Raw genomic sequence first — 114,211 nt, forward strand, 5'->3', positions numbered from 1 at the left:
TCAAGATCATCGCCCCATGGCGTGAATGGGATCTCACTTCCCGCACCAAGCTGATCGAGTTTGCCGAGAAGCACCAGATTCCGATCGCCAAGGACAAGCGCGGCGAAGCGCCGTTCTCCGTCGATGCGAACCTGCTGCACTCCTCTTCCGAGGGCAAGGTGCTGGAAGATCCGTGGGACGCGCCGGAAGAGTATGTCTTCCAGCGCACGGTCTCGCCGGAAAATGCGCCGGACAAGGCGACCGAGATCGAGATCGACTTCGAGCATGGCGATCCGGTGGCGATCAATGGCGAGCGTATGTCGCCGGCGACCCTGTTGACCGCGCTCAACGAATATGGCGGGAGCAACGGCATCGGGCGGCTCGACCTGGTCGAGAACCGTTTCGTCGGCATGAAGAACCGTGGCGTCTACGAGACCCCGGGCGGCACAATCATGCACCATGCCCACCGGGCAATGGAAAGCCTGACTCTCGATCGCGGTATGGCGCACCTCAAGGACGAGATGATGCCGCGCTATGCCGAGCTGATCTATAATGGCTTCTGGTTCTCGCCGGAGCGCGAGATGATGCAGGCCGCGATCGATCACAGCCAGCGCAACGTCACAGGCACCGTGCGGATGAAGCTCTACAAGGGCAACGTCACCTGCACCGGCCGGAAGGCGGACCGCAGCCTCTATTCAGAAGATATCGTGACCTTCGAGGAAGGCTCCGGCACCTACGATCACAAGGACGCTGCAGGCTTCATCAAGCTGAACGCGCTGCGCCTGCGTCTGAACAAGATGCTGCAGGGATAACTCTCTCCCGCGGGCATCTTGCCCCCGGTTGTCATCCCGATGAAAATCGGGATCCACGGATGGCGTTTGTCGCTCTATGATCCGTGGATCCCGGATCGGGTCCAGGATGGCGAAGGGAGAGAGTGTGACCGGTTTAATCTTCTCAGCAGAGGTTGAAACGGCCTTGTCCGACGGTCGCCCGGTCGTCGCGCTTGAAAGCACCATCCTGACCCACGGCTTGCCGAAACCGGACAATCTTCATATTGGTCAGGAGATTGAGGCGGAAATCCGGAATGCGGGAGCGGTTCCTGCGACCATCGCCGTGCTGGACGGGACCGCCCACATAGGCCTGTCGACATCGGACCTGGTGCGGCTTTGTTCCATGGACGATGCGGTGAAGCTCTCCCGCCGCGATCTCGGTGTGGCGCTCTCCAAGGGCTGGACTGGCGGCACCACGGTCGCCGCCACCATGATCCTTTCTGCCAGAGCTGGGATCGAGGTCTTTGCGACCGGCGGGATTGGCGGTGTGCATCGCGGGGCCGAACTGGATTTCGATATTTCCGCCGATCTGGACGAGTTGGCCCGGACCCCGGTGATGGTAATTTCCGCCGGGGCGAAATCCATTCTGGACTTGCCAAAGACGCTGGAGGTCCTGGAGACGAAGGGCGTGCCGGTGATCGGCTTTGGCACGGACGAATTTCCGGCTTTTTTCTGCCGCAACAGCGGGTTGCGCGTGCCGCTGCGCCTCGACAGCCCCGAAGAGATTGCCGCCGCCTGGCGTGCGGGCCGGGATCTCGGACTCGAGACCGGCATGCTGATCGCCAACCCGGTGCCGGAAGAGCATGCCCTCGACCGGGCGACAATGGAGCGGATCATCGACGACGCCCTGTTCGAGGCGAAACGGACCGGTGCCACAGGCAAACAGGTGACGCCGTATCTTCTGTCGCAGATCCGGGCCGCGACCGGCGGCGCCAGCCTGACGACGAATATCGCGCTGGTTCGGGCCAATGCCCGTCTCGGTGCGGGAATTGCAGTCGCGCTCGGCACGCCGCGACAAAACTGACCAGCGTCAAAATCGCACATTGCTGCGATGCAGCATTCTCGACTAGGCAAGTGGCTTGACGGCGATAAGCCGAAATGGCCATCTATCGAGGATTTTGATTGTGTTGAACCTTTTCTACTCTGTTCCGTTCGTCGGCTGGATGGTTCGTGATTTGCGAACGGGAGGCGCGTCGGCCTTCACCTATTTCCTCATCAATTGTGGGCTGCTCTGGATCCTGTCAGCGATCCTGTTCGGCTATCCGGGCATCATCATTCCGGCTCTTTGTACCGTGCCGGTGATGTTCACGCTGCTGCTCCTGCTGACGCGGGGCAAATACGAGGTCGGTTGATCGGGCCGGAACCGATGTTTACATCGGAACCGCACTGACGCCTGCGAAATAGGGGTGGGCGCCGTGCAGAACGGCCCAGAGCGCCAGCCCGCCGCCAAGGCGGAGCCAGCCAATGCCTTTCCAGTCGAGCTTTGTCCGGCCTTCAAGGATGGCCCGAAACGGCAGCACGGAAGTGGTGAGTTCGAACGGGGCCCATTTGGCCCCGAACTCGGCCCGTTTCTTGGTGTCGATCTTCACCATGCCGCCGAAAGCCAGCACGGCCATGCCGCCGAACAGCAGCATTGAGGCGACATCGCCGCGCACGGTCAGGTGTGCCAGTGCCCAGAGGCCGATGGCCATCATAACCGGATGGCGTGTCACCGTCAGGATGCCCCGTACCAGATGCGGATCATCGAAATCATCTTCGGCCATCATGGCTGTGGGGCTGAACGGGTTGTAACCGCAGACCAGCAGGATCGCAGCGAACGGCATCACGACATTCGGAATCCAGCGGGTCCAGAGCGGGGGCTCCCAGAGTGTCACATAGGGGGCATTGCCATAGGCCATGACCATCCAGACCATGGCAACACCGGCGGCAAGCGAGAACATGCCACGGAACCGGTTGGTGCCGATCTGTTCTATCAGCGCGGCGCGGATACTCGGCCAGCCGAGCAGGAAATGCCCGCCGACAAAAACCACGACGGCGGCAAAGAGTGTGTCCAGACTTCCAGTCATACCGCTCCCAATGCAGTTAGTCTCCGCAGCGCCCGACTCTTGTGGTGGACGGCTCGCCAGTTTCAGGTCATCACAGGCATATAAGTGTAGCCGGTCAGGATGCAAAGATGGATGACGAAAGCCTGAAAAAGCTGATGTGCGAGATGCTTCGCACGGCCGAGGGAGATGGCCGGCTGTCTCCAAACCAGATCGGTACGGCAGCGGGCGGCGATCCGGGCGGATCGAAACCGGCCTGGCGCGCGCTGCTCAGGCAGATCGAGCGGGTCGCGGTGGTGCTCGAAGCTGAAGGTACCCTGGTGGCGCTGCGCAAGGGTAAGCCTGTCCCGCTGGCCGAGGCGAAGGGCGTGATCCGCTACGCGGCCAAGCCCAATACCTGAGCCAACAAGGCCCGAATCAGAGAGCCGGCATATCCCAGCCATGGCGGCGGCAGGCAGCTTCAACGGTATTGCGCAGCAGGCAGGCGATGGTCATCGGGCCGACACCGCCCGGCACCGGGGTGATGGCACCGGCAACCTCCGACGCGCTGGCGAAATCGACATCGCCGACCAGCCGGGTCTTGCCTTCGCCTTTCTCAGGCGCGTCGATCCGGTTGATGCCGACGTCGATCACTGTCGCGCCCGGCTTCACCCAGTCTCCCTTGACCATCTCCGGTCGCCCGACAGCGGCGACCAGAATATCGGCCCGGCGGCATTCCGCTGGCAGGTCCTTTGTCCGGGAATGGGTAACAGTGACGGTGCAGCTCTCGCGCAGGAGCAGGGCGGCCATCGGCTTGCCGACAATGTTGGAGCGACCGACGATGACGGCATGTTTGCCGGTCAGGTCGCCCAACTGGTCGCGCAGCAGCAGCAGGCAGCCGAGCGGGGTGCAGGGCACCAGCGCGTCGCCGCCGGTGGCCAGACGGCCGGCATTGACGACATGGAAGCCGTCGACGTCTTTTTCCGGCGCGATGGTGTCAAGCACGGCCTGGGCATCGATATGGTCGGGCAGGGGAAGCTGCACCAGGATGCCATCAACCGCCGGATCGGCATTCAGGTCCGCGATCAGTTTCAGCAAGCTCTCCTGGCTGGTGGAGACGTTGAGCTTGTGCTCGAACGAAGCCATGCCGCTCTCGATTGTCTGCTTGCCCTTGTTGCGGACATAGACCTGGCTCGCCGGGTCTTCGCCGACCAACACCACGGCAAGGCCGGGGACGGCGCCGTGTTTGGATTTCAGATCCGCGATGGCGGCGCCGATGCGTTCCCGCAGCCCGGCCGCGAAGGCCTTTCCGTCGATCAGTGCGGCAGTGCCCATGGGGTGTTTCCCTCTATTGCCCGAAATCTCTATTAGCCGGGCGCGTGTTGTGCGAGCCAGTCTTCCAGTTGTGCCGCCAGGGCCGCTCCGTCTCCGGCGATCAGCAGGGTCTTGCGCCGCTGCGTCGTGCCGGACCGGACATCAATGCTGCTTTTCGGAAGCTTCCAGCTTTTCGCCAGCATCTTGATCAGGGCCTTGTTGGCGCGGCCATTCTCGGGAGCGAAGGTGACGGTGGCTGTCAGCCATGCGACGTCTTCCGCATCCATGGCGACACTACCGATCCCGTCGCGCGATGCATTGGGCGTCAGGCGGACCCGCAGACGCAACCCTTCGGCAACTGGCTGGAAGGGCAGGGCGGTCATTTGGTGCGGAGTCCTAGCCGAAATATTCCCACATCAGGCTGCGGAGAAAACTCAGGCCGAGAACCAGGACAATCGGCGAGATATCAAGGCCGCCGAGGTTCGGCAGGACGTTCCGGATCGGCCGCAGCAGCGGTTCGGTCACGCGATAGAGGAAGTCCATCACCAGATAGACAAACCGGTTCTGCGAATTGATCACGTTGAACTGCACCAGCCATCCCATGATGATGAAGATGAAAAGCGCGTAAATATAGAGCTGGATGACTGTACTAACGAGATTCAGCAACGACAGCATGTGCGAGTTTCCGTCCTTCAGGGATGTGCGGCGCGACGAACCGTACCGTCCGGTCGCGCGTACGGCAAGCGCTTGGCGCTGCTCATTTTAACCCTGCTTATATGGGACGGGTTCCGGCATTTGCAAAGCCCCTGATATGGGGCGCTTTGCCCTTGCATCGCTCAGTTGCTTCGATTATCTGTCTCCACCGTGCCGGGGCATATTTTTCTCCGGCTTCGGTGGGGCCGTAGCTCAGCTGGGAGAGCGTCGCGTTCGCAATGCGAAGGTCGGGAGTTCGATCCTCCTCGGCTCCACCAAAATATCCCCCAAGATATTGAATACAAATCAGAATTGCCGCAAGCTGACGGTAGGGCGGCTTCTGAGGTACAGCAGAGTCGTGAAAACGGGTACAGCAGAAAGGTCAGCGACCGCCTTCAGAGGCGAGGCAACGGCTGGCGTTTTAGGGCTGTTGTGCCTAGGGACCTCCGCAGACGCATGGGTAAGCGTGAGGTAGTCAGATCTCTGGGGAGGTGCAGTCAGCAGACTGCCCGCCGATTGGCAAGGCTGCTATCAGCAGCATGGGAGAGATTCTTGCGTGAAGTCCGGGAGCATCAGTCTCTGACTGCAGCTGAGATCCAAGAGCTCGCACGTCGATGGCTGGCTGAGGCGATAGAAGAAGAGGATCGCGTCTTGGCTTCTTTCCGCCCTAACGACCCAAGTGACAGACAGCGGGCTGTCGCAAGATCCAAGAAGCAGTTAGACGGCGCCCGGACCTTGGCGTTCGAAGTGCATGATATCGGTTTGGTGGCCGAAGACGCGATTGAAATGTTGCAGAAAGTCGGCGTAACAGACCCGTCCAAAGACACGATCAATCAGCTTTGTGATTTGTTGCTTCGAGCGAATGTCGAGTTGGTTACTCGCACGGTTGCAAGGCTCAAAGGCGATGTTTGGAAAGGAGTTGCGGACCCTGTCTTTGAAAGTGGGCCACAACCGGCAACAACTTCGATGACAGGCGACTTGGCAAAAGTTCCCGCCAATGCTCTGCCACAGGCAAGAACAGTTGGAGAACTCGCGACGGAGTACATCCAACGTGAGGTCGCTTCGACCACCGGGACCAAGAACGTACAAAAGGCGACGGCGCATCTGCGGTCTTTTACCGAGATCATCGGACCACGACGGCCGATATCTTCGCTTGAGAGAAGTGACCTTTCTGATTTTCGTCACGTTCTTGAAAGCTTACCGACCAACGTCACTAAGCTGTTTCCTGACCGTGCGCTCCGTGACGTTGCAGAGATGAATCATAAGAGACCGACTCTGTCGCCGACTTCAGTAAATCAATCTCTTATTCGCGTTGGTGCGTTTCTGACTTGGTGTCGAGATCACGGCTACACAGACAAGGATCTCTCTACATCACGGCTTAAAATGAAGAAGCCAACACGCTCCAAAAAAGCACGCACACCATTCACTGTTGATGAGTTAGAAGCGCTTTTCTCTGGGCCGCGATACTCTGGATGTAAGTCACGGTCGAGGCGTAACGCGCAAGGCGATCTTATTATTCGCGATGGGACGTATTTCCTGCCGCTGCTCGGCTTGCTTACTGGCGCACGCCTAGGTGAGCTGCTTGGCCTTACGCCAAAAGATATAGATGGCGATCCTGGACAGCGTGTAATCTTGATTCGTCCGAACGGTCTCCGTGGTCTTAAAAATGAAGAGTCGGATAGACTGGTTCCACTTCACTCGGTCCTCGAAGAACTTGGGTTCGACATATTCTTGCGTGCACAGAAGGTAATGAACCGTTCGATCTTTGGCGCTATGGCAAAGAGGCGAGGCGGGAACATCACCGACAACGAGAGCCGAAGGTTCTCTACGCACTTGAGCGCCATCGGTATCAAGCGTCCAAAGTTGTCTTTCCACAGCTTTCGTCACCTATTCGAAGATCTGGGAAAGGCGTCGGGCGTGCCGGAAGACTTGCGGCGAGCGCTCTTGGGACAGGCTCAGAAAGGAATGGGTAACGTTTATGGCGGCGTAGATGGGGGCTTCACCGTCGAGCAGCGCCGGAGGGCCATCGAGAGCTTGGTTCTGCCGTTGGACCTGAAGCAGCTAGTCAATCTTGCCCAACGGCCGGGCAAGAGGCTTATCCAGTCCTAGAATGCTCGTTTGAGAAATCGAAAAATCGGAGTGTTGCGGTCCATGCAATACCCAGATATCTGAATATTTTTCAGCTATTAGGGAATTCGGCCTATGAAACTTCTATTTGCCGCGCTGATCCTCGCTTTCGGCGTCACGGCCGCCGAGGCTGCGAACAAGAAAGGCTCGATTGATGAGCTGACGTTCGTATGCATGACGAAAAGTCAGATGATCTGGACTATCGAGAATGCAGGGTCCGGCAAGCTCGTGTGTGAATTCGAAGCGCCAGGTGCTTATGAGCTTCTGAAAATCGACGATGAAAACCCGATCGCCAGGATCTCATTTAAGCGCGATGGCAAGACCGTTAAGGCATGGGTACTCGAAGTTGACGTTGAAGACGCCCGCTGACGGCCTGATCGACGAAAGAGGGCCTATTATGTGAAAGCCGCGTGATGGCCGTCAGCGCGGCTTATTCGAGGCCTGACGGCCTGTATATTCACGTTAGTCTACGCCTCTGTGGATGTCATGATTCCTTCTTGGCTGCCAACAACGGCTAAACGGACGGCTGCCGTGAACTTGGGAACGGAGAGTCTTTCAGCCCTACTCAAAAAATCGAGTTCGCTGTTTATGGCAGAAAGAAGCGCTTCGGATGGGCTATCCAAATCCATTACTGATTCTCGAAACTCATCGTAAAGCTGTTTTGCTGACCTGTGGAGCTGGAGCGAAGCGCCAAATGGCTTTTGCCCGACCACATCCGCGTGCAATTCCATCGTTCCAACAATGAATTTTCGGGAATAGGATTCCCATCCACGACCATTAATTCCCTTCGCAAAATATGAACGGCCCCGTTTAGTGCCAGGTCGTTTATCTGTCGAGTGCTCGTCGGGTCTTAGCTTGTAGGCGCGTTTCCAGCACGCAAGCTCGATTTTTGATACCATCTCGGAACTGTCTTCAAGGATTGCGAAGTGAGCATCGAAGCGACGCGGCTCGCCAGCCTTATCCATGTAGTTCGAAGCGGCTGGTCCCTTCGATATCTTCGGCTCAATCACAAACCAGTATGTAAGACTTTCTCCTGCTGGATAACGCAGGTTCTCAATGATCTCTTTTTTGAACCCATTCGTGAGGTTTCCATGTTTCTTCAACCATTCGATACGCTGTTGGTCTGAGATGTTGAAAGTGTGTGCTCTGTTTACACCCTGTCGATATCCTGCAGCTTGGATGAATGTGAGTGATTCTTTTTCTGAAAGGTCCCTCCATCGAGGTAGAGTTATATTGTAGTGAGACATTATTGCCTGAACTATACGGCTCATTGGTCCAGCATAGTCGGCTCCGCAGAAAGCGGTCTCGACAAGTCTTAGCATTTCTTTGCGTTCTTGGCCCGTGGGGACTAATGCGCGCCTCAGATTGTGGTCTGATTTTTTCGACTTTTTGCCATGACTATGTGACTTTGAAACAGCGCTTCCATGGTGCGGCATCTATGACATTCTCCTTACTGACTACTGCATCCTGACTTCCTTGCTTTCAAGCGAAGGGCGTCAAGGTTTCGAGCCTTAGTAGCCTTGAATTCGGAGGCGACACCGACTCACACACTCTCAAACGGCAATTGCGCCGTTGATCGCTTGTTCTGCGGATATCGATATGGAGAACGTATGCGAACGCTACGAAATGGCTGATAGCATGAGATGTTTCGAGAATCAAATTATGGCAAGGAATTGCGTTCAGTGGCTTCATCGTTCTGACTGTTGTGGCGAGGAAAAGGCCCCGATATAGCGCTCGTGAAAAAGAGAAGCGTGATATCTTGAATATTCATGCTTATTCAATTCATTTTAATTCTCTAATGTGTTGATAATTATGCATAAAAAGTGAATTGTCTTGATGCGGTATGGAGCTTGTCGTTTCAAAATATGCATATTACTAAATACTGTAAGATTCTGAAAGTAAAAGATAATTTTAAAAATTGGTTCGGTGCTGAATAATTCAGATGCATATTATGCATTGCATAACGCGTTGACTTTAGTTGCGATTCATTCGCAAAAATCAGTGACGACAAAAAAGGGGTGGAACCAAAGCCCTGTGAAATGAGGCCAATGGTATGAGGTCCTGGCCTTCACTATTTTTTTTCCCCTATCTCGAATGGTAGCCGTATCGACCCGCACGCTATAGCTCACTGCGTCGCAGCTCTGAAAGTGCTCGTGCTTTGCGGATGTTAACTTCTATTTCGCCATGAGACGTTGAACCGATCCAGCATACCAAATACCTCCACGCGGGCTCTCAACGCCGCGAGCGTTAAGCGCCTTGGCTAACTGTCGATAGCTCTTCAAACCTGCCGAGCGGATCTCTTCGATCACCTCTTGCGCTTTAAGCGCGTGTTTACGCGCTTGTTCCGAGGCCCGCTGACGGGCTTTCTCTAAGCCGGCTGGATTTCCGGTTGGATTTCCCAAGCGCACGCCACGGGCCTTCGCAGCGGCGAGAGCGGCTTTCGTGCGTTGGGATATCATCTCACGCTCGTGTTCGGCGACAGCGGCGAGGATATGGACCGTGAGCCGGTTGGCGTGTGGCATATCGACGGCGACAAAATCGACGCCAGCTTCCATCAGGTTGGAGACGAAGGCGACGTTGCGCGCGAGACGGTCGAGTTTGGCGATGATGAGGACCGCCTTGTGCCGGCGACATGCTGCTAGCGCTTCGAGCAGCCGAGGCCGATCATTGCGCCGACCACTCTCGATCTCGACGAATTCCTCCAAAATCTCAGCGTCGGCATTCACAAAAGACCGGACGGCTGTCTGCTGGGCTTCCAGACCAAGGCCACTTTGTCCCTGCCGGGCCGTCGAGACGCGGTAATAGGCGATGTATCGAGTCGGGGTCATCGAGTAGGCTCCGTATCATTCAGTGACGTTGGTTTACACGTTGATACGGATCATTGAATCAGGACTGCATGGTAACCTCTAACGCCGAATTGAGTTCGAACTGCTGCTTTCTCCGAACGGAGGCTGATGCTCGATTTCCGCGTATTCACGACACATCGTTTCCCCCTAATGTTGACACAGCTCTGTGACCTGCTGACCTTACCGACCTGCGCTAGATACTAATGGGTCGAAATTTTCTAACGCCGAGAGCTCAGCCGGCTTACAACTCACAACGGTGCGCGCCGTTGGCAGCGATTAGGGGTAGAAATGACCAATTTGGTTCAGAGGACTGATCGATGACCACGCAGGAGTACAACGTCGAAGTCAAAGAGGACTTCATCGAGCGGCAAGCCAAGGCTCAGCCGATCCAGGCGTTGTCCGAACTCGTATGGAATTCGCTCGACGCTGATGCGACCGAAGTCTCCATTGAGCTTGAGCATGACGCTCTCGACGGCCTCTCCAAGATTTACGTCCGGGATAACGGTCACGGACTTCCTCGTGACGAAGCGCCCGGCCTGTTCAAGAACCTCGGCGGATCGTGGAAGCGAACCGCCATGCAGACCAAGAAGCTCAAGCGGGTGCTTCATGGGCAGGAGGGGCGCGGGCGTTTCAAGGCATTCGCGCTCGCCCAGACCGTCGATTGGACGGTTGTGTACGACAAGGCTGGAACACCCAAGAAGTTTGACATCAGCATACTTGAACGGGAAATCTCGCGCGTCCGCATATCGGACGAGGCAGATATGCCCGGCGCAAAGCCTGGTGTGATTGTCACCTTGTCGGAGTTGAAGCGTCAGTTCACGTCGCTTAAGCCCGAGAATGCTATCCAGGAACTCGCGGAAGTATTCGCCATTTACCTCAAAGACTATCGTGACGTGTCCGTCGAATATTGTGGCGAGAAGATTGATCCAGCGCTAGCAATCCGCGATCAGTGGGAATTCGACCTATCGCTCTACGTCGATGAGAATGGGGTCGAGCATCCGGTTTCCCTCGAAATCATCGAGTGGCATCGCGCCACGCGGCGAGCGCTCTATCTCTGCAATGCCAAAGGGTTCCCCCTGTCGCAGGTCGATAGCCGCTTCCACGTCGGCGACTTTCACTTTTCGGCATATCTCAAATCAAAGGCCATCGAGGATTTACATCAGAGCGGACAGCTCGACTTAGCCGAGATGTTGCCTACCCTTCAGGTCAGCGTCGATGAGGCAAAGCGGAAGATCAAAGAATTGTTCCGCGAACGCGCGGCCGCCCGTGCAAAGGTCGTTGTCGACGAATGGAAGGAGAAGAACCTTTATCCGTTCGAGGGGGAACCGGCGTCTCACATTGAGCAGGCAGAGCGTAGCATCTTCGACATTGTTGCGGTGACGGTCCAGGATACTTCCCCCGACTTCGGCGAAGCCTCTCCGAAGCAAACAGCCTTGCACCTTCGGCTGCTTCGGAACGCAATAGAAAAGAGCCCGACCGAACTCCAACGCATTCTCGACGAAGTCCTCAAACTCCCCAAGCGCAAGCAGAAGGAGTTGGCGCAACTTCTCGATGAAACCGATCTATCAGGCGTGATCAGTGCTGCGAAGTTGGTCGCCGACCGGCTAAAGTTTATCGATGCGCTTCGGTTTATCCTGTTCGATTACGAGGCCAGGAAGAAGCTGAAGGAGCGGTCCCAGCTCCACAAAATCCTCGAGCAGAACACCTGGGTCTTCGGCGAGGAGTATCATCTCTGGGCAAGTGACAAGGAACTCACCAACGTCCTAAAAGTGCACAAGGACAAACTCGATCCGGACATCATCATCGACGAGCCGGTCAGCGTGGTCGGGAAGAGCCGTGGTATCGTTGATCTTATGCTCTCCCGCTCTCAGCGACGGCACCGGGCTAACGACATCGAGCACCTGGTCATCGAGTTGAAGGCTCCAAGGGTCGTCCTGAGTGCGAAAGACATGAATCAGATTGAGGGCTACGCGCTCGCGGTCGAGAAGGATGCCCGATTCAATGGCGTTCAAGGTTTGAAGTGGCACTTCTTGCTCGTGTCAGACGACTACAACGAAGAGGTGGCCGCGCGTATTGAGGGGGGGCCGGATCGGCAGCGTCGTTTGATTTCAAAGCGCCCGCGGGTCTCTATCGGAGTCAAAACCTGGTCCGAGATTATCGAAGAAAACTTTGCCCGACTTCAGTTCATAAAAGAAGCTCTTGAACATAAGGTCGATGATGGCCAGGCGCTTGCTTTCCTTCAGGAAAAACACAAAGACTTGCTTGAGGGGGTCATTGTAGAAATTGAGGACGACGAAGACGAAGACGAAACGGCTCCTTGAACAGGAGCCAAGCTAGCCCACCCGAACTGTCACTGAAAACGGAATGGCGCGATCAAGGGGTGCGCCTCCACGGCTCGCCATGATTCTGGCCAGTTGATCGCATGATCAGAATGGTGTCCCAGCACATCCGACATTAGATCCAGGGCCATCCTTGTCTGCCTAAGCTTCTCGTTAAGTGATGGACTCTGATCTTGTCTCTCTTCGAATCGGCCCCGGAACATTTTCTCGAACATCTCTCCAACTGGATGCTGATAATCGAGTCTGTGGGCGAGGGTCTCACGTTCGTCATCGCTGCACGAGGCATCCAAGGCCAATGCGAGCATCAGGGCTGGAAATAGCGGAGACATCGAATGATCTGTGCCTAATAGTGCGGCTTCTTCCTCGGCGGGCCACCTAGCACGAATGATACGGTAGAGGTTAATCACGCGTTTGGTAAGCCGGGGCGAGTGGCCGATCAGTGGGCCGAGCGCGCCAAGGCAAGCGCGTTCGCTCTCGCTGAGCGTGATCCGGGCCAGGACCTCTTTGACGTTCGTCTCGTCCCCGGTCCTGGCCGCCAAATCGGCGGGCGGGCGAACCGGCGTTAACTTCGTGATTAGACCCTCAGCAGCGGCACTCCCGGGCAACGCATTGTCCCAGCTCTCCCGACGCCCGTTCTCCACCCGGTCGGAATCTGCGTCGTCGTCTGAACTGGTCTCCAAGAGCGTCGCGCGTCCGAGGATCGAGGCGACTAGTTTGGCGTACTCATTGTCAGTGCCGTCTTCGCTCATATCCACGCATGGAGGCTGCAATCGGTAAGGCAATTGGAAGATCTTCTCCAGATAGTTCTTCGCCGAAACCTGATGAGCAGCCTCCCCGAACTGCTCTGAATGATATGAGTGTAGAGCGCTTTCCAACCATCGCGGATCGACGCCCACGACAACCACGAAGAGCGGATAGGCCAGTATCAAGTGCACCGCCTCCAAGACCTGGATCACCACTTTCGGCGGGCATCGGTCGAGATCGTCGATATAGAGGACGATGCGGTCGATGCTGGGCAGGTCCGCCTCTTTCAGGCCGTCTTCGTACCTAGCCCTACTTTGCTGCTGCATCAGGTCCGACATACGGCGAAAATCGCGACTTATGATTGAGATTAGGCCCAGATGACGCCGATACTCATCGCCTCCGGCCCGGTTCTCGATATAATCACGGAATAGCTTTCTCGGCCTTAGGCCGCTCCGCATCTCCTCCAACTCTGCTTGCTCCTCGATCGCCGCTGCCTTGGCCTCCTGAGCTTTCGCAACCTTCGCCTCGAGTCCTCGGATTTCCATTGCAACACTGGCGTGCTCGGCCTCCAATCTGCCGAGTTCACCAGTCTCATCCGCTATGATTTTCTGGTGTGCGTCGAGCAGAGGTTTGATCTTCGACTGGAAAGTCTTGAAATAACCCCACATCACGGTCGAGATACCAGCGAGCCAAGCCAAGGTTTCCTTTATCGCGGCCACTGCTTCCTTGATTTCAGGCATTCCAGTTAGTCTCGTCTGGAGCGCGCCACCAGCCACAAGCACCAAGACGACTAACAAGGTCGCGACAACCACCAGTGAAACACTCGATTTGGGACTGGCCAGAAGGAAAGCACCGAATTTTGAAAGACGGCCCGAGAAGGATTGTATCTCCGCGTATTGCTGCTCGATTTGCGTGGCGTCCTGGATCGCGCTGTCGAGGCCGAGTGCGCGGAAGGCACCCCCTAGCTCTTTCTTGAGATCTTCTTTAAGGGTTGCTTGGATCGCGTCTCGGGCGGACGTTCGCAACGCCTCGCGCTTGCCTCGGATCTCGTCTCGGAGTTTATCAATTCTGTCATCGAGTTGTTTCTTATGACCGGCATCGGACTCGATGGTTTTGTCCGAAGACGCGATGATATCGGTCGCCTCGTCGAGACGGCGCATCAGTTTTTCCAACTGTAGATACTTCAGCCAGTCTTTTTGTTCGCTGGCTTGGTTGGACAACTCCTCGAAGATGTGCGTGCCGATGCTAGCCCATAGATCACCATCGGAATAATGCCAGGCATTGAACCGGATATGGACCACGTTCTCCACGAATGCCGGTCGGCCTTCGTCCAAGATCTGATCGCCCCACTCCGTCGTTTGATCAATAGCCGCCTCCAGCATCGCCATGAAGGTGGATTTGCCGGAGCCCCAATTTCCGAACAGCCCGATAGCCAGTGGCAACGGAGCCGCGTGGTGGCAGACCAACTCGGCGATGGCGAGCGCATCAGGCGCGCGTCCCAACGGATCGTCTGTGAGGATGTCCCGGTCAATTTTGGCACCAAAATCGACCCGGTCATTGTTGATTGAAGCCAGGGCCCGCATCCGCCCATTGGGGGCGTTCGTCGCGAGATCGAATGTCTCGATGATTCTCCGCTGATAAAATTCAGGGTTCAGGGGTAGCCTTTCTTGATTGTAGAGGTACTTCTCAACAATTACGCTGGAGAGAAAAGCGCGGAAGTCTGGCCACGCTTCCTTCGGCAGTGACGATAAGACCGCTCGCATCCCTGCCGTATCGAGCAATAGTCCGCCGATGAGATCCGGGATCGTGACCGACTCCATGTTGTCGTGGAGCTGGACCGACCACGCGGCGCTCAGGATAGTTAAGATTTCTGGGCCGATGTAGAGCTCGTACTCCGTCTCAGGACCAAAAAAGGAGCTGTAGGCTTCCAGCGAACCCGCCAAGGGTTGGCGCCACTCGTGGTCTTTTCCGTATTTCTCAGCCAGGAACTGATATAGGAGCAGGATCATTTCTCGATCATCTTGTGCTCCGTTCGTTAGGGTGAATTTTACCACGCCTTTCGCGAGATCCTCGAGCGTCAATACGGCGTTTCCTAATGTTATTTTCTCGTGTGCCAAGAAAAACGCATGTTGAAGCAGATCAACCGTCTCCGGCTCCAAAACCGGCCGCTTGGTTTTGCCCGGGTATCTCAGTCGGTCAAGCTGGCCGACCGTGATCCAAGCCCCCGGCTCTAGATCGAATAAGTTATTTATCGGCTCTGTTTGCACCTGAATTCCCCAGGAAACTTAGTTTGAATGTTCGGATCCTGAACGTAATCTCCTTGGTCCGGACAATCGTGTAAAGAGGGTATGAAAATTATGGATCATATATCGAAGATTGTATGGTCGACGAATTTGTATTCCCTATCTATCTATCTATCTAGCTTGCGTCATCCGTTCAGATTGTTGTCAAAGGGCTACATGCATCGCGTATTTTGAGATCGACGTGAAGCACATCAATCGGTTCAGAAATCGCCGGTCGAGCGTGATTTGTGGGATCCATGGAACACCGCGCTTATTCTGAAGGCGAGGAGCAGATCTCCACACGGCTTTCCGGTTCAGAATGCAGCGAACCCCGCTAACACCGAGCATCCTATGTACAGGGCTGATACCGTCACATAGACGCATCGCACGTCTCGCATTGACAATTGGCAGTTATCGGCACTCGCCAAACATTGCCCCGGTGCAGTTGCTTGGCCATTTGCAACTAAACTACTTGGCTGACCCACGAGGTACAGCGCCGGGTACATTGTAGGTACAATGCTGGACCCGATCAGTAGGTGAAAGTTCATCTAAATAAATGATATAAAAAGGAAAATGAAAGAAAATGGTTAAGCGTATCGATCCTCCTCGGCTCCACCAAAATCTCCCCCAAGATATTGAAATCGCATCAGGTTGAATTAGCGTGGATAGATGCGCGCTGTTTCCAGAGCACTTTCATCTATCGCGACGCCAAGCCCTGGCGCGTCCGGAACATTCAGGTAGCCATCAACGGGTGACGGCACACCGCCGCTGATGCAGCGGATGATCGACTCATGGCCTTCATGATATTCCATCGCTCCATGCTCCAGAGCGCCCGCCATCAGGTGCAGGTTGATGAAATCCCAGCCGCCGGCCGGGCAGGTGTCCCGGTTGTGGCGGCCGGCGAGGCGGATGACGTCGAGAGCTTTGCTGAAGCCGCCGGCGAAGACGGCGTTCGGCTGGATGACGGAGACACCGCCCTGCCGGATCAGTTGCTCGAACCGGTATTCCGACTGCTCCATCTGTCCGGCGCCGACGGGACAGTCAATTTCGCCGGTGAGTTCCGCCAGTCGGCGCGGATCGTTGTCGCGCAGGGGTTCCTCCAGCCAAGCAAGGCGGGCGTCCGAGACTGCAAAGGCCAGGTTACGGGCGGTGGGGAGATCGAACCCGCAATTGGCGTCGGCGATGAGATCCGCGTCAGGGCCGATGGCCTCGCGGATGGCGAGAATGCGTTCCGCGTCCTCCTGCCAGGGGCGGCCCTTGGCTGCGATGACGATCTTCACACCGGCAGCGCCGGCCTGGATGGCGCGTGAAGATGCGGCCTGCAGGGCATCAATATCGAGATGGGGCAGGCCGCAGGTGACATGCACGGGAACGCGGCTGCGCTTGCCGCCGAGCAGGACTGCAATGCTTTTCCCGGCGGCCTGGGCCCGGATGTCCGTCAAGGCGATTTCAAGAGCGGAGAGGGCCGAGACGACCACGCCTGTCATGGCGCGGGGATTGAAATGCCGTTCGATAGCCGCCATCAGATCCAGCCCGAGGGGATCTTTCCCGGTGATCGCTTCAGACAGCGCGTGGTTCAGGAAATGGGAGACCTCGGCGGCGAGGAAGCGTCCCGTGAAGCCATTGCCGGTTATGCCTTCATCGGTGTCGATGCGGCAGCGCACGAAGACCGGACCGTCTGTCCCGGCATAGGTCGCCCTGTTTTCCTGCTCGCCCGCCGCGACCGGTCGATGGACGCTGGCCTGTATCCGGGTAATGCGCATCTGGGGGCCTCATGGTCTGAAATGCATCGGGGCGGCCGAAGCCGCCCCGGGACGATAATGTCTAGCTCTGGGCCGCGTCAGCAGCCTTGCGTTCCTGCCGCTTGGTCCGGAACAGGGTGACCAGGGGCCAGATCATCGAGGTCAGTGTCAGGACCAGGAAGGTCACCACAATTGGTCGCTCAAGGAAATGGAACCAGTTGTGGTCGAAGATGATCAGGGACTGCTTCAGGCTGTTTTCCACGAGCTCGCCAAGGATCAGCCCCATGATGATCGGGGCCGCGGAGAAGCCGTAGCGCTTCAGCACAAAGCCGAACAGGCCGGCCAGCACCATGATCCAGACATCCATGATCGACTGGTCCATGGCATAAGCACCGATGGAGGCGAGCACGAAAACGGCGGGCCAGAGGAACTCGGTCGGGATCAGGGTGACGCGGGCGAACAGTTTGGCACCGGCGAAGCCAAAGGCGGCGAAGGCAAAGTTCGCGATCAGCATCGACAGGAAGATGGCGTAAAGCAGGGTCGGTGTCTCGGTGAAGAGATGCGGTCCGGGCCGGAGGCCATGCGCCAGCAGCGCGCCGAGGATGATCGCCGTAGTGGCGCTGCCGGGAATGCCGAGCGCCAGGGTTGGCACCATGGCAGCCCCGGTCGCGGCGTTATTGGCGGCTTCCGGACCGGCAATGCCGCGGAGATCTCCCTTGCCGAACTGGCTCTTGTCCTTGGCCCAACGCTTTGCCTCATTGTAGCCGATCATGGCTGCAACAGTACCGCCCTCGGCCGGAAGCAGACCGATAAAGGAGCCTATACCGCAGGACCGGCAGATCGTGCCGAAGCAGTGCTTGAAATCGGCCCAGCCGGGCAGCTTCACCGCATCAAAGATGGCGCGCACCCGGCCTTCCTTGAGCTTCGATGCCTGTGTCAGGAACTCACAGCCGGCAAACAGGCCGATCATCACTGGAATGAAGTGAATGCCTTCCGACAACTCCCAGTAGCCGAAGGTGAAGCGGTCCACGCCCGTGGTGAAATCCATGCCGATCGTGGCGAGCAGAACGCCGAAGGCACCGCCGATCAGGTTCTTCAGGGCTGATTCACCGCTGATCGTTGCCAGCATGGAAAGGCCAAAAAGAGACAGGGCGAAATATTCGGGAGGGCCAAAGTTGTAGGCGACCCGAGAGAGCAGGGGCGCCGCAACGATAAGGACGACGACGCTGAAAATCCCGCCGATCACGCTGCTGACTGCAGCCATGCCAAGAGCCATCCCGGCCTTGCCTTTCTGGGCGAGGGGATAGCCGTCGAACGCTGTCGCCGCTGCGGGTGGTGCTCCCGGGGCATTGACGAGGATCGCTGTGATCGATCCGCCGAAAGTTCCGGCGCAATAAAGCGCACTCAATAGGGAGATCGCCGGGATCGGATCCATGGTCAGGGTGAATGGCAGCAGCAGTGCCGTGGCCATCGTGGAACTCAGGCCGGGCATGGCGCCGACCAGAACGCCGCCTATGGTCCCGATCAGGATAACCGTGATCAGGTAGGGGTCAGAAAAGGCCACAAGGGCGGTGAGGAACGCATCCATCAGTTCGAACCAATCTGAACGCTAGAAACCGAGAATGCCGGCATCGAAATGCACGCCGAGCCCGAAGGCGAACAGCGCATAAATCGCTCCGGGGAAGAGCACTGCAAACGGAATGACCGCGTGCCAGCGCCGCTCGCCCCAGATCACGGGCATGAAGAAACAGAACAACGCCATGGCAAGGATGAAGCCGATGGCCTCGAAGGCGACCACGAAAGCAAGCATCATGGCGGCAGTCATGGCGACCATTGCCGGAACCGACTTGCCCGGCCGCGAATCCTTGCGGAAAGAGATCACCATGAGGGTGACCGCAAGGACGGCAATCACCGAGATCACCAAGCGTGGGAAGGTTGCCGGTTGTACGTTCTGGGCGACAGCGGCCGGAGCGTCGGCGAAGCTGAGAGTGATCCAGTAGGCGACCGCGCAAAGGACCACGGTACAGAAACCGATGACCATATCACGCGGAAACCGGGCTGCTGGTGCAGCCCGGTCAACGGAGGGTTTGCTTGACATAGTGTCCTCAGAGCATACCGAGTTCAGTGAGGGCCGTGGTGCTCTCGTCATAGATCCGGCGGATGTGCGCGGTCCATTTCTCGGCACCGATGACGCTGGATTTCGGCATGCCGCCGGAAGCCAGGTACCCTTGGTAGACGCCGTGCTCCATCGCTTTCACGAGGCCGCCGCTGAGTATATCGATGCGGTCCTGCGGCACGCCGGAGAGGCAGGCGAAACCACGGACCGTGGAAGCCACTGAGTCGACGCCGGAATCGCGGGCGGTCTTGACACCGTTGAGGGCGGCAATCGGCTCTTCAGAGAGGCTTACGACCGGGCGGAATTCACCGGCGCTGTACTGGGACTCACCTTCTGCATAATTCAGCAGGGCAACGTCGATGTTGCCGGAGACCAGGTTGGTCACGATATCCCCGCCGCCTTTGAACGGGACGATGGTGTACGGCATGTTGCCGCAAGCTTTGGCGAAGTTGTGGATACCGACGTGATCAGCACCACCGGCGAAGGTGGTACCCCACTTCAAGCCGCCTTTTTTGGCGGCGGCGGCGGCCATGAGATCGTCGAGGGTCTTGATCTTGCTGTTCGAGCTCACGGTAACGATCTGCGGATCGTCGGTGGCGCGGGCCAGGCCGACCATTTCTTCGATCTTGATCGGCACTTTCTTCTGAATGATCTGGAAGATGTGCGACTGCGTGATGGTCATAAAGGTGTAGCCGTCACGGGGGCGCGACTTTGTGTACATCAGCGCAGCCGAACCGCTGCCACCGCGCTTGTTCACTACGACCAGATCCTGTTTGAACACCCTGCGGGCCCGCAGCATCATCATGCGGGTGGTAATGTCGGTGCCGCCGCCCGGGCCTGCATGGGTCACGACGTTCAGGGTCTCGGCCGGGAAATCTTCTGCGAAGGCCTGATCACCAAAGGTGGCGACTGCCGCGCCGGCAGCGCCGGCCAGTGCCGTGGATTTCAGAAAATCACGGCGATTGAAAAAAGCTGAATTGGACATAGTTTCCTCCATTGTCCTAACTCGTCGAAAAATAGCATCTAGCTCATCCCCAGATGGGGATGCATTTGATGCCGTGGCGACTGATAGTCCGGCTCTTCTAGTGGCCGGTTATGTTGCTCTTCGGATAGTCCGTCTTGGAGAGCCCAGACGGTTCTTCTGTCAGTGTGCCAAGGAAGCGATTGCATCCTTGCTCGATATGAAAACGCCCGGCTTCGCGAGCGGCGTCGGGGGCGCCGTCAATGATGCCGGCGAGGATGATTTCGTGCTCGTTCAAGGACTCTGCAATGTTCGGTACGTTCGACAAACCACGCCGACGGAACAGGTGCATTTCCTTCACGACGCTGTGGTAGACGTCGATGGCCCGCTGGTTGTGCGAGTGGTTGATGATGCTGGTATGAAAGTCGACATTCAGCCGGTAGTAGGCCGCCTTGTCGTCGCAGCTGAGGGCTGCTCGCATCGCGCTCATATTGTCGCGCAATAGTGTTATGGTTTCATTATCGTGCCGCCGGGCGACTTCCTGACACGCCAGGGCAAAGAGTGCGCCGCGCAGGGCGTAGAGGTTTTTGACTTCGTCGAGACCAATTGTCCGCGCTATGGCGCCTTTGTTCGGGAGAATTTCAACCAATCCCGATTGTGCCAAGCTGCGCAAGGCTTCTCTGACAGGACCCCTGCTAACTCCGAGTTCTTCTGCAATCAGTGCTTCCCCTATCCGTGCACCTGCGGCGATTTCGCCTGTCAGCACGCGCCTCTCGATCTCACGTTCAACGTGAGTCGTCAGAGTCGCGTATTCGCGAGCGTGGAAGGGTTTATTTTGCATTGCCATCTTTTTTATAGGCGTTTCCTCATTGTGTCGACTGTAGATAGTAGAAATGCAGATTGTCAACAATCAACAAACTACATATTGTCAGGCAGCTACAAAATTCGCTGCGTCAATCATGGCAGGGCCCAGTAAGAAGGGCTGCAAGCTATTGAAAAAAAGGGAGGAAAGTGTTCAAAAATGGGCATTTCTCATGCCAGTACGGTACTGAACAAATACAAGGTTCTTGATCTTACGCGGGTGCGTTCGGGGCCGACTTGCGTCCGGCAATTGGCCGATTGGGGCGCCGACGTGATCAAGATCGAGATGCCGACGACAGACAATGCCGGGCAACTTGGCGGACCGCGCGAAGGTGCCGATTTCCAGAACCTTCATCGCAACAAGCGCAGCCTGACCCTCAATCTGAAGGACAAGCGCGGGCTTGAGGTTTTCCGGAAACTCGCCCGTGAAGTCGATGTCATCGTCGAGAATTTCCGGCCAGATGTGAAAAACCGCCTGGGTATCGATTACGAAACGCTGTCCAGGGACAATCCGGGGCTGGTTTATGCCTCTATTTCCGGTTTCGGTCAGGATGGGCCGCTGTCCAAGCGCCCCGGTTTCGACCAGATCGCGCAAGGCATGGGCGGTCTTATGTCCATTACCGGCAAACCGGGTGAAGGCCCGATGAGGGTCGGCATTCCGATCGCGGACCTGACGGCGGGCATTTTCTGCTCGCAGGCCATTCTTCTCGCCCTTCTGGAGCGTGAGCAGTCCGGCAAGGGACAATGGGTGCAGACCTCTCTTCTGCAGGCCCAGGTCTTCATGCTGGATTTCCAGGCCGCGCGCTGGCTGGTCGATGGCGACGTGCCGAAGCAGGCCGGCAACAATCACCCGACCAGCATCCCGACCGGCGTCTTCAAGACATCCGACGGTTACATGAATATCGCGGTTGCCGGGCAGGCTATCTGGGAAAAATTTTGTGATGCCATGGACAAACCGGAATGGAACGAGAACCCGGATTACGCGACAGGCGCTGCCCGGTCCGACAATCGGGACGCCCTGAACGCGGAGATCGAGGCGGAGACTCTCAAGGACACCATGGTCAACTGGATCGAGCGGCTGAATGCCGCCGGTGTCCCTTGTGGTGAGATTAATAATATCCAGCAGGTCTTCGAAAGCCCGCAGGTGGCGCATTTGGGACTTGCCCAGCCGGTCAAGTCGCACGAGCGTGGCGATACCCATCTGGTGGGCCAGCCGATTATCATGAGCCGGACGCCATCGACCATTGCTTCCCCGCCACCGATGGCGGGTGAGCACAATCAGGAAGTGCTGACGGATCTCGGCTTTGCCGCTGATGAAATTGAGACATTGAAACGTGACGGCGTCATCTGAGCGCTGGAATACAAAGGGAAAGAAACACCATGACTGACAAGATTCTCACCAGCCAGGAAGGCGCGATCGCCCGGATCGTTTTTAACCAGCCGGAAAAGCGCAATGCCGTATCGCTGGAAATGTGGGAAGCGGTTGAAGCTGCGCTCGACCGGTATTTGGCCGATGAAAGCGTCCGCATCCTGATCCTGTCCGGCGCGGGCGGAAAAGCCTTCGTCTCTGGCGCCGATATTTCCAAGTTCGAATCCGAACGTGCCAGCGCCGACGGTGTTGCCCGCTACAACGCAACCACCAAGCGGGTTTATGACAAGGTCGCCGATTTTCCGAAGCCGGTCATCGCGCAGATCAACGGCTTTTGCGTCGGCGGCGGTGTCGCGCTCGCGGTCTGCTGCGATCTTCGGATCTGCGGCGAGGGCTCCAAGTTCGCCATCCCGGCCGCCAAGCTCGGTCTGGGATACGGCTATCCGGGGATTTCCCGCTTGTCCGCGCTTGTCGGGCCGAGCTTCGCCAAGGAGATCTTCTTCACGGCCGGTCGTTACGACGCCGAGGATGCCCGCATCATGGGCCTCGTGAACCGGGTTGTTCCGGACGATCAGGTCGAACAGTTCTGCCTCGATTATGCAAAGACCATCTCCGAGAACGCGCCGATGACCGTTAATTCGGTGAAGTTCATCGCCAATCAGACCGTGGCGCCCGAAAGCGAGCGGGATCTGAAGAAGTGTGACGAACTGGTCACGGCCTGCTTCGCCAGTGAAGACTATATCGAAGGCCGTCGCGCCTTCATGGAAAAGCGTAAGCCCGAATTTAAGAACCGCTAAAATCAAGAGACATGCGGACGTGGCTTTGCTGCGTCCGCATTTTTTATGCCGGACGCTCATGGCCGGTGGATGATGGTAAACCTTTCTGAAATCCATTCTTAAACCCGCTGCTCAGGATGCTAGGTTGTCTCCAACAGAGGGAGAAAGCAGCAATGGCACACGAAAAAATCATACGGACCGATGGAAAAGTGTCCCGCAGCGGTGCGGTCAATGCGGAAAGCTATGATGAATGGGCCAGTGACTATGACCGGGAGCTTGCCAGCTGGGGTTACGATGCGCCGGAGCAGGCGGCCGGGCTGCTAAAAGGGCATCTTCCCGGTTTCGAGAGCGCGGCAATTCTCGATTGCGGATGCGGAACCGGATTGACCGGCGCGGCGCTCAGGGCCGCTGGCGCTCGTGGCGACTTGACGGGGGTGGATGCGTCCGAAGCCAGTCTCGAAACTGCGAAGCTGAAGAAAGTCTACGACCGTCTGGAATATGCGGACCTCAACAAGCGACTCCCGCTTGATGACGCGTCCGTGGATGGCATCCTTTGTATCGGTGTTCTGACCTATCTTGAGGAAGCGGCCATCTTCAAGGAATGGCTGAGAGTGCTCCGTGCTGGCGGTGTCGCGGTGTTCACCAGCAGGGATGATTTCTGGCAGTCGCGCGGCATTGCCGAGATGCTGAGCCGGCTGGAGTTGGAGGGCCGCTGGGAGGCGTTGCACGTCTCTCAGCCCATGCCTTACTTGCCGGGCAACCCTGATTTTGCGGACAAGGTGAAAGCCATCTATGCCGTTTACGGAAAGCTCTGATCAGAGCATTCCGGCGTCCAGGGGCCAAATGCAATAGCTTACCCCTGGAAGCTTGTTAGGTAAAAAAAACCTGCTGAAATCCAATCCTGAAAACCCAAATCTGGTCGGTACACAGGCGAACATTTGTTCGCCTGTAATGATTAATACAAAATCAACTATCTTGTTCTAACAGTTCTGCCACGCTCGAAAATCGAGGTACCGTCCGGCGATTTCAGAACAGGAACCAGATATGAAAATAAGTCAAAAAGTCACTGCGGCGCTCGGTCTTGTCGTTGCGCTCATGATCGGACTTACTGTTTATATCGAATACATTGTCCTTGATGTGGTTCCGGATATCGAGTTGCAGGTCGAGAAGACGGTTGAGCAACGGGAGCACGTCTATCCCCTCGCGATCGAAATACAGAATATCAAGTTCCATGTCGTTCAGGTGCAGCAGTGGTTGACCGATATTTCCGCCACTCGTGGCCTGGACGGGCTGAACGATGGTTTTGACGTCGCGGCCGAGCATGCGGCTTCCTTTCGGAAGGCTGTCGCGGCGGTCGAAGGACACCTGCAGTTTCTTGGGCTGGCGGAGCAACTGGCTTTGGTAGAGCCAGTCCGCGCCGCCTTCGGTCCTTATTACAATGCCGGTCAGGCCATGGCGAAAGCCTATATCGAGGGTGGGCCGGAGTCCGGCAACAAGATGATGGGCGGTTTTGACAGTGCCGCCGAAGGCATGGCCGAGAGTGTGGATGCGCTCGCCGGTTCGGTCTTCGCGGTTGTGAAGGACAGGATGGACCAGTCTGTCATTCAGTCCCAAGGGGTTCTTGATAAGCAGAATTCCATCAGTGGTGCCGTTCTTGGTATCTGCGGCGTCATTATCGTTCTTGTGATTGGTGTTAGCTTCTATATCCGTGTGGCTGCGCTCGCGAAGTTTGATCAGCTTGGCAATGCGATGCGGGAAGTCGCAGAGGGTAATGTTGGGCTGGACGTTCCATTCGTGGCGCGCCGCGATGAGGTCGGCACAATGGCGAAAAGCCTGGAAGCGTTCCGCCAAAACGAGATTGAGCGGCGCGCGCTGGAAGAGCGCAACAGAGAGGCCGAAATTCAAGCCAAGCAAGAACGTGACACTGCAGTCCGCGCTATGGCCGATATTGTGGAAAAGGAGGCAGAGAAAGCTGCTTCAACCGTTTCTGATACGTCCAAGCGCTTGTTCGATATTGCGAAATCGATGGCTGACTCCTCGGCGAATGTGCAGATGAAGGCATCTTCGTCAGCTGCCGCTGCGGAACAGGCTCTCAACAGTTCAGAATCTGTTGCCAGTTCTGCTGATGAACTCTTCGCTTCAATCCAGAGAATCTCCAGTCTTGTGAATAACGCGTCTGAAATTTCAGGCCGCGCCACCACAGAAGCGGGCCGATCACGTAAGGTCATTGGCGGTATGGCCGAGGCGGCCGGAAAGGTGACTGAGGTTGTCGGTCTGATATCGGATATTGCGGAACAGACTAACCTTCTTGCCCTGAACGCGACGATCGAAGCCGCGCGAGCTGGTGAAGCAGGTAAAGGTTTTGCGGTCGTTGCCAGTGAAGTGAAGGCTTTGGCCAACCAGACACAGAGCGCAACTGGCGAAATCACCTCTCAGATTTCGGAGATGCAAGCGATCACGAATGAGGCTGTTGCTGCGATTGAATCGGTTCTTGCCATTGTTAGCGATATTAGCTCGTCGACCGGCGATATTTCCGCGGCTGTCAATGATCAGCAAGTTGCGACCGGTGAGATTGCCAGCACTGTGCAGGGAGCGTCGGATGGCGCGCGCGAAGTGACGAAGCTTGCCGGGGATGTGTCTGACGTCGCTGACCAGGTCGATAGCAAGGCTGGCGAACTGCGGAGCGTTGTCTCATCTCTATCCGATGATATCAGCGGTCTTCGTAATTCCATCGTCAACGCGGTTCGCTCTGCGTCGAGTTAGTTCTCGCCGTCGTAATTATAGATATACGGCAGGAAAAGGCGGGCTATCGATGGGTGCTTCAGGGCGAGATCGCGGATGTCGGTCTCGCCCGGATAGGTTTCGAGATGCAGGCCGACCTGGCTGGTGGCGACGATATTGATCTTCAGGCCGGAAACCTCATCGCCTATCGAGAGTAGGGCTTCGCCGCGGAATTCAATCGGCGTTTCCGATGTGAACAGAAAGCCGATCAGCGAGACGTTGACGATCTCACCCTTGATGACGGTTCCGTCCGGAAGTGCCAGTTCGGCGTCGACATGGAATGCCACGCGATCGAATGCGCGGCGCTCCTGGTCCGTCATGTCACGCATCCAGCCGGTCCTGTTGTAGCTCTCGTTCAGCTTGTCACTCATGTTCGACCCCAGGGCGGTTGGCTGGACTGATTTGTCCGGTACGTTCTCTGATAACCCAACTTTCAAGTTAGCGGAATGGGGCGCGACGACCTTCTTCGAAACTATGCGTCATCCTGAAGCATTGAAAGGGCTCGTTAAAGGGGCCACTCTTCACGTGTATCTTCAGAAGGAGGCCGGGTCGTGCATCTCAAATCTCCCATGCTGCGGTTCCTGTTCGGTCACGGGGTGATCGGTGGCGGGGCCGGTATCGCGATTGCGATCAGCCTGCTCGTGTTCGATGTTGCCGGGCTTGCAAGCCTGAGCATGAAATCCGAGCCGACGTGGCTTGGCCCGTTTCTGCTGTGCTTTTCCTTCTTTGCGTCCTTCAGTGCGCTGGCAATGGGGGCTGCGGTCATGAGTTATGGCGATGATGGGAATGATGGAGATGACGACGGAACGACCGTCCAGCATCGCATCGTCCCGGATACGCAAAACTCAGAGTCCGGCCGCGCCGAGAGAGCAGTTATCAGAGTCCGTAAATAGGTCTGGCTTCTAACGGGGCAGGGCAGCTTCAACGGCCTTGATCAGCTTTGCGGCAGAGGGGGAAGTCGTCGATGCAAACCAGTCGATGGCCTTGCCGTCCGGGCCAATCAGAATCTTGTAGAAGTTCCAGCGGGGCTTCGAGAGTGGCCCCAGTTCTTTCGCTGCCCAACGGTAAAACGGGTGCGCCTGTTCTCCGGAGACCGTCTGTTTTTCCGTCATGGGAAAGTCCACGGCAAAGTTTACCGCACAAAACTCCTTGATCTCAGCCGTTGTTCCGGGTTCCTGCGCGCCGAAATCGTTGGAGGGTACGCCGAGCACCACAAGGCCGCGCTCCCTGTAACGTTCCCAGAGTGCCTGCAATCCATCATACTGCTTCGTAAAGCCGCAGAATGAAGCTGTGTTCACCACGAGCACCGTCTTTCCTGCGTACTCCTTCATGGAAAGCGGATCGCCTTCTATCGAGACGAAGGAGAAATCGTGGGCACTCGTTGCCCCGGCTTGACCGGCGGGCATCAGGAGCAGCCCGAATAGGATTGCACCTGCAAGGCGCGCTGCGCGAATGTCCATGTCCGTGACCTCCAATCCTTCTTGATACGAAGCCCAGCCCGCATCGGATGACCTTTCCGGTCAATCATGTCGACAGCAGCAGGAAGAAGATCCCGGTGATCACCAGGCCGATCCCGGCGAGCTCCAGCGGGCTGCTCTTTTCCTTGAAGAAGAGATAGGAGGCCGCGAAGGTGAAAACGAGTTCGATCTGGCCGAGCGCACGGACGTAGGCGGCATTCTGGATCGTCATGGCGGTAAACCAGCAGGCGGAAGCGGCCATGCCGCTGAGCCCGACAATGCCCGCGACTTTCCAGTTCCGCAGCGCCGCCGTGATCTGCCCCGGGTCCCGGATGCGCATGTAGCCCGCCATGGCGACGGTCTGCATGATGGTGACGCAGCCGAGGGTAAAGCCTGCCTGGATCAGGAATCCTTCACCTCCGAGGGAAAGCGACGCCGCACGGTAAGATACCGCCGAGATACCGAAGCAGGCGCCGGAGGCGAGACCGATCATGGCCGTCCGGCTGGTCAGGGACCGGACGATGCCGGAAATCCCCGTGGCCTGCTTGGCGGCGGAGATGGCCAGTACCCCGATGAAGCTGATCAGGATGGCGATCATTGCGCCAGCGGTCAGCGGATCGCCGAGAATGACGATGCCGAAGACCGCAGCCTGCACTGTCTCGGTCTTGGAATAGGTGGTTCCGACGGCAAAGTTCCGGAAGGCGAAGAGATAAACGAGCAGGGCGGTGGCGGCGATCTGAGTCGCTCCGCCGATAGCCGCATAGATCCAGAAGGCCGGTTGCGGCTCCGGCATGCTGAGACCCACACCGTCATGCAGGAACCAGACATAGAGCCAGGCCGGGACTACCGCATAGAAGAAGCGGATAAAGGTCGCTCCGGACGTGCTGAGTTTCGATGTCAGATGCTTCTGCAGGGCAGAGCGCAGGTTCTGGCAAAAAGCCGCAGCGATGGTGATCGGAATCCAGAGTTCGATCATTAAAAATACCTAAATGTCAGATGATTGACGCGGTTTGTTAAAGTGATGAGCGGCGGATGTGACAATCCGGTCGTTTGAGGATATCCGGCTGCAGGCTGAGGCCGTGTCCGGCGCCTGCCGGTGCCGTGATCTCGCCGTTGGTGACCGGGGGAAGCTGTGTGACGAGATCACCATACCAGCCGTAATAGAAGGCGCGCACCATTTCCTGGATGAAGCAGTTATGGGTGTTGAGGGCCAGATGGGTCGAGGCGGCAAGGACGACAGGCCCGGTGCAGTCATGGAAGGCGACCGGAACGTGCCAGGCATCCGCCATGGCCGCCATCTTGCGCGCTTCGGATACACCCCCGCCCCAGGCAATATCGGTGATGATCAGGCTGAGGGATTCCATCTCCAGCAATTGCCGGTAGTCGGCGCGGCCACCACGCGTCTCGCCGACTGCGATGGGGGCGGCGGTGGCACGGGCCACCTCGTCAAGGCTGGAGAGATTGTCCATGAATACCGGGTCCTCGACCCAGAGCGGGTCTACGGCTTCCAGAGCACGGCTGATCTTGATTGCGGTCGGCCGGTCCCACATGGAATGCAGCTCGGCCATGATGTCCATGCGATCGCCGTGAGCCTCGCGGATCTTTTCGAACGGGGCCATGGCTGTCGCCAGGTCGCGCGGGTTGATATGGTGGCCCCGGCTGGCTTCGGCGGCGTAATCGAACGGCCAGATCTTCATTGCCGTGATGCCCATTTCCAGCAGGCTGGCGGCAAGCTCGTCGGCGTGGTTCAGGAAAGCGTCGAGATCCTCAAAACCTCCCTGGTTGGCGTCGAGGCCGAAATTATCCGTTCCCTGGGTCGGCCGGTTCTGCACGTAGCGGGTGCCGGCGCAGGTATTATAGACGCGGATGCTGTCCCGGACCGCGCCGCCAAGTGCCTGGTGCAGCGGCATGTCTTTTGACTTGGCGAACAGATCCCAGAGCGCGATGTCGACCGCGGAGCGGCCACGCATTTCCGCGCCAGCTCCGCTGAAGCCCACATAGCCGGTCAGGTCGCGCTGATGCTGTTCGATCCGGTGTGGATCCTTGCCGAGCAGATAGGGAGCGATGATGTCGTGAATATGGGCCTCGGCGGCGCCGGGCCCATAGAAGGTTTCGCCGAGGCCGTCCGCGCCGTCATCGGCGACAACGCGGACCCAAAGCAGGTTTGGAAACTCCTCGATCCGGATGGTTTCGATAGTCGAGACTTTCGCGCCCATTCTTTTCCTCCGCCCTCGTCACCGGTCTTTGCCGTTTTTTCGATTGTGAAGCGAAGCAGGGAAGAGCACCAGATGGAGGTCGGAAAAAGGTGTGCTTTCCTAAAGCACCAATCCAACACCTTTCTTGATCAATCCGATGACCGAGTTGATGGCATCGACGCGCATGCTTTGGGCAGCCGTTGCGTCTTTTGCGGCTTTGATCTTTGCGTCCATGTCCGCAATCGTCGGGGTTTTGATGGTCGCCATCTTGTCTGCAATGTCAGAAAGCGACATCCCGTCGATCTCGTTCTTCAGATTGTTAATCTTGACTGTGGTCAATGTGCGGTCCGGCTCGTCAAGGGAGCCTGCAGCGCTTTCCAGCGAGGCGATCTTTTGGTTCAGTTCATCGCGGGTCATACGGAGAATCCTTCCGGAACAATGCGGGGGAACGAGCGATGGTGTTAGCCATCAAGACCGGTCAAGAGGACCTTCAGGTCATTGGCGGCACCGGTCACGCGCGGGATGGTCTTTTGGACCTTTGTTATCAGGTGTGAGACGGAAGGCTGCTCAAGCACGCTGGTGACGATTTTCTCGCCTGCTTTTTCCGATTGGATGTAAGCATCCAGGGCGATCTGCACGTCCTTCATCGTGCTGATGTACTGTCCGAGCTCTTCCGATTTCGCCTTGATGGCGTCGAGGTCCTGCTGCAATTTCGCGCGGGCCGCGGCCGCGGATTGCGTGGATGATGCGGACGCTTTCAGGACTTTTTCCGCCAGTGCCTTACGTTCGGCCGCGCTGTCGCCCTTGTTGCTATCAGACAGGAGGCTGACCAGTTGCGTTTTGCTGTCTGCCTCCCGCTTGGCAATCCGTTCCTCTGCCTGTTTCTGGATTTTCGTGGAAGCAAGGACAAGGGCCTCTGACTGGGTGGCGACGGCTTCGATTGCCGTTCCGAAATACTGGATTTGTGCCGTTGAAAGTTGCTTGACCTCGGGCGGTGTCGCGCAGGCCGAAAGTGCAATCAGCATCGCGCCGGCCATAATGTTTCGAAGAGTGCGCATACAACCTCCATGGAGCGCTATTGCGCTCAAATTCGATAAATTTACTCGTAAAAAGTGTATTTTGTGTTGCTGTTAATGGCAACGAAAAAATATCTTTTTATTCAAAATGGAGGTGTCGTGCGTATTTCTAGACGCGTTTGCTCAATCGTAGCTGCGTGCGTCCTCGATCACCTTGCCGTCATTGGCGAGGCTGCCTTCGGCTACCAGAGAGACCGCGCCACGAAGTTTTGTGACGGCTTGCAAGCTGGAGGCAACGGTGTCGGAGAGTGCATCTCCTGAGGCTGTGGTCTCGCAATGTAATGTCATCACGTCCTCGCCGGTCCGGCCAGTGACGATAAGGCGTGCTTTCAGGATTTCCGGGTGGCGCTTCACCACCTCGGCAACTTGTCCCGGGTGAACAAACATGCCTTTGATCTTGGTGGTCTGGTCGGCACGGCCCATCCAGCCCTTGATGCGCTGGTTGGTGCGTCCGCACGGACTGGGGCCTGTCAGAACCGCCGACATATCGCCGGTGCCGAAGCGGATGAGCGGATAGCTCTGATTGAGGCTGGTGACGACGATCTCGCCAACCTCACCCTCGGCGACCGGATCGCCGGTTCCGGGGCGGACGATCTCCACGATCACGCCTTCGTCAAGGATCATGCCTTCCAGAGCCGGGCTCTCATAGGCAACAAGCCCGAGATCTGCGGTGCCATAGCATTGCAGCACGTCGCAGCCGAGTTCGGACAATTCCTTGCGCAGGCTCGGGGGCAGGGCTTCGCCGCCGACGAGGCCCTTCTTCATGCTGGAGATGTCGGTGCCCAACTCCCGCGCTTTCTCGAGGATGATTTTCAGGAAGCTCGGAGTGCCGCCATAGCCTGACGGCTTGAGACCGGCGGCTGCCTGGACCTGCATTTCGGTATTTCCGACGCCGCCCGGAAAGACGGCGCAACCGATGGCGCGTGCGGCGCTGTCGACCATCATCCCGGCCGGGGTCAGGTGATAGGAGAAGCAGTTGTGCAGGATCTCGCCCTTACGGAACCCGGCGGCGTAAAGTGTGCGCGCGAATCTCCAGGGATCGGGCTCGGGGCCTTCCGCATCGTAAATCGGGCCAGGCGACATATAGAGCCGGGCAAGGCCGTTCGGTGCGACAGTGGTCATGCCGCCAAAGGGAGGTGTGCTTTTCTGCAGGTCAAGCAAGTCGCCCTTGCGGGTGACGGGGAGGCTGGCAAGGGCCGTGCGGCTGGTGATCGCGCCCGGATCGACATCCGCCAGCAGTTTCCCGAAATAGGCGGTCTTGCCCTTGGCCAGGGCGACCTGAGCGGACAAGGCCGCCATCTGGGCGGCCTCGCGTTCGTCGGTACTGCGGGTTTCAAGCGTGTCGTAAAAATCGCCGCTCATTTCGGTACGGTCCCCAACTCTTGAATGCGTGACGATGTGTTAGCCGAGCCAGCGTTTGCGACGGCGGTAATGCTTCACGTCGCGGAAGCTCTTCCGGCCGCCGGTGCTGATGCCGAGGTAGAATTCCTTCACATCCTCGTTTGAGCGCAGGCTTTCCGCATCGCCTTCCATGACGACCCGGCCGCTTTCCAGGATGTAGCCATACTTCGCGTAGCGCAGAGCGACGTTTGTGTTCTGCTCGGCCAGCAGGATGGAGACACCTTCCTGCTCGTTGATCTTCTTGACGATCTCGAAGATCTGTTCGACCAGCTGCGGGGCGAGGCCCATGGACGGCTCGTCCAGCAGGATTGTTTTAGGCCGGCTCATCAGCGCCCGGCCGATGGCAACCATCTGCTGCTCGCCACCGGACGTGTAGCCCGCCAGGCTGGTGCGCCGATCGCGCAGGCGTGGGAAATAATTATAGACCATCTCCAGATCCCGGGCGATGCCGGCCCTGTCCCCGCCGCGTGTGAACGCACCGGTCATCAGGTTTTCCTCGACGGTCAGATGTTCGAAGCAGTGGCGGCCTTCCATGACCTGGATAACGCCCTGCTCGACGAGATTGTGAGGGTTCATCGACTGGATCGGGTGACCCTCGAATTCGATCGTGCCTTTCGTTACCTCGCCGCGTTCGGACTTAAGCAGGTTCGAAATGGCTTTCAGTGTTGTGGTCTTGCCGGCGCCGTTGCCGCCGAGAAGGGCGACGATGCCGCCGCGCGGGACTTCAAGGGAGACGCCCTTCAAGACCAGAATGACGTGGTCGTAGATGACCTCGATATTATTGACGCGGAGTATCGGCTGTTCCGCTCCGGTTTCCTGTTCGACCGCTGTCACTTCCTGTTCCTCCGGATGATTGGACGCGGCGCCGGTTGTCCGGCGCCGCGTCCGTATCAGGTCATCAGCTGCAGCTGCGCGGCGTGATGTTGTTTTCCTTGGCGTAAGCCGCGGCATCTTCCTTCACGAGGGCGCGGACGACATCGTGCATCGGCTCGATCCACTCGGAGACGATGTTCCACTTGCCAGCGGCCGCATCCCATTGCTGGATTGCGATCGGGCCGTCACCTTCGTGATTTTCGCAGGTGATCTTGATCGGCTTCATGAAGTTTTTCAGGCCGAGGCGATCAAAATCGGCTTCCTTGAGGTCGATTGCCTCGAAACCATCACGCACATGCTCACCGCGAATGTCCTTCGTGCCATGGATCTTGATGGCATTCCGCATCGCTTCAGCCGTGAAAATGGCTTCGAGCATGCCACGGTTATAGAGGACTTCGCCTACACGAGCTTCTTCGCCCGCGCCGTTACCCTTGGCGTAAACGTGCGTCTTGATCTCGTTCAAAGCTTCGAAGTCAGCGCCCGGAGCATGCATGGTGCCCGCGAGATAGCCGTTCGCAGCCGGACCAGCCGGTGCGACGTCATTCTCTGAACCGGACCACCAGACGCCGATGAACTTGTCCATCGGGAAACGAATGGCAGCGGCTTCCTTGATGGCAACCTGGTTCATTACGCCCCAGCCCCACATGAAGATCCAGTCGGGCTTGCCGCGGCGAACCTGCAGCCAGGTAGCTTTCTGTTCCTGACCCGGATGGTCGACCGGCAGAAGCATCAGCTCGAAGCCGTACTTGGCGCCGAGCGTTTCCAGCGTCTTGATCGGCTCCTTGCCATAGGCGGAGTTATGGAAGACGAGGGCGATCTTTTTGCCCTTCAGGTTCTCCATGCCACCTTCCTTTTCGCCGACATATTTGACGAAGGCGCTGGCCTGGGACCAGTAGGTGGCCGGGAAGTTGAAGATGTACGGGAAGACGGTGCCGTCAGCTGCGGAGGTCCGGCCGTATCCCATGGAGAGGATCGGAATTTTGTCTTCGCTGGCCTTCGGGATCAGCGCGTAGGTCACGCCCGTGGAGTGCGGGTTGAAGACGAGGGCACCTGATTGGCCTTCGTTTTTCAGGTTCTCGTAGCACTCGACGGAGACCTTGGTGTTGTAGCCGGTCTCGCACTCGACGACATCGACCTTGATGCCTTCGACGCCGCCATCACGCTCGTTGAGCATGTTGAAATAGTCGATGAAGCCGTTCGCCAGCGGAATGCCGTTCGGGGCATAGGCGCCCGTCCGGTAGACCAGGTTCGGAACGGTATATGAGTCATAGTCCGCCCGGGCGGTTTCCGCCCAGGTCGCGCCGGCGATAACGCCCGCCGCCGCGATGGCAATGCTTGCCTTCGATAGTCTCATTAGTTGCCTCCCTTAAAGTGGCCGCATATTTCGCGGTCCGTTCAGGTTAGTGCGTGAAGTGCCACGCGGAGCCTTTTCCCCCTGCCAGACAAGGCTGGTCAGTAGGGGAAGGGCCAAAGTCGGAGCTTCTCCTTGGCGATCTGCCACATGCGTGCCAGACCGTGTGGCTCCTTGATGAGGAAGAAGATGATCAGCGAGCCGACGAGCATGAACTCGATATGTTTCGCCGTCACCGGAACCATCCCGATCCAGTCGACCAGAACGACCTTCAGCCCGACCGGCATCAGCGCCATGAAGGCGGCACCGAGGAACGATCCGAGCACGCTGCCAAGACCGCCGATGATGATGGCGAACAGCACGAAGAACGATTGCAGGATGTCAAAGGCTTCCGTGGCTTCGACGGTGCCGAGCCAGATATGGAAGATGATCGCACCGCCCATGCCGATATAGAAAGACGAGACGGCAAAGGCCAGCAGCTTGGTCTGCAGCGGGCGGATGCCCAGAAGCTCGGCCGCGATGTCCATGTCCCGGATCGACATCCAGCTACGCCCGACACGGCCGCGTACCAGATTCAGGGCTATCCATGTAAAGACGATGATGAAACCGAGCACGAACAGATACTGTGCGGCGGGCTCGGCCTGCGGTCCGGAAACAAGGAACCCGAACACTTCGCGCGGCGGTGCGGTGATCTGGCTCATTTCGTAATTGTAGAACCACGGCACCTTGTTGAACATCCAGATCAGGAAGAACTGGGCCGCCAGCGTTGCGACGGCGAGATAGAACCCCTTGATCCGCAGGCTCGGTAGGCCAAACAGCACGCCGACAGCCGCTGTACAGCCGCCGGAGAAAAGGATCACGAAGATCAGGTTCAATTCCGGAAAGGCCGTGCAGAGCTTGTAGGAGCTATAGGCGCCGACAGCCATGAAGCCGCCGGTACCGAGGGAGATCTGGCCGCAATAGCCAACGAGGATGTTCAGGCCGAGCGCGACCAGCGCATAGACCATGAACGGCAGCAGGATAGCTTTCGACCAGTAGTCGTTGATGACAAATGGAATGATGGCAAGTGCCACCACCAGGATGGCAGCCAGCAGAATCTTGTCCTGAAAGATCGGAAAGAGCTGCTGATCGGCGGCATAGTTCCGTTTGAACTGGCCTGTTTCACGGTACAGCATGGACTTAAACCCTTTCGATGATCTTGTCGCCGAACAGTCCTTGCGGCCTGAACATCAGGAAGGCGAGTGCCAGCATGAAGGCGAACCAGTTTTCCACGGCACCGCCATGGACGCTGTACCAGAAGACTTCGACGACCTTTTCCCCAAGCCCGATGATCAGACCGCCGATAATGGCGCCGGGGATGGACGTAAAACCGCCGAGGATGAGGACGGGCAGGGCCTTCAGCGCGATCAGCGACAGGCTGAACTGCACGCCGGACTTACTGCCCCACATGATTCCGGCCACCAGCGCGACGATACCGGCGACAGACCAGACGATGACCCAGATCTGCTGCAGCGAGATGCCGACGGAGAGGGCCGCCTGGTGATCGTCGGCCACGGCGCGGAGCGCACGGCCAATCCGGGTCTTGGTGAAGAATATCGCGAGCACGGCGACGAGTGAGCCGGCGGCGACGGCCGCGGTCACATCGAGCTGCTCGACATAAACCCCGCCGATATCCCAGATGTCGGTCGGCAGACCGATATCCAGAACCTTCACATCACTGCCCCACATCAGGTCGCCGGCGCCTTCCAGCACGTAGGAGAGGCCCAGCGTGGCCATGAAGAGGATGATCAGCTCCTGGTTCACCAAGGGTCTGAGCACGACCCTTTCGATTATCACGGCGAGAAGGATCATGATCACCACCGTGGCGCCTAATGCGACGATGACGGTGAGCCATTTGGGCAGGCCGTCCGGCATATATTCCATGATGCCTGTAAGGGTCAGCGCGGCAAACAAAGCCATCACGCCCTGGGCAAAGTTAAAGACGCCGGATGCCTTGAAGATCAGCACAAAGCCGAGGGCGACGAGGGAGTAAAGCACTCCGGCCATCAGGCCCTTGATTACGGTTTCGATGAAGATGAGCGGGTCGAGGTACATGTCCACGAAGGGCTGCACCAGCACTGCATAAATTAGTTCCACGTTCGGACTCCTTTGGCGCGCCGTGTCAGTCGTGGCTCACGCCAAGATAGGCGTCGATGACATTTTGATTGGCGCGCACCTCGTCGGGCGTGCCGTCTGCGATCTTCACACCGTAATCCAGCACGACGACCCGGTCGGACAGGTCCATGACCACGCCCATGTCGTGTTCGATCAGGATCACGGTGGTGCCGAATTCCTCGTTCACATCCATGATGAAGCGGGACATGTCCTCCTTTTCCTCGACATTCATGCCGGCCATCGGCTCGTCGAGCAGGAGAATGTCCGGATCCATCGCCAGTGCGCGGCCGAGTTCAACCCGCTTCTGCAACCCGTAGGGCAAGCGGCCGACAGGCGTGCGGCGGATCGGCTGGATCTCGAGAAAATCGATGACCCTTTCCACATGCGCCCGGTTTTCCAGCTCTTCCTTCTGGGCCGGGCCGAAATAGAGGCACTGCCAGAAGAAATTGCTCTTCATCTTCAGCAACCGGCCGGTCATCAGGTTGTCCAGCGTGCTCATGCCGCGGAACAGGGCTATGTTCTGAAAGGTCCGGGCGATGCCGTGCGAGGCCGCGTAATACGGGTCCATGGACGGGAAGGTCTTGCCGCCGAATTTGATCTGGCCCGAGCGCGGTTTGTAAAAACCGTTCAGGACATTCAGCATCGAGGACTTGCCGGCCCCGTTCGGGCCGATGATGGCGCGGATCTCGCCCTTGCGGACGTCGAAACTGACATCGTTGATGGCGGTCACCCCGCCGAATTTCACGATGATGTTCTCGACGGCGAGAACCGGGTCGCCGATCGTGCGCGTGTCGACGCTGCCGGAGGGCGGGTTCACCCCGCCGGAATCGATTACCTGTGCTTCTGCCACGCTCAGCCTGCCTTTTTCATTTCGGGCGCTGCGGCGCCGTCGACTTTCTCGATGTGCATGGACGCTTCGATGTTGCCCTTGCGGCCATCCTCGAACGTCACCTCGGAATTCATCTCCGCCCGGTCGCCTTCGCCGTAGAGCGCTTCGATGATCGGACCGTAGCGTTCGGAGACCACACTGCGGCGCACCTTGCGGGTCCGTGTCAGCTCTCCGTCATCCGCATCCAGCTCTTTGTAAAGAAGCAGGAATTTCCGGATTTTCTGGGTGTCCGGCAGGCTCTCGTTCACATGGGCGATTTCGCTGCGGATCAACTCGTAGATCTCAGGGCGGTCCGAGAGGTTGGTGTAGGAGGTGAAGGGGATGCGGGCTTTCTCTGCCCATTTCGAGACGATCGAGAAACGTATGCAGATGATCGCCGTCAGATAGTCCCGATCGGCTCCGAGGATCACGGCCTCGCCGATATAGGGCGAGAACTTCAGCTTGTTCTCGATATATTGCGGCGAAAATTTTGTGCCCGTGCGGGTCTGGGCAATGTCCTTCACCCGGTCGATCACCGTCAGCCGGCCCTTGGTATCGAAGAATCCGGCATCGCCGGTATGCATCCAGCCGTCCTTCATGTCTTCCTTTGTGGCTTCCTCATTCTTGTGGAAGCCGCGGAACATGTTCGGGTGCCGGGTGATGATCTCGCCGACGCCGTCTGTGTCGGCATCGATGATCTTCACTTCACAGCCCTCGAACGGCACGCCGACCGTATCGACGTCGATTTCCTTGCCATCCTGCAGGGTATAGGCGCCGAGCAATTCCGTCTGGCCATAGAGCTGCTTAAGCGGCACGCCCATGGCGAGGAACAGTTTGAAGGTGTCGGGTCCCATGGCGGCGCCGCCGGTGGCGGCGGAGCGTACATTGGCAAAACCGAGCCGGTCTCGCAGGGCGCTGAACAGGGCGACATCAGCCAGCCAGGACTTGCCTCCCTTGTCGAGTGCCTCGCGTCCCATCTCCACGCCCTTGTCGAAGATCCACTGGGTCAGTGGCCCCGCATCCATCACCCGGGCGCGCATGTCGGCGGCGATCTGCTCCAGCACCCGGGGGGCGAGCAGCAGGAAGGTCGGGCCGATCTCGCGCATATCGCTCATCGCGGTTTCCTCGTTCTCCGGGAAACTCACTTTCATGCGGGAATTCAGGCCGAAGCCGATGGTGTAGACCTGCTCCATGATCCAGGGCATCGGCAGAACGGAGACATATTCGTCCGTCGAGTCCTTCGGATCGTGCTTCAGATAGAGCTGGGTGTGGCGAACGAAATTCCCGTGCGGCAGCTCTGCCAGCTTCGGGTTCGACGTGGTGCCCGAGGTGGTGCAGAGAATGGCGATATCTTCGCCTGTCACCGCGTCGACCATCTGGTCGAACAGTTCAGGCGAGGCGGCATGGATCTCGGCGCCGCGGGCGACCAGATCGTCGAAGCTGACGATCCGAGGATCGTCGAACTTCCGCATGCCGCGGGTGTTGGAATAGATGATTTTCTCGATCGTCCCGGCGCGGTCGCCGAGATTGAGGAACTTGTCGACCTGCTCCTGATCCTCGGCATAGGCCATCCTGGCCGCGCTGTAGCCGGTGAGATAGGCGATCTCGTCTTCCAGCACGTCGCGGTAAAACCCGATGGTCATCGCGCCGACGGACTGGGCCGCAAGCTCGGCGCAGATCCAGTCCACGTTGTTGTCGCCGATGATCGAGAAGACGTCGCCTTTGACCAGCCCGGCTTCGTTCAGGGCCAGAGCGAGATTGCGGACCCGCTCCAGATAGTCGGCCCAGGTGAATTCGGTCCAGACACCGAAATCCTTCTCGCGCAGCGCTACGTCATTGGGAAAACGTTCCGCGTTGTAGCGGAGGAGCTTCGGCAACGTGTCGTAAACCGAAGCGTCCGGGTATTCGTACGCCATGTTCCGTCCCTAATACACGGACCAAAACCGGGCAGGCGCAGACGGAAATCAGCTATGGAAGATAGCCGCGGATGGACCCGTGGCGCAGTGCCTCGAGCCGTTCCTCCCTGTCTGTCCTGGCCCTTGACCTCCACGTTTGCCGTAGATGATCAGCTTTGGACCTTTGTTATTTTCCGGACCCGCCGACATTGCGACAGGCTCGATATCGGTGCCGATTTTTGGATGCACTCGTGCCAAGGTCAACAAGATAATTTCGATATGGGCATTTTGCGGAACTGAATTTCGCAATTTCACCGGGCCAGCGCATGCACTGGGTGCTGGCACTCTTCGGCGGAATTTTCTATAAACAAGGTGCGCGGTCAGGAGCGCTCTCCTTCCGCGCCAAAAAGACTTATGGAAAAGACCGGGCCGAGGCGCTCCTCGGGCGGCCACCATCACAAATCATAGGAGATGATAGTGACTGCTGGCCAAGATAGCCTGAACACCCGACGTACGCTCAAGGCGTCCGGGAAAAGTTACGATTATTACAGCCTTGAAGCCATGGCGGATGCCGGTTTTCCGGAGATTCGCAAGCTTCCGCACTCGCTGAAAGTGCTGCTGGAAAACCTGCTGCGCTACGAAGACGGGCGCACGGTAACCCTGGACGACGTCAAGGCGCTGTCCGAATGGGTAAAGAATAAGAAGTCCTCCCGTGAAATCGCCTATCGCCCGGCCCGCGTCCTGATGCAGGACTTCACCGGCGTTCCGGCCGTGGTCGATCTCGCCGCCATGCGTGACGCGATGACAGAACTCGGTGGCGATCCGGAAAAGATCAATCCGCTGTCGCCTGTCGATCTGGTGATCGATCATTCGGTCATGGTGGATGCGTTCGGCGGACCCGACTCGTTCAAGAAGAACGTCGATCTGGAGTTCGAACGGAACGGCGAGCGGTACGAGTTCCTGCGCTGGGGCTCCAAGGCATTCCGCAACTTCCGCGTTGTCCCGCCGGGAACCGGCATTTGCCACCAGGTCAACCTGGAGCATCTGGCCCAGACGGTCTGGACCAAGGACGAGGACGGCAAGACGATTGCCTATCCCGACACGCTGGTCGGCACCGACAGTCACACCACCATGGTCAACGGCATGGCCGTACTTGGCTGGGGCGTCGGCGGTATCGAGGCGGAAGCGGCCATGCTCGGCCAGCCGGTCTCCATGTTGATCCCGGAAGTCGTCGGCTTCGAGCTGACCGGCAAACTGCCGGAAGGTGCGACGGCGACCGATCTGGTGCTGATCGTGGTGCAGATGCTCCGCAAGAAGGGCGTGGTCGGCAAGTTCGTCGAGTTTCATGGCTCCGGCCTCGGCCATCTCAGCCTGGCGGACCGGGCGACCATCGCCAACATGGCCCCGGAATACGGTGCCACCTGTGGCTATTTCCCGATCGACGAAGAGACCCTCAGCTACCTCAGGCTGACCGGCCGCGAAGACGACCGGATCGCGTTGGTGGAAGAATATGCCAAGGCACAGGGCATGTGGCGTGACGACAGCCAGGAAATGGTCTTCACGGACACGCTTTCCCTCGATCTCGGCACCGTGGTGCCGTCGATTGCCGGGCCGAAGCGTCCGCAGGACCGTGTTCTGCTGACCGAATCCGCCCAGGAATTCGCCAAGGCCTTCAAGGATCTCGCCGGCGGTGTTGCGCCGCGGACTATGGACGTCGAAGGCGAGGACTACACGCTGAGCGACGGTGACGTGGTGATTGCCGCCATCACCTCCTGCACCAACACCTCCAACCCGTCAGTGATGATTGCGGCCGGCCTCGTCGCCCGCAACGCGGCGGCCAAAGGCCTGACGGTGAAGCCGTGGGTGAAGACCTCGCTCGCACCGGGCTCCCAGGTCGTCACCGATTATCTGGAAAAGGCCAACCTGCAGGTCGAGCTCGACAAGCTCGGTTTCAACCTGGTCGGCTATGGCTGCACCACCTGCATCGGCAATTCCGGCCCGCTCGACCCACATATCGCGGAAGCGGTGGAGAAGGGCGATTTGGTCGTCACCTCCGTGCTGTCCGGCAACCGGAATTTCGAGGGCAGGGTGAACCCGCACGTCAAGGCGAACTATCTCGCCTCGCCGCCGCTGGTCGTTGCCTATGCCATCGCCGGGAACCTGAACGTGGACCTGTACAAGGACGCGCTCGGCGAGGATCCGGATGGTAACCCGGTGTATCTGAAAGATATCTGGCCCTCCAACAAGGAGATCAGCGACCTCCTGGAGGCCGATCTCAGCCGCGAGATGTTCCAGAACCGCTACGCCAACGTGTTCGAAGGCTCGGCGGAATGGCAGGCTGTGCAGACCACCGGCAGCCTGACCTACAACTGGAACGACGGCTCGACCTACGTCCAGAATCCGCCTTACTTCAAGGGCATGGCGAAGGAGCCGGGCGCGCTGACCGATATCAGCGGTGCCCGTGAGCTGGCCATTCTCGGCGACTCGATCACCACCGACCACATCTCACCGGCCGGCTCCATCAAGTCGGACGGCCCGGCGGGCGACTATCTGCGCGAACGTCAGGTCCGCCCGGTGGACTTCAACGCCTACGGCGCACGGCGTGGCAATCATGAAATCATGATGCGCGGCACCTTCGCCAATATCCGTCTGAAGAACGAGATGGTCGAGGGCGTGACCGGCGGTTACACCAAGCACCAGCCTTCCGGCGAGCAGATGGCGATCTATGACGCCGCCATGCGCTACGAGAAGGAAGGTGTTTCTCTGGTCATCGTTGGCGGCAAGGAATACGGCACCGGCTCCTCCCGCGACTGGGCGGCCAAGGGCACCCGTCTGCTGGGCGTCAAGGCCGTGATCGTCGAGAGCTTCGAGCGTATCCACCGCTCCAACCTTGTCGGCATGGGCGTGTTGCCGCTGCAGTTCAAGGACGGCATGAACCGCGAAACCCTGGGCCTGAAGGGCACGGAAAAGTTCGACATCACGGGGATTGCCGACGGCATCACCCCGCGCATGGACGTGCCATGCAAGATCACCTACGCGGACGGCTCCACCAAGGACGTGATGCTGCTCTGCCGCATCGATACCGCGGACGAGGTGGAATATTACCGTCACGGCGGCATCCTGCAGTACGTGCTGCGGAACATCGCCAAGGCGGCGTAACGCTTAGGCGCACGGCGTCAAAAATTCGAATGGAAAACGCCTGGCTTTGGTCGGGCGTTTTTTTTTGGACATCTCGATCATCGGTAGCACGGCATGAAGGCGTGCAAAGTTTGACTTGATAAAATAGGAAAAAAATGATATTAATCCTATTATCGTTTGAGCTGTCTGATTGCTGGCACGGAATACTTTGCCAAAACCGTGATGTCAGACGGTAGCCGGTCCGGGATGGTTCGGCCCGGCGGCGGGATGCCTCTACCTGTTTCCAGACATTTTTCAGTATGACGTTCGCACTTTGCGCGGCGCGTACATTGGAGCATCCCTCATGGATATCGACTGGGCTTTTATCGCACGGCTCGAAGGCGGGCAGAGGCGCGACGGATATATACCGAAAGGCAAGGAGAAATCCGGCGTAACCGTCGCGACAGGCGTTGACCTTGGCCAGCACAGCGCCGCCGACCTGAATCGCATGGGCGTCCCGCCCGAACTGAAAGGGAAGCTGACACCCTATCTTCTGAAGTCAGGTTCCGAGGCTGCCCGTTTGCTTGAGAAGCATCCATTGCGTCTGACCTTGCAGGAAGCCATCGCGCTCGACCGTGCGGTGAAAAGCGATACCCTGCGCCGTTTCGTGCGTAAGTACGATCAGGCAATAGCCGCTGACGGCATCCGTTTTCAGCAACTTCCGCATGAAGTACAAACTGTCATTGCATCTGTCGTGTGGCAGTATGGAGTGAATATCGACATTCCGGCGAGCAACGGCGGCGCGCCAAAATTCTGGAGGCTCGTGACGGCGCAGGATTGGCAGGGAGCCTATGGCGAGCTGATGAATTTCAGCGATCTGTTTGGTACCCGGCGGCGGCAAGAGGGGGGATATCTGAAACGATGGCTCGACCGTCAGCCCGCAGATTGAGGCGTACTCTGGCCAGGACGGGTCTCGTCTTGGCCGTTCTGATTCTTGTCCCGGTGCCCGCGTTTTCCGCCGGGAAAGAGTCTGTCCCCACGATCGTTGACGGCATCCTCGTTTGGCAGCCGCGTTTCGGGGAGTTCGCGACGCAAGACCCGTCACCGCCCGGCCTTTCGGATCATCCGCATCTGACGCGGTTGACCCCACCCGATTGTGGCCGGCTCCGGGATCTGCTTGCCGGAGACGAGGAAGATTACCGTATCGGCATTGTGGCGTGGGATCATTTCCTGTTGCTGCCCTGCCTGCTGCATGTGCTGCAAAAGACGGCGCACCCGGCGCCTGTCGGCGGCATCGACATGGCTGACCCGGTCCCGGACATAGTGGAACGGCTCGATATCCGCTCCTTCCGCTCGTCGCTTGGGCCGGCCCTGCCGGACGGACAAGGCCCGGTCACGCTTCGCTATTTCTTCGGTGCGTCGGGGGCGGATCCGGACGCCGTCCTGACCCGCCGCCGGGACAGCTTTGACTATCTCTCCCGATACGACGGCAAGGAGTCTTGGTTCCGAAAACTCTCCCTGCTGGCGGCGGCGGACTGGGCCGGGGACGGGAAGGGCGAGCTGCTTGTCTCCTGGGAGGACAATAATCTCGGCGGGGGAACCTATTTCATCCTCGATCTGATGTTCCTGAAGGCCGAGGGTCCGGATGCGCCGATCACAGCCACACATGTCCAGGACTGGCTGTTCGTGCGCCGGGAGGCGATTATCCGGCTGCTGCGGTAACGAGGGGGCTCACGCGCCGCCCTCAATCAGCTCCGTCAGCGCGAACTTCGTCACATCCACCAGCCCGAGATCGCTGATCCGCAATTCCGGGATCACCGGCAGCGCCAGAAGGGAGTGCTGCATGTAGGCGTTGTTGAGAGTGCAGCCGCATTTCGCCATGGCGGCAACCATGCGGTCCGCCTTGGCGGCGACCTCGATTGCCGGATGGTCGGACATCAGCCCGGCGATGGGCAACTCGACGAGCGCCAGCTCTTCGCCGTCCTTCCAGACCGTGACGCCGCCGCCGACCTCGCCGAGGCGGTTGGCGGCCCGTGCCATCATCTCCCGGTCGGTGCCGACGACGATCATATGGTGGCTGTCATGGGCGACGGTGGAGGCCATGGCCATCCGCCCCTTGTAGCCGAAGCCGGAGACAAATCCGTTCACTACCCCGCCGGTGGCCCGGTGCCGCTCGACCAGCGCGATCTGGCACACACCGTCTTCACCTTCGACAATCCCGTCCGCGACCGGCAGCTCGGCGGTGAGCGCCTTGGTCGGCGCCTGGTTCTCGACCACGCCGATCACCTTCGCCGTGACCGCATTCGCGCCCTCGGGGGCGGCAACGGTGAAATCCGCCGCCGCGAGCGTCTTGCCCAGATGCACCGTGTGCCGGGCGGAGTCCGGCCAGTCGTAATGCGGGCAAGTGACGGTGATCTTGCCGTCCATGGCCACGGTTTCCCCGCGCGCGATGACATGCTCGATCGGCAGGCTCACAAGGTCCGAGGTCAGGATCATGTCGGCCCGGCGGCCGGGCGTGATCGAGCCCAGCTCCCGCTCCAGCCCGAAATGGGTCGCGGTGTTGATCGTCGCCATCTGCAGCGCCACCAGCGGATCGCAGCCGCAATCGATGGCATGCCGGACGACGCGGTTCATGTGGCCGTCATTCACCAGCGTACCGGAATGGCAATCGTCGGTGCAGAGGATGAAGTTCCGTGGGTCCAGACCCTTCTCCGTCACCGCCGTGATCTGGCTTTCGACATCGTACCAGGCCGAGCCCAGCCGCATCATCGAGCGCATGCCGTTGCGCACCCGGGCAATCGCGTCCGCTTCTTCGGTGCCCTCGTGATCGTCCGCCGGCCCGCCCGCCACATAGGCGCTGAAGGCGATACCTTTGTCGGGAGAAGCGTAATGCCCGCCGACGGTCTTGCCCGCCCGCATGGCCGCCGCGATTTCCGCCAGCATCTGCGGATCGCCGTTGATCACGCCGGGAAAGTTCATCATCTCGCCCAGCCCGATAATCCCGGGCCAGCTCATCGCCTCCGCCACGTCCTCGGCGCTGATCTCGAAGCCGGTGGTCTCCAGCCCCGGCGCGGAGGGGGCGCAGGAGGACATCTGGGTGAAGATATTGACCGGCTGCAGCAGCGCCTCGTCATGCATCATCCGGACGCCCGCAAGGCCGAGCACGTTGGCGATCTCGTGCGGATCGGTGAACATGGTCGTGGTGCCGTGCGGGATCACGGCGGCGGCGAACTCGGCCGGCGTCAGCATGCCGGACTCGATATGCATATGCGCGTCGCACAGCCCCGGGATCAGATACCGCCCGCCGCCCTCGATCACCCGCGTGTTCTCGCCGATGCAATGCGAGGCGTCCGGGCCGGTATAGGCAACCCGCCCCTCGGCCACGGCGACCTGCCAGTCCAGCACCTCGCGGCTGTGCACATTGACGAGGCGCACGTCGCGGATGACGAGATCCGCCGCCTCCCGCCCGGCGGCAACGGCAACCAGACGCGGCGCGGCCTCGGGCCAACTTTTCAGCGCAGAATCGGTCATGGATGTGCCTCCGGAACAGGAAATGGCTCGGGGGAGCCTCTATTTTATTTATGGCGGAGTGGGCGAGGATGCAAATTTGTGGATGAGCGTCGGTTTTTTTCTGACACGCGGTCTCGCAGGCGCATGGCATTGTCGGTCAGTGCTGTAATGCAGCCCGTTACGCTTCCAACCTGAGCAGGGACAGGATTTCCGAGCAGTTCTCGACCTGCCCGCCGCAGCAATCCGCGAGCAGAAAGCGGATCAGATCGTTAACTGCGACAAGGTTGGCGGCGTAGTGAATTTCGCGCTGGTGCCGGGTGGCAGTCAGGATTCCGGCGCGTTTCAGCACCGCGAGATGGCCCGAAAGGGTGGAGGGAACGGCGCCGAGGCGGCGCGCGATTTCCAGTGCCGGCAGCCCGCCGGGTCCTTGACGGACCAGCAGGCGGAAGACGGTGATCCGCGTCGGCTGGGCGAGTGCGGCAAAGGCTTCGATGGCACTTTCTTGATTCATGTTTCGGTAATACCCGAATTATCGAAGCTTGACCAGCCCGGCCCGGTAGCATAGAGGAGGATGTTAATTCGGCCATTGCCGAAATGACTTTTGCATTCCGCCGTCCTGCACCCGGTTAGGTGCGGGCGCACCTAATGGAGAATGCCGCGCCATGCCCCATGCTCACCCGGTCTCGCTCAAGGATATCCGCAAAGCCGTGCCCGAGCTGAAAGGCGTGGTCGCCCGCACGCCGCTGTTTGAGAATGCCGATGTGAATGCGCTGCTTGGTGGCCGTCTGCTGCTGAAGGCGGAATCCCTTCAGCGGACCGGTGCCTTCAAGATCCGCGGCGCCTACTGGCGGGTACTGAACATGAGCCCTGAGGAACGGGCACGCGGCGCGGTGACCTATTCTTCCGGCAACCATGCGCTCGGCGTGGCGCGGGCGGCACAGCTTCTCGGCTCGTCCGCCGTGATCGTCATGCCGGACGATGCGCCGGCGGCGAAGGTGGAGGCGGTGCGCGCCCTTGGTGCAGAGATCGTGACCTACGACCGCGACACCGAGAACAGCGCTGACGTGGTGTGGCGCATCGAGACGGATACCGGCCGGATCGAGGTGCCGCCGAGTGCACACCCGCTGGTGCTTGCCGGAGCCGGGACTGCAGCACTCGAGATGCTGGAGCAGGCCGCCGCGATGGACGCCATGCTCGATGCCGTGCTGGTGCCGTGCGGCGGCGGTGGGCTGACAGCGTCCACGGCGATTGTCATGGCGGAAGCTTCGCCGGCAACCGCCGTCTTTGCAGTCGAGCCGGAACTGTTCGACGATACCCGCCGCTCTCTCGAAGCCGGAGCGCGCATCGGCAATCCCAAGGGGCTGCGGACGATCTGCGACGCGATCATGACGCCGATCCCGAACGATGTGACCTTTCCGATCAATCTCGATCTTCTTGCCGGTGGGCTGGTCGCCTCGGATGACGAGGTGCGGGAGGCCATGCGGTTTGCCTTCGAGCATTTCAAGATCGTCACCGAACCGGGCGCCGTGGTCGGGTTGGCGGCGATCCTGAACGGCCGGATCGATATCCGGGACCGGACGGTCGCGACAGTGATCACTGGTGGCAATATCGACGCAAGGCGGTTTGCCGCTCTTCTGGAGGAATAATTATGCAGATGAAACGGCGCCTGACGGTGGAATGGCTCGGCACCTTTTCTCTGCTGGCCACGGTGATCGGCTCCGGCATCATGGCGGAGCGGCTGGCAGGCGGAAACGTGGCCGTGGCCCTGCTCGGCAACACCATCCCGACAGGCGCCATCCTGGTTGTCCTGATCACTGTGTTCGGGCCGATTTCGGGCGCGCATTTCAACCCGGCGGTGACCCTTTGCTTTACCCTTCGGCGGGAGATCGGGCAGCGTGACGCGGCGCTCTATGTCGTTGCCCAGATCTTCGGCGGAATCTGCGGCGTCCTGGCGGCGCATGTGATGTTCGACCATCCGCTGATCGATCCCTCGATGAAGGCGCGCACCGGCCTTGGCCAATGGGCCGGGGAATTCGTCGCCACCTTTGGTCTGGTCGGCACCATCCTGGCCTGCATCAAGGCACGACCAGCCGCCGTGCCGATGGCGGTCGGGCTGTACATCACCGCCGCCTACTGGTTCACCTCCTCGACCTCCTTCGCCAATCCGGCGGTGACCATCGCCCGCGGATTGTCCGACACCTTTGCCGGCATCGCGCCGGCCGACGTCGCGGCCTTCATCGCCGTGCAGCTGGTTGCCGCGGTGCTTGCCACCTTCTTCTTCCGCCGGCTGCTGGACGAGCAGGGAGAGGCCGATGACTGACATCCCGAACCTTGACGCGGAACACTTCCGCCCCATCGATCCCGAGCGGCTGTTTCCGGCGGAGCGGGCGACGCACGCGCCGCGGATTCTGCTGCTTTACGGCTCCCTGCGGGCGCGCTCCTTCAGTCGGCTGATGACGGAAGAGGCGGCCCGTGTGCTGACCCGCTTCCAGGCCGAGACCCGGACGTTCGATCCGAGCGGCCTGCCGCTGCCGGACGACGCGGAGGCCGATCACCCGAAGGTGCGGGAACTGCGTGAGCTGGTGGCTTGGAGTGAAGGCATGGTCTGGTGTTCGCCGGAGCGACACGGCGCCATGACCGGGATCATGAAGGCGCAGATCGACTGGATCCCGCTCTCCCTCGGAGCGGTGCGGCCGACCCAGGGCAAGACCCTGGCCGTGATGCAGGTCAATGGCGGCTCGCAGAGCTTCAATGCGGTGAACCAGCTGCGCATTCTCGGGCGCTGGATGCGGATGATCACGATCCCGAATCAGGCCTCAACCCCGAAGGCCTTCCTGGAGTTCGGCGATGACGACCGGATGCTGCCGTCGCCCTATTACGACCGCATGGTCGACGTCATGGAAGAGCTGGTGAAATTCACCCTGCTGACGCGGGACCGGTCCGATTACCTCGTCGACCGCTACAGCGAGCGCAAGGAAAGCGGCCAGGATCTGATCGACCGGGTAAACCGCAACCCCTCTTCGCCGCCCCCGGTGCCATCCCCGGATTCCGCCGGTCTGGCCGGAGAGCTGAGCGACTGATGGATTGGGCAACTCATCGGCGTGTCCTGACAATCAGGCCCATGCACGACGCCGGTGAGCGATGCGAAAAGCGACCGGCATTTCGAGGCTTTCGACGCCGGGAGCGGGCCTGGCAAGCGCCGGCTTCAGCGCCGCTACCCCTGCCGGGATATCGAATTATGGCTTTTGGATCGCTGCCCGGGGATGCTTTGATGACATCGAATGGTGTGAGCTGACCGAAGACCGCCTTATGCTGACCGAAAAATACCATATTGAGGGTACGCTGATCGAATCCGGGACGATGACCGGTTTCGAATACGCCTCTTATCGCGTCGGAGAGGAAGTCCTGCACCGGATCAAGGCAGTCGGCCCGATCAGTATCAGGGAGCGTCTGCCGCTCTATCGTGCGCTCACACGGCTGAACGTGTCGGGCTCCATGTTCGCCATCCTCGACAACCGCCAGCGGCACGAGAACAGTTACTCGGCCGAGGATATGGACGAGATCGTCGCGGTGTTGAAGGCGGGCGGCGTTACCGCTTTCTACGGTGCCACCGTCACCCGCGACCCCGACTACGACAAGATCGGTAAGCTCACCAACGCGCATATCGTGGTCTCTGGCCTGAACGGCCGGGTGATCGTGACCGCGGACCCGGAAGAGGCCGAAATCTTCATACAGGAGATGCTCTCGGCCCACGCCGCCGGCCGGAACGCGTGAGCGAAAGGCACGCAGTACTCCATGGCGGGGCAGGAATTGCGGGCGCTTCTCAGTCTGCAAACCGGGTCGAGGTCGTCAGGAAGGTCTTGAGCAGGGCGGGCCCGGTGGTTTCTGATGAAGCGAGCCAGCCATTGCCGTCCCTGATCTGGCTGGCCAATGCCTCGAGGGGCAGGAATTAAAGGGACACGATACCTAATTCGGATCTTCACATGCTCAGTCTCAGGTGCCCTCTTTAACAGTGCCGCCCCACACCCCTTTCCCTCACGCCCCCGCATGTCCTAATATCCGCTCCAAACAGCCCGGCGGCGTCAAACCGCCGTCCGCGTGATATGCGTCCACCCTGAGGAAATGCTCCCGTGAAGAATTCAAAGACCGTCCTTATCGACCGCCATCCGGGCCGTTCGGCCCAGACCATCGGGCTTGCCAATGCGCTCGGCACCGATCCGGAGCTGATCCACGAGCCGTCCGTCGGTGTGGTCGGCACCAAGGGCGACAGCCAGTGCTATCTCGGCGTGGCGGAGAAGGTGGAGGCGATCCACGAGGCGCTGAAGGGCCGGATCGGCCGGGAGGCGGGCAAGCTGCCGTTCCGTCTGGTGCAGCCGGAATTCACCATCGCCACCTCGGACGGGGTGCGCAACGGTACGCCGGAAATGCGCTACTCGCTGATCGGCCGCGAAGTCACCAACGACGCGCTGTGCGAGCATCTGGAGGCCACCGGCCTTGCAGGCACCATCGCCGTCGTCGCCTGCGACAAGCCGCCGGTCGGCACGCTGGCGGCGCTGCTGGAGCATAACCAGCCCGCCATCATCATGTCTGACGGCCCGATCCATCCGGGCAAGGACCCGGAGACGGGCGAGGCGCTCGATATCGTGTCGGCCTACCAGGTCGCCGGGAACCCGGACGCCGAGTTCCGGCACCGGATCTCCTGCAATGCCTGCCCGGGCATGGGCAGTTGCGGCGGCATGTTCACCTACAACACGATGCAGACCTTCATCGGCGTCGTCGGCATGCAGCCGCTGCACATGGTGGCCCCGGCCTCCGACGATCCGCGCCGCCTGAACGAATTCCCGGCCGAGCTGGTGCAGATTCTCTCCGAGATGATGAAGAACGACCTGAAGCCGCGCGACATCGTGGTCCGGGACAGCCTGCGCAACGCCATGATCGTCGCCATGGCCATCGGCGGCTCCACCAACGTGACACTGCACGCGCCGGAAATCGCCCGCGCCGCCGGGTTCGCCGATTTCTGGAAAGAGGTGATCACGCCGGAAGAGTTCAACCATCTGGCCGAGCATGTCGTGCCTGTGCTGACCGACGCGCGGCCCTACGGCAAATACTCGATGGTCGATATCGACGGCGTCGGCGGCGTGCAGGTGATCGTGCGCGAGCTGCTGGAAGCGGGCCTCTTGAACGGCGACGTGCTGACCTGCACCGGCGAGACGCTGGCCGAGCAGGTGAAGCGGCTGGAAACGAAGAAGGTCGACGGCACGGTGATCTATCCGGTCGCCAAACCCTACAAGCCGACCGGCGGTCTGCGCGTGCTCGGCGGCAACCTGTCGCCGGACTTCTCCGCCATCCTGAAGCTGGCCGGTGTCGAGGGCGGTCTGGACGACAACAAGTTCGTCGGCAGCGCCCGGGTGTTCGAGGGCGAGCCGGGGCTTCTCAAGGCGCTGGACGAGACGCCGGACGTGTTCAAGAACAACGATATCGTCATTGTCCGTTACGCCGGCCCGAGCGGGGCGCCGGGCATGCCGGAAATGCTGGACCCGACCTCGCGCATCACCACCCTGTGCCGCGAGAAGAACATCGTCATCGCCCTGATGACCGACGCCCGCTTCTCCGGCGGCTCGGTCGGCCTGGTGATCGGCCATGTCGGGCCCGAGGCGGCTATCGGCGGCCCGATCGCGCTGATCGAGGACGGGGACGAGATCGTCGCCGACCTGACCACGAACGAGCTGATCTGCCCCGCGCTGGAGGATCCGGCCACGTTGAAGGCACGCACGGCTAAATGGGAAAAAGAGGTCGCGGATAACGGCGGCATTCACCCGAATTGCGGTGCCGCCGACACCCGCCTGCTGCACCGCGCCCGCCACACGGCGGTCCCGGCCGTCCGCGGCGGCGGGTTGCACCCGAACCGCGAGGTCTGGGTCCGCGAGCCGCGCGAGGCGACACGCTCCGGCTTCGTGCCAAAGAACAAGTACCGCCCGGACAGCGTCAAGGCGTTCTGATCTTCCGGACGGGGTGAGACGAGAAGAGGGCCGGGGCATCGGAAGGTGCCCCGGCCTTTTTCATGCGCGGTGTACCCCGGCTTCAGCGCGTCACGTCCAGACATGCGGGGCCGGGGGAGCGTTCCGGCTATTCCAGCGCTTTGCGGCGTTCCTCGAATTCTTCCCGGTCAATCTCGCCCTTGGCGAACCGTTCCCGCAGGATCGTCAGCGCGCTGTCTTGCGCCCCGGCCGCGTCCGGTTTTGCCGTATGGCCTAAAGAGCGGAAGGCGTAAATCCCGGCGCCAACCAGGAAGATGATCAGGACCATCATCATGAATGGCCCCATGAACCATCCGCCGCCCATCATGTGGTGATATCCGCCATAGCCCTCTCCGGCGTCCGCCATTGCTGGCGGGGCGGTTAGGATGGTGAGGGCGGCGGTAGCCGTCGCCAGTAACAGGAAAGGCTGTTTCATCGCGAATTCCTCTGACCAATGGTGACTGGATTTCCATTCTGCTGCTTCCAGCCGGGGGAAGGTCAATGGGCGAAATGCGGGGTTTGTGTGCGTCTGGCCGCGAAGGCGACACCAGATCTCTTTCCCGCCGCCAAACCCGGTGCTAGCCTCGCTTTGTATACAAAAAAATCAGGGAGACTCTCCATGGCCAAGCTCGGCCTGTTCATGATGCCGCTGCATCCGCCGTCGCGGGATTTCGCGGACGTGCTGGAAGAAAACCGCCAGCTTGTGATCCTCGCGGACAAGCTCGGCTACGCGGAAGCCTGGATGGGAGAGCATTACACCTCGACCGCCGAGCCGGTGACCTCGCCGCTGCTGTTCAACGCCTCGCTGATCGCGGAGACGACGCAGATCACCTTCGGCTCCGGGGTGATCTCGTTGCCGCAGCAGCATCCGGTCGTGGTCGCGGGTCATGCGGCTTTGTTCGACCATCTGGCGCGCGGCCGGTTCATCTTCGGGATCGGCTCCGGCGGTCTGTCGAGCGATTGGGAGATTTTCGACAATCTCGACCACAAGGCCCGGGCCATGGCCATGGTCGAGTCGATCGACCTGATCCAGAAGGTCTGGACCGAGAATCCGCCCTGGACTCACGAGGGCGAGCATTTCACGGCGCGGATCGAGGATCGGGTGTTGCCGGAGATGGGTATCGGCCGCTTCATCCGGCCCTTCCAGCAGCCGCATCCGCCAATCGCCGTTTCGGTGCGAGGTGCCAATTCCATGACCGCCAATTTCGCCGGCCAGCGCGGCTGGTGCATGTTGTCCGGAAACTTCGTCCCGGCCGCCGATATCGCCACCCACTGGCCGACCTATGCGGCGGGCGCGGAGAAGGCGGGGCGCACGGCGGACCCGTCGGTCTGGCGCGTCGGCCGGTCCGTGCTGATCACCGACAGCGATGCCGAGGCGGAGGCGATGCTGGCCGATCCGGACGGGGTGTTCTCCTGGTACTACCAGTATCTCGGGGCGCAGGGGCGTCTTGCGAACGGCGACGCGCCTGGCTCCATCGACTGGGACGCGGTGAAGCGCGAGGCGATGGAGAAGGCGCGTGAATTCGTTATTGCCGGCACGGCGGAGACAGTGCTCGACAAGCTCATCGCCTTCCGCGACGAGATCGGCGATTTCGGCACCCTGATGCTGACCGGGCACGACATGGAGGGCACGCAGGACATGTGGCACCGCTCCTACACCCGGATGGCCGAGGAGGTCTGGCCGAAGCTGAATGGCTATATGGAAGGCAAGCGCGGCGCCCAGGCCGCGGAATAGGCCGCGCCCTCATCGAACCCCGATCCGGGCGGATGGATCGCGACGGCGGCTGCCGGGCCGCCGGACGGACCGGTCTTTTCCGATGCGGATCGTCATTCCTGCGAAAGCGTATGAGTGGCTGTCCGGTATCGCGCTATGATCGTTCCAGGCCCGGCGCTCCGTTCAGGAGGATGCTGGGGATTTCATGAACGGGAGAGTGGAGCTGAAGACAACCGCGCCTGCCGGAGACGGCGATGCGGGCAGCCGGACCGCTGGTCCGCTTTCCCTGATCGCCGATCCGACCTTCCGCAAGCTCTGGCTGATCGGCGTGCTTATGGGCGCGATGCGCTGGCTCGAGATGCTGGCTGTCGGAGTCTGGGTCTACGATCTCACGGACTCGCCGGTGCTGGTCGCGCTGATGACCATGCTCCGTCTGCTTCCCATGGCGCTTTTCGGATCGGTCACCGGGGTGATCGCCGACCGGCTTGATCGTAAGCTGCTGCTGGTGCTGTCGCTTTGCCTGATGGCAGGGGCGGCCGGTGTTCTGGCTCTCTCGGCCTGGGCTGGAACACTGACGCTCTGGCAGGTCGGGCTCGGCGCCTTCCTGTCGGGTCTCGGCTGGTCTACGGACCTGCCGGTGCGCAGGACGATCCTTGGTGAGTCCGTTGGTCACGCCCGTCTCGGCCCGGCGATGTCGATGGACAGCGCGTCCAACAATGCAACCCGGATGATCGGCCCGATAGCCGGCGGCGGTCTTTATGCCGCGATCGGCATGGCCGGCACCTATGCGGTTGCCGCTGTGTTCTATTTCGTGGCCGTGGTTCTGGCGCTGCTTGTGGTGTACCGGGCGGCGGACAAGGAGCCCCGGCCGCTCGCGCTGTTCCAGGAGATCGCCGAGGGCTTTGCCTATCTGCGCCGCAGCCGGGCATTGCTCGGCCATCTCGGGATCACCATCATCGTCAACCTGTTTGCCTTTCCCTATGCCTCCATGGCGCCGGTGGTCGGACGGGAGACCTTCGATATCGATCCGGTGCGGATCGGCCTGCTGCTGACGGTCGAGGGTGCCGGCGCCTTTGCCGGCGCCATGCTGATAGCCTTTCTCGCCTTCCCGAACCGGTTTCGCCGGGTCTATCTGCTGGGCTCCATCCTCTTTGTCTGCTGCATTCTGGCATTCTCCCTTGTCACCAGTTACACCGCCGCACTGCTGATCCTCGCGGTCGGCGGTTTCGGAATCGCCGGTTTCGCCTCGATGCAGAGCGCAATCATGTTCTCCGAGGCGCCGCCGGAAATCCGGTCCCGGCTGATGGGCATTCTCTCGGTCTGCATCGGCGCCGGGCCGCTCGGCATCCTGCATGTCGGCTGGCTTGCCGCGCTGATCGGCGGCTCCCAGGCCCTGACCGTGATCGCGCTTGAAGGCCTGGTGGCAATTGCTGTGCTGGTCTGGCGTGTCCCGGAGCTGCGTCGCTAGTGGTTGCCGCGGCGCCCTGGCCGCGGAGTAGGGGGCCGTCCTGACGGCCATGAGGCTGTGACGAGTTGTCACTGGCCGGGGATGGCTGGAGGTCTATAGTTCAACCATCGCCTGCTTTGACCGGAGGTCTCGCCATGATTGCGAATGTTGGAACTGTCGACCGTCTGTTGCGTCTTGTGCTCGGCGTCGTGCTGATCGCCGCGCCGTTTCTTCTCGACCTGCCGCTGCTCGTGAACCCGGCGCTGAAATACGGCCTGCCGGTGGTTGGTCTGATTCTCGGCGCAACCGCGCTGATCCGCTTCTGCCCGCTCTACGCGATCCTGGGTGTCCGGACGCACCGGGACAGCTGAGCACCTTTTACCCGGGCTGTTTCTTCGGGCGCTGGATCCTGTAGCCGATCCCGGATACTGAATTAGATCAATGCCGGGACCGGGGCGATGGATTATCCTATGCTCTGCCGACTAAAGCAAAATGCAGGGTGACGGGATGGACGAAAAGCCGAAAGACTGGAAGCCGCATATCGTCCAATGGGTGATCATGGCGCTCGCGGTTGTCGCCATCCTCTCTCTTTCCCGCCTCCTTCCCGGGACCGATTCCCACCCCGTGCGGAGCTACACGGACTTTAAGGCCATGGTCGCCGGAGGTCAGGTAGCGAGCGTGATGTTCCGGGGGGAGCGGATAGAAGGCCTTCTGCATACCGCTGCGTCGGGTCCGAGCGGCACGACGACTGCTTTCGTCTCCTACGTCCCGCCGACGGGCGATCCCGCGTTGCTCGATGCACTCCAGAACGCCGGCGTCGAGGTTCAGTCCCGCCCCGCCGACGAAGCCTCTTGGCTCGTCAGCCTGCTGCCATGGCTGCTGATCGGAGCGTTCTGGTTCTTCATGTATTCGCGCATGTCGGGGATGATGACCGGCGGCTTTGGCGGCCGGGGAGGAGCAGGGGATTTCCTGCGAGGCCGGATGAAGTCCGTGACAAAGGCCGAGACGCCGAAGATCCGCTTCGCCGATGTCGCAGGCCAGGAGAATGCCAAGGCCGAGGTCTCAGAATTGCTGGAATTCCTGCGTGACGCGGAGCGCTATCAGCGGCTTGGCGCGGAAGTGCCGCACGGCATTCTGCTACAGGGACCACCGGGCACCGGCAAGACCATGCTGGCCCGGGCGTTGGCGGGGGAGGCGGGAGTGCCGTTCTTCCATATGTCAGCCTCCGAGTTTATCGAGATGTTTGTCGGTGTCGGCGCCTCGCGCGTCCGCACCCTGTTCGACGAGGCCAAGAAAGCGGCTCCGGCTATAATCTTTATTGACGAGCTCGACAGTGTCGGCCGGGTGCGTGGCGCCGGTCTCGGTGGCGGGCATGACGAGCGCGAGCAGACACTGAACCAGATTCTTGCGGAAATGGACGGCTTCGAGGGTCATGAGGCTGTAGTCGTTCTGGCCGCTACCAACCGGCCCGACGTGCTCGATCCTGCGCTGCTGCGGCCCGGCCGCTTTGACCGGCACGTGACGCTGGAACTCCCCGACCTGAAGGGCCGTGAGGCGATCCTGAAAGTGCATTGCCGCAATGTGCCGCTTGCCGAAAGTGTCGATCTGCATCTGGTCGCAACCGGAACGCCGGGCTTTTCCGGCGCCGACCTGAAAAATCTGGTCAACGAGGCTGCGATGGCGGCGGCGCGGGAGAGCTTGCTCAAGGTCGAGCCCCGGCATTTCGACGAGATGCGTGACCGCATCATCATGGGTGCTGTTCGTACGCTGGCCATCCATCCGGAGGAGCGGCACCGGCTTGCGGTACATGAGTCAGGGCATACCGCCGTCGCCTATTTCCTGCCCGGCGCAGACCCGCTGCACAAGGTGACGATCATCCCGCGCGGACGTGCCTTGGGCGGTACCCATCAGCTGCCCGAGATCGAACGCCATACTCTCACGGAGGAATATCTGAATGACCGGCTGATGGTCATCCTCGGTGGCAGAGCGGCGGAGCAGGTCTTTCTTGGATCCGTTAGTTCGGGCGCCGATGAGGACATCCGCATGGCGACCCAGATCGCCCGCTCCATGGTCGGGCGCTGGGGTATGTCAGAGGAAGTCGGCCCGGTCGATGTGCGGGAGAGCGAGTCCCATCCCTTCCTCGGTCGCGAGATGGCGCAGCCAAGGCACTTTTCGGAGGCAACTGCGGCCGCAGCGGATGTTGCCGTCCGCCGTTATCTTGTTGCGGCGGAAGAGCGCGCGGTGAATCTTCTCAAGGAGAACGAGCCTAAGGTCACGCGTTTGATTACGGATCTGGAAGAACGGGAAACCCTCGACCGGAACGAGATCGCAGTCTGTCTCGGGCCGAAGGAAGTCGCGGGCTCGGCCAAGGACGGGAAGAAATCAAAGGGGGCATCCCGGACAGGCGATATCCAGGGTGGCCACTAAAAACCGGGTACCAGTGTAATGGCACTTGTCGCGCGGGCACGGCGCGAGCCGACCAACAAAAAGCCAAACCTGTCGGCCATCGAGACACCGCACAGCCTGACGCCGGAGCAGGTGCTCCAAGGATACAACGTCGCCTCCGATATCGGGTTGAGCGATGCGGATGTCGGGCGTCGGCGCCAGAGCGCCGGGCCAAACCGGTTGCGTGCGGCCAAGCGTAAAAACTTATGGACCATCCTCGCCGCCCAGTTCCGCAGCGTCGTTGTCTATCTTCTGATCGCCGCTGCAGCACTTTCAGTCTTCCTTGGGCAATGGGCCGAGGGAAGCGCCATCCTGGCGGTTCTCTTCATCAATTCGACGATCGGGTTCGTTACCGAATTTAGGGCGGTCCGCTCCATGGAAGCGCTGCGCCGCCTGGCTAAAGTCCAGGCAACGCTGCGCCGCGAGGGCCAGACCATAACGGTTCCGGCCGAGGACATCGTGCCCGGAGACCTCGTTGTTCTGGAGGCGGGCGATGTCATCCCGGCAGATCTCAGACTGGTTGAAAACACCGGATTGCATCTCGATGAATCGGCCCTGACCGGCGAGTCCGTGCCGGTCGTCAAAAATATTGAAGCGGTGCCATCCGACGCGGAGGTCGCTGACCGCAGCTGTATGGCGTTCAAGGGGACTGCTGTCACCAGCGGCAATGGCCTTGGCGTAACCGTCGCAACGGGCATGGCCACGGAACTCGGTCAGATCGCTGCACTCGCGGACGAGGCTGAGGGAGAGATGTCTCCGCTGGAGAAGCGCCTCGACCGGTTGGGCGGGCAACTGGTGATTGTCACCCTGGGGCTGACGGTACTCATAGCCATAACGGGTCTCTATGCCGGGCAGGATCTGGTGCCGATGATCCATACGGCCATCGCCCTGGCGGTCGCCGCTGTTCCCGAGGGTCTTCCTATCGTTGCCACGGTGGCACTGGCCCGCGGCATGTGGCGGATGGCCCGGCGAAACGCGCTGATAAAGGACCTGTCGGCGGTGGAGACGCTCGGCGCGACGACGATCATCCTGACGGACAAGACGGGAACATTGACCGAGAACCGGATGACGGTCGTCCGGTTGCAACTGGAAGAGGGCGTGTTCGATGTCTCGTCAGGCGACGACGGCGCGCCGCCGTCGATAAGCTCGCAAGGTGCCCGGGTCGATATCCAACCCGGGCAACCAATCCACATGGCGCTGCGCGTCGGTGTTCTCTGCGGTAACGCGGAGCTTTCGGAAACCGAGAACGGCGCGCCGGGTGTCGGCGATCCGATGGAGACGGCCCTGCTTGTCGCCGGCCGCGCTGCCGACCTCGACCGGAACGAACTGCTGTCCCTGATGCCGGAAGTGCATGAGGAGCCTTTTGCGACGGAAACCAGGATGATGGCCACGACCCATGCAACGGGTGACGGCTTCCTGGTTGCGGTTAAGGGCGCGCCCGAGACGGTTATCGAGCACTGCACTCATGTTTTGACGAACGCCGGTCCGGTCGCGATGGACGCGGACAGCCGGAAGGCTTGGAACCAGCGCAACGAGGTGATGACCGGCGACGGGTTGCGCGTTCTGGCTCTTGCCATGAAATCCGCCGAAGCCGCCGACGAAGCACCCTATCGGGAGCTGACGCTGATTGGCCTTGTCGGTTTGCTCGACCCGCCCCGTGCTGACGTTGCGGATGCGATCGCCGCATGCCACTCCGCTGGCGTGCGTGTCGCGATGCTGACCGGAGATCATATCGGTACGGCGAAGGCGGTTGCCGCTCAGGTCGGGCTTGCCGATGAAGCTGCCGCAGCCATGGGGCCGGATGAGCTTGAAAGCCTTGATGGCGGTACGAAGGATGATCACGCGCGACTTCTGGCCACGTCGATCTTCGCCCGGGTTAGTCCGAAGAAGAAACTTGAGCTGGTCTCGCTCTATCAGCAGAGCGGCGCGGTTGTGGCGATGACTGGAGACGGCGTGAACGACGCTCCCGCTCTGAAAAAAGCGGATATCGGGATCGCCATGGGGCGTCGCGGGACCGACGTTGCCCGGGAAGCCGCGGATATGGTGCTGACGGATGACGCTTTTCCGTCGATCGTCGAGGCGATGCGGCACGGCCGGATAATTTTCTCCAATATCCGCAAGTTCGTCATTTATCTGATGTCCTGCAATCTGAGCGAGATATTGGTCATCGGTGTGGCGACTCTCTGCGGCTTGCCGCTCCCGCTTCTGCCGCTGCAGATTCTCTATCTGAACCTCGTTACGGACGTGTTTCCGGCCTTCGCGCTCGGGGTTGGCAACGGCGGGTCGGATATCATGCGCCGACCACCGCGCGATCCGAAGGAGGCTATCCTGGACGGTCGCCGATGGCTCTCGGTCGCGCTGTTCGGTGCCCTGATTACAGTCGCCACGCTTGGCGCTTTCATTGTTGCACTCCAGAGCCTCGATTATGCGCCAGAGGACGCGGTGACCATCGCTTTCCTGACGTTGGCTTTCGCCCAGCTATGGCATGTCTTCAACATGCGGGGGCGTGGTACAGGGCTGATCCAGAATGAGGTTACGGCCAACCCGTATATCTGGGGGGCGCTGATACTGTGCACGGGATTGATTCTCGGAGCTGTTTTCCTGCCAGTCTTGTCGTCGGTGATCGGACTTCAGCCTCCAGGGGCGGAAGGTTGGGTGTTGAGCCTCGGTGCCAGCCTGATTCCAGTCTTGGTCGGGCAGGGTGCCCGCGTGGTCATGGGGGCTTTTCGAGGTGCCGGCGACAGAACGTCTCATTCGTGAGCTGGCGCTAACCCCTTTTTCGTCACCTTTTCAGGAGGCGTCGGGACGCTCAGGCGCCTGAGAGGGACCGCCATGGTCTGTATGGACGGAAACCTTTACGCGGTTTCGTCCGTCTCGCTTTGCCTCATAAAGCGCTTCGTCAGCCCGTTTGATCTGCTCGTTTATATCGATACCGGGACCGGTAGCATGGCTAGCGCCGACGCTGACCGTAAGTTCCACAATGCTGGCATCCGGCAAAACGAAGGATTGGGATTCAATTTTGCGGCGAGCCCGCTCCGCAACGATTATGGCGCCCTCCAGATCTGTATTCGGAAGAAGGGCAATGAATTCCTCGCCCCCCCATCTGCAAAAACTGTCGATGGAGCGAAGTGTACTGCTTGTCAGTTCAGCGAACTCGCGCAGTACATGATCTCCCGCATCGTGCCCATATCGGTCGTTCAGGGATTTGAAGCGGTCCAGGTCGAAAAACAAGCAAGCCAGACTCATGTAATGGCGGTTGGCGCGCTCACATTCCTTGACTGCAATTTCCATAAAGCTTCTGCGGTTCAGATGTCCCGTTAAAGGGTCAATCCTCGCCATTTCCGTCAGGTCGTCGACCAGATCAATGCGCCTGCTGACATCCCGGCAGATAGCTGCGAATACATAGCTGCTTCCGTTTTGTACGCGCACGATACTGGCGCCGAGCTTGATTTCGTGGCCGTCTAGATGGAGGCCGACGATATAACTTTCCCGGTCCCCCATAAACCGCGAATCCTGACCGGTATTGACGAAGTTTTCGATGTCGATGTTGTGCCTGGTATGGAAACGGGAGGGAATCAGCACATTAAGATCTTTGCCTAAGATCTCTTTTGACTGATAGCCAAACATGTTTTCGGCAGATTGGTTAATATAAATGATTTGTTTTTGTTCATCTATCGCGATGATTGCATCTGCCGTCTTACCAATGATGTCGCGGTAAAAGGTCTCATCAACTTTTGTGTGCTTTTTGTTTTCTTTTGTCATGAGGAATATATGCCCTTCTCCGCACTATAGGCTCTGTCTTTAATTTATACTGTATGTGGCGAAGAGGAAGGACAGCAATTTTTCAGGCTTTCCTGTGTGTATTTCTGCGCAGCGGCTCTCGCTCAGACATTGATAGGGCCTCAGCTCTCGTAAGGATAATTTGCGGCTGACGATCCGGAGCGACCTTGCGTAATCCTCACGCGTATTTGGGATGGGCTGAAGCAGTGGGAGTGGGAGATGCGAGAAGCGGGACGAAGGCAGCGTGGAATGCTATGTGAGGAAATGTCATTCGGTGCCGAATTGCCTTACTGCTGAGGGAGATCATCATGAAAAAAGCCATCGTCACAGGACATAGCAAAGGGCTCGGCGCGGGGATTACCGCGGCGCTGCTGGCGGAAGGGTACAATGTGCTTGGCCTTTCCCGCTCCGCTTTGCCCGGCTTTGAGGCGGGTCTGGAGCAGGTTGCGCTCGATCTCGGGGATGCAGACGCGCTTGCCGCCTGGCTGGATGGCGGGGAGCTGGAAAGCTTCTTGAAGGGAGCGGAAAGTGCGCTGCTGATCAACAATGCGGGGATCGTTGAGCCGATTGCGCCACTAGGCCGGCAGGGTGCTGTTGCAATCGCCCGGGCCGTCACCGTGAATATCAGCGCGGCTCTGGTCCTTGCGGACGCATTCGCGGCGGCGAGCACTCATCTTTCCGACCGGCGGCTGGCACATATCTCCAGCGGCGCCGGACGACACGCCTATACCGGCTGGAGCGTCTACTGCGCGACCAAGGCGGCGCTCGACCAACATGCGAACGGGGTGCGTGAGGATGCGCTGCCGGGGATGAAGATCGAGAGCCTCGCGCCTGGCGTGCTCGATACCGGTATGCAGTCGACGATCCGGGGGAGCTCGGAAGAGGATTTCGCGCTGCGTGCCCAGTTTGTCGAATTGAAGGAAACCGGCGCGCTGGCCGACCCGGCCGCTGTCGGGGCCAAAATAGTTGCGCACATGATCGGCGAAAAGTTCGGTGCGGAGACCGTCACCGATATCAGGTCTGTCTAGAAGAGCAGCACAACCGGGTCTCAGGGCTGGCGGGCCGTTCAAAGTGTGATGGCCTGCCAAGTTTGCCCCATCCGCCGTTAGTGCCGGTTTTGGGAAGGCGGATTTTCACATCTTTCCATTGTCGGCGTTGGCACGCAGACTCCGGTGGCGTTCAATTTCAGCCTCTGAACCCTGAACGGGCCGGTCACTCGCCCGTGACGGGTGTTGATTCGAGCCGGGCTGAAAGAGCGCATATCGTCATCTCCCATGATGACCACGCGACGCACCCTCCTTGGCGGCATCGCCGCCGCTGGCGCCCTCGGCTTTGCGGCCCTGGCGCGTCCCACCCGGCCCGTGATGGCGGCAACCCGCCGGTCCGGCCCGATCGTCCTTGAGCTTTTCACCAGTCAGGGCTGCTCCTCCTGCCCGCCGGCGGATGAACTGCTCGGCGAGCTGGCGAAAGCGCCGGACGTGATCGCGCTCGCCTACCATGTCGATTACTGGAACTATATTGGCTGGGAGGACCCGTTCTCCTCCAAGGAGATGAGCGACCGGCAGCGGCGCTATGCCCATGCCATGAAGCTCCGCACGATCTACACGCCGCAGCTCGTGATCGACGGGGAGGCGGACCTCGTTGGCTCCCGGCGCTCCATCGTGCTGCAGGAACTGGATCGGCGCCGGGCCCAGCGCGGCGGACCCGGTCTCGCCGTTACGCTCAACCGGAACGGCGAGGATTTCGAACTGCTGCTGGATGCGGAGCAGGGCGGGGATTATGCGGGCACCGAGCTGTTCCTTGTCGGCAGCGATGACCGCCATGTGACCGAAGTCCCGCGCGGGGAGAACCGAGGTCGCACGCTGGAGGATTTCGCCGTGGTCCGGTTCTATCGGTCGCTCGGAACCTGGGACGGCAAGGCGGATATACTCCGTATTCCGGGCAACGCCGCCAGCATGCCGACGGACCGACTGTCGGTCCTCGTGCAGGCACCGGGAAATGGACCGATCCATGGTGCGGGGGCGCTGGACTTGCGGTCAGCCTGACACGGGAGTTACGCGGACAGGAGGCTTTCGAAGGGAAACAGCGAGAGTAATTGGACACCGGTTTCGCGGGAATGACGATCTAAGACGACAGAGCGATGGGATTGGCCAGCCCCTCGACGACTTCCGCCATCGGCTGATCCGTCAGCAACCTCGGATCGACGATCAGTTTCGAGGATCTGTTTCCGCCGCCAAGGATGATCTCTTTCCGGGCCATCACGTCCGCATCAATCCAGAGCGGGAGGTCCGCCGGAAGTCCCAGTGCCGTGACGCCGCCGATTTCCTGACCGGTCAGATCTTTCGTCTCCTCCGCACTGGCGAATGACACCTTCCGCGCTTCCAGCTTCTTCCGCACCACCTTGTTCACGTCCAGCCGATGCGTCGCCAGCACCACGCAGGCGGCATATTTCAGATCGCCCGTCTTGGAGCGGACAAGAATCGTGTTGGCCGAATCTTCCGGTGCCTTGCCATACCGTTCGCAAAAGACGGCCGTGTCGGCGAGGTCGGGATCGCACTCCATTACCTCATAAGCGTAAGGGGAGGCTTCGAGAATGGCGCGGATTTCGGGCAGGGTATCAGACATTGCGGAGGGGCCTCTTGGCTTCGTTAACCTTGTGTGCAAGCGTTGGACTGCGTGACCCATTCCGGGACGCATGATCGACTTCATCAAAGGATCACAGACATGATTAAAGCCATTTCCCTTGGCGCTGCAATTCTTGTGGCCAGCGCATCTCCCTCCCTGGCCCATCTTAATCCGGCAGGGCATGGCTCGTTCTCGGCGGGGCTGTCCCACCCGATGGTCGGAGCGGATCATATCCTGGCGATGGTCGCGGTCGGGATCTGGGCTTTCCAGATGGGCGGCCGGGCACTGGTTGGCGTGCCGCTGGCCTTCGTCGGCTGCATGGCGCTGGGGTTTGTGCTTGCACTGTCGGGCGTCGCCCTGCCGTTGGTGGAGCCTGCGATCCTTGCCTCCGTCGTTGCGCTCGGCCTGCTGGTCGCCTGCGCGGTGAAGCTTCCGGTCACGGTCGGTGCCGTTATCGTTGGTGCCTTCGCACTGTTCCACGGATACGCCCATGGCGGTGATATTGGCGGCGCGACGGCGCTTGCCTATGGTGCCGGCTTTGTTGCCGCGACCGCGCTGCTGCATATTGCTGGGCTTGGTGCCGGTTTGATGGCGGAAAAGCTGTTCTCGGAGCGCGCCGCTCTGGCGACCGCCGTTATGCGCGGCGCCGGTGGCCTGACAGCCGCCGCCGGTCTCGGGCTGATGATGGCCTGACCGTCTACCGACCAAAACAAAAGGCCGCCTTCTATTCGGGAGGCGGTCTTTCTCGGCGGTCCGGCGTCAGAGGGTGACGACGATCTTGCCGATATGCCCGGCCTGTTTCATGTGCTGGAAGGCATCGGCGGCTTTTTCGATCGGGAACGTGCTGTCGATCACCGGCTTGATGCCGTGCAGGTCCATCGCCCGGGCGAGATCGCGCAGCCCGGCCTGAGAGCCGACCACGACGCCTTCCATCCGCACATTCGGGCCGATGAGCTGCAACACGTTCAACGGCACTTCCGCGCCACCGACGAAACCGATCACGCCGATAAAGCCGCCGAAGGCAACGGCAGCGAAGGATTGGGCAAGGGTGCTGCCGGTGGTCTCGACGACGATGTCGACGCCGTGCCCGCCGGTTACGTCCTTCACCGCGGCGCCCCATTCCGGCGTCTCGCGGTAATTGACCACATGATCGGCGCCGAGCTTCTTCAGCATGGCCGCCTTCTTGGCGGTTGAGGTGAGGGCAACGACTTCCGCACCGGCCGCCTTGGCGAGTTGCAGGGCGAAGAGGGCGACGCCACCGGTGCCTTCCACAAGCACCCGATCACCGCTTTTCAGGCCGCCCTGCTGCAGGCAGGTCCAGGCTGTCAGGGCCGCAATCGGCAGTGTTGCGGCCTCGGCATCGCTGAGATTTGCCGGAGCCGGGATCACCTCGTCGGCCGGGACCGCGATATATTCCCGGAGCACGCCGGGGAGCGGGCCGCCGAGGGTCTGCTTCGTACGCTGCTGCTGGGTCACCTTGCCGTCACGCCAGCCCTGGATGTAACAGGGCACAACCCGGTCGCCTTCCTTGAACAGACTGACGTCCTCACCCACAGCGACCACGGTGCCGCAGCAATCAGAGCAGGGCACATAGGGCATCGGCAGGGTCGGCATGTAGGTGCCGCCGAGCACCGCCAGATCGCGGTAGTTCAGAGTGACGGCATTCACCCGGATCAGGATCTCGCCGCGTCGGGGAGCGGGGATCGGGCGCTCCACGAGGCTCAGGCTGTCGATGGAGAAGGCCGAAGCCTCAATGGCTTTCATGGTGCCGGTCGGTTGGGGCATGTCTGTCTCGCTGTCTGGGACGTGGTTGAGGCTCAGGCGGGCAGAACCTTGCCGGGATTCATGATGTTCTGCGGGTCCAGCGCCTGCTTGATCGCCCTCATGGCGTTGAGGGCCAACCCGTGTTCGGCTTCCATGTAGCGCATCTTGCCCTGGCCGATGCCGTGCTCGCCGGTACAGGTGCCGTCCATCTCCAGCGCCCGGAACACCATACGCTCGTTATGGCCCTTGGCGGCGGCGACCTCATTGGCATTGTTCGGGTCGATGCAGTAGCCGACATGGAAATTGCCGTCGCCGACATGGCCGACGATGCCGGCGGTCAGGCCGTTTTCGGTCAGGTCCTTCTGGGCCGCCAGGATGGCTTCCGCCAGCCGCGAGATCGGCACGCAGATATCGGTCGCCATCACCTCGCAGTTAGGGCGCATGGATTTGATGGCGTAATGCACATTGTGCCGGGCTTCCCAGAGCTTGTTCCGGTCCTCTGCCTTCTCCGCCCACTGGAAAGCACTGCCGCCGAATTCGGTGGCGATCCCTTCGACCATCTCGGCCTGTTCCTTTACGGCGGTCTCGCTGCCGTGGAACTCGAAGAACAGGGTCGGCTTCTTCTCATAGCCCTCGAGCTTGGAGAACCGGATGCAGGCTTCCATCTGATCGTCATTCAGCAACTCGATGCGGGCCATCGGCACGCCGGACTGGATGGTCAGGATCACCGTACTGACGGCACTCTCCAGATCGTCGAACTGACAGACGGCGGCGGAGGTTGCTTCTGGAATGCCATAGAGCTTGAGCGCGACTTCGGTGATCACGCCGAGCGTGCCTTCGGAGCCGACAAACAACCGTGTCAGGTCGTATCCGGCGGATGATTTCCGGGCTCGGCGGGCGGTGCGGATGATTTCGCCGTTCGCCGTCACCACGGTTAGGGAGAGCACGTTCTCGCGCATGGTGCCGTAGCGCACGGCGTTGGTGCCGGAAGCGCGGGTCGCCGCCATGCCGCCGATCGAGGCATCGGCGCCGGGATCGATCGGGAAGAACAGACCCTGGTCGCGCAAATGGGTGTTGAGCTGCTTGCGGGTGACGCCGGCCTGTACCAGACAATCCAGGTCCTCGGCGTTGACTTCAAGGACCGCATTCATGTTCGAGAGATCGATGCAGATGCCGCCCATGACCGCGCCGATATGGCCTTCGAGGGAAGTGCCGGTGCCGAAAGGAATGACCGGAACGCCATGCTCGGCGCAGAGCTTCACCACTTCCGCGACCTCTTCGGTGCTGTTGGCGAAGACCACACCCTCCGGGGGCAGGGACTTGTGATAGCTCTCGTCCTGGCCATGCCGGTCAAGGACGGCTGGAGCTGTTGAGAACCGGTCTGCAAACCGGTCTTTCAGAATATCCAGAACCGGTGCAACTCCGGGCCGGCTTTCGCGCGCCTGCATAAGCGTCACTCCCTTGATTTTTGCGGTACACACTAGTCAGAGGCCTCACGCTGCTCAATCGCCGAATTGGCATTGGCGATAAGCCGCGCAAGAAACGGAGAAGCGTTCCGGCCAGCATGTGCTATTTGCCGTTTCCGTGCCCGTTTTGCGGCGGCGCCTCTTTTTGCGCCGCTTAGAGTGGCCGGGACGATTGAAGTCAGTTTGAGTAGATGAGGTCAGGAACGGACATGAACGCCAAGGTCAATCTCACAATGGGACCGGTGGAATGGGGTATTCTCATCCTGCTCTCGGCTGTCTGGGGCGGGTCGTTCTTCTTCGTCGAGGTGGCAATCCACGAGGTGCCGCCGCTGACCATGGTGCTGGTCCGTGTGGGGCTGGCAGCAATTGCCATGCAGATTGCCCTGCCACTCTTCGGTCTGCGCATGCCGACGGACTGGAAGATCCTGCGGGCATTCCTGTTCATGGGCTTGCTGAACAATGCCGTGCCGTTCTCCCTGATTGTCTTCGGTCAGACCCAGATCGCCAGCGGCCTTGCCTCGATCTTCCTCGCCGCAACCCCGATTTTCGGTGTTCTGGTGGCGCATTTCCTGACCGACGATGAACGCATCACCCCGCTGCGCGTGTTTGGCGTGGTGTTCGGCTTCGGTGGCGTTGCGCTGATGATCGGTGATGACCTGACAGAAGGGTTCTCCGGCACGATTATTGGTCAGCTCGCGCTTCTGGGGGCGGCGCTCAGTTATGCCTTTGGCGGTGTTTTTGGACGGCGCTTCAAGGGGATGGGCGTTAAGCCCGCCCAGACAGCGGCGGGTCAGGTGACGGCATCGAGCATTCTCATGATACCCGCTGTCGTTCTTGTCGACCGGCCATGGGAATTGCCGGTACCGAGCGGGACAACCATCGCCGCTCTCATTGGTCTGGCCCTGCTCTGCACGGCCTTCGCCTATATCCTCTATTTTGAGCTGCTGAAGCGGGCAGGGGCGATGAACCTGATGCTGGTCACCTTGCTGGTACCGGTCAGCGCCATCCTGCTCGGCGTGACGTTCCTCGGTGAGTCCCTGGCGCCAAGCCATTTCGCCGGGATGGGGCTGATCGCGGTTGGCTTGCTGGCAATCGATGGGCGGTTGTTTCGGCCGGGTCGCAAGAAGTAGTAAATTCGGACAGTAGTATAGTAACTCCTGCAGCGGAGTGCGTCATTTCGCACTTCGATACGGGTGCCAAGAATTGGAGAATTCGTGATGAGGTTTGAGAGACTTGCGACTGGAGTGTTTGTGTTTTTTCTGGGCGTTGGGCCTCTGCCAGCGGCCGCTGGTCCGTTCACCGATGAAGCGTCAAAGTGCTTGGTTACGTCAACAACCAGGCAGGAACGCACGGAGCTCATGAAGTGGTTTTTCTACTCAGTCGCGAATCATCCAGATCTGGCTCTGGATTCGCCGCCAGCCGAAAGCGACGTCGCCTTGGCCAACAAGAAAGTGGCCGACTTGTTCACTGATCTCGTTTCTACTCGCTGTCTTGAGCCACTCAAAAATGCGCGGACATATGAGAACGGCAATGTATTCCAACAGAGTTTTGGCGTCCTCGGTGAAGTCGCCAGTATGGAGCTGGCATCAAACCCAGATGTTCTTAAAAAATTGAGTAAGTTCTCAGAGCTACTTGATAAGGAGAGAATAAAGGCGGCGCTTGGAGTGAAGTAATGCCCGCAAAAATAGCGAATCGTTCTGACGCTTAATGTCCGCCACCTATCAAAGTGTGCCGTATAGAAGCTAATCCAGTCTAACCGGCAGGTGCTGACCACTTCACCGGCATCTCCAGCGGTCCACGAAAAGCCCAGCCACCGAACGGGACATCGCCCGCAAGTGAGAGGTCCGGCAGGCGCTCGAAGATCATCGGCAGAGCCACCTCCGCGATCAGGCATCGGGAAGCCCAGGCGCCGGCACAGAAATGCGGTCCCGCGCCGAAGGCGATGGAGGCGGATGTGTTGCGGGTCATGTCGAATGTGTCCGGCTCGTCGAACACAGACCCGTCCCGATTGCCGGAACCGAACATCAGGAACACCCTGTCCTCCGGCTCGAACGTGACGCCTTTCAGCGTGTATCGCTGTGCAATCCGGCGCGGGGACATGCCGATGGGGGAAATCCAGCGGGTATATTCCTCGAAGGCCTGAAGCCAGGTGGCTCCGCCGGTTCGGATCAGCGTGAGCTGCTCTGGATGGGTCAGCAGGGTCCAGACGAGGCCTGCGATCACGTCGCGCGGTTCGTTCTGTCCGCCGGAGATGGCCAATTTGATGTTTGCCCGGACGGACTCCTCGGGCAAACCGGCTTGGATCTGCACGGAAAGCATCGAGCTGTCCGGCCTCTCACGGAGCAGCGGGATCATCTCGTCGATATGGCGGTCGATGGAGGCCGTGCAGTCGTGGCAGCGCGCTTCCACGTCCCGGTCTCCGGCATAATTGGCGCAACCGTCGATCATGCCCTGGCTGACGCGGTCCATTTCCTGCCAGCTCATGCTGGTAAGCCCGGTGATGGCCTTCAGCGCCTCGCCGGAGATCCGTTTCGCGATATCCTTGACCATGTCGGCCGCGCCGAGGGGATGAAGCTCCTCGAGCGCCTTCGCGGTCTGCTTTTCGAAGGCGGCCTTCCAGACAGCCTTCACCGTCTTCGGGGAGACCGAGGGGAAGATTGCCTTGCGCTCGGCCATGTGTGCTGCGCCGTCCTTGCGCATCAGGTTCTGCCCCATCAGCAAGGTCATCAGGCCCTGCGGCTGGTCGGAGGAGAAGATCTCGATCTTTTTCTCATTCTCGAAGATGTCGTCGCGGCGGGTGAGCAGGGTGGCGCCGAGTTGCGGGACATAGGCGATCGGCGCCTCGGCGCGCATCCGTTTCAGATCCGGGTAGGGATCCTTCCAGAAGGCGTTCGGATCGATTTCGTAGGCGGGGGCGTTGGACATGTGGTCTCTCCGTCGGGCGTCAGGGCACGCGCAGCACGATACCGTCGAGCTCCGGCGCAGCGATGAGCTGGCAGGAGAGGCGGCTCGCGCGCACCCGCTCGGGCTCGGCCATGTCGAGCATGTCGTCCTCGTCCGGTGCGATCTCCGGCAGGGGTGCCGGCGCATTTTCGACGGTGACGTGGCAGGTCGCGCAGGCGAGGCTGCCGCCGCACTGACCGACGATGCCATCGATACCGTTGTCGAGTGCTGCCTGCATCAGATTGCCGCCGGTCACCACCTCGGCGCTCCGCCGCGACCCGTCCGTGAGGATCCAAGTGACGCTGATCGTTTCCATCCCAAAACCCTCGTTCTTCCATTTTGTTGTCATGTCAACAGAGCTGTGTTGTTGAGTCAACAGGCTCTCTCTGGGATGCTGCCTGGGGTGATGGATGGAGTTTGATGGGCCGCGATGATGGACGAAACCAAGGATCTTCCGGACTCTCTCTTCCTCGTTGCCGTCGAGGACATGGCGGGCGGGGAGGCGCAGGTGACGCTGAGCTTCAGCCGTTCGCCGACGGTGCTGCTGACCTTCGCTGCCAACCGCTTTACCCGCAGTGCCGCGCGATACTATCGGGAGCATTTCGGAATCGGCGCCATGGACTGGCGCATGCTGGTCATGCTGACGCGAGAGCCGGGGAGCAGCGTCAGTCACGCGGCGCGGATCATAGGGATCGATAAGGCGGCGGTCAGTCGGTGTTTACGTCGGCTTGAGAAGGACGGCCTCGCAGCGCCGGGCGATGGCGTGCGGCGGCGGGACTGGTTCTTGACGCCAGAGGGGCATGCGCTGCATGCCAAGGTACTGGAGGTGGCGCTAGAGCGGCAGCGTATGCTGTTGGCAGGATTGTCCGAAAAGGATGTGCAACGGTTCAACCGCTACCTATCCCAATTTCTCGAGAACCTTGAAAAACTGAATGGAGAGGACCGGGGAGGGTGATCCACTCTATCGTGGAATGCAAAAAGGTCGGTTCGTGCCGGCCTTTCTAATCTCTTCATTCCCGCGAAAACGGGTATCTTGGAATCTAGGTCACGGCTCCGAGGATTCGCTGATCCAGGGTTTGACGTCGCTGCCGCTTTGTACGAGGAGGCCCCACCGAAATCATCGTGTGTTGCGGATGGTGAACAGATCACGGACGCTTCGATCAGGACTGGTACCTGAACCCGCATGGAAATATGCAATGCGATGCTTAATACATATTCTGCTTGCGGCGGCTACGTTGGTCGCCCTTCCGAACGCCGCTTGGGCGAATGTTGGGGTGCCTATCTTTTTTCTGACCGTGCCTATATTCGCAGTTTCACTGGTCCCGATTGTCTGGTTCGAGGGAGCTTATCTCTCTTCCCATATGCAAATGAGGAAAGGCGAAGCGATCTGGCTCTCTCTCGTGGCGAATCTTGTCTCTACGTTGGTCGGAGTGCCGTTTGCGTGGGTGGCCGTTGCGATTGTGGCCGAGATGGGCAGAGATATGCTTGCGCCGTCCGCAAGTAGCGCTCTGGATTATGTACTTGATGCGCCGTGGGTGTTGCCGGGACCCGGCCCGAACTGGATTTTTCCATTTGCCTATCTAGTCCTGCTCGTTCCGTTCTTTTTTGCGTCCTGGAAGACGGAGTTTGGGGTGATTGTCCTGCTGAGACGGCGGCTTGATAGATTTGCGCTCAATCTGCACCTGCGGAATGCGAATCTGATCACCTACGGGATGATGGCCGTGTGGACGATCGCGATGCTGGTGTGGGTCTGGTATTGGGAAGTTTTTAGCGTCTGAGAGGGCCTCGAAAGAAACGAGGACGCATCTATTCAATATACGTCCTCGTTCTAATACCTGGGGTGCGGCGAGTTAAACGCGCTTACGCTTCGGCGCCGATCTGTGCGTCGATGTCTTTGCTCTTGAACATTTCCATCAGCTCGCCGGTTTCGTACATCTCGCGGATGATGTCGCAGCCGCCGACAAACTCGTTCTTCACGTAGAGCTGCGGAATGGTCGGCCAGTTGGAGAATTCCTTGATGCCTTCGCGCACGGCCGGATCTTCAAGGACGTTGATGCCTTTGAACTTCACGCCGATATGGCTGAGTACGCCGACAACGGCGGCGGAGAAACCGCATTGCGGGAAGACGGGCGTGCCCTTCATGAAGAGAACGACGTCCGTGCCGCCGATTTCGTCCTGGATTCTCTGGCGGGTGTTTTCATCAAGCATGGCGTGGTCCTTTCATGGGTCCGTGTGCCGTAAGGTTTAGCGGGTAATGCTGGTTCGTTTCAGGCCGGCGTGCCGGTCTGCAGGGCGAGGGCGTGCAGCTCGTTGCCCATCCGGCCCTGGAGGGCCGCATAGACCATCTGATGCTGCTGGATACGGGTCTTGCCCTCGAAGGCGGTAGACAGAACGTGGCAGGCGTAGTGGTCGCCATCCCCACGCAGATCTTCAATCGTGACCTGAGCGTCGGGGAACGTCTCCTTGATGAGGCGTTCGATCTCTCCGGCTTCCATTGCCATGCGTTCTTATCCTTGTTTCCCGTTCAGGTTTCTTGTCTCGTCGCTCTCAGGAGGCAGCCATGAAGTTCGGCAGCCAATCCTCGAACCGAGAACGTAGCATTGAGACGGATATGGAGTCACCGGTGCCGAGTTTCAATTCACCAGTGCCGGTTGTCTTGCCAATGACGGCTGCCGGAACCCCTGCATCCGCTGCCGCTTTCAGGATGCTGTCCGCGTCCTTCGCCGTAACCACATAGCGCGCCTGATCCTCGCCGAAAGCCCAGGCATGGGCCGGCAGATCGCCTTCCGGCGTAACATCCGCACCGAGTCCCTTGGCGCCGAGCGCCATTTCCGCGAGCGCTATGGCGAGGCCGCCGTCGGACACATCGTGACAGGCAGTCACCTTGCTTGTCTCGATCAGGCCGCGAACGAAATCGCCGTTCTTTTTCTCCAGAGCGAGATCGACCGGCGGCGGAGCACCTTCCTCGCGGCCTTCAATTTCACGGAGATAGATGGACTGGCCGAGCCAACCCGTGGTCTCGCCAATCACGACGATGGCTTCATCCGCTGCCTTGAAGGCGACGGTGCCGCGCTTCGCGATATCGGCGATGACGCCAACGCCGCCGATCACAGGGGTCGGCAGGATGGCGGCGCCTTCGGTCTCGTTGTAGAGCGAGACGTTGCCGGAGACGACCGGGTAGTCGAGCGCGATGCAGGCCGCCCGCATACCATTAATGGCGCCGACGAACTGGCCCATGATCTGTGGCTTCTGCGGGTTGCCGAAATTCATGTTGTTGGTGATGGCCAGCGGCTTGGCGCCGGTCGCGGTGATGTTCCGCCAGGTTTCCGCCACAGCCTGGGCACCACCTGTTTCGGGATCTGCTTTCACGTAGCGCGGCGTGCAGTCGACGGTGAGGGCGAGACCCTTCTTGCTGTCGCGCACACGCACCATGGCGGCATCGCCGCCAGGACGGATCGCCGTGTCGCCCATGATCAGGTGATCGTACTGTTCCCAGACCCAGCGCCGGCTGCACAGATCCGGTGTTCCGATCAGGTCTTTCAGCTTCGCGGTAAGGCTGTCGGGTACCGGAACGCTCGCGGCATCGACGACAGGGGCGGCGGGTGTCTGCTCCCACGGGCGGTCATATTCAGGGGATTCGTCGACCATTGGCGCGATAGGAATGTCGCCGACCAGCTCGTCGCCCATTTTCAGAACCAGGTGGCCCGTGGTGGTCAGGGTGCCGATAACGGCGAAGTCCAGCTCCCACTTGTCGAAGATCGCCCGTGCCTCGGCTTCCGAAGCCGCATCCGGCTTCAGAATGATCAGCATGCGCTCCTGGCTCTCGGAGAGCATCAGCTCATAGGGTGTCATGTTCTCTTCGCGGGCCGGGACTTTGGCCAGGTCCATCTCGATTCCGAGGCCGCCTTTACCCGCCATCTCGACAGCAGAAGAGGTGAGGCCTGCTGCGCCCATGTCCTGAATGGCGATGATGGTGTCGGTCGCCATCAGCTCCAGGCAGGCTTCCAGCAGCAATTTTTCGGTGAACGGATCGCCGACCTGCACGGTCGGGCGCTTTTCTTCCGAATCCTCGTTGAACTCGGTCGAGGACATGGTCGCGCCGTGAATGCCGTCACGGCCAGTCTTCGCGCCGACATAGATCACCGGGTTCCCGGCACCGGCGGCGGCCGAGTAGAAAATCCGGTCCGCCGGGGCGAGCCCGACTGTCATCGCGTTGACCAGAATGTTGCCGTTATAGGCTGGGTGAAAGTTCACTTCACCCGCGACCGTCGGAATTCCCATGCAGTTGCCGTATCCGGCAATGCCGGCGACCACGCCGCCGACCAGATGCCGGGTCTTCGGATGATCCGGGCTGCCGAAACGCAGGGCGTTCAGGTTGGCGATCGGCCGCGCGCCCATGGTGAAGACATCGCGCAGGATGCCGCCGACACCGGTCGCCGCGCCCTGATAAGGCTCGATAAAGCTCGGGTGGTTGTGGCTCTCGATCTTGAAGATCGCGGCCTCGCCGTCGCCGATATCGATTACGCCGGCATTCTCACCCGGACCCTGGATGACATGCGGCGCTTCGGTCGGAAGCGTCTTCAACCATTTCTTCGAGCTCTTGTAGGAGCAATGCTCGGAATACATGGCGGAGAACACACCGAGTTCCGTCATGTTCGGCTCGCGGCCAAGGATCTTCAGGATGCTTGCGTATTCGTCTTCGGAAAGGCCGTGTTCGGCGACGATTTCCGGGGTGATTGCCGTATTGGAAATGCTCACGAGAGGGCCCTCACCAGTCCGTCGAAGAGACCGCGCCCGTCGGTGCCGCCGACCGCGCTGTCGATTGCGTTTTCCGGGTGCGGCATGAAGCCGAGCACCGTCTTGTCCTTGTTGAACACGCCGGCGATGTTGCGGGCGGAACCATTGGGGTTTCCGGCCTCGGTCATCGCACCGTCTTCGTCGACATAGCGGAACGCGACCTGACCGTCCTGCTCGATCCGGTCCAGCGTTTCATTGTCGGCGAAATAGTTGCCGTCATTGTGGGCGACCGGGATCGACAGAACCTGCCCGTCTTCGTAACCGCCGGTGAAGAGAGACTGGCTGGTCTCGACCTTCAGGCCGACATTGCGGCAGATGAATTTGAGGCCGGCATTGCGCATCAGCACGCCCGGCAGCAGGCCGGTTTCCGTCAGCACCTGGAAGCCATTGCAGACCCCCATGACCGGCGTGCCTTTCGCTGCCTTTTCCTTCAGGCTGCGGAGCACAGGGGAATGGGCGGCCATGGCACCGGCGCGCAGATAGTCGCCATAGGAGAAACCGCCGGGGACCACGATCAGGTCCACATCGGGGATTTCACTGTCTTTATGCCACACCATGAGCGGCGCCTTGCCGCTGGCCTGTTCGAGCGCAATCGCCATGTCGCGCTCTCGGTTCGTGCCTGGGAAGACGATGATCGCTGATTTCAACGCAGGGGCCTCTTATTTGGGGCTGGATCGGCGCGGCGGAAAGTACGGGAGGCCGCGCGGAAGTGCAAGTCGGGACACCGGCGTGGCGGTGGATTCAGCTACGCGCCTGATGCTGCTCGGATTAATTCAACGCAGGCGTCATAGCGGCCATGGTTGTGAGTAATAGGTTGATTTACGCGAAACCCGAATAATAGAGTAAACAGCTGGTGAAGGCCGATCAAGGCAGCGCTGGCGAAAGACGGGGGCGGTTTTGATGGAGAAAATCGACGTCAATAGCGCGAGCGATGTCGCTTTAGTCGAGACGATTCTGACCTCCATCGATCAAGGTATGCTGCTGTTTGATGAGCAGCACAAAGTCCGTGCCGCCAATTCCCATTTCACGAGGCTTTTCGGGCCGTTGCTGAACGGCTCTCCCGTTGGTCAGCCGATCGGCGTGCTGTTTGATGCGATTGACGGGCCAGGTGCGAGCGGTACCAGTTGGTCCGCGCCGATAATCGGAGCCGCCGCCAATGGCGATACGCTCGAATGTCGGCGAATCGTGGCCGGTGACATTGTCTGCGAGATACGCGGCCTACCGCTTCAAAAGACCGGCTATCTCCTGACCTTCAGGGATATTTCCGGACAGGCGCGCTCTGAAGAAACACTCCTCGATCAGGAGCGCCACATTCATCAAATCCTCGATGATAGCCCTATCGGGGTAAACATCATCGGCCAGGACGGGCACCGCCGGTACTCCAATAGAAAGATCCGCGAGATGCTGGGGCTGTCGGAAGAGGAAATCCGGCAAATCCTCGCAGCAGATCATTATGTCGATCCGGATCTGCGCAACCGCGTGATTGCGAAAATGACGCAGGCCGGCGCTGTTGAAAACGAAGAGGTGGAGCTTTTCAGAAGTGACGGGCGCCGTTTCTGGGCCCTGGTCTCCGGTCGGCCGTTCACCTATCACGGCGAGGAATGCATTCTTGGCTGGGTCTATGAGATTACCGACCGGATGGAACTTGAAAGAAGCCAGATCCGGAGCCGCGAAGAGCTGGAAATGCAGGTTCTTGAATTGCGTGACCGGGAAGAGCGAATGGCGCGGCAGACAGCCGAGCTCGAAACTCTCGCGACGCGTCTCGCTGAGTCAGAGCAAAAAATGGCGGAGCTCGCCAATCACGACAGTCTGACAGGATTACCGACGCTCCGGCTTTGTCACGATCGATTGAATCAGGCTATGGCGCAGGCCCAACGCAGCCAGACCCTCATGGCTGTCTTTTATGTCGATCTGGATGGTTTCAAGCCGGTTAACGATACTTATGGCCACGATGCTGGGGATCAGGTTCTGAAGGAGGTGGCTAATCGTATGCGTGGATGTTTCCGCGAAGTGGACACGGTATCCCGGATTGGAGGCGATGAATTCCTCGTTCTGCTGACTGGCCTTGGCTTTCGGGATGTCGTGGCGCCGTTGGCGGAACGCCTGCTGAACAGTTTTTCCGATGAATTCAGCTTTGAGGAAGGTGGCACGAATATCGGGGCCAGCATCGGCATTGCCTTTTTCAACGGTGCCTCGGACACGCCGGATTCGCTCATCAAACGCGCGGACAAGGCCATGTATGACGCGAAGAAGAACGGGAAGAACCGCTATTCGGTCGCCTAGCCGCGCGGGTCCTTGATCATCAGCGCGAACGCGTCTTCATCAAGATTGAACCGCTCGCTAACGGTCCAGCCGAGGCGCTGATAAAGCGGTTCGGCTGTATGCGTATAGAGATGCAGGTGTTTGATGTTGCGCGCGGCAGCTTCACGTTCGACCGCGCCGACGAGTGCGCTGCCGAGGCCTGTTCTCCGAAACGCCGGGTCAACATAGACGCTGGCGAGCCAGTGAAGCAGGTCCGGCCGTTCCTCAAGGTCGTGATCGACGAGGCAGGCTATGCCGAGCGCAACACCATCCCGCTCTGCGATGACGCATTCTTCGCTCGGTTTCCGGATCATGTCCTGGAACCAGCCCTCGGTAACGGACAGAGACCGGCCGGCGGTCACACCCCATTCCGCATGATTCCACGCGACAACTGTGTCGAGATGGTGCGGGGCGTCGGTAAGGCGGAGGATGCGGCGGGGGGCCATGAAGCCGCCCTCAGCCCTCGATCTCGACCGTGTAGTTCTCGATAACGGTATTGGCGAGCAGCTTCTCGCACATGTCGGTTACCTGGGCGCGGGCCTTCTCCGCGTCGGTCTCGCCGAGATCGAGTTCGAGGAACTTGCCCTGGCGAACCTGATTGACGCCGCCGAAACCGAGTGCGCCGAGCGCATGTTCGATGGCTTTCCCTTGCGGGTCGAGAACGCCGTTTTTCAGCGTGACATGGACAGTGGCTTTCATGCTCTCACCAATTAGTTGGTCGTTCGTGCCGACGTGCGGCTTTACTGGATGGCTTTCGGACCCTTGAGGTCCATCGGTCCGGCTTCGGGAAGGACGCCGAGACGGCGGGCAACTTCCTGATAGGCCTCGCGGACACCACCGAGATCGCGACGGAACCGGTCCTTGTCCAGCTTTTCGTTGGTTTTCGAATCCCACAGCCGGCAATTGTCCGGGCTGATTTCATCCGCCAGTACGATCTGCAATGTGTCCTCGGTATAGAGCCGGCCGAATTCGAGCTTGAAATCGACCAGGCGCAAACCGACGCCGATGAACAGCCCGGAAAGGAAATCGTTCACCCGGAGCGATAGCGCGACGATGTCGTCGATGTCCTGTGTGGTCGCCCAGCCGAACGCGGTGATGTGCTCTTCGGAGATGATCGGATCGCCGAGCTCATCGGATTTGTAAAAGTACTCGATGATCGAGCGCGGCAGCGGAGTGCCTTCCTCTAGCCCGAACCGCTTCGCGATTGAGCCTGCGGCGACATTGCGGATCACCACCTCGACCGGAATGATCTCGACTTCACGGACGAGCTGCTCGCGCATGTTCAGGCGACGCATGAAATGCGTCGGGATGCCGATTTCGGTCAACCGCGTCATCAGATACTCGCTGATGCGGTTGTTCAGCACGCCCTTGCCAGTGATGATGCCCTGCTTTTCTGCGTTGAAAGCTGTGGCGTCATCCTTGAAATACTGGATCAGGGTGCCGGGCTCGGGGCCTTCGAAAAGGTCCTTTGCCTTACCTTCGTAAACTTTTCTGCGTCGTGCCATGGGTTCCCCGCCTGCTGGCTGGCGGTCTATTTCCGTGATGGACTGAACCTGCCACTACGGCAGCAGGAAATGCCGCTCCATATAAACATAAGGTAGGACAAACACAATCAGGGAAGCAGACCCGCGGCTCTGCGTGGTCCGGGCGTTGCAGATGGCTGGTCCGGGTCCCGGCTGATCCGGGACCCGGTTTCTCTTATCCGGCCTTGCCGTTCGATGCCTGATAGATCTCGCTACCCTTGTCCCGGAACAGCTCGGCCATGGTTTCCATGCCTTGTTTCGCCTCGTCCTTCAGCTCGTGCGAGATCCGCATCGAGCAGAATTTCGGACCGCACATGGAGCAGAAATGCACCGTCTTGTGTGCTTCCTTCGGCAATGTCTGGTCATGGAAGTCGCGGGCCGTCTCCGGATCGAGCGACAGATTGAACTGATCCTCCCAGCGGAAATCGAAGCGCGCCCGTGAAAGCGCATCATCCCGTCGTTGTGCTCCCGGATGACCTTTCGCCAGATCCGCCGCGTGGGCAGCAATGCGGTAGGTGATCACACCCGTTTTCACATCGTCCCGGTCCGGCAGGCCGAGATGCTCCTTAGGCGTCACATAGCAAAGCATGGCACAGCCGAACCAGCCGATCATGGCGGCGCCGATGCCGCTGGTGATGTGATCGTAGCCGGGGGCGATATCGGTGGTCAGCGGGCCAAGCGTATAGAACGGGGCCTCGTCGCAGGCCTCCAGCTGCTTGTCCATGTTCTCCTTGATCTTGTGCATCGGCACATGGCCCGGGCCCTCGATCATCACCTGCACATCATGTTTCCAGGCTATCTTGGTGAGTTGCCCGAGCGTCTCCAGCTCGGCGAACTGAGCCTTGTCGTTGGCGTCAGCGATTGAGCCCGGCCGCAACCCGTCCCCGAGCGAGAAGGAAACGTCGTAGGCGGCCATGATTTCGCAGATTTCCTCGAAATTCTCGTAGAGGAAGCTCTCCTTGTGATGGGCCAGGCACCATTTCGCCATGATCGAGCCGCCCCGGCTGACGATCCCGGTAACCCGGTCCACGGTGAGCGGAATGAAGGGCAGGCGGACGCCGGCATGGATGGTGAAATAGTCGACGCCCTGTTCGCACTGCTCGATCAGCGTGTCGCGATAGACCTCCCAGCTCAGGGCTTCCGGAACGCCGTCGACCTTCTCCAGAGCCTGATAGAGTGGCACGGTGCCGATCGGTACCGACGAGTTCCTTATGATCCATTCGCGGATATTGTGGATGTTCCGCCCGGTGGAAAGATCCATCACCGTGTCGGCGCCCCAGCGGATGGCCCAAACCATCTTGTCGATCTCGTCCGCGACGGAGGAGGTGACGGCGGAATTGCCGATATTGGCGTTCACCTTGACCAGGAAATTCCGCCCGATGGCCATGGGTTCAGTTTCCGGATGGTTGATGTTTGCCGGGATGATGGCCCGGCCCCGGGCAATCTCGTCCCGGACGAATTCGGGTGTCACCACGTCCGGGATGGAGGCGCCAAAATCCTCACCATCGCGTGCGGTCTGTTTCAGCTCTTCGCGGAGCTGGTTCTCGCGGATGGCGACGAACTCCATCTCCGCCGTGATGATACCGGCCCTGGCATAGGCGAGCTGGGTCGGCCGTTCGCCGGGTTTGGCGCGCAGCGGCGGCTTGATGGCGCCGAACTCCGTCACCAGATTGCCGTCGCCGACATTGCCGTTGTCTTCCGGCTTCACGATGCGGCCCTGATAGGTCTCGACATTGCTCCGCGCGGTGATCCAGTCCCGGCGCAGTGCAGGCAGTCCAGCCTCGATATCGATATGGGCGTCGGCGTCGGTATAGGGGCCGGACGGATCATAGACGGTCACCGGCGGCTCCCCGGCGGAAGGGTGTACGGCGATTTCGCGCATCGGCACGCGGATATCGGGGTGGATGCTGCCCGGCACATAGATCTTGCGCGAGGCCGGCAACGGTCCCGTGGTAACGGCGGCGATGGGGGAGTGCTTGTTCATAAGGTGGATCCCTTGCAGTCGGTTGCACAGAGATCCGGGGAGGCTTCAGGATAAATGGGGTGCGTGTGGCTGCAAGAGCGGTAACGCGTTTCCATCCCTACGCCGGCATGACCCGGATCAGGTTCGAAGGGTCGGCGCAATGCCTCTCAGCCCGTACGGGCACCCCTTGGAATGCGTGAAGCCTAGGCGGGAACCAATCCGATGAAAAGGGTTAATCCAGCTCACTTTCGAAGGCGGCGAGGGTCTTCCCGAGGCGGCTGACGATTTCGTCCACTTCGTCTCCGGTGACGGTGAGGGGCGGCGTCACCATCAGCCATTCGCCGTATTTCCCGTTTGCTGTCCGCCGGGAATAGAGCAGCAGGCCATGTTGCATGCCGATCTCGATCATCCGTGAAAGCGCCTGCCGGGAGGCTGGCAGAATTTCCTTCGTTTCCTTGTCACGCACGATCTCTATGGCATTCAACAGGCCGAGCCCACGGACGTCGCCGAGAATACCGCTGCGGGTCTGCAGATCGCGCAAACCGGCCCGCAGACGCTCTCCCATCTTCGTCGCATTTGCCATCAGGTTGTTTTCGACCAGCTCGCTCACCACTGCATGACCGACGGCGCAACTCAGCGGATTGGCGACATAGGTGTGGCCGTGCATGAAGCCGCCCGTGCGGGTGACGGCTTCGACCATGGCAGCCGGTGCTAACACCAGGCCGAGCGGTGTGTAGCCGGCCGCGATACCCTTGGCCAAAGTGATCATGTCGGGTTTCGCATCCGGCCAATGATCGGCACACAGGAAAGTCCCGGTTCGGCCGGCGCCGCACATCACCTCATCATAGATCAGCAGTACGCCATGCTTTGTGCAGATGTCCCGCACCGCTTTGTAATAATGGTCGGGTGCAACCAGCGCGCCGGTGGCGAGGCCCCCGACCGGCTCCATGATGAAGGCCAGCACCGTTTCCGGGCCTTCTTCAAGGATGGCTTGTTCAAGCATGGCGGCGGCATGCCGGGCATAACTGTCGGCGTCGTGATTGTCCGGCAGCCGGTAATTGAAGGGCGCCGGCACTTTCGGCATCACTTTCATCATACCGGAGAACAATGCTTCGGAGGCCGGGTCGCCACTGATCGCGGCGGCCCCGAGGGTGGAGCCGTGATAGCCGGGGTCGCGGCCCAGAACCTTGCAGCGCGCGGTCTCACCCTGAGAGATGGCGTATTGTCTTGCCAGCTTGATGGCGGCTTCGTTCGCTTCAGATCCGCCAGAGCAGACGAAGACACGCTCGAAGCCGGGGCCGGCATGTTCAGAAACCAGATTGGCGAGATCGATATTGGGTTGGTTCTCGAAATGTTGCCGGCCGGCAAAACAGATTTTGTGCGCCTGATCGGTCATGGCAGCGATGACGCGTTCGTTGCCGTGGCCGAGATTGGTCGCCACCGGTCCGCAACATGCATCCAGATATTGTCGTCCCTCGGTATCCCAGATCCAGGCACCCTTGCCGTGTGAGACGGTCGGGTGTCGCTTACTGCCTTCCGGCATGTAGAAAACGTCGATCGGCCCGCCGTGGCTGCCAAATGTTCCGCCGTTTTCGTTGATTTCAGCCGCCACTGCCCGCTCCTGATTTTGAATGTGGATCATGCTCTGGAGCGAAGAAAATCATATTATTGTACGGTGTACAATAGAAGCTATTCGAGATTGCCGTCGCGTTGAACTTTTTGCGCCAGACCAGCGATCAGAGCGTCCGTAAACATCTCGAACCCGGGCTCAAGCGAAGACTCGGTTCCATTCTGCCAGCGCAGTACCAGCGCCCGGTTCAGCAGCAGGTGGCGTTCCGCGGCCAGGGTCGGGTAAAGCGCAGGATCAGCAGCTTCGACACTGGCCGTAAGGGACGCTTTCAGATCGCCGTCCGGATCGGGAAAGACATGGGCGAACTCCTGGGTGGCATAGCCGCACAGGCCGGTAATGACAGCATTATAGGCGGACACCAGATCCTCTCCCGCGAAACCGGCCCGGGCGAGGGTGGCAAGAATGCCTTCGACCAGTTTCAGGTCGGCGCTTGCACTGGAGACCAGATGGCCGCCGATCAGGGGAGATATGTTCGGATGCGTGCGCACCACGTCCCGGTACCGCCGGAACAGGGCCTTCAGCCAAACCTGCCAGTCGGGCCCGGGTTCCGGCAGCACATCGGCAAACAGGGCGGCGATCAGCCGGGCGATCAGGAGATGACGGCTCGGCACATGCCAGTAAAGCGCAGTGGGATAGACGCCGAGGGCCTTGGCAATGTTGCGGATGGAGAAATTGTCCAGCCCCTCGCGGTCCAGCAGATCGATGGCAGCGGCAATGATGGCATCGCTGGAGAGCGGCGCACTCTTCGGTTTGCGTTTGGCGGGTTTCTCCTTGGCCATAGGCCTAGTCCGATAGATCAACGGGAGAGAAAGCGGTCTCGTCCGGCGGACCGCCCGCGAAGCGCCAGACCGGATTGCGGCCCGGGTCACCCGGCAAGGCGATCAGGGATGAAGATACGGTGGCGAATCCGGCGCCATTATCCAGATTGATGGCCGAGCCATATTCGTCTGCTACCGCCCGTGTCCGGTCCGCCAGGAGTTTCTCCCAGTCCTGCCATTCGTCATTGTCCGGATCCGGTGCCATTGCGATTCGGAAGCGCGGCAAGGCCCGCCGCACGCGGGGGCTGTCCGGATCATTGACGTCGTACGCTGTGAAAATCGAGACGCCTTCGGGGATCTCGAAGACATCGATCTCGCCGTCTTCCGTTGCTTCATTGCGCAGCCAGTAAGCCTTTTCCGCATCGGCGATCAGCATGTTGAAGCTGCGGTAGCTGGTTCCGTCCAGCTCGCCAAGAGCCTTGGCGGCCGCTTCGGCCTCTGCATGGTCGAGCGCTTCGAGGACGATTTCTCCACGAGAACGTTTCCCGTCCGCCGGTCCGAGCGAGCCCTGACGGTTCAGGATGCCCGCCGCCAGGCCATGATCGTTCACACCGAGCCACGAGCCGTGGCTCAACTCGTCGAGTCCGGCGACGATATGCGGTCGGTCGGGCCAGTGGCGGGCCGGTGCCTGCCAGGATCTGGATTGCATTTCATCGCGGTTGGCGGCGATCAGAACCGGCCAGGAATGGCCGGGACGGCGCAGGATAACGAGGGTGCACATGGCGGAGACCCTACGCCGGGTGAGAGATCACTGAAACATTTTTTGACAAGCGTCGGAATTGCGGCAATCTGCCGGTTAACAGAGGATGCCGCGCCTGATAGATTGCGGCCGCATTCAAGATTCTGCGCTATACCGGAGACCGATGAGTCGGCTGGTTTGGTGTTCAGTACGGGAAAGAGACGAAGGGGTATTCGACCGATGTCAGGTTTCGACAAACGCCAAAAGGGCGAAGAAGCAAAATTTGCACATGATTCCGAGCTCGAATTCAAGGCAAGCGCTCGGCGCAACAAGTTGCTTGGACTCTGGGTTGCCGAAGAGTTTCTCGGCAAGACCGGCGATGACGCGGCTGCCTATGCCAAGGAAGTCGTTGTGGCCGATATGGAAAAGCCAGGCGTCGACGATGTCGTGGAATTCATTCTGAAGAGCGTCGAAGGCACCGGTGCCGATCTTTCCGAACACCGCATCCGCCACAAGCTCGAAGAGTTCATGACGGTTGCGCTGAAGCAGCTCAAGACCGAGGGCTGATACGCTCTTCGCTTCAGAAAGCTAAAAAGAAAACGGCGCCCGTTGAGGCGCCGTTTTTTATTGCCGATTGCGCGAGAATTTAGCTCTCGCCGAATACCCGGTTGAAGATCGTGTCCACATGCTTGGTGTGGTAGCCGAGATCGAACAGGGATTCGAGGGCAGCTGCGTCGAGCAGCGCGGTCACTGCATCGTCAGCCTTCAGCAGGGTCAGGAAGTCTTTGCCCTCCAGCCAGACCGGCATCGCGTTGCGCTGAACTGCCTGATAGGCGTCTTCCCGGCTCATGCCGGCCTGTGTCAGGCCGAGCAGCACGCGCTGGGAGTGGACCAGGCCGCCGAGCTGGTCGAGATTCGCCTGCATGCCTTCCGGATAGATCAGCAGCTTGTCGATCACGCCGGTCAGGCGGGCGAGGGCAAAGTCCAGTGTCACGGTGGCGTCCGGGCCGATCATCCGTTCGACAGAGGAGTGGGAAATGTCCCGCTCATGCCAGAGGGCAACGTTTTCCATCGCCGGGACAACGGCGGAGCGGACCAGCCGGGCGAGGCCTGTCAGGTTTTCGGTCAGCACCGGGTTGCGCTTGTGCGGCATGGCCGACGAGCCCTTCTGACCCGGCGAGAAATACTCCTCGGCCTCGCGGACTTCGGTGCGCTGCAGATGCCGGATCTCGGTGGCGAGACGTTCGACCGAGCTGGCGATGACACCGAGGGTCGCGAAGAACATTGCGTGACGGTCGCGCGGGATGACCTGGGTCGATACCGGCTCGGCAACGAGGCCGAGCTTTTCGGCCACATGCTCTTCGACGCGCGGATCGATATTGGCGAAGGTGCCGACGGCGCCGGAAATAGCGCAGGTCGCGATTTCCGCCCGCGCTGCCAGCAGCCGTGTCCGGTTACGGTCGAACTCGGCATAATATCCGGCGAGCTTCACGCCGAAGGTCAGCGGCTCTGCATGGATGCCGTGGCTGCGACCGACGGTCGGGGACATCTTGTGCTCGAAGGCACGGCGCTTGATCGCGGCCAGCAGTGCATCGAGATCAGCCAGCAGCAGATCGGACGCCTGGGTGAGCTGCACTGCGAGGCAGGTATCCAGCACGTCTGACGAGGTCATGCCCTGATGCACGAAGCGGGCTTCGTCGCCAACATATTCGGCGAGATTGGTCAGGAAGGCGATGACATCATGCTTGGTCTCGCGCTCGATCTCGTCGATCCGGTCGATGTCGAAATTGCCGCGTTCCCAGACTGCCTTGGCGGCTTCCTTCGGGATCACGCCAAGCTCGGCCTGTGCGTCGCAGGCATGCGCCTCAATCTCGAACCAGATGCGGAATTTGTTCTCGGGCTCCCAGATCTTGACCATCTCGGGGCGGGAATAGCGCGGGATCATGTGTATCCTCGGGTGACAGCTGCGTGCGATTGATGCCGGAATGCGTACCAGAATGCGTGATGGCAATCAGGCAGGCGGGGTTTTATCATTGCCGCCGCTTGGAGTCACGCTGCGGGCGGACAGTTAAGAAGACAGCTCAAGAGGGAGCGTATCCATGAAGATCGACGGCAAGCCGCATCGCACGATCTGGCCGGCGCCGGACGGCAACGCGGTCGAGATCATCGACCAGACGAAATTGCCGCACCTTTTCGAGATTGCCCGGCTGGAGACGCTGAAGGACGCAGCCCATGCGATCAAGGCGATGCTGGTGCGCGGCGCGCCGTTGATCGGGGCAACAGCGGCCTATGGAATGTGGCTGGCCATGCGCGAGGATTCCTCCGACGCAGGGCTGTCGAACGCCTATGACCGGCTGTACGAGACCCGGCCGACGGCGGTTAATCTGCGCTGGGCGCTTGATGCCGCGCGGACAAAGCTCGGCCCGCTGGCGCCGGATGCGCGCGCGGATGCAGCCTTCACGCTGGCGGGCGAAATCTGTGACGAGGACGTGGAGATCAACCGCTCCATCGGGGAGGCAGGTCTCGAGGTGATCAAGGATATCCAGTCCCGCAAGAAGCCGGGCGAGACCATCAACGTGTTGACCCACTGCAATGCGGGCTGGCTGGCGACGGTGGATTGGGGCACTGCGACCGCTCCGATCTATCTGGCGCACGATGCGGGTATTCCGGTTCATGTCTGGGTCGACGAGACCCGGCCGCGCAACCAGGGCGCCAGCCTGACGGCGTGGGAGCTGAGCAATCACGGCGTGCCGCACACGGTGATCGTCGACAATGCGGGCGGGCATTACATGCAGCACGGCATGGTCGATCTGGTGATCACCGGCACCGACCGGACCACGCGGGCCGGTGATGTCTGCAACAAGATCGGCACCTACCTGAAAGCGCTGGCTGCCCACGATAATGGTGTGCCGTTTTATGTCGGCCTGCCGTCCCCGACCGTCGACTGGACCATTGCGGACGGTGTGCGCGATATTCCGATTGAGGAACGTGATTTCCGTGAAGTGACGGAAATCACCGGGCGTCTGGCGGATGGTAAAGTGGCGACGGTGACTATCACGCCGGAAAAGAGCGCGGCAGCGAACCCGGCATTCGATGTGACGCCGGCGCGTCTTGTCACCGGCCTGTTGACCGAACGCGGTCTTGCAGAGCCAAGTGAGGAGGGGCTGCTGCGGCTGTTCCCGGAAATGCGTCAGGCAGGTGAGGATTAATGACTGTGAAAATCGGCAAGGCTGAACGCGCGCTACGGCAGGAAGTCATCGACACCTGTCTGAACATGAACGCGATGGGCCTGAATCAGGGCACTTCCGGCAATGTCAGTGTGCGCTGCGGCGACGATCCCGCGGAAGGCTTCTTCATGACGCCGTCCAGCATCCGTTATGACCGGCTGGCGCCGGAAGACATCGTACGGATGGATCTGGAAGGGAATGTGGAAGGCAAGCACAAGCCTTCCAGCGAATGGCGGTTTCATCTCGATATCATGCGGGCCCGTCCGGATGCGGAGGCCATCGTCCATACGCACGGTATGTTCTCGACCACGTTGGCCTGCCTGCATCGCGAGATTCCGGCTTTTCACTACATGATCGCGCTTTTCGGTGGCCCGACGATCCGGTGTGCCCCATATGCGACCTATGGCACCCAGGAGCTGTCCGACCATGCTCTGACGGCGCTGGACGGACGCAAGGCATGCCTGCTGGGCAATCATGGTCTTATCGTGCTGGGGCCGAATCTGGAGCGGGGACTTGCACTGACCCAGGAAGCGGAAACTCTCGCTGCGATGTATTGGCGGGCTCTGCAGATCGGTCAGCCGGCGATCCTTCCTGACGAAGAGATCGAAAAGGTTGCGCAAAAATTCGGGGTCACGGGATATGGTGGACGCTGATCCGGGCTTGGAAGAGGAGGGAGCGGTTCAATGATCGGTAAAGGTCTTCTCTGGGCAGCGGCCCGCCGGATTATGCAGAATCCCGAAGTCCAGCAACGGGCAACTGATATTGCCGCGGAAGTTTATACACGGGCGAAGCCTAAACTGGATAATGCCGGACGTCAGATCAGTGAGTCCATGCGGGACGCGGCAGCGGAGCATGATCCGCTGCAGGATCCGGTTGGATTTGTCAAGTCACTGAAAAATAAAGCATTACCGCCAGAAGATCGAAGCTGACTGATTTGGCTTTGATAGGGTTAGGCGTGTCCTGAGCAGATTAATATACCGTGCATAATTGACATATTTATCTAAAATCCAATATAAATAACTCACTCACCATGAGGGTGATGGATTATTTGACCGGTTTGCGTCAGAGTACTGACTGGAGACCGGCCTGAGTGATCAGGGTTGGTAATGGCTATTGGTCCGCTAAACAACTTCCCTCTGATACCGGTTCCGACCGGTCAGAGACAGGTTCCGGCGCAGCCCAGCGGCGCCGAAGGGCGGCGGAATAGTGCCGAATCCCTGGATCCGGCAACCAGCCGGTTCGCGCAGGAACTGAATGGCGCGGATCAAAACTCGGATCAACGCACCCCACAGCGTCAGAAAGCGATTCCCCTGGAAGAGGTCAGTGCAGACCTGCCCCGGGGATCTATCCTCGATATAACCGTATAGATTCTCTAAGTACCTGTAGATACGCAGGATTCGGCCAGATGCCGGAACAGCGTATTAGGCTCGAAGGGCTTTGTGACATGGCCGCACATGCCTGCTTTGCGGCATTTCTCGATCTCTTCCGACACTGCGTGCGCGGTCAGCGCGATGACTTTGAGAGTGTGGTGCCTGGGATCGGCCAGAATGAGTCTGGTGGCCTCGTGACCATCCATAATCGGCATTTGCAGGTCCATCAGAACGGCATCGATCCGGGGTGGTGCATCGGACAGCATGATGTCTACAGCCTCTTTGCCGTGCTCGGCTGATGTCACAGCGATTCCGGCACCTTCGAGCAGAACTGTCGCTATTTCTCGATTGATCGCATTGTCCTCCACCAACAGGACCTGAAGGCCGTCGCACGCCGCACGCCAGTCTCGTTCTCCACTGATCGGGATGGCACTGTCATCGGTTATCAGCGGCAATGGCAGGTCTACATGGAACGTGCTGCCATGGTCTGGCTCGCTCTCGACCCAGACCTCTCCGTTCATCGAATGTGCAAGCTCCCGACAGATGGCAAGCCCGAGACCTGTCCCGCCATACCGGCGCGTTGTCGATGCATCTGCCTGATGGAAGGGAATAAAAATGCGCTCTGCAACACCCTTATCCATACCGATTCCGCTATCGGATACGGAAAACCGGGTTTGACTGATCCCGTTCTTTTCAGGCTCGGATGTCACGGTCAGCCGTACATAGCCGGTATCGGTGAACTTCACGGCGTTGCTGCAATAATTAGTCAGGATCTGACCGATATGAAACGGATCTCCCAGGAACTGCATGTTTTCGGTTCCATTCGAGATCACTTCAAAGGCAAGCCCTTTCTCCTCGGCGCGCGTCTCGGCAATTGAAACAACGCTATCCAGAACATCGCTCAGTCTGAAGGGGATTTCCTCTATGTCGAGCTGACCCGCTTCGATTTTCGCGAAATCAAGGACGTCATTCACGACGTTGAGCAGAGCATTCGACGAGGAACGGACCTTGGCGACAATGTCTGCCTGTCTCTCTGTAAGCTCTGTGTCCGCTAGAATGCGGTTGAGGCCGATGACGCCATTAAGCGGAGTCCGGATTTCATGACTCATGCGGGCAAGAAAATCTGATTTCGCCTTGTCTGCATGCTCGGCGCGACTCTTTGCTTTTCGCATTTCAGCTTCTGCGCGTTCGGTCTCGCGCAGCTGGTTGTTCAGCTCGGACGTGCGTTCCTCGACCCGCTGCTCCAGCTCCTCGTTGGTCGACCGCAGCAAAGCCTCAAGCCGCTTTTCATCGGTGACATCCCGATAGGTCGCCACGAAACCATTGTCGATAGGGCGACGATTTACTTCGATTAATGTCCCGTCCCTGCGTTGCCTGAGGGCGGTATACGCCTCTGGACCGGCGGCAGCGGTGGCGTGCCGTTCGACAATCTCGTCAATATCGCCTTCGCCGAATTCGCCCATTTCTGCCTGGTATCGCAGGAACTCGGTAAAATGGCGGCCGGGCTGATTAAAATGATGTGGTACGGCCATCAGATTGAACGCCTGCGGATTTGCGGCAACCAGGTTCAGATCCCTGTCGAACAGGGAGATGCCGTAATTCAGAGTTTCGAGGATGGTTTCGAGAGCTGAGGTTTTTTCGACAAGTTCATCGTTGTTTGCCCGCAAGAGGGCTTCCAGTTGTTTTTGCTCGGTCACATCGACATATGTGGCCACGAACCCGTTTTCTACCGGGCGGCTCCAGATCTCGTAGAACCTTCCGTTCGACTGTTCTCGGGTGTAACGGTGGTGGCCAAACGTTTGGGCGAGATCGACCCGCTCCTGCACCTGTTCCTCTATATCGCCCGGGCCGTATTCACCGCGCTCGGCCAGAACCCTGGCGAGAGCTCCGAACGGAGTTCCCGGACGGTTCAATTCCTGGGGGATCCGCATCATGTCGAAGGCCTGGCGGTTCGCTGCGACCAGATGCAGGTCACGATCGAACAAGGTGATGCCATAGTTAACCGATTCAAGAATGGTTTCCAGCGCCTGGGTCTTTGCTGAGAGTTCCTCTTCGCGCTTCTGAAGCCGGGCAGTGCGCTCCCACACAAGCTCGTCCAGACGCTCGTTCGACTGCTCAAGCGCCTGCTGGGATTTCCGCAACTCTGTAATGTCATCGTAGGTAGTTACAAAGCCTCCGCCGGCAATGGGTGTTCCAGTGATGCGCAGGACCGTTCCGTCCGGCCGCTTGCGTTCGAAGCTGTGTGCTTCTGCCTGGCGCGCCATTGCAATTCGCTCATTGACGAGATCTTCGATCTGACCGGGACCGTACTCGCCGCGTTCTGCATTGTGTCGGAAGAATACGGCTAGCGATGTGCCTGGAGTTCCCATCCAGTGCGGGAAGTCAAGCAAGTCAAGATAGCGCCGGTTGCAGACAACCAAACTGAGGTCTTGATCAAAATAACTAAGACCCTGGCTGACATTTTCGATCACGGACGAAAATATGTCCTGGTCCGTAATGTTTGGTTTCATGGCGCTGGCCGGGTCTTTCATCGCGATGACACTTTGTGAGACTAAGGGGAGTGTATGGCGAGTATGTTAATACTTGGTTGCCTAATCCTAGGCACTTAAGTGCCGTTTTTTTCGATGAGCGCTATGTAAAAGGTTTGCAGGTTGCGGGTCATTGGTCCGGGAAACCCGCCGGAGCCGACCGGTTTGCCATCAATCTCTGCGACGGGTGTAAGGCCACCAAAGGAGCCGGTCAGAAAGGCCTCGTCGGCGCCGTGGCACTCCACCAGCGAGAAGTTCTTCGCAAAGACGGGGATATCGTTTTGCCGGCACAGGTCGATGACCTTCTGCCGAGTGACGCCGTTCATGCAGTAGTCGCCTGTGGAGGTCCAGACTTCCCCGCGCCTGACGATGAAAAAATTGCAGGCATTCGTCGTGTTGACGAAGCCGTGCGGGTCAAGCATCAGCCCTTCATCGGCCCCGGCCTGTTCGGCCTGCAGGCAGGCGATGACGCAATTTAGCTTCGAATGTGAATTTAGTTTCGGGTCCTGGGAGTGCGGCAGCCCCCGGACTTGTGGCACCGTGGCCAGCCGGATGCCGCGCTGGTGCAAGGCACTGGCGGGTTTCGAATGTTCCAGAATGATGACCACGGTCGGCCCGCTACGGGAAAGCGAGGGATGCTGGAATGGCCGCGCCTTGATCCCGCGCGTGATCATCAGGCGGCAATGCACGTCGGTCTGCATTTCATTGGCCGCCGCGGTTTTATCCATGGCGGCGCGGATACCGGCCCGGTCCATGCCGATATCGAGGGAGACCGCCTTGCAGCTTTCGAAAAACCGGTCCATGTGCTCTTCGAAGAACACCCATTTGCCATTGTGCAGCCGCATTCCCTCCCACATGCCGTCACCCAGCATGAAGCCGGAATCGTAAACGGAAACAACAGCATGGGCGCGTGGAACCAGATCTCCGTTTATGTAGATTTTGATGTTCTGGTTGCGCGGGTCGTCTTCCGCATCGTGCGTGGTCTTGCGTTCATCCGAGCCGTTGTTATGCATGAAATCCTCGTATCCGATGTTGCCGGGAGGAAGTGTGTCGTGCTGACGGACTGATGACAATTCAATGCGGCTGTCCTGCTATGCGGATGATTGACCATGACCATAGCGTCATGTCACTGACATCGGCGAAAGTCTCGTTTACGGAGTCTGCCGCGTGACCGCCGAAGCCAAGTCTCCTGCTTTTTCTCCTTCCCGCGCGCTGCTGCTTACCGGCTGGCTGTTTGCCTCGGTATTCTTCCTCTATGCCTTCGTGCTCCGGGTATCGCCGTCCGTGATGGTCGACGACCTGATGCGGGAGTTCGCGGTCGGCGGCGCGATTCTCGGCAACCTCTCCGCCGTCTATTTCTATGTTTATGCCAGCATCCAGGTTCCGATCGGTGTGGCTATCGATCGGCTCGGTGCACGCCGCCTTGCGACCGGAGCCGCGGCGATCTGTACCATTGGTGTTCTGGTGTTTGCCGGGGCCGATACGCTCTGGATGGCATATTTCGGACGGTTTCTGATCGGCCTTGGCTGCGCGTGCAGCTTTGTCGCCGCGCTGTCGGTGGCGGCCATCTGGTTTCCGGGACGTTTTGCCCTATTGGGCGGCCTTGCGCAGATGCTCGGCGTGCTTGGCGGCGTATTGGGGCAGGGGCCGTTCGGCTATGCGGTGGAGCAGATCGGCTGGCGCGAGACGAATTGGTGGGTCGCGATGGGCGGTGTCGTTCTGACGATTTGCCTGTTCCTCACGGTCCGGGACAAACCCTCTGGCGGGACGGAACCGGCCCGACCGCTTCTGGAGGGTGTAAAGCGCGCTCTGAGCAACAGACAGACTTGGCTGGCGGCAGCATTCGGCGTGGGCATGACCGGCTCCATGCTGGCATTCGGCGGCCTATGGGGCGTGCCGTTCTTCATGGAAGCGCGCGGTCTGGCGAAACCCGAGGCCGCGGCGTTGGCGTCTGTCATGTTTTTCGGCTGGGGTGTCGGGGCTCCGCTCAGCGGCTGGCTCTCCGACAAACTCGGCAAGCGGCGCCCGTTCATGGTGCTGGGCGGCCTGCTGGCAACGGTAGGCATCACGCTGACAATCCTGTTTCCGTCGATGCCGCTGCCGTTGCTGCAGGCAGTTCTGGTGATGCAGGGCTTCGGCTCTTCCACCATGGTGTTGAGCTTCGCCGTGGCACGGGAGCACAATCCGCCATGGGCCAACAGCGCGACGCTCGGCATCATCAACAGTTTCGTGGTTGGCAGCGGTGCGGTGCTACAGCCAGCCATCGGCTATCTGCTCGATCTCGGCTGGGACGGCCGCTTGGTCGACGGGGCCCGGGTCTATTCCCTCGATACGTTCGGCTTCGCTCTACAGGTGCTGCCGTGGTGCTGCCTTGCGGGAGTGGTGGCGGCCTGCTTCATCCGGGAAATCAGGGACCGATGACATCGGTCGCGGCCGCCCTGAGGGCAGTTCCATGAACGTCCGATAAGCGAAGAATGGGCCTCTTTGCTGACCCTCACCCGCTCATATCAGGCCTTGCGCCTTGAAACTGGTATGCGCGGCCCGGCCGACGATGATGTGGTCGTGCAACACAATGCCGAGCGCTGACGCTGCCCGCTGGATCTGGCCGGTCATGTCGATATCCGCCTTAGACGGCGTGGTGTCGCCACTTGGATGGTTATGCACAAGGATCAGCGCAGTCGCGCCGAGATCGAGCGCACGTGCCACCACCTCGCGGGGATAGACTGGCGTGTGATCGACTGTGCCTTCCTGCTGCACCTCGTCGGCGATAATCCGGTTTTTCTTGTCGAGGAAGAGCACACGAAACTGTTCGCGTTTCGAGAATCCCATCGCCGCCCGGCAATAGGCAATCAACTGATCCCAGGAGGAGACGACGGCGCGTTCCTGGACCTCCTCCCGCATCAGCCTCACAGCGGCGGCACGGACACTTGTCAGGGCTATCGCCGTGCTCTCCCCGACGCCGCGGACCTTCATCAGGTCTTCCGCTGGCGCGGAGATGGTTTCGGCAAAGCTGCCGAACCGTTCTAGCAGGGACTTGGCGAGAGGCTTTACATCCCCGCGCGGCCGGGACTGAAACAGCACCAGCTCTAGCAACTCATAATCCGCGATAGTGTCCGGGCCGGATTTCAGAAAACGTTCCCGGAGCCGGCGCCGGTGTCCGGAATTGAAGTCCGGACTCACTAGGTCCCGTGGCACGAATGAAGCCTCCCCTTCGATCACTCACTGAAATGATCATGGAAGGGGCGGGTGTGTTTTTTCGGCCGGTAGAGAGATCAGTCCGCGTAGGGCGGCTTTGTGTAGCCCTTGGGAGACTCCGTGAAGATCTCGCAGCCGTCTGCCGTCACACCGATCGAATGCTCGAACTGGGCGGAGAGGGAACGGTCGCGGGTCACGGCTGTCCAGCCGTCCGGCAGAATCTTCACGGCGTATTTGCCGTCATTGATCATCGGCTCGATGGTGAAGAACATGCCTTCCTGCAGGGCCGGGCCTGTGCCTTTCTCGCCATAGTGCAGCACGCTCGGCGCTGCATGGAAGGTGCGGCCGAGGCCATGGCCGCAGAAATCTCGCACCACGGAGCAGCGCTCGCCCTCGGCATAGGTCTGGATGGCGTAGCCAATATCGCCCAGCGTGGCGCCCGGCTTCACCACGGCGATGCCGCGCATCAGGCTTTCATAGGTGATGTCCATCAACCGGCGCGCCTTCACGCCGACCTTGCCGACGCCGAACATCCGGCTGGTGTCGCCGTGCCAGCCATTCAGGATAACGGTGACGTCGATGTTGAGGATGTCGCCGCTCTCCAGCTTCCGGGCCCCCGGAATGCCGTGGCAGACAACATGGTTGATTGAGGTGCAGATCGACTTCGGAAAGCCTTTGTAGCCAAGCGGTGCCGGGGTCGCGCCATGCTCCAGAATGAAGTCGTGGGAGAGCTGGTCCAGCTCCCCGGTGGTCACACCCGGTTTGACATGTGGCGTGATGAAATCGAGCGTTTCCGCAGCCAGGCGTCCGGCCAGGCGCATGCCCTGAAAGTCGAGCGGGCCGTGCAGCTTGATGGCGCGGTAATTCTCATCCTGGGCGAGTGAAGGATCTTGCATGCTGTTCCAAAGTGCGCGGCGCGGGCCGGGCAATGTCAGTAAATGTGTCTGCCATAAATGCGACCCGAGGGCGCGAGCGTCAAGTCAATCCGGCCCGGAAAACGCCGTCAGGGACAGACAATGGGAAGTTGGCGGCGGACTGAAATAGCCTCGGTGGTGATTGACGTGTCGTAGCAGATCGCCTCGACACCGGCCTTGCGCGCGACCCGCAATGCCTCGGCATAGCCGGGGTCGATATCCTCGGCGATGCAGAACCGGTCGCAGTCCATGCGCTGCACCAGATAGACCATGACAGCTCTATTCCCCCTGGCGACTTCGTTGCCGAGTTCGACCAGATGTTTGGCTCCGCGCTTGGTGACGGCGTCCGGAAACTCGGCGGCGCCGGGGTTCGGGCCATCGTCGCGCTTCAGGTGAACGTTCTTGACTTCGGCGTAGCAAATGCCCTTCGCGGGATCGTCCAGATAGAGATCGATTCTGGAGTTCTCACCGTACTTAACTTCACGCCGGAGGCTCTCGTACCCGGAAAGCTCGGTGATGGTGCCGTCCCGAACGGCTTCCTCGACAATGGCATTTGGGTAGCCGGTATTGATGCCGACGAGGCCGCCGGACGTCTCGATAAGCTCGAATGTATAGGCGAGCTTGCGTTTCGGATTGTCTGATTTGGAGAGCCAGACCCGGGAGCCGGGGTCCTTCAGGCCGATCATGCCGCCCGGATTGGGACAGTGGGCCGTCACCTCGGTTCCGTCCAGCAGCCGGACATCGGCGAGAAAGCGCTTGTAGCGCTGGATCAGGGTGCCTTCATACAGCGGCGACGGAAGTTGCATAGGGGCGTCCGTTGTTCCATGTTTCCGGGGCTCTATTTTCCTTTTCCGTCATAGCAATCCCGGTCGATCATGTCAGACGAAACCGTCACTGCCGCCTTCCTTATCATCGGTAACGAAATCCTGTCCGGACGCACCAAGGACAAGAACCTTGGGTTCCTTGCCGAGAAGCTGACCGAAACCGGTATCCGGCTTTCCGAAGTCCGGGTGGTGCGGGACGAGGAGGGGGAAATCGTCTCGGCGGTCCGGGCGCTCTCGGAGGCCTATACCTACGTCTTCACCTCCGGCGGGATCGGCCCGACCCATGATGACATCACCTGCGCCTCTATCGCCGCAGCCTTCAACAAGCCTGTCATCCGTAATCCTGAAGCGATGCGGCGGATGGAGGTGCATTACGAAACCATCGGCCGGGAATTCAACGAGGCCCGGAAGAAGATGGCGGAGACTCCGGAAGGGGCGACGCTGATCGATAATGTTGTCTCGGTCGCGCCGGGCTTCATCATCGGCAACGTGCATGTCATGGCCGGCGTGCCGAGCGTGTTCCAGGCGATGGTGCTGGAACTCCTGCCGATCCTGAAGCACGGCACCAAGATGAAATCCCGCTCCGTCAGCTGCACAATCGGGGAGGGTACGGTCGCTGCTCCGCTTGGTGCGATCCAGGACCGCTTCCCTGACGTGGAGATTGGCAGTTATCCCTATTACCGGGCTGGCGGGTTCGGCACCACGCTGGTAGCGCGCGGCACGGACGAGGCTGCGCTGGAGGAAGTCGCCGACGCGATCCGGGAAATGATACGAGAGTTTGGCGGCGAGCCGTTTGAAGCGCGCCCGGAAGATACGGGGGAGACAGAGAATGCCAGTTGAAATCAGTCGCAAGGAACTGGGCACAGGGATTGTTGTCACCATCACCTGGGACAACAGTCAGAAACTCAACATCGTCGATTCGGCGGCGATTGAGGAACTGGCTGCCGCTGTCACAGGGCTTGATGGCGACGACACCATTCGTGCCGTGATCCTGCGCGGTGCCGGGCATAAGGCCTTCATCGGCGGCGCCGATATCAACGAGATGGCGGCCTGCGACGCAGACAGTGCGGAAGCCTTCATTTCCGGCCTGCACGGCCTGATGAAGGCGATCCGGGAATGCCGCGTGCCGGTGATCGCCGCCATTGACGGCTACTGCCTCGGTGCAGGCATGGAAGTCGCGGCGGCCTGCGATATCCGGATTGCCGGAGAGAATGCCAAGTTCGGCATGCCGGAAGTCAAGGTCGGCATCCCGTCGGTTATCGAGGCGGCCCTGTTGCCGCGGCTGATCGGCTGGGGAAAAGCCTCCTATCTGATCTATACTGGTGCCACGATTGATCTCCGGACGGCCCGCGACTGGGGCTTTGTCGAGCGCATGGTGACGTCTGACTCGCTGTTCGAGATCGCCGAGGATATGGCGACGGAAATTGCCAAGGCTGGCCCGGCGGCGATCCGCATCCAGAAGCAGCTGCTGAAGGTGTGGGAAGAGGAGCCGCTGGAAGAAGCCATCGAGGCCGGTATCGAAGCCTTTGCCGCCGCCTACGAGACTGGCGAGCCGCAGGCCATGATGCAGGCCTTCCTGGCCAAGAAGAAGGGCGCGGTCTGAGCCATGGCATGGGCGCGGGGAGCAGCGTTTTTGCTCTGCCTCACGCTTGCCGTGGCGGCCGGTGCCGCTCATTCAGCGGCACCGCAGGTCGAGGGTGTCTGGGGTATCGCCGGGCCGGACGGGAAGCCGAAATGCAGCGGCACGGCGGTGATGGTATTTCATCAGGGGATTTATGTGCGCGCCCTGCCGAAGCACGGCACGCTCTCCGGCGATCGGGTTCTGGAGATGGGGCGCTCGACCTACCGGATATCCGGTGACCGGGTTGAAGTCGATCAGGTTCTGACCTGGTCCGCACCGGAGCCTCGGCGGACCTACCTGATAAAGCGTGGCGGCGCCCCGGAGCTGATCCGGGAGGGAGAAACGCAAATAGTCCTGAAACTTTGTCCGTCATTGGACCCTAAACAGTTGATTCAGTGACGAACGGAAGCGCATAATCCATCAAGACAGATTGGCTGGAGGGACCTTCCATGGCTGATGGACTGTCCAGAGCGGACCCACAAGATCCGAAACGCGTGCGCCGAGCGGCCGCACATCATGACACTCATCCGGACATCGATTCCGATACCCGGCAGGAGTTTCTTGCTCTCTATACCGACGCCTCTGAGAACATACGTTTCGCCAAGTCACAGCAATGGCACACGCTGATCTACTTCTCGGCGCTATGCGTCGGTGTTGTCGCGGTCGGTGTCTGGCTCCGCTGGGGCGATGTCAGCTTGATCAAGTTCCTGTTCTACCTCGTCTGGCTTTTCAGTCTGGCGACCGTCGGCACGATCCTGATGCTGCAGAGCTGGCAAGGCTCCGAAGCCAAGAAACAGGCTTTCATGCGCGCCCATCTGGGGGAGCTGACCCGCACTGCAATGGCGCAGAAATCGCGGTTCACCAGCGATGTGCACCGCTACATCATGCTTGGATTTATGCTGCTTTACATCGAGATGGCGACTTTTGCCGTCTCCCGGATGCTCTGGCCGCATTTTTAGTAAACAGCACTGGGCACGCTTCTTGCTGGAGATGATTGCGTATCATCCAGCAAAGGAACGTAATCGTGAAAGCTGTTACCTACAGAGATTCGGCTCCCGGCATCGTAACCTCGCCGTCTGCGGCGAAAGGATGGGAAAAGCTTGATCTGACCAAGCTTTTCGAGGGGGATTTCCGGATGTATCCGACTGGCCTCTATAGTAGCCGGATCGCGGCAGCCTTTGCCGGGGCGGAAGAAACTTCCCAGTCGAACGAGGGAACTGGAACCAAGGACGAGGCCGCCTGAGCCGGTTTTCTCAGATCGTTCTGACAGTTGGCATTGAAAGCAAAATAAAAGGGCGCCGACGGGCGCCCCATACTCAGAGACCCAAGTCCGGGTCCCTAAAAGATTTTGTGAGTCTTAGCTGGCGCCGCGTGCAGCTTCTTCAAGCAGCGCCGGGTTGCTGACGATCCCGGTATCTCCCGGCAGGTTTGCAAGCTGCCCGGCGATGTTGCCGGCGAGCTCGAGCGCATCTTCACGGGAGAGATTGTCGTTCACGCTCTCGCCAAGCTCTGACGCTTTCTGACTTTCACCGGGCACGGATACTGACACGGCACCTGCCGTTCCCTGGGGCTGACCCGGGGCCTGCGGACCGTCGTTGCGCTGGACAGGCTTGGCCTGAGTGCTCGCGATACTCTGGGAGGCAACGGTGCTTTTGATGTCCATGGATCTTTTCCCTCGGCTTTGAGCCCGATGAGCCACCTTATCCGCCACGACCTTATTTGTCACCCCGACTCGGTTCCATATCCGGACCGGTTCTGAGGCGTTCCAGATAGGGAGCCATATGGGGCGGCGGCGGTGCTTCCGCATAGACCGGTGGTTTGCTCTGTTGCATCGGCAGGCGCAAAGCCCGGGAGTGGAGTTGCAGAGGCTCTTCTTCATCCTGCGCCGTGCTATAGAGCGGATCTCCGACGATCGGGCAGCCGATGGCGGCGAGATGGACGCGGATCTGATGTGTTCGGCCGGTGCGTGGGAAGCATTCGATGAAGCTCATACCGTCCGCAGCGCTCACGACCCGATAGTCGGTGACGCTCTCCTGGCCGTCTTTCCGATCCACCACCATGCGCCAGCCCTTGTCCTTACTGCTGACTTTTCGCAGGGGTAGCTCGATGCGGCCTTCCGGTTCTTTTGGAGTTCCGTGAGTGATCACCCAGTAGGTTTTCTCGACAAGGCCTTCACGGAACAGTTTTCCAAGCTTCTTCAATCCTTTCGGATTACGCCCCAGAACAAGGCAGCCGCTTGTGTCGCGGTCCAGCCGGTGTCCAAGTGCCGGAACATGCTGGATGCCGTATGTCAGATGCTTGAAATAGGCTTCGAGATTGTCGCCGCCGCCGGGACCTTCATGGACCGGCAGTCCGGCAGGCTTGTCGATGACCAGGATCAGTCCGTCCCGATGCAGCACCCGGTCGCGGATTTCCTCAGGGGTCATGGAGTAGCCTTTCAAATGAAAACGGCCCCGCGCCGGGTACGGGCGGGGCCGTTGCGTTGTTTCGCTGGTCGAATTAGTTCGGGATCTTGCCCTGAACGCCTTCGACATACCAGTTCATGCCGAGCAGGGCACCATCATCGAGCGTCTCGCCCTTCTTGACCTTGATGGCGCCGCTCTGATCCTTGATAGGCCCGTCAAAAGCGTGAATGGAGCCGTCCGTCAGGCCGGCAATCGCATCGTTGGCGAGCTTTTTCGCATCCTCCGGAACAGCGTCACCGAAGGGAGCCATCTCGACCAAGCCGGATTTCAGGCCACCCCAAGTGTCCGTGGACTCCCAAGTGCCGTCCAGAACCGCCTTGGCACGAGCCACATAATAGCTGTCCCAGTTATCGATGATCGCGGAAAGCTGTGCCTTCGGAGCAAACTTGGTCATGTCGGAGGCCTGGCCGAAACCATGCACGCCGCGGGATTCGGCAACCTGAAGCGGGGCCGGGGAGTCGGTGTGCTGCAGGATGATGTCCGCGCCCTGATCGATCAGGGCCTTGGCGGCATCGCCTTCCTTGCCCGGGTCGTACCAGGAATTCACCCACACGACCTTCACTTCGGCCTTCGGGTTGACCGAGCGCAGCGCCAGCGTAAAGGCGTTGATGCCCCGGATCACTTCGGGGATCGGGAAGGAGCCGACATAGCCGATCACGTTCGACTTGGTCATCTTGCCGGCGATCAGGCCAGCGACATAGCGGCCTTCATAGAAGCGCGCGGCATAGGTGGAGACGTTCTCGGCGCGCTTGTAGCCGGTCGCGTGTTCGAACTTCACATCCGGAAACTTCTTGGCGACCTTGAGGGTCGGGTTCATGAAGCCGAAGGAAGTGGTGAAGATCAGCTTGTTGCCGTCGCTGGCGAGCTGGCGGATGACGCGTTCGGCGTCGGGGCCTTCCTGCACGTTCTCGACGAAGGTTGTCTTAGTCTTGCCGGCAAGTTGTGCCTCGATGGCCTTGCGGCCGATATCGTGGCGATAGGTCCAGCCATGGTCGCCGACCGGGCCGACATAAACGAAGCCGACCTTGAGTTCGTCCGCATTGGCGCTGGAGGGCACGACGCCCGCAGCCAGCACCGTCGCCGCCAAACCTGCGCCGCCGAGGAGGGCGCGCACGATGTCTCTAATCATTGAGATCTCCTGAATTTGTGAAGCCTTGAGGCGATGCCAGCCTACTGTTTGCCGGTCTTCTCGCGCCTAGAGGGTGATCCTCCCGTATTATTTTCCGAACCTCCGGGACATCGGTGATTAACCGGTCGCGGGTTTTCTTCGGTCCGGACGATCGCGAATATGACAATTTGGCTGCAGTCTGTGAAGCGCCAACACGTACCGGTGAGCGTGAATCTGTCAAATACACCCGAGAGGCCAAGAGGTCGGCGACCGCCAAGGGCAAACCGAAGGGAGAAAGCCGGCGCGCGAAAGCCGGAACAGGCGGCGCAGGTAAAAGGGCCGGCTATATCTGGATACAGCCGGGTCGAGTGTTTTTATTCATTCAGGCACCGCTGAAGAGCAGGCGGTGCGCGCGGTTCTAATCCGCGACCGACAAATCGACGGCCTTGGGGCCGCGAGCGTCTTCCTGAACTTCAAAATTCAGCCTCTGGCCTTCGGAGATGGTTGCCAGTCCGGAATTCTGAACGGCGGAAACATGTACGAAGACATCGCGTGATCCATCTTCGGGTGTGATGAACCCGTAGCCTTTGTCGGTCTTGAAAAACTTCACTGTACCCGTTGGCATGACTGGATACCTCTCCTCTTCACAAACTCCAAAAAAACCACTTACTCAGTCACTTACTCTTAGACACGCTTTAGGAGAGACACTCGGCACTGACCAGCAGAAGGCACTCCATTTGTAAAGCCGTCCACAGACAGAACTGAGATAGGGTGGGCGCGTCGGCGCGGCAAGTGAACTTGTGATTAAAAGTAGAATTTTGCGGGAGGAGCTTAACTGGTTGCAGCCTGTCTGGAACGGACGGACTTGCGGTCGAAAAAAAAGACCGCGCCGGAACGATGAGGGAGGCGGGGTATGCCCTGACCGATCATTTATGGCGCGGCCCTGAAGATGACTCTCAGGATAAAACACTCTTTGCAGTTGGAAGGGGAGCACCACCAAAGCGGGGGAAACGCTGTTACAGTGGCTGCCCGGACCCCTTCCTTCTGCTAACTAAAAGATAGGGATGTTTTCGCCCGGTCGGTGTGGGATTCCGCACTGAGGCGACGGTTCGAGGTCAAAACGCTCCGGGGGCGCGGACAAGAGCGGGTTTCGACGAGCGGTTGTGAGCGGGCCTGCCCTGTTGCTAGATAAGGTGCTTGGGGTTAGGGACGGTGCCGGTCCGGACGATTGATGATAGGGTCGGCAACCAAAGCGGGGAGATACCAGTGTCGACTATGAATCGCAGCTTGGGAGCATGCCATTTGCTGCGCTGCTTGCCGGAAGCGAAGATTGCCGATCTCGACAAGAGATGCCGTTGGCGGAGTTTTGAAGCGGACCAGGTGATCATCAATCTCGATGATGAATCGACCGACGTCTACTTCATCAGTTGGGGGGACGTTCGGGTTACCGTTTTCTCCGAAACTGGTAAGACCGTTATTATTCACGATCTCAAGACAGGGGATCACTTCGGCGAATTTGCCGCAATCGACGGCGGACGGCGCTCTGCCAGCATCGTTGCGCTGAGCAGGACGACTGTCGCCTGCATGCCGGCCGAGCTGTTCCGGGAGCTGCTTGCAGAGGTTCCGGAAATGGCGCAGATCGTCATGAAGCGCATGGTTGGCTCGATCCGGACGCTGGTCGAGCGTGTGGTCGAGTTCAGCACGCTTGGCGTGCGCAACCGGATCCATGCGGAATTGCTGCGTCTGGCGCGGGCCGGGCGCATCGTCGATGGGACCGGGCGCATTTCACCGCCGCCGACCCATGCCGAGATCGCGGCCCGGATCAGCACGCATCGTGAAGCGGTGACCCGGGAGCTGAAAGCTCTTGAGCGGAGTGACTTGCTGGAGAGGACGCGTGGCGCTTATGTCGTGAAGGATATCGCCGAACTCGCGCGAATGGTCGATGACGCGCGCGCTGGTCGGGAAACGAGCTGATGCCTGCTGTAAATTGTGCGCTGCGACAAATTAGCTTCGGGGTGCATTAGAACTGACACAATTCGGCGGCATAGTTATTATATTGCACTGCAACATAATGAGGCCGTTCCATGTCGATCAGGAATCTGGATAAGCTTTTTCAGCCGAGTTCGGTCGCCATCATTGGGGCGAGCAACCGGGAGCAGTCGGTCGGCAAAGTGTTGTCCCGCAACCTTCTGGGCGGAGCATTCAACGGTCCGGTGCTGCCGGTCAATCCGCATGAGGCCTCTATCGGCTCCACGCTTTGCTACAAGAGCGTAACAGATCTTCCGATCGTTCCTGATCTCGCGGTTATCTGTACTCCGGCCGCGTCGGTGCCTTCCGTGCTGGAGGACCTGGCGGCAAAGGGAACAAAGGCCGCTGTCGTCGTCACTGCCGGTTTCGGTGAGGCGGATGGCCACGGCGCCGATCTGGCCGCCGAGATCGAACGTATCAAATCGCAATATCCGCTGCGTGTGGTCGGGCCGAACTGCGTCGGCATCATGGTGCCGCCCATCGGGCTCAACGCCTCTTTCCTGCATATTGCGCCGCCTGCCGGCAATCTTGCGTTCGTCACGCAGAGCGGCGCTGTCGCGTCCGCCGTGGTTGACCATGCAGCGCACCACAATATCGGCTTCTCCCATGTCGTTTCGCTCGGCAACATGACCGATGTCGATTTCGGCGACATGCTGGATTACCTGGTCGCGGACCCGAACACCAAGGCGATCCTGCTCTATATCGAGTCGATCAGCAGTCCCCGGAAATTCATGTCGGCCGCGCGGGCTGCGGCCCGGAACAAACCGGTCATCGCCATCAAGTCGGGACGGAACAAGGAGGCGGCGAAGGCGGCTGCCTCCCATACCGGCGCGCTTACGGGCTCTGATGCTGTTTTTAACGCCGCCTTCCGCCGGGCCGGCATTCTCCGCGTGTATGATCTGCTTGAGCTGTTCGATGCGGTGAACACGCTGGGCACCGGCCTGAAGGCCGCCAACGACCGTCTTGCCATCGTCACCAATGGCGGCGGTCTTGGGGTGCTGGCAACAGAATCCCTGATCGAGCTGGGCGGGCGCCTGGCGGAGCTCAGCCCGGAAACGATTGCGGCGCTGGATGGCAAGCTGCCGTCCACCTGGTCGCGGGGAAATCCTGTCGACATCATCGGCGATGCGCCGCCGGAGCGCTATGAAGCCGCGCTTGAAGAGGTGATGAAGGACCCGAATGTCGATGCGGTTCTGGTGCTGAACTGCCCGACCGCGATTGCGGACAGCGTCAAGGCGGCGGAAGTCGTGCAGCGCATCGTGGCCAAGAAGCCGCGCGTGCCGATTCTGACGAACTGGGTGGGTGAAGGGGCGCAGGAAAAGGCGAAGAAGGCTTTTTATCGGGCGTCGGTGCCGTCCTACGATACGCCGAACCAGGCGGTGACCGGCTTCATGCACATGGTGCGCTACAAGCGCCGCCGGGACATGCTGATGCAAACGCCGCCCTCATTGCCGGAAGGGTTCCGTCCCGAGACCGAGCGGGCGCGGAAGGTCGTCCAGAAGGCGCTTGATGACGGCCGGGAGTGGCTGACCGAGCCGGAAGCGAAAGACGTACTGGATGCCTATGGCATTCCGGTCGTGGAAACCGTGATAGCCAAGACGCCGGATGAGGCGGGGCTCGCCGCTGTCGAGCTTGGCAACCACGTCGTGCTGAAAATTCTCAGTCACGATATTACGCACAAGAGCGATGTCGGCGGTGTCCGCCTTGATCTGACCGGCCGTCAGCAGGTTGTGGCGGCGGCGGAAGAAATGCTCCGGACCGTGGCGCGTGTGAAGCCGGAAGCCCGGATCGACGGCTTCGCGGTCCAGCGCATGGCAACCATGCCGCATGCGGAAGAGCTGATCATCGGCATCACCACGGACCGTGTGTTCGGGCCGGTCATTCTGTTCGGCAAGGGCGGGGTCGAGGTCGAGGTCGCGGATGACAGTGCGGTTGCCTTGCCGCCGCTCGATATCCCGCTGGCGCGCGACATGGTGCAGCGGACCCGGGTCTGGTCGCTGCTGCAGGGCTACCGGAACCGTCCAGCGGCAGCCATTGAAGAGTTGACGGCGGCGCTGGTCAAACTCTCGCAGATCGCCATGGATTTCCCGGAGATCCGGGAGCTCGACGTCAACCCGCTCTACATCAACGATTTCGGCATTCTTGCCCTGGATGCCAGGGTCCGGGTGCAGGATGCGTCCAAGGCGATCCCGGTTGCCATCCAGCCCTATCCGAAACATCTGGAGCGGCATATCAGCCTCGATAATGGACGGTCCCTGACGGTTCGTCCGATCCGCCCGGAAGACGAGCCGGCATTGCTGGAGCTGATCCAGAAATCATCCCAGGACGATCTGCGACGGCGGTTTTTCGCACCGGTCAAGACTTTGCCGCACGAAACGGCGGCCCGTCTTACCCAAATCGACTATGACCGGGAAATGGCGCTGATTGCCGAAAGTCACGGTGAAATCCTCGGCGTTGCCCGCCTGACGGCCGATCCGCATTTCGAGACCTGCGAGTTCGCCGCCCTGGTCCGGACCGATCAGCAGGGGCAGGGGCTTGGCCGCCGCCTGATGGGCGATCTCATCCGGCACGCCCATTCGCGCGGCCTGCAAAAGATGTTCGGATACGTCATGTCGGAGAACAAGGCGATGCTGGCGCTCTGCCGAGATCTCGGCTTCGTTGAAACGCCGTCCCCGGACGATGTCAGTACGCGGCTGGTCACGCTCGATATCAAACAGGGCGGGACTGCCTGAATTCGGCCATCTTCCGGACCAGATTGAAGGGAATCCTCAGTCTGGAAATCGTGGGGGAGGTCGGGAATGCAGAGATGCGTAGCATGGTGGAGTGGCCTCCTCGCAGGAATATGCCTTCTGCTTGTGGCTGCAGGAACGTCCGAGCCTGCGGTCGCAAAAGATGTCGCTGTGGTCAATATCGGCTGGCACACCGGTATTGCCCTGAAAACCGCCGACATTGATCGTGCGCGTATTCCCGAGAGCGAAACCTTTGAGAATTTCAGCTGGATCGAGTTCGGATGGGGTGACCGTGATTTCTATCAGACCCCGGACCCGGATATTTCCGTCTATTTCTCGGCGGCTTTTGTAGGCACCCCAACCGTGATGCATCTGGTCGGCCTCCCGATCGGTCCGGAGGATTATTTCCGCTCTTCGGAGGTTGCGGTCTTTTCCGTGACGGATTTGGAGCATGCACGTTTGCAGGACTACATCGCGGGTTCCTTCGTGCGGCGGGATGCCGGCCGTGCTCCGGCCATCGCCTACGGCCTCTATCCCGACAGTCTTTTCTATGAAGCGAACGGCTCCTTCAGTCTGGCGAACACATGCAACAGCTGGGTTGCCAGAGGGCTGGCGGTTGCCGGATTGATGGAGTCCGGTGACGGAATTGTCACGGCGGGATCCGTGATGGAGGCCTTGCGTTCCGCGCTGGAACGCCGCCGGACTGTTGTGGAACGCTGATGCGTTCAGCCCATCGGCCAGCGTTGCATTGATATGGTCGTTCCGTCCAGACCGACGGACCGCTATCCTCACCATCCTCGTCCAACCGGAGTCTGAAAACATGCGCGTCGATCTCAATTCCGATCTCGGGGAAAGCTGGGGTGCCTACGAGCTGGGTGCCGATGCGGACATGCTGTCGATCGTCTCCAGCGCGAACGTCGCCTGCGGTTTTCATGCGGGCGATCCGAATGTGATGCGGGACACCGTGATCCGGGCGCGGGACGGTGGTGTCGGCATCGGCGCGCATCCGGGCTATCTCGATCTCTGGGGCTTCGGGCGCCGCAAGATCGCCGGTGACAGCCTGGCCGATCTTGAGAAGCAGACCGCCTACCAGATCGGTGCCCTGATGGGGCTTGCCGCTCTGGAAGGGGTGAAGGTGACCCATGTGAAGACCCATGGCGCTCTGGGTAATCTGGTGGCCGAGGACGACGGTGTGGCCGGAGCCGTCGCCAAGGCCGTGAAGTCGGTCGATCCCGAGCTGATCCTCGTCGTCATGCCGGGCATGGCGACGGAACGCGCCGCAGAGGCCGCGGGCCTGCCCATGGCACGTGAGATCTTCGCTGACCGGGCCTATCAGGATAACGGCAATCTGGTGCCGCGCAGCGAGCCCGGCGCCGTGATCCATGACGCCGAAGCGGCCGCCGCATCCGTCCTGGCCATGCTGGAGGAAGGCGCTGTCATCACCAAAAGCGGCAAGCGCATCAAGGGCCGGATCGACACGATCTGCGTGCATGGCGACAATCCGGCGGGCGTGCAGATGGCACGGGCACTCCGGGCATCGCTGGAGGCGGCGGGGATAGAGATCGCGCCGTTCCACCACTTCCTCTGACACCGCGACCCGCGCCGCTGCAGGAACAGTTCATTCGCAATCCGGCCCCTTGGGCGCCGCCCGTCGATCCTGCATAGTCACAGTCAACCAATAAGGAACGGGGAGGCTGGAATGGGCTATGTGAAGACGGATGACGGTGTGTCGCTCTATTGCGAGACGACCGGTGAGGGGACGCCTGTCGTCTTCGTGCATGAATTCGCCGGAGACCATCGCAGCTGGGAGCCGCAGGTCCGGGCGCTGTCCCGCTACTACACCTGCATCACCTACGGCGCCCGCGGCTATCCGCCGTCGGACGTGCCGGAAGACCCGGCGCACTATTCGCAAGCCCGGGCGCGGGACGATATCAGGGCGGTGCTGGATGCCATGGATATCGAGGCGGCGCATATCGTCGGCCTCTCCATGGGCGGTTTCGCCACGCTGCATTTCGGCCTCGCCTATCCGGAGCGGGCCCTGTCGCTCGTCGTCGCGGGCTGCGGCTACGGTGCGGACCCGGACCGGCGGGACGATTTCAAGAAACAGTCGAACCTGCTCGCGGACAAGATCGAGGGCGAGGGCATGGACAAGGTGGCGCCCGTCTACGCGCTGGAGCCGGCCCGGGTGCAGCTCCAGAACAAGGACCCGCGCGGCTGGGCGGAATTCGCGGCCCAGCTTGGCGAGCATTCCACCAAAGGCTCCGCCAACACCCTGCGCGGCGTGCAGGCCAACCGGCCGTCGCTCTGGGAGCTGCGGGAGCAGATGGCGGCGCTGACCGTGCCGACCCTGATTGTGAACGGGGACGAGGACGAAAGTTGCCTTGAGCCGGGCCTGCTGATGAAGCGCACCATCCCGTCCGCCGGGCACGCCATGTTCCCGAATACGGGCCACACCCTCAATATCGAGGAGCCGGCCCTGTTCAACCGCACCATTCTCGACTTCTTCCACGAGGTTGAGGCCGGCCGCTGGGGCCTGCGCGACCCGCGCTCGCTGAAGGGCGGCACGCTTGGTCGCTGAAGAATTGGGCCGCTAGAGAGCCGGGCCGCTAACACACCGGAGACACGTCATGACCGACCTTCCCATCATCGAGCTTCGCCGCATCGAGGCGAATGTGATCAAGCCGCTCTACGAGGAGATGGTGGCGGAGGTCGGCGCGGCGGCGGCGCAGAAGATTATCGGCAACGCCATCCGCAAGGCCGCCATCGCCCAGGCCCGCACCTTCGCCGAACGCGACGGCCCGGACCGGGACATGCGCAGCTTCCAGGAGCTCTACAGCCTCTGGACCCATGGCGGGGCGCTGGAGACGGAGGAGCTGGAGCGGACGGAAGACACCTTCCACTTCAACGTCACCCGCTGCCGCTATGCCGAGATGTACAAGGAAATGGGCCTAGGAGAGATCGGCCACCTGCTGTCCTGCAACCGGGACGGCAGCTTCTGCGAGGGGTATTCGGACAAGATCACGATGGAACGCGGCCAGACCATCATGAGCGGGGCGAGCCATTGTGATTTTCGGTATCGGTATGAAAAGAAATAATCAACTAATGGAGAGACAAATAATACCGTGGATTGAGTTTTCGAAGGGTAAAGGTCTGGCAATCCCGGGAGTGACGCTGCACCATGAACCCAGGGGCGGGTCACTGAACCGGATCGAACATGCATGAACACCCGAGTCTCTCGTGCGCCAGGGATATCAGGGAACAGGCGCAGACGGCCGCGGTGCGTGAACTCCTCTCCCACTGGATCGCCATCCATCCGGGCGACCGTATCCCGTCGCGGGCGGATTTCGATCCACTGGCCGTCCCGAGAATTCTGCCGAACCTTGTGCTGACCGACGTGGAGCGGAACCCGTACCGCTTCAGAGTGCGTGTCATGGGGACCACAGTCGTCGAGGCGATGGGCGCGGATTTTACGGGTCAGTATCTCGACACGGTCTGGCCGAATGCCGACGAGCAACTCCTCGTGCGACATCGGGTTGAGGTTGTGGAGTCGGGCTTGCCGAATTACAGGTATGGCGTGTCGCCGACCAAGTTCAGGCTGGATTTCGCAGCCCTCGAACGGGTGTTCCTGCCGTTCGCATCGAATGGCGAGGATGTTGATGTGATCCTGAGCGCCATCGTCTACATGCAGCCAGGCCTGGAGAGATGAAGGGCGGGTCGGTCAGAGAGCGCGCGAATTGAATTGTGTCCCCGTAAGAGCCCATTTTCCGGAACTCAAAAATGTCCAATCCAGTCCGCATTTCCCTGATCCACGCAACGCCCCTCGCCATAGCCCCGATAGAGGCGGCGTTCCGGGAAATCTGGCCGGAGGCCGGGATCCGCTCGTTGCTGGACGAGGCTCTCTCGGTCGACCGCGCGAAGGAGACCGACTTGACGCCTGATCTGGCGGCGCGGACCGTGGCGCTCGCGCGCTATGCTGAGGGAACGGGGCCGGCGGGCATCCTCTACACCTGTTCGGCCTTTGGCGAAGCGATAGAGGAGGCCGCGCGCACATCGCCGCTGCCGGTCCTGAAGCCGAACGAAGCCATGTTCGAGGAGGCCTTCGGCCACGGAACGCGTGTTGCGATGATCTACACCTTCCCGGCGGCGGTCGAGGGCATGGCGGAGGAATTCCGCGTCGAGGCCGCGCGGCGCAATTCCGGAGCACGCCTGACGACGGTCTTCGCGGAGGGCGCGCGGGAGGCGCTGGCTGGCGGCGACGCCGAAACCCACAACCGCCTCATCGCCGAGGCGGTCGCCCGCACAACGGACGCGGATGTCTTCCTGCTGGCCCATTTCTCCATGGCGCCAGCCGCCCCGGACTGCCGCGTCGTGACCGACCGGCCGGTGCTGACCGCTCCCGAAGCGGCGGTGCGGATGATGAAGGCGTTGGTTGAGGCGCGGCTGCGGTCAGTCTGACTGGCTTTTTCGTCGAATGAGCTGGGTGAGGGAAGTAAGACTTGGGCTTTTGGGGCCGTGAATTAAGTCGTGTGTCCCCTTAATTCCCCCGTGAATTAAGTCGTGTGTCCCCTTAATTCCCCTTAATTCTGAATTCGTGTCACTTTAATTCGAGGTCCATCTCCCGGTAAACTTCGGCAAAGCGACTGCGACTTCAACTACCACTGCGAAGCAAAAAGGGACTCCGAGTGTTCTGCCACCTCCCTCAGGTGGCAGAACCCCGCGACATGTACTTTTAGTCTTAGCGTTGTGGGTAAGCGTTAAACACTCGAATGGTCCGCACGCCATCCTGCGTCCGGTCGCTGTATAGAAACGAGGCCCTATTTGTGGTTATACATTGACCATTCGGGGCTCCGGCCGGACGGGTGTAGCCGACATCGGCCGCCAAAGTGGCGTACATACGGTGAGAATCCGGGCTGTTCCCGTCAACAATGTTGCACGAGTGGCGTTGAGCAAGCGCCACGCAAAGTGCCTGGAGCGAGGCTCTCACTGTGGCAGTATTTCCGCCGTCGGCACATGTGTCGGTGTTTAGCTGGCTTTGCCCGCCTTCCGCGCTGCACGTGGCCTGCCTGTCGTCCGTTCCGATACAATGTGCTGCTGCATGACCCATTGCATCGTCAGGGTAGTAGACGTCATTTGTGCAAAGGTCATTGACGGGAAGGTTGCAGGCGGCATTGGCGGAAGTGCCCGGAATTGCTGCAAGTCCGGTGAGCAGCGCGACCACGAGGAGGGGGCTGGTCGGCCCGGCAAATTTTTGAATCATTTTCTCTATCCACGAATAAGTTTATTAAAAAGCACCTATAAGTAGCGTGAATAAAAAAATACTCAATGTCAACCGGCGAACGCGCATCGGCGTCAGACTCCTTCGGCCAGAGATTCAGTTGTCTCACCTGGAAGACGCGGTTGGAGGAAAGAACGCCCGGACGTTTGAAAAGCGCGTCATACATAATTGCGAAGAACTTGTCGGTTTCATCGCCGGAATAGTGGCGTGCGGATAAACCGATATATCGCCGCCGGCGATTTAGATACGCTATTCCTGACTGGCCCGCGGCGCCGGCACCGCTTGTAGAGCGCGCGCGAATTAAAGGGACGCGAATTAAAGGGACACGCTACTTCGAATTAAAGGGACACGCTCGAATTAAAGGGACACGCTACTTAATTGTCCCCATTCACCCAACCTGCTCCATCGAGATCTCCCGCTCGAACAGTCGTTCCGCATTCCCTTACGCGATCTTCCGTGCCGCCTTCTCGGGCAGTTGAGCCAGCCCCAGTCGCCGTCAGCTCCGTCGCGGCTCAAGCGCTTCAGCTCTCCGCGTCGGCCGCGCCTTCCTGCTCCGCGATGACCAGGAACTCGCTATCGGCGAGTGGCCGGTGGCGGGAGGTGCCGGCGCGCTGGCTGCGGGTGAGAATGCGGCCAACCTGCTCGGGTGTTGCCTTCAGGCCGTATTCCGCCAGTTTCTGGAGGACGGCGCCGGAATCGCTCCACTTGCCGATGACCAGCTCCGCGGTCCGCCCGACGACTTCCGGCTCGAACGGGAAGGCGAAGCGGCGTTCGTCCGCCGCGGTGAATTCGGTGATGGCGCGCCATTGCTCGTAGCGGAACGCGCCCTTGCCGACGATAGGCTTATAATAGTCGATCGGCAGGCCGCTGATGCTCTCGACGAGCTGGCACACCTCCGGCAGCCGGTCCAGCTGCAGGCCCGTCTCGGCGCCGTAGATCATTTTGAGCGCCGCCGCGACCGACTCCATGGCGGCGTTTCCGGCGCGATAGCCGATCCTGTTGATCGAGACCTGAAGCACATCGGCGCCGCCCTCGTAGCCGCCAAGCACGTTCGCGACGGCGAGGCCGAAATCGTTGTGGCAATGGACTTCGACTTTCAGGCCCGTCTGTTCCTTCAGATGGCTGACCAGGAAGCGGATTGCGGCGGGCCGGGCGATGCCCTGGCTGTCGACAACGGTCACGTAACTGGCGCCTTCCGCCTCCGCGGCCTTGGCGGCGCGGGTGATGTGGTCGAGGTCGGCGCGGGTGGTCTCCGGCATGAACAGGTTCACGACACAGCCCGCCGCGCGGGCCGCCCGAACCTCCTCGATCATCTTCTCGAACTGCGCTTCGCGGTTGGTCTTGAAGACGTGGCGCTGCATCTCGTCGCCGATATGGTACCAGACCATGACATGCCGCACGCCGAGCTCGAGCGCCTTCTCGACCCGTCCCGGCTGCCAGGTGACCCAGAAATCCATGCCGAGATCCCGGCGCATGATCTCGCGAATGACTTCCTGCCAGCCCGGCACCGTCAGGAAAATCTCGGTGCGCTTGATGCCGAGGCGGGCCAGTGCCTCGGCGATCTTCACCTTGTCCGCCGTCGTGAAGGCGAGATCGGCAGATTCCTCGCCATCGCGGAGTGTCAGGTCGTGCAGTTCGACCTTGCGGGGCGGTACGGCGATCGCCGGATCGAAATTATGCCGGCTGGTGGCCCAGCGGGGGCCGTTCCAGGGTTCACTCTCCGTGTTCTCACGCGTCTTCGACATGGATTTCCCTCCCTTTTGCCCTCAGGTCTTCATGGCCTGTTTCGGCAGCGTCTGCGGCATATTTGGAACGGTGACGGCTATCGCGTCCCGATTTGCTCCATCGAGATCTCCCGCCCGAACAGCCGCTCCGCATTCTGGTAGGCGATTTTCCGCGCCACGTCCTCGGGCAGTTTCGCGAGCCAGGCACGGTTCGAGTCCATGATGGCGGAATAGTTCTCCCATTGGCCGTTGACCCAGGTATCGCTGCCCACCATCAGCCGGTCCTGGAAGGCGAAGATGATCTTTTCCCATTCCGGGTCGAGCGTATCGCCATATCCGAGAATGGCGTGTTCCCTGAGTGATGTGTCGGCGATCAGGGTGGGGAAGTCGTGCATCAGGCTGTAGACCGTCTCCGCCGGCTCGCCGAGGCCGGCATGGGCCCAGATGATCTTGACCTCGGGGTCGAGGCTGTACAGCCAGCGCACGGGTTCCGCATCGGAATGCACATGCAGGTAGATATCCCGTTCCTTTGCCATGCCGATCACGGTGCGGAACATCGGCTCGTCGGAGGTGTCGAGCCTGTGGATGTGGAACTCGCCGATGCCCTCATGCGGATAGGTTTCCAGCCGCTTCAGCAGGTAATCCTCCATACCGGATGCCTTGGCCCAGTTCGAGGAATTGGCATTGGCGTGATAGGGGCGCAGTTCGGGAACAATCCGGTTTGGCGCGTATTCCCACAGCATGATGGTGCCCTCGTCGGGCGTTGAGGAGACGAGGGCCATGGCAACGCCGTTCTTGTCCATCAGCTCGACGATGCTCTCGACGGGAAATTGCTCCCATGCGGGTTCTTTGTAATGCACATGGGCATCGAAGAGTGGCAGCTCGTTAACGGCGTCTCCGATGGGAGTGGTGTCATGCGCCTTTGCGGGTGATTGCCCGAGCAGGGAGGTCAGTCCGATGGTCAGCCCTGCGGTCAACCCGATTGCCAGTCTCATGGATGAAATGGAACGCAAGGCAGTCTCCTCTACGGCGATCACTTTGGCGCGGTCTGGCCAATAGAATATACGCTGCGGCCTGTTGGTCCAGCTGTTCGCACTTCCGGGGGAGTTGAGGGGACACGAAATATGCTTCCTGCACGGGCGCATTCTGTTTCGTGCCCCTGAACGGCTATTCCGTCCTATTCGGACGCGACCATTCCACGCGCGATGATGAGCAGATCATCCGCGTACTGATATGCGCCGTCCTTGCAGCGTTGAGCGGCAAGCTCAAGCAAGTCGTCAAAGGCCGCCGCGGATTTGGGGCCAAGATCCGGGTTTCCCGCGCGGGCCTCCTGCGTATCCGTAATCGCGGCCTCGCAGGCTTTCAGGGTGGTGATTGTCGTCGAGTTTTTCCCGGCGGAATATGCGGATCCGCCTTGCGTGACGACGATAGCAGCGGCAACCATGAGCAATCTTGTTAAAGACACCATCATACTTCCCTCTCTGCGTCCGTGACATTCACTGAGCACGTGACGTGCTCATGAGATAATCACTAGCAAGCGGAAGATAAGGGGCGATTCCGCCCGGAAGTAAAAGAATCCGGAACGTGTTTTCTGCGCTTGCGTTTTATGTTCC

General features: G+C 60.1%; 109 protein-coding genes, 1 tRNA gene and 1 riboswitch (1 of these 111 only partly in view). Of the genes, 52 read left to right on the forward strand and 58 right to left on the reverse strand.

Features of this window, described 5'->3' with window-relative positions:
• From VOI22_RS03210 to VOI22_RS03220, 3 genes are all read left to right on the forward strand, one after another.
• A protein-coding gene (locus VOI22_RS03210; RefSeq protein WP_323795143.1) for an argininosuccinate synthase crosses the window boundary here: on the forward strand, positions 1-791 show its 3' portion. It extends 421 nt beyond the left edge of the window; only the last 791 of its 1,212 coding nucleotides appear in the window; its start codon lies beyond the left edge, outside the window; its stop codon occupies positions 789-791.
• 106 nt (positions 792-897) lie between these two features.
• The gene (locus tag VOI22_RS03215; RefSeq protein ID WP_416366069.1) at positions 898-1,833 is read left to right on the forward strand and encodes a pseudouridine-5'-phosphate glycosidase; all 936 of its coding nucleotides are present in this window, start codon (positions 898-900) and stop codon (positions 1,831-1,833) included.
• Between the two features lie 100 nt (positions 1,834-1,933).
• The gene (locus VOI22_RS03220; protein WP_323795145.1) at positions 1,934-2,161 is read left to right on the forward strand and encodes a hypothetical protein; all 228 of its coding nucleotides are present in this window, start codon (positions 1,934-1,936) and stop codon (positions 2,159-2,161) included.
• 18 nt (positions 2,162-2,179) lie between these two features.
• On the opposite strand, the gene VOI22_RS03225 is transcribed toward VOI22_RS03220, so the two are convergent.
• Complete coding sequence (locus tag VOI22_RS03225; RefSeq protein WP_323795146.1) at positions 2,180-2,875, reverse strand: NnrU family protein; 696 nt, start codon at positions 2,873-2,875, stop codon at positions 2,180-2,182.
• 107 nt (positions 2,876-2,982) lie between these two features.
• Between VOI22_RS03225 and VOI22_RS03230 the strand changes: the two genes are divergently transcribed.
• Positions 2,983-3,252, forward strand: coding sequence for a DUF3253 domain-containing protein (locus VOI22_RS03230; protein ID WP_323795147.1), 270 nt, complete (start codon positions 2,983-2,985; stop codon positions 3,250-3,252).
• A gap of 16 nt (positions 3,253-3,268) precedes the next feature.
• Here the strand turns inward: VOI22_RS03230 and folD are convergent, their stop codons facing one another.
• The 3 genes from folD to VOI22_RS03245 are packed head-to-tail and all read right to left on the reverse strand — an operon-like array spanning position 3,269 to position 4,819.
• A complete protein-coding gene (gene folD, locus VOI22_RS03235; RefSeq protein ID WP_323795148.1) occupies positions 3,269-4,165 on the reverse strand; it encodes a bifunctional methylenetetrahydrofolate dehydrogenase/methenyltetrahydrofolate cyclohydrolase FolD in 897 nt (298 codons plus the stop codon).
• A 32-nt stretch (positions 4,166-4,197) separates the two neighbouring features.
• Positions 4,198-4,527, reverse strand: a complete 330-nt coding sequence (locus VOI22_RS03240; RefSeq protein WP_323795149.1) for a DUF167 family protein — start codon at positions 4,525-4,527, stop codon at positions 4,198-4,200.
• A 13-nt stretch (positions 4,528-4,540) separates the two neighbouring features.
• Positions 4,541-4,819, reverse strand: coding sequence for a YggT family protein (locus tag VOI22_RS03245; protein WP_028465378.1), 279 nt, complete (start codon positions 4,817-4,819; stop codon positions 4,541-4,543).
• Between the two features lie 220 nt (positions 4,820-5,039).
• Here VOI22_RS03245 and VOI22_RS03250 point away from each other — a divergent pair.
• The 3 genes from VOI22_RS03250 to VOI22_RS03260 all read left to right on the forward strand — a co-directional run bounded on the left by VOI22_RS03250 (position 5,040) and on the right by VOI22_RS03260 (position 7,333).
• Positions 5,040-5,115, forward strand: a tRNA-Ala gene (locus tag VOI22_RS03250).
• A 34-nt stretch (positions 5,116-5,149) separates the two neighbouring features.
• Positions 5,150-6,946, forward strand: coding sequence for a DUF6538 domain-containing protein (locus VOI22_RS03255; protein ID WP_323795150.1), 1,797 nt, complete (start codon positions 5,150-5,152; stop codon positions 6,944-6,946).
• Between the two features lie 93 nt (positions 6,947-7,039).
• The gene (locus VOI22_RS03260) at positions 7,040-7,333 is read left to right on the forward strand and encodes a hypothetical protein (RefSeq protein WP_323795151.1); all 294 of its coding nucleotides are present in this window, start codon (positions 7,040-7,042) and stop codon (positions 7,331-7,333) included.
• A gap of 98 nt (positions 7,334-7,431) precedes the next feature.
• On the opposite strand, the gene VOI22_RS03265 is transcribed toward VOI22_RS03260, so the two are convergent.
• The gene (locus VOI22_RS03265) at positions 7,432-8,286 is read right to left on the reverse strand and encodes a hypothetical protein (protein ID WP_323795152.1); all 855 of its coding nucleotides are present in this window, start codon (positions 8,284-8,286) and stop codon (positions 7,432-7,434) included.
• 852 nt (positions 8,287-9,138) lie between these two features.
• Entirely contained in the window at positions 9,139-9,792 is a 654-nt protein-coding gene (locus tag VOI22_RS03270) for a recombinase family protein (RefSeq protein WP_323795153.1), read from the reverse strand.
• A 335-nt stretch (positions 9,793-10,127) separates the two neighbouring features.
• Between VOI22_RS03270 and VOI22_RS03275 the strand changes: the two genes are divergently transcribed.
• Positions 10,128-12,131, forward strand: coding sequence for an ATP-binding protein (locus tag VOI22_RS03275; RefSeq protein WP_323795154.1), 2,004 nt, complete (start codon positions 10,128-10,130; stop codon positions 12,129-12,131).
• Between the two features lie 29 nt (positions 12,132-12,160).
• Here VOI22_RS03275 and VOI22_RS03280 read toward each other — a convergent pair whose 3' ends face one another.
• The 6 genes from VOI22_RS03280 to VOI22_RS03305 form a co-directional block, all read right to left on the reverse strand.
• The gene (locus tag VOI22_RS03280; RefSeq protein WP_323795155.1) at positions 12,161-15,160 is read right to left on the reverse strand and encodes a P-loop NTPase fold protein; all 3,000 of its coding nucleotides are present in this window, start codon (positions 15,158-15,160) and stop codon (positions 12,161-12,163) included.
• A gap of 671 nt (positions 15,161-15,831) precedes the next feature.
• Positions 15,832-16,938, reverse strand: a complete 1,107-nt coding sequence (locus VOI22_RS03285) for a mandelate racemase/muconate lactonizing enzyme family protein (protein WP_323795156.1) — start codon at positions 16,936-16,938, stop codon at positions 15,832-15,834.
• A 61-nt stretch (positions 16,939-16,999) separates the two neighbouring features.
• Positions 17,000-18,505 carry a tripartite tricarboxylate transporter permease gene (locus tag VOI22_RS03290; protein WP_323795157.1) on the reverse strand — a complete coding sequence of 502 codons (1,506 nt, stop codon included), beginning with the start codon at positions 18,503-18,505 and terminating at the stop codon, positions 17,000-17,002.
• Positions 18,506-18,526: 21 nt separating this feature from the next.
• A complete protein-coding gene (locus VOI22_RS03295; RefSeq protein WP_323795158.1) occupies positions 18,527-19,015 on the reverse strand; it encodes a tripartite tricarboxylate transporter TctB family protein in 489 nt (162 codons plus the stop codon).
• A 7-nt stretch (positions 19,016-19,022) separates the two neighbouring features.
• Positions 19,023-20,018, reverse strand: a complete 996-nt coding sequence (locus VOI22_RS03300) for a tripartite tricarboxylate transporter substrate binding protein (RefSeq protein WP_323795159.1) — start codon at positions 20,016-20,018, stop codon at positions 19,023-19,025.
• A gap of 97 nt (positions 20,019-20,115) precedes the next feature.
• Entirely contained in the window at positions 20,116-20,835 is a 720-nt protein-coding gene (locus VOI22_RS03305; protein ID WP_323795160.1) for a GntR family transcriptional regulator, read from the reverse strand.
• A 180-nt stretch (positions 20,836-21,015) separates the two neighbouring features.
• On the opposite strand from VOI22_RS03305, the gene VOI22_RS03310 reads away from it, so the two are divergent.
• From VOI22_RS03310 to VOI22_RS03325, 4 genes are all read left to right on the forward strand, one after another.
• Positions 21,016-22,206, forward strand: coding sequence for a CoA transferase (locus VOI22_RS03310; protein WP_323795161.1), 1,191 nt, complete (start codon positions 21,016-21,018; stop codon positions 22,204-22,206).
• 29 nt (positions 22,207-22,235) lie between these two features.
• Complete coding sequence (locus tag VOI22_RS03315; RefSeq protein WP_323795162.1) at positions 22,236-23,021, forward strand: enoyl-CoA hydratase; 786 nt, start codon at positions 22,236-22,238, stop codon at positions 23,019-23,021.
• Positions 23,022-23,173: 152 nt separating this feature from the next.
• A complete protein-coding gene (locus tag VOI22_RS03320; protein ID WP_323795163.1) occupies positions 23,174-23,815 on the forward strand; it encodes a class I SAM-dependent methyltransferase in 642 nt (213 codons plus the stop codon).
• A gap of 229 nt (positions 23,816-24,044) precedes the next feature.
• Entirely contained in the window at positions 24,045-25,763 is a 1,719-nt protein-coding gene (locus tag VOI22_RS03325) for a methyl-accepting chemotaxis protein (RefSeq protein WP_323795164.1), read from the forward strand.
• Here the strand turns inward: VOI22_RS03325 and VOI22_RS03330 are convergent.
• Positions 25,760-26,152: a PilZ domain-containing protein gene (locus VOI22_RS03330; RefSeq protein ID WP_323795165.1), complete on the reverse strand. Its 393-nt coding sequence runs from the start codon at positions 26,150-26,152 to the stop codon at positions 25,760-25,762. The genes VOI22_RS03325 and VOI22_RS03330 overlap by 4 nt on opposite strands.
• 180 nt (positions 26,153-26,332) lie before the next feature.
• Here VOI22_RS03330 and VOI22_RS03335 point away from each other — a divergent pair, with 180 nt between their 5' ends.
• On the forward strand, positions 26,333-26,674 hold the full coding sequence (locus VOI22_RS03335; protein WP_323795166.1) for a hypothetical protein: 342 nt from the start codon (positions 26,333-26,335) through the stop codon (positions 26,672-26,674).
• Between the two features lie 9 nt (positions 26,675-26,683).
• Here the strand turns inward: VOI22_RS03335 and VOI22_RS03340 are convergent, their stop codons facing one another.
• The 12 genes from VOI22_RS03340 to VOI22_RS03395 all read right to left on the reverse strand — a co-directional run bounded on the left by VOI22_RS03340 (position 26,684) and on the right by VOI22_RS03395 (position 39,072).
• Complete coding sequence (locus VOI22_RS03340) at positions 26,684-27,241, reverse strand: glutathione peroxidase (RefSeq protein ID WP_416366070.1); 558 nt, start codon at positions 27,239-27,241, stop codon at positions 26,684-26,686.
• A gap of 64 nt (positions 27,242-27,305) precedes the next feature.
• Positions 27,306-28,214 carry a DMT family transporter gene (locus VOI22_RS03345; RefSeq protein ID WP_323795167.1) on the reverse strand — a complete coding sequence of 303 codons (909 nt, stop codon included), beginning with the start codon at positions 28,212-28,214 and terminating at the stop codon, positions 27,306-27,308.
• 37 nt (positions 28,215-28,251) lie between these two features.
• Entirely contained in the window at positions 28,252-29,454 is a 1,203-nt protein-coding gene (locus tag VOI22_RS03350; protein ID WP_323795168.1) for a mandelate racemase/muconate lactonizing enzyme family protein, read from the reverse strand.
• 99 nt (positions 29,455-29,553) lie between these two features.
• Positions 29,554-29,850: a hypothetical protein gene (locus VOI22_RS03355; RefSeq protein WP_323795169.1), complete on the reverse strand. Its 297-nt coding sequence runs from the start codon at positions 29,848-29,850 to the stop codon at positions 29,554-29,556.
• A gap of 44 nt (positions 29,851-29,894) precedes the next feature.
• Positions 29,895-30,491, reverse strand: coding sequence for a hypothetical protein (locus VOI22_RS03360; protein ID WP_323795170.1), 597 nt, complete (start codon positions 30,489-30,491; stop codon positions 29,895-29,897).
• 141 nt (positions 30,492-30,632) lie between these two features.
• The gene (locus VOI22_RS03365) at positions 30,633-31,871 is read right to left on the reverse strand and encodes a phenylacetate--CoA ligase family protein (protein ID WP_323795171.1); all 1,239 of its coding nucleotides are present in this window, start codon (positions 31,869-31,871) and stop codon (positions 30,633-30,635) included.
• A 39-nt stretch (positions 31,872-31,910) separates the two neighbouring features.
• Entirely contained in the window at positions 31,911-32,744 is an 834-nt protein-coding gene (locus VOI22_RS03370; RefSeq protein ID WP_323795172.1) for an ABC transporter ATP-binding protein, read from the reverse strand.
• Positions 32,745-32,808: 64 nt separating this feature from the next.
• Positions 32,809-34,137, reverse strand: coding sequence for an ABC transporter substrate-binding protein (locus VOI22_RS03375; protein WP_323795173.1), 1,329 nt, complete (start codon positions 34,135-34,137; stop codon positions 32,809-32,811).
• A gap of 98 nt (positions 34,138-34,235) precedes the next feature.
• On the reverse strand, positions 34,236-35,309 hold the full coding sequence (locus VOI22_RS03380) for a branched-chain amino acid ABC transporter permease (protein WP_028465350.1): 1,074 nt from the start codon (positions 35,307-35,309) through the stop codon (positions 34,236-34,238).
• 4 nt (positions 35,310-35,313) lie between these two features.
• Positions 35,314-36,270 (reverse strand): branched-chain amino acid ABC transporter permease, encoded by a 957-nt coding sequence (locus VOI22_RS03385; RefSeq protein WP_323795174.1) that lies wholly within the window; start codon positions 36,268-36,270, stop codon positions 35,314-35,316.
• A 25-nt stretch (positions 36,271-36,295) separates the two neighbouring features.
• Positions 36,296-37,120: an ABC transporter ATP-binding protein gene (locus VOI22_RS03390; protein WP_416366142.1), complete on the reverse strand. Its 825-nt coding sequence runs from the start codon at positions 37,118-37,120 to the stop codon at positions 36,296-36,298.
• 20 nt (positions 37,121-37,140) lie between these two features.
• On the reverse strand, positions 37,141-39,072 hold the full coding sequence (locus VOI22_RS03395) for an AMP-binding protein (RefSeq protein ID WP_323795175.1): 1,932 nt from the start codon (positions 39,070-39,072) through the stop codon (positions 37,141-37,143).
• Positions 39,073-39,522: 450 nt separating this feature from the next.
• On the opposite strand from VOI22_RS03395, the gene acnA reads away from it, so the two are divergent.
• The 3 genes from acnA (at position 39,523) to VOI22_RS03410 (ending at position 43,890) form a co-directional block, all read left to right on the forward strand.
• On the forward strand, positions 39,523-42,210 hold the full coding sequence (gene acnA, locus VOI22_RS03400; protein ID WP_323795176.1) for an aconitate hydratase AcnA: 2,688 nt from the start codon (positions 39,523-39,525) through the stop codon (positions 42,208-42,210).
• A gap of 322 nt (positions 42,211-42,532) precedes the next feature.
• A complete protein-coding gene (locus VOI22_RS03405) occupies positions 42,533-43,117 on the forward strand; it encodes a pesticin C-terminus-like muramidase (protein WP_323795177.1) in 585 nt (194 codons plus the stop codon).
• Between the two features lie 29 nt (positions 43,118-43,146).
• Positions 43,147-43,890 carry a hypothetical protein gene (locus tag VOI22_RS03410; protein WP_323795178.1) on the forward strand — a complete coding sequence of 248 codons (744 nt, stop codon included), beginning with the start codon at positions 43,147-43,149 and terminating at the stop codon, positions 43,888-43,890.
• Between the two features lie 9 nt (positions 43,891-43,899).
• Here the strand turns inward: VOI22_RS03410 and ade are convergent, their stop codons facing one another.
• Both ade and VOI22_RS03420 read right to left on the reverse strand, forming a co-directional pair.
• A complete protein-coding gene (gene ade, locus VOI22_RS03415) occupies positions 43,900-45,699 on the reverse strand; it encodes an adenine deaminase (RefSeq protein WP_323795179.1) in 1,800 nt (599 codons plus the stop codon).
• Between the two features lie 157 nt (positions 45,700-45,856).
• Entirely contained in the window at positions 45,857-46,189 is a 333-nt protein-coding gene (locus VOI22_RS03420; RefSeq protein ID WP_323795180.1) for a metalloregulator ArsR/SmtB family transcription factor, read from the reverse strand.
• A 151-nt stretch (positions 46,190-46,340) separates the two neighbouring features.
• Between VOI22_RS03420 and VOI22_RS03425 the strand changes: the two genes are divergently transcribed.
• The 5 genes from VOI22_RS03425 to VOI22_RS03445 all read left to right on the forward strand — a co-directional run bounded on the left by VOI22_RS03425 (position 46,341) and on the right by VOI22_RS03445 (position 51,677).
• Entirely contained in the window at positions 46,341-47,324 is a 984-nt protein-coding gene (locus VOI22_RS03425) for a threonine/serine dehydratase (RefSeq protein WP_323795181.1), read from the forward strand.
• A gap of 2 nt (positions 47,325-47,326) precedes the next feature.
• Entirely contained in the window at positions 47,327-47,998 is a 672-nt protein-coding gene (locus tag VOI22_RS03430; protein ID WP_323795182.1) for an MIP/aquaporin family protein, read from the forward strand.
• Positions 47,991-48,758, forward strand: coding sequence for an arsenical resistance protein ArsH (gene arsH / locus VOI22_RS03435; RefSeq protein ID WP_323795183.1), 768 nt, complete (start codon positions 47,991-47,993; stop codon positions 48,756-48,758). Before VOI22_RS03430 ends, arsH begins: the two co-directional genes overlap by 8 nt.
• Positions 48,759-48,987: 229 nt before the next feature.
• Positions 48,988-49,452, forward strand: a complete 465-nt coding sequence (locus VOI22_RS03440) for a hypothetical protein (RefSeq protein ID WP_323795184.1) — start codon at positions 48,988-48,990, stop codon at positions 49,450-49,452.
• 356 nt (positions 49,453-49,808) lie between these two features.
• A complete protein-coding gene (locus VOI22_RS03445; RefSeq protein WP_323795185.1) occupies positions 49,809-51,677 on the forward strand; it encodes a dihydroxy-acid dehydratase in 1,869 nt (622 codons plus the stop codon).
• A gap of 127 nt (positions 51,678-51,804) precedes the next feature.
• Here the strand turns inward: VOI22_RS03445 and VOI22_RS03450 are convergent, their stop codons facing one another.
• A complete protein-coding gene (locus VOI22_RS03450) occupies positions 51,805-52,131 on the reverse strand; it encodes an SHOCT domain-containing protein (RefSeq protein ID WP_323795186.1) in 327 nt (108 codons plus the stop codon).
• Between the two features lie 183 nt (positions 52,132-52,314).
• Here VOI22_RS03450 and VOI22_RS03455 point away from each other — a divergent pair, with 183 nt between their 5' ends.
• The 5 genes from VOI22_RS03455 to VOI22_RS03475 all read left to right on the forward strand — a co-directional run bounded on the left by VOI22_RS03455 (position 52,315) and on the right by VOI22_RS03475 (position 60,061).
• Entirely contained in the window at positions 52,315-53,430 is a 1,116-nt protein-coding gene (locus VOI22_RS03455; RefSeq protein ID WP_323795187.1) for an LLM class flavin-dependent oxidoreductase, read from the forward strand.
• 184 nt (positions 53,431-53,614) lie between these two features.
• Positions 53,615-54,877 (forward strand): MFS transporter, encoded by a 1,263-nt coding sequence (locus tag VOI22_RS03460; RefSeq protein ID WP_323795188.1) that lies wholly within the window; start codon positions 53,615-53,617, stop codon positions 54,875-54,877.
• 134 nt (positions 54,878-55,011) lie between these two features.
• A complete protein-coding gene (locus tag VOI22_RS03465; RefSeq protein WP_323795189.1) occupies positions 55,012-55,227 on the forward strand; it encodes a DUF2892 domain-containing protein in 216 nt (71 codons plus the stop codon).
• Positions 55,228-55,363: 136 nt separating this feature from the next.
• The gene (ftsH, locus tag VOI22_RS03470) at positions 55,364-57,283 is read left to right on the forward strand and encodes an ATP-dependent zinc metalloprotease FtsH (protein ID WP_323795190.1); all 1,920 of its coding nucleotides are present in this window, start codon (positions 55,364-55,366) and stop codon (positions 57,281-57,283) included.
• Positions 57,284-57,301: 18 nt separating this feature from the next.
• On the forward strand, positions 57,302-60,061 hold the full coding sequence (locus VOI22_RS03475) for a cation-transporting P-type ATPase (RefSeq protein WP_323795191.1): 2,760 nt from the start codon (positions 57,302-57,304) through the stop codon (positions 60,059-60,061).
• Positions 60,062-60,091: 30 nt separating this feature from the next.
• On the opposite strand, the gene VOI22_RS03480 is transcribed toward VOI22_RS03475, so the two are convergent.
• A complete protein-coding gene (locus VOI22_RS03480; protein ID WP_323795192.1) occupies positions 60,092-61,063 on the reverse strand; it encodes a diguanylate cyclase in 972 nt (323 codons plus the stop codon).
• Positions 61,064-61,389: 326 nt separating this feature from the next.
• On the opposite strand from VOI22_RS03480, the gene VOI22_RS03485 reads away from it, so the two are divergent.
• Together VOI22_RS03485 and VOI22_RS03490 are read left to right on the forward strand one after the other, a co-directional pair.
• Positions 61,390-62,109 carry an SDR family NAD(P)-dependent oxidoreductase gene (locus VOI22_RS03485; protein ID WP_323795193.1) on the forward strand — a complete coding sequence of 240 codons (720 nt, stop codon included), beginning with the start codon at positions 61,390-61,392 and terminating at the stop codon, positions 62,107-62,109.
• Between the two features lie 246 nt (positions 62,110-62,355).
• Positions 62,356-63,126: a DUF1223 domain-containing protein gene (locus VOI22_RS03490; protein WP_323795194.1), complete on the forward strand. Its 771-nt coding sequence runs from the start codon at positions 62,356-62,358 to the stop codon at positions 63,124-63,126.
• A 79-nt stretch (positions 63,127-63,205) separates the two neighbouring features.
• Here the strand turns inward: VOI22_RS03490 and VOI22_RS03495 are convergent, their stop codons facing one another.
• Entirely contained in the window at positions 63,206-63,706 is a 501-nt protein-coding gene (locus tag VOI22_RS03495; RefSeq protein ID WP_323795195.1) for a YbaK/EbsC family protein, read from the reverse strand.
• A 99-nt stretch (positions 63,707-63,805) separates the two neighbouring features.
• Between VOI22_RS03495 and VOI22_RS03500 the strand changes: the two genes are divergently transcribed.
• Positions 63,806-64,399 (forward strand): HupE/UreJ family protein, encoded by a 594-nt coding sequence (locus VOI22_RS03500; RefSeq protein ID WP_323795196.1) that lies wholly within the window; start codon positions 63,806-63,808, stop codon positions 64,397-64,399.
• Positions 64,400-64,465: 66 nt separating this feature from the next.
• Here the strand turns inward: VOI22_RS03500 and VOI22_RS03505 are convergent, their stop codons facing one another.
• Complete coding sequence (locus VOI22_RS03505) at positions 64,466-65,491, reverse strand: NAD(P)-dependent alcohol dehydrogenase (RefSeq protein WP_323795197.1); 1,026 nt, start codon at positions 65,489-65,491, stop codon at positions 64,466-64,468.
• A gap of 32 nt (positions 65,492-65,523) precedes the next feature.
• Complete coding sequence (locus tag VOI22_RS03510) at positions 65,524-66,918, reverse strand: FAD-binding oxidoreductase (protein WP_323795198.1); 1,395 nt, start codon at positions 66,916-66,918, stop codon at positions 65,524-65,526.
• A 227-nt stretch (positions 66,919-67,145) separates the two neighbouring features.
• Between VOI22_RS03510 and VOI22_RS03515 the strand changes: the two genes are divergently transcribed.
• Positions 67,146-68,066, forward strand: coding sequence for a DMT family transporter (locus tag VOI22_RS03515; RefSeq protein WP_323795199.1), 921 nt, complete (start codon positions 67,146-67,148; stop codon positions 68,064-68,066).
• 87 nt (positions 68,067-68,153) lie between these two features.
• Entirely contained in the window at positions 68,154-68,609 is a 456-nt protein-coding gene (locus VOI22_RS03520) for a hypothetical protein (protein ID WP_323795200.1), read from the forward strand.
• A gap of 79 nt (positions 68,610-68,688) precedes the next feature.
• Here the strand turns inward: VOI22_RS03520 and VOI22_RS03525 are convergent, their stop codons facing one another.
• The gene (locus tag VOI22_RS03525; protein ID WP_323795201.1) at positions 68,689-69,861 is read right to left on the reverse strand and encodes a cytochrome P450; all 1,173 of its coding nucleotides are present in this window, start codon (positions 69,859-69,861) and stop codon (positions 68,689-68,691) included.
• A 19-nt stretch (positions 69,862-69,880) separates the two neighbouring features.
• Positions 69,881-70,228, reverse strand: a complete 348-nt coding sequence (locus VOI22_RS03530) for a 2Fe-2S iron-sulfur cluster-binding protein (protein ID WP_323795202.1) — start codon at positions 70,226-70,228, stop codon at positions 69,881-69,883.
• Between the two features lie 81 nt (positions 70,229-70,309).
• Here VOI22_RS03530 and VOI22_RS03535 point away from each other — a divergent pair, with 81 nt between their 5' ends.
• Complete coding sequence (locus VOI22_RS03535) at positions 70,310-70,834, forward strand: MarR family winged helix-turn-helix transcriptional regulator (RefSeq protein ID WP_323795203.1); 525 nt, start codon at positions 70,310-70,312, stop codon at positions 70,832-70,834.
• Between the two features lie 280 nt (positions 70,835-71,114).
• Positions 71,115-71,657: a hypothetical protein gene (locus VOI22_RS03540; RefSeq protein ID WP_323795204.1), complete on the forward strand. Its 543-nt coding sequence runs from the start codon at positions 71,115-71,117 to the stop codon at positions 71,655-71,657.
• Between the two features lie 82 nt (positions 71,658-71,739).
• On the opposite strand, the gene grxD is transcribed toward VOI22_RS03540, so the two are convergent.
• The 4 genes from grxD to purQ are packed head-to-tail and all read right to left on the reverse strand — an operon-like array spanning position 71,740 to position 75,323.
• Complete coding sequence (grxD, locus tag VOI22_RS03545) at positions 71,740-72,087, reverse strand: Grx4 family monothiol glutaredoxin (protein ID WP_323795205.1); 348 nt, start codon at positions 72,085-72,087, stop codon at positions 71,740-71,742.
• 59 nt (positions 72,088-72,146) lie between these two features.
• Entirely contained in the window at positions 72,147-72,380 is a 234-nt protein-coding gene (locus VOI22_RS03550) for a BolA family protein (protein WP_028465332.1), read from the reverse strand.
• A 46-nt stretch (positions 72,381-72,426) separates the two neighbouring features.
• Entirely contained in the window at positions 72,427-74,637 is a 2,211-nt protein-coding gene (purL, locus tag VOI22_RS03555) for a phosphoribosylformylglycinamidine synthase subunit PurL (RefSeq protein WP_323795206.1), read from the reverse strand.
• On the reverse strand, positions 74,634-75,323 hold the full coding sequence (gene purQ / locus VOI22_RS03560) for a phosphoribosylformylglycinamidine synthase subunit PurQ (protein ID WP_323795207.1): 690 nt from the start codon (positions 75,321-75,323) through the stop codon (positions 74,634-74,636). The genes purL and purQ overlap by 4 nt, the downstream gene beginning before the upstream one ends.
• Positions 75,324-75,576: 253 nt before the next feature.
• On the opposite strand from purQ, the gene VOI22_RS03565 reads away from it, so the two are divergent.
• Positions 75,577-76,959: a diguanylate cyclase domain-containing protein gene (locus VOI22_RS03565; RefSeq protein WP_323795208.1), complete on the forward strand. Its 1,383-nt coding sequence runs from the start codon at positions 75,577-75,579 to the stop codon at positions 76,957-76,959.
• On the opposite strand, the gene VOI22_RS03570 is transcribed toward VOI22_RS03565, so the two are convergent.
• From VOI22_RS03570 to VOI22_RS03600, 7 genes are all read right to left on the reverse strand, one after another.
• The gene (locus tag VOI22_RS03570) at positions 76,956-77,423 is read right to left on the reverse strand and encodes a GNAT family N-acetyltransferase (protein ID WP_323795209.1); all 468 of its coding nucleotides are present in this window, start codon (positions 77,421-77,423) and stop codon (positions 76,956-76,958) included. The two genes, VOI22_RS03565 and VOI22_RS03570, sit on opposite strands and share 4 nt — an antisense overlap.
• Positions 77,424-77,433: 10 nt before the next feature.
• A complete protein-coding gene (gene purS / locus VOI22_RS03575; protein WP_193171050.1) occupies positions 77,434-77,676 on the reverse strand; it encodes a phosphoribosylformylglycinamidine synthase subunit PurS in 243 nt (80 codons plus the stop codon).
• A 41-nt stretch (positions 77,677-77,717) separates the two neighbouring features.
• Entirely contained in the window at positions 77,718-78,482 is a 765-nt protein-coding gene (gene purC, locus VOI22_RS03580; protein WP_028465327.1) for a phosphoribosylaminoimidazolesuccinocarboxamide synthase, read from the reverse strand.
• Positions 78,483-78,675: 193 nt separating this feature from the next.
• Positions 78,676-80,484, reverse strand: coding sequence for a phosphomethylpyrimidine synthase ThiC (gene thiC, locus VOI22_RS03585; RefSeq protein WP_323795210.1), 1,809 nt, complete (start codon positions 80,482-80,484; stop codon positions 78,676-78,678).
• Between the two features lie 77 nt (positions 80,485-80,561).
• A riboswitch (TPP riboswitch) is annotated at positions 80,562-80,661 on the reverse strand.
• Between the two features lie 34 nt (positions 80,662-80,695).
• Complete coding sequence (locus VOI22_RS03590; protein ID WP_323795211.1) at positions 80,696-82,075, reverse strand: aspartate aminotransferase family protein; 1,380 nt, start codon at positions 82,073-82,075, stop codon at positions 80,696-80,698.
• Positions 82,076-82,152: 77 nt separating this feature from the next.
• Complete coding sequence (locus VOI22_RS03595) at positions 82,153-82,872, reverse strand: TetR/AcrR family transcriptional regulator (RefSeq protein WP_323795212.1); 720 nt, start codon at positions 82,870-82,872, stop codon at positions 82,153-82,155.
• Between the two features lie 4 nt (positions 82,873-82,876).
• Positions 82,877-83,632, reverse strand: a complete 756-nt coding sequence (locus tag VOI22_RS03600; protein ID WP_323795213.1) for an NRDE family protein — start codon at positions 83,630-83,632, stop codon at positions 82,877-82,879.
• Positions 83,633-83,830: 198 nt separating this feature from the next.
• On the opposite strand from VOI22_RS03600, the gene VOI22_RS03605 reads away from it, so the two are divergent.
• Entirely contained in the window at positions 83,831-84,157 is a 327-nt protein-coding gene (locus VOI22_RS03605) for a DUF1476 domain-containing protein (RefSeq protein WP_323795214.1), read from the forward strand.
• Between the two features lie 79 nt (positions 84,158-84,236).
• On the opposite strand, the gene purB is transcribed toward VOI22_RS03605, so the two are convergent.
• Complete coding sequence (purB, locus tag VOI22_RS03610; RefSeq protein ID WP_323795215.1) at positions 84,237-85,535, reverse strand: adenylosuccinate lyase; 1,299 nt, start codon at positions 85,533-85,535, stop codon at positions 84,237-84,239.
• 154 nt (positions 85,536-85,689) lie between these two features.
• On the opposite strand from purB, the gene mtnA reads away from it, so the two are divergent.
• The 3 genes from mtnA to VOI22_RS03625 are packed head-to-tail and all read left to right on the forward strand — an operon-like array spanning position 85,690 to position 87,746.
• Positions 85,690-86,799, forward strand: a complete 1,110-nt coding sequence (gene mtnA, locus VOI22_RS03615; protein ID WP_323795216.1) for an S-methyl-5-thioribose-1-phosphate isomerase — start codon at positions 85,690-85,692, stop codon at positions 86,797-86,799.
• Positions 86,799-87,470: a class II aldolase/adducin family protein gene (locus VOI22_RS03620; RefSeq protein WP_036553214.1), complete on the forward strand. Its 672-nt coding sequence runs from the start codon at positions 86,799-86,801 to the stop codon at positions 87,468-87,470. The genes mtnA and VOI22_RS03620 overlap by 1 nt, the downstream gene beginning before the upstream one ends.
• A gap of 30 nt (positions 87,471-87,500) precedes the next feature.
• On the forward strand, positions 87,501-87,746 hold the full coding sequence (locus VOI22_RS03625; RefSeq protein WP_028465318.1) for a hypothetical protein: 246 nt from the start codon (positions 87,501-87,503) through the stop codon (positions 87,744-87,746).
• Positions 87,747-88,189: 443 nt separating this feature from the next.
• On the opposite strand, the gene VOI22_RS03630 is transcribed toward VOI22_RS03625, so the two are convergent.
• The gene (locus VOI22_RS03630; RefSeq protein ID WP_323795217.1) at positions 88,190-90,718 is read right to left on the reverse strand and encodes a PAS-domain containing protein; all 2,529 of its coding nucleotides are present in this window, start codon (positions 90,716-90,718) and stop codon (positions 88,190-88,192) included.
• Between the two features lie 74 nt (positions 90,719-90,792).
• Positions 90,793-91,788 (reverse strand): aminotransferase class IV, encoded by a 996-nt coding sequence (locus tag VOI22_RS03635; RefSeq protein ID WP_323795218.1) that lies wholly within the window; start codon positions 91,786-91,788, stop codon positions 90,793-90,795.
• A 94-nt stretch (positions 91,789-91,882) separates the two neighbouring features.
• Here VOI22_RS03635 and VOI22_RS03640 point away from each other — a divergent pair, with 94 nt between their 5' ends.
• Entirely contained in the window at positions 91,883-93,136 is a 1,254-nt protein-coding gene (locus VOI22_RS03640) for an MFS transporter (protein WP_323795219.1), read from the forward strand.
• 81 nt (positions 93,137-93,217) lie between these two features.
• Here VOI22_RS03640 and radC read toward each other — a convergent pair whose 3' ends face one another.
• From radC to sfsA, 3 genes are all read right to left on the reverse strand, one after another.
• Positions 93,218-93,910, reverse strand: coding sequence for a RadC family protein (gene radC / locus VOI22_RS03645; protein ID WP_319025020.1), 693 nt, complete (start codon positions 93,908-93,910; stop codon positions 93,218-93,220).
• 77 nt (positions 93,911-93,987) lie between these two features.
• Positions 93,988-94,806: a type I methionyl aminopeptidase gene (map, locus tag VOI22_RS03650; RefSeq protein WP_323795220.1), complete on the reverse strand. Its 819-nt coding sequence runs from the start codon at positions 94,804-94,806 to the stop codon at positions 93,988-93,990.
• 107 nt (positions 94,807-94,913) lie between these two features.
• Positions 94,914-95,630 (reverse strand): DNA/RNA nuclease SfsA, encoded by a 717-nt coding sequence (gene sfsA / locus VOI22_RS03655; RefSeq protein WP_323795221.1) that lies wholly within the window; start codon positions 95,628-95,630, stop codon positions 94,914-94,916.
• Between the two features lie 69 nt (positions 95,631-95,699).
• Here sfsA and VOI22_RS03660 point away from each other — a divergent pair, with 69 nt between their 5' ends.
• The 5 genes from VOI22_RS03660 to VOI22_RS03680 all read left to right on the forward strand — a co-directional run bounded on the left by VOI22_RS03660 (position 95,700) and on the right by VOI22_RS03680 (position 98,512).
• Positions 95,700-96,488, forward strand: coding sequence for a competence/damage-inducible protein A (locus tag VOI22_RS03660; RefSeq protein ID WP_323795222.1), 789 nt, complete (start codon positions 95,700-95,702; stop codon positions 96,486-96,488).
• Entirely contained in the window at positions 96,478-97,251 is a 774-nt protein-coding gene (locus tag VOI22_RS03665) for an enoyl-CoA hydratase (RefSeq protein ID WP_323795223.1), read from the forward strand. The genes VOI22_RS03660 and VOI22_RS03665 overlap by 11 nt, the downstream gene beginning before the upstream one ends.
• Positions 97,252-97,254: 3 nt before the next feature.
• Complete coding sequence (locus tag VOI22_RS03670) at positions 97,255-97,668, forward strand: hypothetical protein (RefSeq protein ID WP_323795224.1); 414 nt, start codon at positions 97,255-97,257, stop codon at positions 97,666-97,668.
• Between the two features lie 50 nt (positions 97,669-97,718).
• A complete protein-coding gene (locus tag VOI22_RS03675) occupies positions 97,719-98,228 on the forward strand; it encodes a hypothetical protein (protein ID WP_323795225.1) in 510 nt (169 codons plus the stop codon).
• A gap of 65 nt (positions 98,229-98,293) precedes the next feature.
• Positions 98,294-98,512 (forward strand): hypothetical protein, encoded by a 219-nt coding sequence (locus VOI22_RS03680; protein WP_323795226.1) that lies wholly within the window; start codon positions 98,294-98,296, stop codon positions 98,510-98,512.
• A 114-nt stretch (positions 98,513-98,626) separates the two neighbouring features.
• Here the strand turns inward: VOI22_RS03680 and VOI22_RS03685 are convergent, their stop codons facing one another.
• From VOI22_RS03685 to VOI22_RS03700, 4 genes are all read right to left on the reverse strand, one after another.
• On the reverse strand, positions 98,627-98,932 hold the full coding sequence (locus VOI22_RS03685) for a hypothetical protein (protein ID WP_323795227.1): 306 nt from the start codon (positions 98,930-98,932) through the stop codon (positions 98,627-98,629).
• 52 nt (positions 98,933-98,984) lie between these two features.
• On the reverse strand, positions 98,985-99,695 hold the full coding sequence (locus tag VOI22_RS03690) for an RNA pseudouridine synthase (RefSeq protein ID WP_323795228.1): 711 nt from the start codon (positions 99,693-99,695) through the stop codon (positions 98,985-98,987).
• A gap of 73 nt (positions 99,696-99,768) precedes the next feature.
• Positions 99,769-100,863: a BMP family ABC transporter substrate-binding protein gene (locus VOI22_RS03695; RefSeq protein WP_323795229.1), complete on the reverse strand. Its 1,095-nt coding sequence runs from the start codon at positions 100,861-100,863 to the stop codon at positions 99,769-99,771.
• A 397-nt stretch (positions 100,864-101,260) separates the two neighbouring features.
• Entirely contained in the window at positions 101,261-101,467 is a 207-nt protein-coding gene (locus VOI22_RS03700; protein WP_193171024.1) for a cold-shock protein, read from the reverse strand.
• 650 nt (positions 101,468-102,117) lie between these two features.
• Here VOI22_RS03700 and VOI22_RS03705 point away from each other — a divergent pair.
• The 8 genes from VOI22_RS03705 to VOI22_RS03740 all read left to right on the forward strand — a co-directional run bounded on the left by VOI22_RS03705 (position 102,118) and on the right by VOI22_RS03740 (position 110,054).
• Complete coding sequence (locus VOI22_RS03705; protein ID WP_323796283.1) at positions 102,118-102,816, forward strand: Crp/Fnr family transcriptional regulator; 699 nt, start codon at positions 102,118-102,120, stop codon at positions 102,814-102,816.
• 110 nt (positions 102,817-102,926) lie between these two features.
• On the forward strand, positions 102,927-105,602 hold the full coding sequence (locus VOI22_RS03710; protein WP_323795230.1) for a bifunctional acetate--CoA ligase family protein/GNAT family N-acetyltransferase: 2,676 nt from the start codon (positions 102,927-102,929) through the stop codon (positions 105,600-105,602).
• Positions 105,603-105,668: 66 nt separating this feature from the next.
• Entirely contained in the window at positions 105,669-106,319 is a 651-nt protein-coding gene (locus VOI22_RS03715) for a DUF2459 domain-containing protein (RefSeq protein WP_323795231.1), read from the forward strand.
• Positions 106,320-106,419: 100 nt separating this feature from the next.
• Positions 106,420-107,187 (forward strand): 5-oxoprolinase subunit PxpA, encoded by a 768-nt coding sequence (locus VOI22_RS03720; RefSeq protein WP_323795232.1) that lies wholly within the window; start codon positions 106,420-106,422, stop codon positions 107,185-107,187.
• Positions 107,188-107,298: 111 nt separating this feature from the next.
• Positions 107,299-108,177 carry an alpha/beta hydrolase gene (locus VOI22_RS03725; protein WP_323795233.1) on the forward strand — a complete coding sequence of 293 codons (879 nt, stop codon included), beginning with the start codon at positions 107,299-107,301 and terminating at the stop codon, positions 108,175-108,177.
• Positions 108,178-108,226: 49 nt separating this feature from the next.
• Positions 108,227-108,694 carry an L-2-amino-thiazoline-4-carboxylic acid hydrolase gene (locus tag VOI22_RS03730; protein WP_323795234.1) on the forward strand — a complete coding sequence of 156 codons (468 nt, stop codon included), beginning with the start codon at positions 108,227-108,229 and terminating at the stop codon, positions 108,692-108,694.
• Positions 108,695-108,813: 119 nt separating this feature from the next.
• Positions 108,814-109,305 (forward strand): PAS domain-containing protein, encoded by a 492-nt coding sequence (locus VOI22_RS03735; RefSeq protein WP_323795235.1) that lies wholly within the window; start codon positions 108,814-108,816, stop codon positions 109,303-109,305.
• A gap of 71 nt (positions 109,306-109,376) precedes the next feature.
• The gene (locus VOI22_RS03740; protein ID WP_323795236.1) at positions 109,377-110,054 is read left to right on the forward strand and encodes an arylsulfatase; all 678 of its coding nucleotides are present in this window, start codon (positions 109,377-109,379) and stop codon (positions 110,052-110,054) included.
• Positions 110,055-111,395: 1,341 nt separating this feature from the next.
• On the opposite strand, the gene VOI22_RS03745 is transcribed toward VOI22_RS03740, so the two are convergent.
• From VOI22_RS03745 to VOI22_RS03755, 3 genes are all read right to left on the reverse strand, one after another.
• Positions 111,396-112,619, reverse strand: coding sequence for a hypothetical protein (locus VOI22_RS03745; protein ID WP_323795237.1), 1,224 nt, complete (start codon positions 112,617-112,619; stop codon positions 111,396-111,398).
• Positions 112,620-112,696: 77 nt separating this feature from the next.
• A complete protein-coding gene (locus tag VOI22_RS03750; RefSeq protein ID WP_323795238.1) occupies positions 112,697-113,611 on the reverse strand; it encodes an amidohydrolase family protein in 915 nt (304 codons plus the stop codon).
• 164 nt (positions 113,612-113,775) lie between these two features.
• Positions 113,776-114,042: a hypothetical protein gene (locus VOI22_RS03755; protein ID WP_323795239.1), complete on the reverse strand. Its 267-nt coding sequence runs from the start codon at positions 114,040-114,042 to the stop codon at positions 113,776-113,778.
• Between the last annotated feature and the right edge of the window lie 169 nt (positions 114,043-114,211).

The organism is Nisaea sp., assembly GCF_034670185.1.
Classification (GTDB): Bacteria; Pseudomonadota; Alphaproteobacteria; order Thalassobaculales; family Thalassobaculaceae; genus Nisaea.

Bases quoted from the DNA above. Each gene is read 5' to 3' on its own strand.
- VOI22_RS03215 (WP_416366069.1), top strand. From the start codon at position 898: ATGGCGAAGGGAGAGAGTGTGACCGGTTTAATCTTCTCAGCAGAGGTT.
- VOI22_RS03225 (WP_323795146.1), bottom strand. From the start codon at position 2,875: ATGACTGGAAGTCTGGACACACTCTTTGCCGCCGTCGTGGTTTTTGTC.
- VOI22_RS03230 (WP_323795147.1), top strand. From the start codon at position 2,983: ATGGATGACGAAAGCCTGAAAAAGCTGATGTGCGAGATGCTTCGCACG.
- folD (WP_323795148.1), bottom strand. From the start codon at position 4,165: ATGGGCACTGCCGCACTGATCGACGGAAAGGCCTTCGCGGCCGGGCTG.
- VOI22_RS03240 (WP_323795149.1), bottom strand. From the start codon at position 4,527: ATGACCGCCCTGCCCTTCCAGCCAGTTGCCGAAGGGTTGCGTCTGCGG.
- VOI22_RS03245 (WP_028465378.1), bottom strand. From the start codon at position 4,819: ATGCTGTCGTTGCTGAATCTCGTTAGTACAGTCATCCAGCTCTATATT.
- VOI22_RS03260 (WP_323795151.1), top strand. From the start codon at position 7,040: ATGAAACTTCTATTTGCCGCGCTGATCCTCGCTTTCGGCGTCACGGCC.
- VOI22_RS03265 (WP_323795152.1), bottom strand. From the start codon at position 8,286: ATGCTAAGACTTGTCGAGACCGCTTTCTGCGGAGCCGACTATGCTGGA.
- VOI22_RS03270 (WP_323795153.1), bottom strand. From the start codon at position 9,792: ATGACCCCGACTCGATACATCGCCTATTACCGCGTCTCGACGGCCCGG.
- VOI22_RS03275 (WP_323795154.1), top strand. From the start codon at position 10,128: ATGACCACGCAGGAGTACAACGTCGAAGTCAAAGAGGACTTCATCGAG.
- VOI22_RS03285 (WP_323795156.1), bottom strand. From the start codon at position 16,938: ATGCGCATTACCCGGATACAGGCCAGCGTCCATCGACCGGTCGCGGCG.
- VOI22_RS03290 (WP_323795157.1), bottom strand. From the start codon at position 18,505: ATGGATGCGTTCCTCACCGCCCTTGTGGCCTTTTCTGACCCCTACCTG.
- VOI22_RS03295 (WP_323795158.1), bottom strand. From the start codon at position 19,015: ATGTCAAGCAAACCCTCCGTTGACCGGGCTGCACCAGCAGCCCGGTTT.
- VOI22_RS03300 (WP_323795159.1), bottom strand. From the start codon at position 20,018: ATGTCCAATTCAGCTTTTTTCAATCGCCGTGATTTTCTGAAATCCACG.
- VOI22_RS03305 (WP_323795160.1), bottom strand. From the start codon at position 20,835: ATGCAAAATAAACCCTTCCACGCTCGCGAATACGCGACTCTGACGACT.
- VOI22_RS03310 (WP_323795161.1), top strand. From the start codon at position 21,016: ATGGGCATTTCTCATGCCAGTACGGTACTGAACAAATACAAGGTTCTT.
- VOI22_RS03315 (WP_323795162.1), top strand. From the start codon at position 22,236: ATGACTGACAAGATTCTCACCAGCCAGGAAGGCGCGATCGCCCGGATC.
- VOI22_RS03320 (WP_323795163.1), top strand. From the start codon at position 23,174: ATGGCACACGAAAAAATCATACGGACCGATGGAAAAGTGTCCCGCAGC.
- VOI22_RS03325 (WP_323795164.1), top strand. From the start codon at position 24,045: ATGAAAATAAGTCAAAAAGTCACTGCGGCGCTCGGTCTTGTCGTTGCG.
- VOI22_RS03330 (WP_323795165.1), bottom strand. From the start codon at position 26,152: ATGAGTGACAAGCTGAACGAGAGCTACAACAGGACCGGCTGGATGCGT.
- VOI22_RS03340 (WP_416366070.1), bottom strand. From the start codon at position 27,241: ATGGACATTCGCGCAGCGCGCCTTGCAGGTGCAATCCTATTCGGGCTG.
- VOI22_RS03345 (WP_323795167.1), bottom strand. From the start codon at position 28,214: ATGATCGAACTCTGGATTCCGATCACCATCGCTGCGGCTTTTTGCCAG.
- VOI22_RS03350 (WP_323795168.1), bottom strand. From the start codon at position 29,454: ATGGGCGCGAAAGTCTCGACTATCGAAACCATCCGGATCGAGGAGTTT.
- VOI22_RS03355 (WP_323795169.1), bottom strand. From the start codon at position 29,850: ATGACCCGCGATGAACTGAACCAAAAGATCGCCTCGCTGGAAAGCGCT.
- VOI22_RS03360 (WP_323795170.1), bottom strand. From the start codon at position 30,491: ATGCGCACTCTTCGAAACATTATGGCCGGCGCGATGCTGATTGCACTT.
- VOI22_RS03365 (WP_323795171.1), bottom strand. From the start codon at position 31,871: ATGAGCGGCGATTTTTACGACACGCTTGAAACCCGCAGTACCGACGAA.
- VOI22_RS03375 (WP_323795173.1), bottom strand. From the start codon at position 34,137: ATGAGACTATCGAAGGCAAGCATTGCCATCGCGGCGGCGGGCGTTATC.
- VOI22_RS03380 (WP_028465350.1), bottom strand. From the start codon at position 35,309: ATGCTGTACCGTGAAACAGGCCAGTTCAAACGGAACTATGCCGCCGAT.
- VOI22_RS03395 (WP_323795175.1), bottom strand. From the start codon at position 39,072: ATGGCGTACGAATACCCGGACGCTTCGGTTTACGACACGTTGCCGAAG.
- acnA (WP_323795176.1), top strand. From the start codon at position 39,523: ATGATAGTGACTGCTGGCCAAGATAGCCTGAACACCCGACGTACGCTC.
- VOI22_RS03405 (WP_323795177.1), top strand. From the start codon at position 42,533: ATGGATATCGACTGGGCTTTTATCGCACGGCTCGAAGGCGGGCAGAGG.
- ade (WP_323795179.1), bottom strand. From the start codon at position 45,699: ATGACCGATTCTGCGCTGAAAAGTTGGCCCGAGGCCGCGCCGCGTCTG.
- VOI22_RS03420 (WP_323795180.1), bottom strand. From the start codon at position 46,189: ATGAATCAAGAAAGTGCCATCGAAGCCTTTGCCGCACTCGCCCAGCCG.
- VOI22_RS03425 (WP_323795181.1), top strand. From the start codon at position 46,341: ATGCCCCATGCTCACCCGGTCTCGCTCAAGGATATCCGCAAAGCCGTG.
- VOI22_RS03430 (WP_323795182.1), top strand. From the start codon at position 47,327: ATGCAGATGAAACGGCGCCTGACGGTGGAATGGCTCGGCACCTTTTCT.
- arsH (WP_323795183.1), top strand. From the start codon at position 47,991: ATGACTGACATCCCGAACCTTGACGCGGAACACTTCCGCCCCATCGAT.
- VOI22_RS03440 (WP_323795184.1), top strand. From the start codon at position 48,988: ATGCTGACCGAAAAATACCATATTGAGGGTACGCTGATCGAATCCGGG.
- VOI22_RS03450 (WP_323795186.1), bottom strand. From the start codon at position 52,131: ATGAAACAGCCTTTCCTGTTACTGGCGACGGCTACCGCCGCCCTCACC.
- VOI22_RS03455 (WP_323795187.1), top strand. From the start codon at position 52,315: ATGGCCAAGCTCGGCCTGTTCATGATGCCGCTGCATCCGCCGTCGCGG.
- VOI22_RS03460 (WP_323795188.1), top strand. From the start codon at position 53,615: ATGAACGGGAGAGTGGAGCTGAAGACAACCGCGCCTGCCGGAGACGGC.
- VOI22_RS03465 (WP_323795189.1), top strand. From the start codon at position 55,012: ATGATTGCGAATGTTGGAACTGTCGACCGTCTGTTGCGTCTTGTGCTC.
- ftsH (WP_323795190.1), top strand. From the start codon at position 55,364: ATGGACGAAAAGCCGAAAGACTGGAAGCCGCATATCGTCCAATGGGTG.
- VOI22_RS03475 (WP_323795191.1), top strand. From the start codon at position 57,302: ATGGCACTTGTCGCGCGGGCACGGCGCGAGCCGACCAACAAAAAGCCA.
- VOI22_RS03480 (WP_323795192.1), bottom strand. From the start codon at position 61,063: ATGACAAAAGAAAACAAAAAGCACACAAAAGTTGATGAGACCTTTTAC.
- VOI22_RS03485 (WP_323795193.1), top strand. From the start codon at position 61,390: ATGAAAAAAGCCATCGTCACAGGACATAGCAAAGGGCTCGGCGCGGGG.
- VOI22_RS03490 (WP_323795194.1), top strand. From the start codon at position 62,356: ATGATGACCACGCGACGCACCCTCCTTGGCGGCATCGCCGCCGCTGGC.
- VOI22_RS03495 (WP_323795195.1), bottom strand. From the start codon at position 63,706: ATGTCTGATACCCTGCCCGAAATCCGCGCCATTCTCGAAGCCTCCCCT.
- VOI22_RS03500 (WP_323795196.1), top strand. From the start codon at position 63,806: ATGATTAAAGCCATTTCCCTTGGCGCTGCAATTCTTGTGGCCAGCGCA.
- VOI22_RS03505 (WP_323795197.1), bottom strand. From the start codon at position 65,491: ATGCCCCAACCGACCGGCACCATGAAAGCCATTGAGGCTTCGGCCTTC.
- VOI22_RS03510 (WP_323795198.1), bottom strand. From the start codon at position 66,918: ATGCAGGCGCGCGAAAGCCGGCCCGGAGTTGCACCGGTTCTGGATATT.
- VOI22_RS03515 (WP_323795199.1), top strand. From the start codon at position 67,146: ATGAACGCCAAGGTCAATCTCACAATGGGACCGGTGGAATGGGGTATT.
- VOI22_RS03520 (WP_323795200.1), top strand. From the start codon at position 68,154: ATGAGGTTTGAGAGACTTGCGACTGGAGTGTTTGTGTTTTTTCTGGGC.
- VOI22_RS03525 (WP_323795201.1), bottom strand. From the start codon at position 69,861: ATGTCCAACGCCCCCGCCTACGAAATCGATCCGAACGCCTTCTGGAAG.
- VOI22_RS03530 (WP_323795202.1), bottom strand. From the start codon at position 70,228: ATGACAACAAAATGGAAGAACGAGGGTTTTGGGATGGAAACGATCAGC.
- VOI22_RS03535 (WP_323795203.1), top strand. From the start codon at position 70,310: ATGATGGACGAAACCAAGGATCTTCCGGACTCTCTCTTCCTCGTTGCC.
- grxD (WP_323795205.1), bottom strand. From the start codon at position 72,087: ATGCTTGATGAAAACACCCGCCAGAGAATCCAGGACGAAATCGGCGGC.
- VOI22_RS03550 (WP_028465332.1), bottom strand. From the start codon at position 72,380: ATGGCAATGGAAGCCGGAGAGATCGAACGCCTCATCAAGGAGACGTTC.
- VOI22_RS03565 (WP_323795208.1), top strand. From the start codon at position 75,577: ATGGAGAAAATCGACGTCAATAGCGCGAGCGATGTCGCTTTAGTCGAG.
- VOI22_RS03570 (WP_323795209.1), bottom strand. From the start codon at position 77,423: ATGGCCCCCCGCCGCATCCTCCGCCTTACCGACGCCCCGCACCATCTC.
- purS (WP_193171050.1), bottom strand. From the start codon at position 77,676: ATGAAAGCCACTGTCCATGTCACGCTGAAAAACGGCGTTCTCGACCCG.
- purC (WP_028465327.1), bottom strand. From the start codon at position 78,482: ATGGCACGACGCAGAAAAGTTTACGAAGGTAAGGCAAAGGACCTTTTC.
- thiC (WP_323795210.1), bottom strand. From the start codon at position 80,484: ATGAACAAGCACTCCCCCATCGCCGCCGTTACCACGGGACCGTTGCCG.
- VOI22_RS03595 (WP_323795212.1), bottom strand. From the start codon at position 82,872: ATGGCCAAGGAGAAACCCGCCAAACGCAAACCGAAGAGTGCGCCGCTC.
- VOI22_RS03600 (WP_323795213.1), bottom strand. From the start codon at position 83,632: ATGTGCACCCTCGTTATCCTGCGCCGTCCCGGCCATTCCTGGCCGGTT.
- VOI22_RS03605 (WP_323795214.1), top strand. From the start codon at position 83,831: ATGTCAGGTTTCGACAAACGCCAAAAGGGCGAAGAAGCAAAATTTGCA.
- purB (WP_323795215.1), bottom strand. From the start codon at position 85,535: ATGATCCCGCGCTATTCCCGCCCCGAGATGGTCAAGATCTGGGAGCCC.
- mtnA (WP_323795216.1), top strand. From the start codon at position 85,690: ATGAAGATCGACGGCAAGCCGCATCGCACGATCTGGCCGGCGCCGGAC.
- VOI22_RS03620 (WP_036553214.1), top strand. From the start codon at position 86,799: ATGACTGTGAAAATCGGCAAGGCTGAACGCGCGCTACGGCAGGAAGTC.
- VOI22_RS03625 (WP_028465318.1), top strand. From the start codon at position 87,501: ATGATCGGTAAAGGTCTTCTCTGGGCAGCGGCCCGCCGGATTATGCAG.
- VOI22_RS03630 (WP_323795217.1), bottom strand. From the start codon at position 90,718: ATGAAAGACCCGGCCAGCGCCATGAAACCAAACATTACGGACCAGGAC.
- map (WP_323795220.1), bottom strand. From the start codon at position 94,806: ATGCAAGATCCTTCACTCGCCCAGGATGAGAATTACCGCGCCATCAAG.
- sfsA (WP_323795221.1), bottom strand. From the start codon at position 95,630: ATGCAACTTCCGTCGCCGCTGTATGAAGGCACCCTGATCCAGCGCTAC.
- VOI22_RS03660 (WP_323795222.1), top strand. From the start codon at position 95,700: ATGTCAGACGAAACCGTCACTGCCGCCTTCCTTATCATCGGTAACGAA.
- VOI22_RS03665 (WP_323795223.1), top strand. From the start codon at position 96,478: ATGCCAGTTGAAATCAGTCGCAAGGAACTGGGCACAGGGATTGTTGTC.
- VOI22_RS03670 (WP_323795224.1), top strand. From the start codon at position 97,255: ATGGCATGGGCGCGGGGAGCAGCGTTTTTGCTCTGCCTCACGCTTGCC.
- VOI22_RS03675 (WP_323795225.1), top strand. From the start codon at position 97,719: ATGGCTGATGGACTGTCCAGAGCGGACCCACAAGATCCGAAACGCGTG.
- VOI22_RS03685 (WP_323795227.1), bottom strand. From the start codon at position 98,932: ATGGACATCAAAAGCACCGTTGCCTCCCAGAGTATCGCGAGCACTCAG.
- VOI22_RS03690 (WP_323795228.1), bottom strand. From the start codon at position 99,695: ATGACCCCTGAGGAAATCCGCGACCGGGTGCTGCATCGGGACGGACTG.
- VOI22_RS03695 (WP_323795229.1), bottom strand. From the start codon at position 100,863: ATGATTAGAGACATCGTGCGCGCCCTCCTCGGCGGCGCAGGTTTGGCG.
- VOI22_RS03700 (WP_193171024.1), bottom strand. From the start codon at position 101,467: ATGCCAACGGGTACAGTGAAGTTTTTCAAGACCGACAAAGGCTACGGG.
- VOI22_RS03705 (WP_323796283.1), top strand. From the start codon at position 102,118: ATGAATCGCAGCTTGGGAGCATGCCATTTGCTGCGCTGCTTGCCGGAA.
- VOI22_RS03710 (WP_323795230.1), top strand. From the start codon at position 102,927: ATGTCGATCAGGAATCTGGATAAGCTTTTTCAGCCGAGTTCGGTCGCC.
- VOI22_RS03715 (WP_323795231.1), top strand. From the start codon at position 105,669: ATGCAGAGATGCGTAGCATGGTGGAGTGGCCTCCTCGCAGGAATATGC.
- VOI22_RS03720 (WP_323795232.1), top strand. From the start codon at position 106,420: ATGCGCGTCGATCTCAATTCCGATCTCGGGGAAAGCTGGGGTGCCTAC.
- VOI22_RS03725 (WP_323795233.1), top strand. From the start codon at position 107,299: ATGGGCTATGTGAAGACGGATGACGGTGTGTCGCTCTATTGCGAGACG.
- VOI22_RS03730 (WP_323795234.1), top strand. From the start codon at position 108,227: ATGACCGACCTTCCCATCATCGAGCTTCGCCGCATCGAGGCGAATGTG.
- VOI22_RS03735 (WP_323795235.1), top strand. From the start codon at position 108,814: ATGCATGAACACCCGAGTCTCTCGTGCGCCAGGGATATCAGGGAACAG.
- VOI22_RS03740 (WP_323795236.1), top strand. From the start codon at position 109,377: ATGTCCAATCCAGTCCGCATTTCCCTGATCCACGCAACGCCCCTCGCC.
- VOI22_RS03745 (WP_323795237.1), bottom strand. From the start codon at position 112,619: ATGTCGAAGACGCGTGAGAACACGGAGAGTGAACCCTGGAACGGCCCC.
- VOI22_RS03755 (WP_323795239.1), bottom strand. From the start codon at position 114,042: ATGGTTGCCGCTGCTATCGTCGTCACGCAAGGCGGATCCGCATATTCC.